The organism is Marinobacter mangrovi (assembly GCF_016798325.1).
Classification (GTDB): Bacteria; Pseudomonadota; Gammaproteobacteria; order Pseudomonadales; family Oleiphilaceae; genus Marinobacter_A; species Marinobacter_A mangrovi.
Genome location: NZ_JAERVO010000008.1, coordinates 1 through 115,343 on the forward strand (window position 1 = coordinate 1; position 115,343 = coordinate 115,343).

A 115,343-nucleotide genomic window follows, 5' to 3' on the forward strand; every position below is an offset into this window, starting at 1 on the left:
GCCGAAATACCTCAGTCAGCGCCCACACGAATTACTTGGTCAATTTTTTAAAGAGCCGGGCTGTTGCCCTGTTGAGGCCGCGTATTCTACCGCTTCGCTCAACCTTGTCAACCGTTATTTTCCAGCGCTTTCGATGCTTCCGAAAACCGCCGAGTCGTGCCGGTTGACCCGTTCAAGGTGGCGCGCATTCTACACTGCTTTGCCACCCTGTCAACCGTTGTTTTGAAGAAATCTGAAACTCGAAATTCTTAATCAAAACAATCGGTTGCCTTTCGATTCCGGCCCTGCCTCAGTGGCGTGCCCCTCGAAAGAGATGCGCATTCTACAGCCCCCAGCGGACCTGTAAAGCCCTTTTTAAAGCTTTTTATCCAAAGTCTCGGTTTTCCGAAATGAACTGTTCAGAAGACGACCAGACTACCCTCGAATCCGATCAACAAACAACCAGTGCCTGGGGCGACACCGCTATTCGTCGCTCCGTCCTACCTCTCACAAGATGAGGGCGACCTCTTCTCAACTCAATACGACCATAAAAAAGGCCATTCCCGATGCAGGAATGACCTCTTCTATACCAACAAGACGGATTAGCCGCCCATCTTCTTACTCATCAGCCATCGCCGACGGCTGAATGCCTCTACCTGTAAAGGTATTCAATCGACAATTACAACCCGGGCAATCTTCTTCTTGCCCGCCTGGATGACGACATCCTCCCCCCGGGCAAACATGCGATCATCTTTCAACTGCTCGCCATTGATGTAAACAGCACCCCGACCGAAGACATCTTTGGCCGCCTTGCCGTTCTGGGCCAGCCCCGCTTCTTTGAGCAGCGACACAATATGGATGCTGTCGCGATCACCCAGAGACACAGAGACCTCCGGCACATTTTCCGGAATCTCCCCCAGCGCGACCTGGTTACCCGCCGACTTATGCGCATTTTTTGCGGCTTCTTCATCATGGAAGCGGGCGATAATCTCTTCGGCCAATACCCGCTTGTAGTCCTGCGGGTTCGCACCACCTTCAACAGCTTTGCGGAACTCTTCCACTTCGGCCAAAGGGCGGAAGCTCAGCAATTCAAAATAACGCCACATCAGACTGTCCGGGATCGACAGCAATTTGGTAAACATTTCACCCGGCGAGTCGTTGACGCCAACGTAATTGCCAAGCGACTTGGACATCTTCTGCACACCATCCAGGCCTTCGAGGATCGGCATCGTCAGAATGACCTGTGGTTCCTGATCGTAACGGCTCTGAATCGTGCGCCCCATCCCCAGGTTAAAACGCTGGTCCGTACCCCCCAGTTCTACATCCGCCTTCAGGGCCACGGAGTCATAGCCCTGTACCAGCGGGTACAGGAACTCGTGAATGGCGATCGGCTGATTACCCTCATAGCGCTTGGAGAAGTCATCCCGCTCCAGCATCCGCGCCACCGTGCTCTGACCTGCCAACTGAATCATGTCCGCAGCGGACATCTTGTTCATCCAGTCCGAGTTGAACGCAACCGTCGTCTTCTCCGGATCGAGGATCTTGAAGACCTGCTCTTTATAGGTCTGCGCATTCCGAGATACCTGCTCCGGTGTCAGCGGCGGCCGCGTAGCGCTCTTGCCGGTCGGATCTCCGATCATGCCGGTGAAGTCCCCGATCAGGAAAATCACTTCATGCCCCAGATCCTGGAAGTGGCGCAGCTTGTTAATCAGGACGGTATGACCGAGGTGGAGATCCGGCGCCGTGGGATCAAAACCCGCCTTGATACGCAGACGACGGCCAGACTTCAGCTTTTCGATCAGCTCGTCTTCCGGCAGAAGATCATCAACGCCTCGCTTGATCAGCGCCAGGGCATCATCGATTGCGGTCATTCATCCTTCCTCTATTACCAGTCGGTTTTAACAAAGCTCAACACAACACTGCAGAGCGTTACCTGCTGACTTGATACAGTTCTCACTGTTCAGTTTTTGGCCAGCTCATACTAGAATCCAGCGTTTTGGCCAGCACGGGCGCCGCATTATATCAAGGACGCCCCGGTTTCGCCGGCCGGGATTTGTACGGCTAAAGCCGTTTGCAAGGGCTGTTGCCAGCCGTTTGGCATGCACTATACTTCGGACTAACTTTAACTATTTGGCACAACATCCAGTTGCGTCAGGGAAAACAGGTTTCAACGTGCTCAAGACATTCCCCAAAAAACACCTGATCGCTGCGGGCACGCTCAGCGCCGTTGTCGGCCTCGCTTTTGTGTTGAGCCCAGGCGATCCCGCGGAAGCCGGCCGTACATCGGTATCTCTCGACCAGGCCGCTTCCAAACCTGAAGAGAAAGCACAACCCGAGACGGCGCCCGTGTCCGACTCGGTGGTGGCGTCGTCGCAACCGGAGGCACAGCGCCCATCGGACAAGCCGGAAGAGATTGCCAAAGCCGACCAGCCAGCGCAAGAGACGGCGTCTGCCCCTGTGACGCCGGCTGAACCGGAGCTGGACTGGCAGCACTTCACTATTAAAAGTGGCGACTCTCTGACTACGCTCTTCAAGAAAGCCGGATTCAACAGCTCCCTGATGTTCTCGGTGATCCACGGAGAGGGTGACGCGGATAAATTGGAGCGCTTGTACGCCGGCGAATCCATCGCTTTTGCCACCGATGACAGCGGCGAGTTGCAGCAGGTCGAGTTGACCCGCAATCGCCTGGAGTCCCTGCACATCGAACGTCAGGATGAAGGCTTCGCCGGACAGATCGTCACGCGCGAGCCGGAACCCCGCCCGGTTTATCGGCACGGCGTGATTGACGATTCGCTCTACCTGTCGGCTCGCGACGCGGGCCTGGACGACCGGCTGACCATGGAGATGGCTGGCATCTTCGGCTGGGATATCGATTTCGTCTACGACATCCGGAAGGGCGACAAGTTTGAAGTGCTCTACCAGGACCTTTACCTGGACGACGAGAAGATCGACACCGGCAACATCCTGGCCGCCAAGTTCATCAATCGCGGCAAAGAGACCATTGCCCTGCGCTACACCGACGAGAACGGCGACACCGACTACTACACCCCCGATGGCCACAGCCTGCGCAAAGCCATCCTGCGCACGCCGATCAATGCCCGCGTCTCGTCGCCATTCAACCTGCAGCGCCGTCATCCGGTGCTGGGCGTCGTCCGCCCTCACGAAGGCACAGATTACGCAGCGCCGCCGGGAACGCCCATCAAGGCCGCTGGCAATGGTCGCGTCGTCTCCGCCGGCTGGAAAGGCGGGTACGGGCGCGCCGTCGTGATCCAGCATGGCGACAATATCTCCACGCTGTACGCCCACATGCGCGCCATTGCCAAAGGCATGCGCAGCGGTGTCCGCGTCAAGCAGGGGCAGACCATCGGCTACCTGGGTTCGTCCGGCCTGGCCACCGGACCGCATCTGCATTACGAATTCCGGATTAACGGCGTTCCGCGCAATTCCCGCTCCGTCAAACTGCCGGATGCCAGTCCTGTGCCGAAAGCGGAAATGGCGCGCTTCCAGGCGAAGACCCAAACACTGCTGACCGCGCTCAACGAGGCTCGCGGCGAACGACAGATTGCCCTGGGCCCGGAGAGTGAGTGAATCGATGACCGAACCGGCCTACATCGGGCTCATGTCCGGAACCAGCATGGACGGTATCGATGCGGTGTTGGCGTCATTTCCCGGTGATCGCGTGGACATCCACGGCACCTACTCACTGCCGTATACCGACACGCTCCGCCAGCGCTTGACCCGCGCCTGCCAAAACCAGGCGACGCCGGATGAGGTCGGCGAATTGGACCATGAACTCGGTGCGCTTTTCGGCGAGGCAGCGAGTGGTGTGATCGAGGCCGCGGACTGGCCCCGGGCATCGATCGTCGCCATCGGCAGCCATGGCCAAACGATCCGGCATCAGCCGTCGGGCAAGCACCCCTTCACTACACAGATTGGCGACCCCAACCTCATCGCGGAAGCCACGGGCATCACGACCGTCGCCGACTTCCGTCGGCGCGATCTGGCAGCCGGCGGTCAGGGTGCACCTCTGGTCCCGGCCTTCCATCGCGCTTTTTTTGGGAATGACCAGACAAACCGCTGCATCGTCAACATTGGTGGCATAGCCAACATCACCTGGCTGCCACACGCCGAACCAGACCAGGCGCTGGGCTTCGACACCGGACCGGGCAATGCACTGATCGACGCCTGGTGTCTCAAGCAGACCGGGCGCCCCTATGACGACAACGGCCACTGGGCGCAAACCGGTGAAATCAACCAGACATTGCTTACCGACATGCTCAGCGACGCCTATTTCCGGCGCCCGGCCCCCAAGAGCACCGGCAAGGAACGCTTCAACCTGTCCTGGATTGAGACCGTCATTGCACGCCATCCGGACATCCCCGCCAACGACGTACAGTGCACGCTTGTGGAACTGACGGCCCGCTCACTCGCCATGCAGCTCCCCAAATCTTCTGGTATCACGTTGTATATTTGTGGCGGTGGCGCCCGCAACCGGTTCCTGATGGAGCGCCTGGAGATCGTCCTGCCAGACGCCACCATCAAGACGACGGCCGCACTGGGCCTGGATCCGCAATGGGTGGAAGGGGTAGCGTTTGCCTGGCTGGCCAAGCGCACTCTGGATCAGCAAACCGGCAACCTGCCGGCCGTGACCGGTGCGCGTGGCGAGAGAATCCTGGGGGCCATTTACCAGGGCTAGAACGCAAAAAGGCCTGCTTCCAAAAGCAGGCCTTTACAGCGAAACCCAACCGATCCTAGATCGAAAACGACGATCCACAGCCGCAGGTCGTCGTGGCATTCGGGTTCTGGACCATGAACTGCGCTCCCTGCAACCCTTCCTGATAGTCAATCGTCGCACCGATCAGGTACTGGTAACTCATGGGGTCGACCAGCAGCGTGACGCCATCCTTTTCGATGATGGTGTCGTCCTCTTCCTGGGCTTCGTCAAAGGAAAAGCCATACTGGAAGCCGGAGCAACCGCCGCCGGTCACAAAGACGCGAAGCTTCAGATCGGGATTTTCCTCTTCCTCGACCAGCTCCCGAACTTTGGCCACAGCGTTGTCGCTGACAAACATGGGTGTGGCTATCTGTTCCTGAACTGCACTCAAGGGTCGCCTCCTGGGTAAAAAAAAGCAGCTACCGATGGATTATCCAATTCCCGACTAAAACAGTCAATTATTCAGACCGCTCCTCCGTGGATTCGGCATCCGCCTCATTCTGCGACGCCGGATTGGCTTCCAGAGCCTCCCGCGACTGGCGCAGCAGGCCGACCGGTTCCTTCTGGTGGACCAGGTTGCCGTTAACTTCGGCACCCATAGCCATCTGGATCAGGCTGTAGTAGACATTTCCGTTAATGGAGGCTTTCTGGGCCAGTTCAAGGTGCTCGGAAGCGTACACATCGCCGTGTACTGTGCCGTTGATGATCACATGCGGAGCGACGATATCGCCTTCCACCGCGCCGATTTCGGAGACACGCAGGATGGCCGAGGTGCCTTCCTCAGCCATCACCTTACCGCGGACGCGTCCGTCGATATGCAGACCGCCGGAGAATTCGACATCGCCGGAAATCGCGGTCTTGCTGGAAATCAGGGTATCGAAATGCCCCGTGGTCGGTTTACGCGATTTCTGCTTCTTGTTGCCGAGCATGCCTTATTTCTCCATCACCGATTGCCATTCAAACGTTCGTTCACTCTGGGTCGCCTTGCGCCCTTCCGCTTTCGCCACCACTTGCACTTCCAGCGGCTCGAAGCCATCGGGCAGCGTCATAACACCCTCAATATCCTGGAAATACCGGTATCGAAACCGGATCCCCAGGTCTTCGATATCTTTCGACAGGTCGCGTAGCGCCACCACCTGCCGTTTGCCGTCCTGCTCACCGATGACGTTCACCGCCACGTTGCCGGCAATATAGCTGCGATTGTCACCCACCTGCGTCAATACCAGCTTGAAACGAACCGCCCGGTCACCGGGGCGCTGCTCCAGCTCCAGTCGCTGGATCGTCAGCCCGTTGTCGGATTCCGACGGCGCCATGATGTTCTTGTAGAACGTCAGATCCGCCTTGACGGAACTCAGCCGGTCTTCCAGTCGCGAGATCGTATGCCGCGCCTGGGACAGAGCTTGCTGATCAATCTTGCGACCACGCTCCAGGTTGATCATCTGCTGCTGCAGGTCCGTTTGCTGCGTGCGCATGGCCGAGAGCTCACCGCTCAGATCCGGCCCGGGTTCGGCCTCCGTCGTAAACCGGAAACCACCTTGTGCCATACCGGCAAGATAGCCCACACCCGCGAAAATCAAACTGACGACCAGCAGAATCAACCATCGCTTATACCGCTGCCCCGGCTGATAGCGGACAACAATGTACTCACCCTGTTTCTTGCGATCGGAAGCCAACGATCGGCCTCCGTTACGGCAACAGGGCCGGCGCTGCCAGCCCCGCGGTTTCTTCGAGACCGAACATGATGTTCATGTTCTGGACTGCCTGGCCGGCCGCGCCCTTGACCAGATTATCAATCACCGAGGACACGATGATCACCGGGCTGTCCTCCTGACGGTGCAGGGCCATCCGGCAGTGGTTGGCACCGCGCACACTGCGTGTTTCGGGATGGGCACCGAACGGCATGACGTCGACAAACGGCTCGTTTTCGTAGCGCTTCTCGAACAGACCCTGCAGGGTGTCAAAGGACACCGGATCCCGCACTTCCGCATACAGGGTGGCTTCGATGCCACGGATCATCGGCAGCAGATGCGGCACGAAGGTCACGCCAACGGTGCCACCGGCGGCCAGCTCCAGCCCCTGACGGATTTCCGGCAGGTGGCGGTGGCCGGAGGCGCCATAGGCCTTGAAGCTCTCGCCAATCTCGCCATGCAGCATGCCGATCTTGCCCTGACGACCGGCACCGCTGGCGCCGGACTTGGCGTCCGCCACCAGGTGAGCGGGATTCACCAGACCGTTCTCCAGCAGCGGCAGGAAACCCAGCTGGACCGCGGTGGGATAACAGCCGGGATTGGCCACCAGCTGGGCCTCGCGAATCTGCTCCCGGAATACCTCCGGCAGACCGTAGACGGCTTTTTCGGCCCAGTCGGCCGACTCATGGGGCATGCCGTACCACTTGGCCCAGACGTCCAGGTCCCGGATCCGGAAGTCCGCGGACAGGTCGACGACCCGCGTGCCAGCAGCGATCAAACCGGGCACCATGCGCATGGCCACACCGTGAGGCGTGGCAAAGAACACCAGGTCGCATTGAGCCAGGGCGGCTTCGTCCGGCTCGGTGAAAGTCAGATCAAAGTAGCCGCGCAGGTTCGGGTACATATCGGCAACGGGCTGGCCTGCCTCGGATCGCGAGGTGATCATGGCCACTTCCACGTCCGGATGGGTTGCCAGAATCCGCAGCAGTTCCACCCCGGTGTACCCGGTTCCGCCGACAATACCTACCTTGATCAATGCTCTGTCCTCCTCGCTGCCCGGTTGCAGGGCGACCGTCTTGAATCGGCGGACAGTCTAACATGATATTGATCAGGCTTTTGGCACGCTGTGTAGCGCCAATTACAATAGAATAAGTCATTGTTACGTTTGACATACACACGGCCCCGGAGTCCGTCAGCCGCCCCACAACCAGAACAGGAAGGCCTCGCTGGCAGCCGGGACGCCCCTACAAAAGGCATTCCTACGCATGAGCAGACTGAGGCAACGCATTGTTGACGAGCTGATCCCCCTTTTCCGGAGACGCTTGTCGGGCGTGGATGCTTTGCCCCAGCTGTCCATCCTCGGGCTGATCTCCGGGATTATCACAGGCCTGGTGATCCTGCTGTTTCGTCTGGCCATCGAGTGGCCGCTTTCGGAATTCCTGCCGGGCGGGCACAACGAATCGTTCGAGAGTCTGGACTGGGTCGTTCGGGGCTTGCTGCCACTGTGCGGCGCCCTGCTGCTGGGCCTGTTGATGCACCGGCTGGTCATTTCCGATCGCAAGGTCGGCGTCACCTACGTCATGGAACGCCTGAACTACCACCAGGGTTACATTTCCCTGCGCAGTGCCATCGTGCAGTTCATTTTCGGCGTGGGCACCGTGGTTACCGGCCAGTCATCCGGCCGGGAAGGCCCGGCGGTGCATCTTGGGGCGGCTTTCTCCAGCCTGCTGGGTCAGTGGATGAAGCTGCCCAACAACAGCATCCGTACCCTGGTGGCCTGTGGCTGTGCGGGGGCCATCTCCGCGTCGTTCAATACGCCGATCGCCGGCGTCATCTTCGCTATGGAAGTGGTGATGATGGAATACACCATCGCCGGATTTACCCCGGTGATCCTCGCTTCGGTCAGTGCCGGGGTGGTGACCCAGGCCGTTTACGGCTCGGCACCGGCGTTTACCGTGCCGCCACTGACCATGAACTCCCTGCTGGAAATCCCCTGGATCCTGGTGATCGCCGTGGTCATCGGCGTGGCCTCGGCGGGATTTGTCCGCCTCCTCGTTCTGTCCACCCGCTTCAATGACAAGCCGATCCTGTTGCGCATGGCGGCCGCCGGCCTGCTGATGGTGCCGGTGGCCATCCTGGTGCCGGAAATCATGGGCATCGGCTATGACACCGTCAGTGAGACCATCCACGACCAGATCCCGCTTCTGCTGCTGCTCGCCATCGCGCTGACCAAGCTGGTGATCACCGCCATTACGATCGGCCTCGGCATGCCCAGCGGGCTGATCGGCCCGACGATTTTCATCGGTGCCACGCTGGGCGGCGCGATGGGCCTGGTGGGGGCCGCCGTGGCGCCGGACATCGCCTCCAGTACCGGGTTCTACGCCATGCTGGGGATGGGCGCGATGATGGGATCCGTCCTGCAGGCGCCGTTGGCCGCGCTCATGGCGTTGATTGAGTTGACTCGCAACCCCAACATCATCCTGCCGGGCATGCTGATCGTGACCGTCTCCAGCCTGGTGGCCAGCGAAGTGTTCGGTCAACGTTCGATCTTCCTGTCGGTGCTTAAGAGCCAGGGATTGAGCTACCAGAACTCGCCGGTGATCCAGGCACTGCGTCGGGTCTCTGTGGGCGCCATCATGGAGCGCAGTCTCCGGCGGGTGCAGCGCCGTATCGGTCCGGAGATCGCCAAGGAAATCCTCAAGACCGAACCCCGCTGGCTGATCGTCGATGGCCAGAATGGGCCCACCGCCTTGCTGCCGTCGGTGGACCTCGCGCGCTATCTGGAGGATCATGCCGAGAAGCTGGAGCCGGACCCGGAGGATCCCGAGAAAAATCCCGAGATCGACCTGATGGAAATTCCGGCCAACCGCCGGGACCTGGCGCCGATTCCCTATCAGGCAACCCTTGAGGAAGCCATGGCCCAGTTCAACGACAGTCGGGCAGAAGCGCTCTACGTGCAGCGCCATGTGGCCCCCATGATTCAGCGGATCATCGGTGTCGTACTGAAATCGGAAATCGAACACTACTACCAATACCGTAAGGAATAAGCCTCCATGCTTTGGGTTAAAGCCTTCCACATCATTGCGGTGGTGTGCTGGTTCGCCGCTATTTTTTATTTGCCCCGACTGTTCGTCTACCACGCCAGCTGCGAGGACGAGGCAGGTCGCGAGCGTTTCAAGATCATGGAACGCAAGCTGTACCGGGGCATCGGCACCCCGTCGATGATTGCGACGATTGTGCTCGGCCTGTGGCTGATCAGCTACAGCCCTTCGGCCTATTTAAGCCAGGGCTGGCTGCATGCGAAACTGGCGCTCGTGGCGCTGCTGGTCGTCTATCACGTTTACTGCGGCCACCTGGTCAAGGTTTTCCGGGACGATGCCAACCAGCGGAGCCACGTGTTTTATCGCTGGTTCAATGAACTGCCGGTGCTGGTTCTGGTCGCCGTGGTGATCCTGGTCACCGTCAAGCCGTTCTGATTCACTGAAACATTCAGGTCACGCTATGCATCAACGCCCCCACGTCCTCATTCTCTCGGGTCTCGATCCGTCCGGCGGTGCCGGCATCCAGGCCGACATCCAGGCGGTGACTGCACTCGGCTGCCACCCGCTGCCGGTCATCAGTTGCCTGACCGTCCAGGACACGTGCAACGTCCACGGCGCCGAGGCGATCGATCCGGCCCTGGTCCGCCAGCAGCTGGAATGCCTGGCGAAGGACGTTCCCATCCACGCGGTGAAAACCGGGGCGCTCGGCAGCGCGGCCATCGTCGACGTACTGGTGGATTTCATGCGGGACCGCACTGGGATTCCCCTGGTGGTCGATCCCGTCATCAAGGCCGCCGGCGGCGGTGACCTGGCCGACGATGAACTGATTCAGGCCATGACCGCTCGCCTGTTCCAACTCGCCGACGTCATCACACCGAACGGCATCGAACTGGCCCAACTGGGCGAGGATGACGACACCGAAGCTGCCGCCAGACGATTACTGGACGCCGGTTGCCCCGCGGTCCTCGCGACCGGCGGCCACGGCACCGGCCCGCAGATCATCAACCGGCTATTCCGGGCCGGTACGGACACCAAGGAATGGCATATCGACCGGCTGGGCGGTGAATATCACGGTTCCGGCTGCACACTGGCTGCCGGCATCGCGGCCGGTCGCGCCAAAGGCCTGCCGCTGGAAGGCGCCATTGAACGCTCCCAGTACCTCGTCGCCCGGGCCATCGACCAGGCCCTGACCGTGGGCAAGGGCCAGCCGGTGCCGGATCGCAGCGTCGCGGTGGTGTCTTCATGAGCGTCGAGGAATCGCTACGACCCGGACTCTATGCCATCACCGATCCCGATTTGCTACCGGGCGACCAGCTGATACCGGCCGTCGAAGCAGCCATCCGAGGCGGTGCGGTGCTGGTCCAGTACCGAGACAAACAGGCAACGGAAACAGAGCGCCTGGCACGGGCGCGGGATCTGGTCAGTGTCTGCACCAACCACCAGATTCCCCTGCTCATTAATGACGATGCGGCCCTAGCAAGGCGCGTGGGCGCAGCCGGCGCGCATCTGGGCCAGGAAGACGGCAACATCGCCGAGGCCCGCGCCCTGCTGGGCCCGGACGCCATTCTCGGCAAGACCTGCCACGCCAGCCTCGAACTGGCTCAGGCAGCCCGCGAAGCCGGGGCCGATTACCTGGCCTTTGGCCGTTTTTTTCCATCCATGACCAAGCCAGGTGCGCCGGCAGCAACACCGGACATTCTGCAACAGGCGCAGTCGTTGGGACTTCCCCTGAGTGCCATCGGCGGCATCAGCCTGGAAAATGCCCCTCTATTGATTGCCAAAGGCGCGGACCTGCTGGCCGTCATCGGCGGCCTGTTTGGCACCGATGACATCGAAACGCGCGCCCGTGCCTTTACCGACCTTTTTGCCAAGACCACCGAACAGGAGCCCTCCTGATGACCCAGTCCGAAACCCTTTTCAAAAACGCCCAGCAGTACATCCCCGGCGGCGTGAACTCGCCGGTGCGGGCGTTCAAGGGCGTTGGCGGCACCCCCATCTTCATCAAGACCGCCAAAGGCGCGTACCTCTATGACGAGGACGACAATCGCTACATCGATTACATCGGCTCCTGGGGGCCGATGATTCTCGGCCACCGCGACCAGCGGGTGATCGATGCGCTGCACGCTCAGATCGACGTGGGCGTGGGCTACGGCGCGCCGACGGCGATCGAAACCGCCATGGCCAAGAAAATCTGCGAATTGGTGCCGTCCATCGACCTGGTGCGCATGGTCAACTCCGGCACCGAAGCCACCATGAGCACCATTCGCCTGGCCCGGGGCTACACCGGTCGCGACAAGATCGTGAAGTTTGAAGGTTGTTACCACGGCCATGTGGATTCCCTGCTGGTCAAGGCCGGCTCTGGTGCACTGACGCTGGGCGTGCCCAACTCCCCGGGCATTCCCGCCAGCCTCGCCGAGCACACCTTGACGGTGCCGTTCAATGACATCGAGAGCGTGCGCAAGGTGTTCGCCGAAATGGGCGACGAGATTGCGGCCGTTATCGTTGAGCCGGTCGCCGGCAATATGAACTGCATCCCGCCGGTGCCGGGTTTCCTCGAAGGACTGCGCAACGTCTGCGACCAGTACGGCAGCGTGCTGATTTTCGACGAGGTGATGACCGGCTTCCGCGTCTCCCTGGGCGGCGCCCAGGAACGCTATGGCGTCACCCCGGACCTGACGGCCCTGGGCAAGGTCATCGGCGGCGGCCTGCCGGTGGGCGCGTTCGGCGGCAAGCGTGAGATCATGTCGCACATTTCACCGCTGGGCCCGGTTTACCAGGCGGGCACCCTGTCCGGCAACCCGCTGGCGATGCGCGCGGGCCTGACCACGCTGGAAGCCATCTCCGAACCCGGTTTCCACGACCGCCTGACCGAGAAAACCAACACCCTCCGGGACGGCTTCAAGCGTGCGGCCAATGCGGCCGGCGTGCCGCTCGTCGTGCAGAGTGCCGGAGCGATGTTCGGTTTCTTCTTCACCGACCAGAATCAGGTGAATACCTTCGAAGATGTCATGCGCTGCGATGCGGAGCGATTCGGTCGTTTCTTCAACTGCATGCTCAAGGAAGGCGTCTACCTGGCGCCCTCGGCCTTCGAAGCCGGCTTTACCAGTGCGGCGATGAGTGACGAGGACATTGAACACACCCTCGCCGCCGCCCGCAAAGTGATGGATACTCTGTAAATCGCAGGGACACCGCAGGATGGCCGGTCTCACCGGCCATCCTTGTCACACCGGGCCAGTTAAGCGACCCACATCACATCCCCACCTCCAGGGCCTGTCCGGCTCAAGTAATCTGCCCACCTTTGCTGAATACTGGGATTGTCCGTCAAAGCAGTCTGCGACCGTCTGTCAGATCACAACAACAAGGCGATCAGAGGTACGCAGGCGGCACTTCAAGCCGCTACCGATCGTTCGCCCACTGACAGAGGCCGCCGTTTGGCTGGGTCGTCCCGCTCGCCCGGAGCTGGACCAACCCCGACACCAAGACAACAACAAACACGGTAGGAACGACAACAATGAAACACTGGCTCAAGCTGCTCGCCCTGACGGGCGTGCTGGTGTGGTCCATGCCGGCTGCGGCCTGGTGGTGGGACTCCACGCCCTCTGACTACGCAAAAACACGCTACCCCATCGTACTGGTCCACGGCATGTTCGGTTTTGATGATATCGCCGGCTACGACTACTGGTACGGTATTCCTGAAGATCTGCGCGACAACGGCGCCAAGGTGTTCCTGACCCAGGTACCTGCCCTGGATACCTCCGTCGAACGCGGCGAGGCCCTGCTGCCGCAGATCGAAGCCATTGCGGCGGTCTACGGCAAGGTGAACCTGATCGGCCACAGCCACGGCGGGCCCACCGCGCGCTATGTGGCCCGCGTGCGTCCGGACCTGGTGGCTTCCGTGACCACGGTCGGTTCGCCTCACAAGGGCTCTGCGGTCGCAGACCTGATTGCCGGTTCGCCGGTTGAAGGCCCGGTAGCCGGACTGGCCAATGCCTTGGGCGGACTGATCGACCTGCTGTCCGGAGGCGGCTATAACCAGGACTTCAGTGCCAGCGTGGCGTCCCTGTCCACCGAGGGCAGCGCCGAGTTCAACGCCTTCGCACCAGCCGGCATTCCTACGTCGGCTTGTGGCGAGGGCGCATACAGCGCCAACGGCATGCGTTTCTATTCCTGGGGTGGCACCGGTCATCTGACCAATGCGCTGGATCCCTCCGATGCCCTGCTGCTGGTCACCGCCGCGGCGTTCGGGACGACCGCCAACGACGGTCTGGTCGGACGCTGCAGCAACCATTTCGGCAAGGTGATCCGCGACAACTACTTCATGAATCACCTGGACGAAGTGAATCAGGCTTTGGGTCTGCACAGCCTGTTCGAGACCGATCCCAAGACGGTCTATCGGCAACAGGCCAACCGCCTGAAGAACGCGGGCCTCTGATCCCCGCGGGCCGACAGCCTCCGGGCGGCTGCCGGCCTTTCCCGTCCCAGCGAATCCCTCCTCTTATTTCAAGCGTACCCAATCCTGTTAAACGATCGTAATTTTGGGGAAGGAACTCCCGTAATGTCGCATGCGTTACAAATAGGAAAGTGACGTAATGGCCGGTATATCGAACCAATCAACAGATAGCCAGCCGTTGGCGACACACAACAACATCGAATGATGAGAGGGAGAAATCCAATGAAAAAGAAGTTCGTACAGGGTTTCGCGATCTCCGCCATGACGGCGGCATTGGCCGCTTGCGGAGGTGGGGGTGACGGCGATGATGCGGCCGCTACGGGTTCCGTCTCCGTCGGCATGGCAGATGCGCCCATCGACAATGTTGACGAGGTGAACATCACCGTGACAGGAGTCGTTCTCAAACCGGCTGGCGGCGACAAAATCACGTTCGAGTTTGACGAACCCAAATCACTCAACCTACTGGATCTTCAGAACGGTAACGTCGCCAGCTTGATTGAAGACGAAGAGGTTCCCGCAGGCGAGTACAACTGGATTCGCCTGATGCTGAGCGATAACCCGGATGATCTCAACGTTATGATTGGCGACGCCATTTATACCCTTGAAGTGCCCTCCGGATCACAGACCGGGCTCAAGCTGAATACCGGCTTTACCGTGCCGGCCGGGGGTGATGCCGCCTTCACAATCGACTTTGATGTTCGCAAGTCGCTGGTAGAGCCCGTGGGCAACAGCGCCGACTACTTCCTCAAGCCGTCACTGCGTCTGATCGACAACATTGAAGTAGGTACGCTGACTGGCACCGTTGACAGCTCAACCATCATCCAGACGGAATGCGCAGATTCCCAGACCTATGCTGGCGCGGTGTACGTTTATAATGGGACGGATGTAACACCGGACGACTTGGGTAGTGCCAACGAACCTCTCGTGGTCGTACCAGTGAACGAAGACGTGAATGAGCCAGGGACCTACACCTACACCAATTCATTCATCGCGGAAGGCGACTACACCGTGAGCTATACCTGCGATATGGATGAACTGACCGATGACAACGGCGAACCGCTCGATGAGGACCTGAACTTCATTGACACCCAAAACACCAGTGTCACCGCTGGCGAAACCACAACGGTTAATTTCGTCGGTTCCTGATAACAGCGAACGTCATTCCAGATCGAGGTCGGTATCCTCACCGGCCTCGACCTCCACATTCACCGGATCGAGGAAGGACAGGGACTCGTCCGCCTCGACATCGTCCTTGTCACAACTGTAGCTGACCGTGTAATCCCCTTCGTTGAGCAGCGATGCCTTGTAGCGATAGACGCCCGGGTTATCACGGTTGTTGACGGGGACCGCCGCAACCGGTTCGGTCGCACCTCCCAGGTCATCCGGCTCCACGTCCGCCCCTTCGTAGACATACACCAGCCCGGCAAAATCGCCGACGCTGGCGCAGCGCGTCTGGAGGATGGTTGATTCGTCGACGGTTCCGGAAATGGAACCGACGTTGTCGTCCTTGACCAGCCGCAGGACCGGCTTGAGGAAATAGGTGGACGGGTTGAGCGTTGGCGCCACGACGGATTTGCGGACGTCGAAATCCAGCGTCATGGACACCGACTTATTATCCCCCACGCTGAAACCGGCATTGACCTTGAGGCCGGACTGGTCGCCGGACGGGATCACCAGTCCATAAGTGCCACCGTCATCGCCGGTGACGTATTGATCGCTGCTTTGCTGGCTCAGGATCAGACGCACCCACTCATAGCTGGCGGCCGGCACGCCTTCATCATCCAGTAGCGTTTCGACATCGCCATTCTGCAGGTCGAGCAGATCGATCGGCTGCGGGTCATCAAAATTAATGGTGATGCTGTCGTCGTCTGAGGGTTTGAGCTCGACGCCCGTGACCGTAATGACGACTTCCGCCAGATCATCCACCGGCGCATCGGCCAGCTTCAGGGTCAGGGAGCCGTCCTCATCGGAGCCGACCGTACCAAATTCCCATTCACAACCACCCAGCCCCGCCAGGGCAGCCACCATCACCACACCGCAACACGTCCGTTTCTGCATCACACCCTCCTGAATCCCTGGGCTCGGCGGTCTGCTTACAGTGCGGCGGCCCGCGCTTCAGCCTGTTCGGCACCGGCCACGTTGCCGGAGGCCCGGCGGATGTCCGCCAGCATGTGCCAGCCCGTGCGTTGGAGCCCGGTATCCGATCCCGCCAGCGATAATCCCTTCAAGGCAAACTGTTCGGCCTTGCCCAACTGGTTTTCTGCTTTGTAGGCGTACGCCAGCTTGAAATAGACCTTGCTGGAGCGCGGCGAGATCCGTTGCGCCCGTTCGAGCTGACTGATGGCCGCCCGGGTATCGCCCTCCGCCAGCATCACATCGGCTTTCTGGACCAGGCTGGCTGCCGCCGGTGAGATGGCTTCGCTCTCGTCCTGGTAGCTCGGCGCCGGCTTCGACGCTTTGGACTCCGGGCTTTCCTGCGGCTGTTCCGAGGCGCGCGGCGCCGCTTCCGGCTCGTTAGCGGTGGGCGGCGGTGGCGCGTTGTCCTGGGACTGTCCAGCCGGCACGTAGATGGAACCACCCGGTCCACTGGCGCAACCGGCCAGCAAGGTCATACCCAGGCACAAACCGGGAAGCAGTCGTTTATGCATCATTCAAAGAGTCCTTCAAACCAGCTCCGGACCCGACGCGTCAGGTCGCCGGAGCAATTGACCGTGTCTTTGGGTTCGCTGCCAACGATAAAGGGCACGAACCGCGCGTTGTCACAGGATTCACTGGTCAGTGCCTGTTGCTGACCGTCCACCCACTCATACTTTACATCAGTCGGCACGACGGGCGAGAACCCATACTGGGGAATCCGGGACATGATATTGGCCCACACCGGCAGGGCGCCGGTGGCACCGGTCAGGCTGGTCGGGCCGTTGTCATCCCGACCGACCCAGGCGACCGTGACCAGGTCGCCGCTGAAGCCGGCGAACCAGCTGTCGCGACCGTCATTGGTGGTGCCGGTCTTGCCCGCCAGCCCCAGATCGGAGGACAGGTAACGGTAGGCGGAGCGACCGGTGCCCTCGCGCATGACTTCCTGCATCGCGTACTGCACCAGATGGACCGCGGCCGGGTCGACCACCTGATCGACTTCGAGCCCGTAACGGGACAGGATCTTGCCGTCTGACGTCATCACCTCGCGAATGGTGCGCAGCGGCGTATTAAAGCCGGAGGTGGCCAGCCCCTGATACATCGATGCCACCTCGACCGGCGACAGGTTGATCGCCCCGAGCAGCATCGACGGGTAACTCTGGACCGGCTCGTTGAGCCCCAGCTTGTGCAGGTTATCGATCACTTCGTCGATGCCGACGTCCAGCCCCACCCGGACCGTCGCCAGGTTATAGGACTTTGCCAGCGCCCGGTGCAGCGGCACCATGCCGTGGGACTCATGCTCGTAATTCTCCGGCGACCAGCGACGACCGTCGTCGAATACCAGCGTGAAGGGTTCGTCCTTGATCGGCGTGATCAACGTGTACTTGTCGGGATGGCTCAGTGCCGTCAAATAGATGAACGGCTTGATCAGCGAGCCAATCGGCCGACGCGCGTCGACGGCCCGGTTGAAACCGGCAAACTTGGGTTCCCGACCGCCCACCAGCGCAAGCACCTCGCCACTGTCCCGCGAGGTGACCACCGCGGCGGATTCCAGCGTCTTGTCCTTGCCGCCGCCATCGAGGCGGTCCAGCGTCTTGCGCACGGACTGCTCGGTGATGCGCTGGATCTCGGGATTCAGCGTGGTGAAGATGCGCAGACCGGCACTCTTCAGGTCCTCGTCCTTATATTCCCGGGCCAGGTGACGACGCACCAGATCCAGATAGGCGGGATACCGAGCGTTGCTATAAGACGGCTTGTTGACCACATCCAGTCCGCGCTGTTTGGCCTTGGCGATCTTGTCGGCCGGCACCTTGCCGGTCTGGGCCAACAAATCCAGAACCAGATTGCGACGCTTCAGCGCCCGCTGCGGATGGCGCCGGGGATCGTAGTAGCTGGGGCCCTTAATAATCGCCACCAGCAAAGCGACCTCGTGCAGATCCAGATGACTGAAGGATTCCCCGAAATAGAACTGACTGGCCAGACCGAAGCCGTTGATGGAGCGGGCACCGGCCTGTCCCAGGTACACCTCGTTGAGATAGGTCTGCAGGATTTCCGGCTTGTCGTAGTGCAGTTCCAGCAGCATGGCCATAATGGCCTCGTTGCCCTTGCGCACCAGCGTCTGCTCGCGGCTGAGGTAGAGGTTCTTGACCAGCTGTTGGGTCAACGTACTGCCGCCCTGCACCACGTGCCCGGCGCGCACGTTCGCCCACATGGCCCGGGCAATGGAGAGCGGCGCGATGCCCCAGTGCTGATAGAAATCCCGGTCTTCGGTCGCCAATAGGGCGGGCACGAAAGAGTCCGGGGCGTCGGATAGCTTGATCAGGATCCGGTCTTCCTTGTGGGCGGGATAGATCCCACCGATCTGTATGGGCTCCAGGCGCACCACCGGCGAATCCGGGCCAGCAGTCACCCGGAACTGCTGGACACGATCGCCGCTGACACTGAAACGCAGCCGTCGGGCCGGCTCCTCGCCATCCGAGAACCGGAAGGCACGGGTGTAGATCTCGAAGGTGCGTCCGTTGCGACTGTAGGTGCCGGGCTCCCGGGCCGAGCGGACCGGCGTATACCCCAGTTGCGAGAGCTCGTTGCTCAGGCCCACCGTGGTCACGGCGGCGCCATCGTAGAGTTCCAGCGGACGGGCATAGACCCGCGAGGGAATTTCCCAGCGCCGGCCCTCGAACTTCGAGGTCACGACCGCGTCCAGGTACACCGTCCAGCCCGCCAATACCACGAGACCGACCAGTCCCAGGCGCCAGAAAACACGCCAGAAACGGGTTCGAAAACCCTGCTTTGCCGGGGACTTACGTTGTTTTTTCTTACTGTTACCGCGACCGCGGTTTTTCGGGGATGATTTGGCCATGGCGCGCATTATAACCAGACCGCCTCACGGGAAGCCCACAGGTTGTGAAACTGTAATACACGGAAGGCCGGAGCGGGTCAGAGGCGCTCCGCCCTCCCGTCGCCGCGCCTTTCTGTGAATCGCCCACTGTCATTTGGGGACTGGAACGCTATCATAGGTCGCGACACGTCAATGCAGACCCCGATGCAAAGGAGAGACCCGTGAGCAATGACCTGATCAGTGCCCTCCAGGACCCCGCCCGCTATGACCACCCGGTGGACGACTTCAAGGTCCTGGAAACCCACATTTCCTGGGTCATCCTCACCGGTCCCTACGCCTACAAGATCAAGAAGCCGATGGATTTCGGCTTCCTCGATTTTTCATCCCTGGATCGCCGCAAGCATTTCTGCGAGGAAGAGATCCGCCTTAACCGTCGATTGGCGCCGGATCTGTATGAGGCCGTGGTCCCCATTACCGGCAGTGCGGAAAACCCAACCCTGGGCGGCGACGGCGAACCGTTCGAGTACGCGATCCGCATGCGTCAATTCGACCAGGCCAACCTACTCGACGCGATACAGGAAAAAGGCAACCTGACCAGCAAGGCGATGAAGGATCTGGCGCGCCAGACGGCCGAGTTTCACCGGGATCTGCCACGGGTACCGGACGACAAGCCACTGGGCACGCCGGAAGCGGTCTACGCGGCCATGCAGGAGAATTTCGACCAGGTCCGCCCTCTGCTGGACGATGCTGACCTGCTCAAGCAGGTGGATGAGCTGGAAGCCTGGACCCGCACCACCTTCAACCGCCTGGAAGACAAGATCGCCCAGCGCCGCAGCGACGGGTTCGTGCGGGAGTGTCATGGCGACCTGCACTTGTCCAACATCACCTACTACGACGGTGACGTCACCGTCTTCGATTGCATCGAGTTCAACGAGCCCTTCCGCTGGATCGATGTGATCAATGACGTCGCCTTCCTGCTGATGGACCTGGAATCCCGTGGTGAAAACGGTCTCGCCATGGACGTCCTGAACACCTACCTGGAATACAGCGGTGATTACGAGGCCCTGCCACTGTTGCCACTATACAAGGCTTACCGGGCCATGGTTCGGGCCAAGATCGCCCTGCTCACCCGGGGCAACGAGGGGCTGAGCGAAGCGGACAAGGCCGGATTACTGGATACGTTCCGCAGCTACGCGCATCTGGCCGACAGTTACGGCACCTGCCCGAACCCGTACCTGCTGGCCACAACCGGCCTCTCCGGCAGCGGCAAGACGGTGGTCAGTGGTGCCCTGGCACGGGAGTTGGGACTGATCCGTCTGCGCTCTGACGTGGAACGCAAGCGCCTGCACGGACTGAGCCCCCTGGACAACAGCCGCTCAGGTATTGGTGCGGATATATACAGCGCCGAATCCAACCAGAAAACCTACGATCGCCTGGCCGCCCTGGCGCAGAACATACTGCTCTCGGGCTACCCCGTGATCATCGATGCGGCCTGCCTCAAGCACGCCGAGCGGGCGCGGTTCGACGATCTGGCGGCGGAGCTCGGTATGCCGTTCGCCCTGATCGATTGCCAGGCGCCGGAAGCCCTGCGTCGCAAGTGGATCCGCGCCCGCAATGACGATGCCTCCGAAGCCACCGAGGCGCTGCTCGACAAGCAGCTCACCTGGCTGGAGCCGATCGCGGAAGACGAAAAAGCGCACACCGTCCACGTGCACACGGAAGAGGACCGGGTTGCGGAGAGTCTGGCCGACCGCATCCGGAGCCATTTCTCGCTCGCGTGACCGGCGGACGCCACTACACTGATGACAAGCCCATGAGACAGGAGTCGGATCCATGGAAGACACGGTACGCGTACTCGATCACCCGCTTTACCAGACCCTGCGCAATGAGAACATCCAGGCGTTCAACGAGGCCAAGGGCGGCCTCGACACCTACCCCAGCTTCTCCCACGGGGACTTTCGTGGCCTGGACCTCAGGGGCATCGACGTGGCGGGCCTCGACCTGAGTCACGCCTATTTTCGCGGTGCCGACCTGCGAGGCATCGACTTCAGCCGGGCCAACCTGGAAGGCGCCAGCATTGCCGGCGCCAAGATCTCGGGCTGCCTGTTTCCCATTGAGCTGCATGCGGACGAGATCGTGATGTCGCTGAATCATGGCACCCGCATGCGCTACAACATGACCAAGTAATCCAACGACCCAGCATCATGCCGGCGACCATCACGCTCACCGATGACCTGGCGGAGAACGAATGCCGCCAGTTCGATCTGCCCGACACGACCTTCGGTGGCTTTGTGGTCCGCCATCGCGGACAGGTCTACGCCTACCATAATGTGTGCCCTCACCTGGGCATTGCGCTGAACTGGCTGCCGGACCAGTTCATGGACGCGGACCGCTGCTTCATCCAGTGTGTCAATCACCACGCGCTGTTCACCGTCGATGACGGCCACTGCATTACCGGCCCCTGCGCCGGTGACAACCTGACCCCGCTCACCGTCGAACGGCAGGACGGGATGCTGTTGATCCACGTCGGCTGACGTTCAATCCAGCACCACCGGCAGCGGTGTTTCCAGCGCCAATGACGTCGGGCTCAGATTGGCCCGCCAGGCCAGGATTTCCACTCCGTTCTGCGCCGCTTCGCGCAGCAGCCGACCGTATTCCGGGTCGATATGATCGGCCGGCGCGACGCTCTCCACCCCGGTATGGTTGACGCAGAAGAACAGCACCGCACGGTCGCCGGCGGCGGCCTGCGCCATGAGCTCCCGGAGGTGTTTCTGGCCCCGGGTGGTCACCGCGTCCGGAAAATACCCCCGCCCGCCCTCGCCGAGCGTCACGTTTTTCACCTCCACCCAGGCATCGGGTTGGTCGGGGTGGCCGGACAGGTGCAAGTCGATACGACTCTTTTCACTGCCGTAACGGACTTCGCTGCGCAGCTTTGAATAGCCCGCCAGCGCGTCGATCCGGCCCGCCTCGATGGCGGCACGGACCTGGTGATTGGGGCGGGACGTGTTGATCAGCGCCAACGTTTCCGGTGCGACCTCCACCAGCTCCCAGGTGTATTTGAGCTTGCGCTTAGGATCCTCGCTGTGAGTCAGCCAGACCCGGCTGTCCGGCGCCTTGCAGCCCAGCATGGAGCCGGTATTGGGGCAATGGGCCGTCACCACCCGCCCATCGTCCAGCGTTACATCCGCCAGGAATCGCTTGTAACGCTTGATCAGCCGCCCTTCGATCAACGGCGCAGGAAACTCCATGATTCTCTCCAACAGTCAAATTGGGCTTCAGCAAACACGAACGAGTCATCCGGGCGAGAGCCGATCCTTCCCACACCACGATGAACCTTTGAAAATCAGCGCCCTATCATACCGATTCCGCCTCCGGCGGACAGGTTGCGCAGCCTTGACGTGCAGGACTAGCGCGACTCAGGTGAATCTGCTATTTTCCGCAGATTCATTGAGTCCCGCATCCAGTCTGAGGGAAGGGGCGAAGGCACCCGACAAAAAATGCTACGCTGGTACTCAGGCAAACAGGCCGGGACGGGTGACAGGAATCTGGGGTGACTGCCCACGGCAGCCGCCATGCCCTAAAGGTCGGGCCTCCGGACCAACGAAGGTCGGAGCCTCCTTGGAGTATTGAAAAGAGGCTGGTTTCTATGCCGAATATTGAAGAAAAAGCCCGCGAACGGTTCACCAACTTCACGCCTTACGAAATGAAGAAAGGCGAGGAGTACATGAGTGAAGACATGCTGGAGCACTTCCGCCAGCTGCTGCTTCAATGGAAGCAGGAACTGATGGAAGAAGTTGACCGCACCATGCATCACATGCAGGAAGATGCGGCCAACTACGCCGATCCCAGCGACCGGGCCACTCAGGAAGAGGAATTCAGTCTGGAGCTGCGCACCCGCGATCGGGAACGCAAGCTGATCAAGAAGATCGACCAGACCATTGATCGCATCGACAAGGACGACTACGGCTTCTGCGACCAGTGCGGCGTGGAAATCGGTACTCGCCGGCTGGAAGCTCGTCCGACGGCGACGCTCTGCATCGACTGCAAGACGCTGGCGGAAATCCGCGAGCGCCAGACCGGAATCTGATCCAGCCAACACCAGGACGCCGGGCGCCAGACGCCCGGCGCTCCGCTGATTCATGACCTCAGTCTACCGGGGGCGTTTTGCCCCATCCCCAACCGGACCGCTGCATTTTGGCTCCCTGGTGACCGGGCTGGCCAGCTATCTCGAAGCACGCACCCATTCCGGCACCTGGCTGGTCCGCATTGAGGACCTGGATCCCCTGCGTGAACCACCCGAAGCCGCCGGCCAGATCCTGCACAGTCTCGAGTGTCATGGGCTGCACTGGGACGAAAGCGTGCGCTTCCAGTCGGAACGTCATGAAGCCTACGCGGCCGCCATCCAGCAGCTACTCGACGACGACCGGGCCTATGGCTGCGCCTGCTCCCGCAAACAACTGAGCGCGCATAACGGCCATCACCCGGACGACTGCCGCAACCGCAAAGCCATGCCCGACGGCCCTCACGCCGTACGTCTGAAGCTTGACGACTGTACCCTGAGTTGGCGCGATCGATTGCTGGGCCCGCAAGCCCAGGTGCTGCGCGCCGAACGTGATGATCCGGTGCTGCAACGCAAGGAAGGGTTCTACGCCTACCAGTTGGCCGTGGTAGTGGACGATATTGACCAGGGCATCACCGACATCGTGCGCGGCTCGGACCTGCTGGAGACCACCGCCGCGCAACTGAAACTGTTCGACTGGCTGGGTGCCACCGCGCCCGATTTCCTGCACATTCCGGTCATCCTCAACGCCAGCGGGCAGAAGCTGAGCAAACAGACCCACGCACCGGCACTCGACGACGACCAGCCCGGCGCCAACCTCTGGCACGCCCTGCAGGCGTTGGGGCAGGAGCCACCGGCGACACTGCTCGGAGCCAGCCCCGACGCTATACTGGAATGGGCGCAGCCCCACTGGTCGGCGGAACGTTTGCCATTGCAATCCGGGCTGGCACCTGCTCCGGCCTGACAATACAAGGGGTTGCGTGGTATAACGCGACACTCGGTAACCGCAGGGAACAATTGCCCGATGTATATCTACCGACTGGTCTTCCTGCTTGTGTTGGCCGTTTACATCTTTTCCCCCAACATCCTCGACTGGTGGATTGAGCCCGGCAGTGCGTGGTACAGCCCGTTTATTGCCTGGGCCGGCCTGATTGCCGTGGGATTCTGGCTGGAATGGCGACGCGATCCCAATGAGTTTTAGTCTGACCACGCTGATCCTGGTCAGCCTCGCCTATCTATCCCTGCTTTTCGGTATTGCCCATATCACCGAGCGTGGCCTGATTCCGGCCCGCTGGGTCCGGCACCCTCTGGTCTATATCCTCAGCCTCGGCGTTTACGCGGGCATCTGGGCGATCTACGGATCGGTCGGCATGGCCAGCGTGTTCGGCTTCGGTTACCTGGCCTACTACATCGGGATCAGCGGGGCCTTCCTGCTGGCGCCTGTACTGCTCAACCCGATCCTGCGCATCGGGCGGACCTACCAGCTGACCTCGCTGGCCGACCTGTTTGCCTTCCGCTACCGAAGCCAGTGGGCCGGAACATTGGTGACCCTGCTTTCCGGGGCGGCGATCCTGTCGTTGCTGAGCATGCAGATCAAGGCGGTCGCCGATTCCGCGGCCCTGCTGTCCCCCGGCGCCTCGCCCCATATGATCGGCCTGCTGTTCAGCCTGGCGATGGTGCTGTTCACCGTATTGTTCGGTGCCCGCCGTGAGCAGGGGCAGGACAGCCACCAGGGCCTGGTCGTCGCCATCGCGTTCGACTCCCTGATCAAGTTGGTGGCCCTGCTGTTCCTCGGCGGTCTGCTGTTGTTCTCGGTGTTCGATGGCTTTGGCGGACTGGAAATCTGGCTCAACCACAACGTGGCGCTGGCCTCCCCGTTCGGCATCAAACTGGACGACGGCAGCTGGCGGGCATTGATGCTGATGTCCTTCGCGGCGGCGCTGGTCCTGCCACACATGTACCACATGATCTTCAGCGAAAACCCCAGCCCGCGAGCACTGGCCAAAGCAAGCTGGGGGCTGCCGCTGTACCTGCTGTTACTGGCAATCCCGGTGCCGCTGATCCTGTGGGGCGGGCAGGCCCTCGATGCGCCGACCGAATCGAGCTATTTCGCCCTGGGCGCCACCTTCGGCCTGGGACATCCGGCCCTGACCCTGGCCATGTACATCGCCGGGCTCTCCGCCGCCAGCGGCCTGATGATCGTCAGCACCCTGGCCCTGGCCGGTATGGTGCTCAACCATGTGGTCCTGCCCCTGCGGCCGCCGCGGGAGCGGGCGGACATCTACGGCTGGCTGCGCTGGGTCAAGCGGATACTGGTGGCAGTCATCATCTTTGCGGCACTGGTGTTCTATGAAGGGGTCGGCTCCAGGCTGGACTTCGCGACGCTCGGCATCCTGGCCCTGGCCGGCGTGCTGCAGCTGCTGCCCGGCGCGCTGGGCGTCATCTACTGGCCGGAGGGCAACCGCAAGGGGCTGATCGCCGGGCTGCTGGCAGGCGCCGGCATCTGGGCCCTGACGCTGGTGCTGCCGTTCTCGGTCGATGCCGACATCCTGATGCTCGTCGGGCTGCCTTCGGTCTCCGTGTCCAACTCCCATATCTTCGCCTTTGCCAGCCTGACCGTGAACGTCAGTGTTTTTGCCCTGATCTCGCTGCTCACGGAAACCTCCAGCGAAGAAGACAGCGCGGCCCAGTCGTGCTCACTGGGCGCGCTGTCGCGTCCACAGCGTCGCGAGCTGATGTCCGGCTCATCCGATGAGTTCAAGCAGCAACTGGCCACACCTTTGGGCCAGGCCGTTGCCAGCCGGGAAGTGAACCGTGCCCTGTTCCAGCTGCGCCTGCCCAGCATCGAGTACCGTCCCTACCAGTTGCGCCGCCTGCGCGACCAGATCGAGGTGAACCTGTCGGGCCTGATGGGGCCGTCGGTGGCCCAGGACATCGTCAAGCACCACCTCGGCTTCAAACCCCAGGCCGGCGGCCGCACCGGGCAGGACATTCACTACATTGAGAAGGCGCTGGGGGATTACCAGAGCCAGCTCACCGGTCTCGCGGGCGAGCTGGACAACCTGCGCCGCCATTACCGCCAAACGTTGCAGAACCTGCCGATCGCCGCCTGCTCGATCGGCGACGACGGCGAAATCCTGATGTGGAACCACGCCATGGAAGAAGTCACCGGCATAGCCGCAGACGATGTGGTGGGCGCCCGGCTGACGGCGCTCCCGGACCAGTGGCAGGAAATGCTGGACGATTTCGTCAGCGGCGAGGAACTGCACCGTTACAAGCACCGACTCGACATGAAGGGCCGCCCGCGCTGGTTCAACCTCCACAAATCGACGCTGAGCGGGCCAGACCATCCGGAAGGCGGCAATGTGGTGCTGGTCGAGGACCAAACCGAAACCCGCCTGCTGGAAGACGAATTGATGCACAGCGAACGCCTCGCCTCGGTCGGCCGCCTGGCCGCGGGGGTGGCGCACGAGGTGGGCAACCCGGTCACCGGGATCTCCTCTCTGGCCCAGAACCTGAAACTGGAGACCGACAACCCGGACATCCTGTCCACAGCCGACCAGATCCAGCAGCAGACCCGTCGCATCTCGCGCATCCTGCAGTCGCTCATGAACTTCGCCCGCTCCGGCAACCACGCACCGGCCAACCGCTACGAACCGGTGGAACTGCGCCGCTGCATCGATGAGTCCCTCAACCTGGTATCGCTCAGCGGCAAGGGGCGCAGCCTGCAATACAGTAACGATTGCCCGGCCGGACTCCAGGTGCTGGGCGACGAACAGCGGCTGGTGCAGGTCTTCGTCAACCTGCTGGCCAATGCGCGCGATGCCTCACCGGAGGGCAGCTTGATCCGGATCAGTGGAAAGCAGGAAGCCTACTCCGCTATCATCGAAGTCGTTGATGAGGGTGCAGGCATTCCTGCAGACCAGCTCGATCACATCTTTGAGCCTTTCTATACGACCAAGGCGCCCAACGAAGGCACCGGTCTTGGGCTCTCGCTGGTGTACAGCATCGTTGAAGAGCATTACGGTCATATCCAGGTTGAGAGTCCGGTCGCGAAAGACGGCAACGGCGGCACGTGCGTGCGGCTGAGCCTGCCGGCTTTCGAAGAGGACACAGACACCCTCCAAGAATCATGAAAGAGGCGGTTTCCCGAGGCATGCATCGTATCCTGATCGTAGAAGACGAAGAGATCATTCGCTCAGCCCTGCGCAAGCTGCTGACCCATGCCGATTACGATGTCTCCGACGCTGGCTCTGTCGATGAGGCCCGCTCCCACTATGAACTGGACGGCTTCGACCTGATCATTTCGGACCTGCGCCTGCCCGGTGCTGCCGGCACAGAGCTAATCCGCCTGGCACCCAACACCCCGGTGCTGATCATGACCAGCTACGCCAGCCTGCGATCGGCGGTGGATTCCATGAAGCTGGGCGCGGTGGAGTACATCGCCAAGCCATTCGATCACGACGAGATGCTCGCGTCGGTCGAGGACATCCTCAAACGTACCGCCGTCCGCGAGCCGGAAGCGTCCGGCGAAGACGACGCCGAGGACGAACCGCATACGGCGGAGGGCGATCCCTCCCGCATTATGTATGGCCAGTGTTCGGCCATGCAGCACGTCTTTACCCTGATTCGCAAGGTCGCCCCTACGGAGACCACGGTCCTGATCCAAGGTGAATCCGGGACCGGTAAGGAACTGGCGGCCCGCGCCCTGCACCAGCTCAGCCCGAGAGCCCGTCAGCCGCTGATCTGCGTCAACTGCGCCGCCATACCGGAAAGCCTGATCGAGTCCGAACTGTTCGGTCATGAGAAAGGCGCCTTCACCGGCGCGGTCTCCGCCCGCACTGGCCTGATTGAGGCGGCCGACGGCGGCAGCCTGTTCCTGGATGAAATTGGCGAACTGCCGGCAGAGGCCCAGGCCCGGCTGTTGCGCGTCCTGCAGGAAAGCGAAATCCGCCGGGTGGGTTCGACCCAGAGCCGCAAGGTGGATGTGCGCATGATCGCAGCAACCCACCGGAACCTGCGTGCCATGACCAAGACCGCCGAGTTCCGGGAGGACTTGTATTACCGCCTGAACGTCATGCAGATCCGCATTCCGCCTCTGCGGGAACGCGATGGCGACATCCTGGGCCTGGCCAAACGCTTCCTGCAACGCCAGGGCCAACGCATGGGCAAGCCAGACATCAGTCTCAGCCCGGAAGCCATGCGCGCGTTGGAACAGCATCGCTGGCCCGGTAACGTGCGGGAGCTGGAAAACGCCATCGAGCGGGCCACCATCCTCTGCGATGACGGTATGATCACCCCTTACCTGCTCGACCTGGATACGGACGGCACCGATGTTCACATCCCTGCCGGACTGCTGGAAGAGGAAGACCCGACGCCCGCACCGGACCCGCAGTCCTCAAACGACCTCTCTCTGGAAGACTACTTCCAGCATTTCGTGCTGGAGAACCAGGACAAGATGAGCGAGACCGAACTGGCGCAGAAACTCGGCATCAGCCGCAAGTCCCTCTGGGAGCGTCGTCAGCGCCTGGGCATCCCGCGCAAGAAAAGCTGATCCGCGCCGGCGATCGCCTCCCTGCCGGCAAACCTTTCCTTACTGTAATCCACCGTCAGGAACTGCCGCGTCCTTCGGCCTGTCGATCAAGACAGACTGGCCCACGGCGGTTGTGTCTTGCGCTCGCCCCGCTTTCGAGCAGTAAGGACGAACTGGCTAACCGGGACGCATTGACTACTCTTTAGTCAAGACACCCATTGCCACCCGTGACCCGTCAAAGTGTGAACTGCGCCTCAGCTGTTACCCGGTGTTACCTGGGGGAACAGACTCGGTCTGAGAACTGAGACCGAAGTAACACTCAGATCTAAAAAAACCCCGCCCTTCGGAAACCACTTATTCATAACCCATTGTTAATAAAGGATTACCAAAAACTGGCACGCGCACTGCAATCTATACGAGCGAACAACAACAAGAACTGAATGACGCAGCGTCAAAACAAAAACAAAAAGCTGCAATGCGCTCATCAACAAAAACAAGAATTGAGCGCGAGCGAACTGAGTGTTTTGGGTGCTGAGCTTTTTAGTGGTGCCTGACTGTTGCGAGTTGCACGTGAAGAAAAGAATCGTCTTCCAGACGGCCCTATCACTTGCTCAAATCTCGCGAAAAGTCATTGCCGCTCTCTGTGGTCAAAGCGTTCCGCTCGCATCATTCGCTCCTGGCTTGGAGCTTGCGTTCAACTGTTTTAGAGCGCGCCACAACAACAACAATGCAGATCGTCTACTCTTCTCGGCGGGTTCGTGTTTCACGTTCCCGCCTTTTGATTTTCTGGGGCCTTGAATCGGCCCCGACTTTCCTGACACCCCGGTTCCCGAATGGTTGTTCGCCTTAACTGCAACAAACCGGTAAACTCCCAGCCTAATCTCCTTGTCGTCGAACCTGCAGACCGGGTTTCTGTACGGCCAGTCCAGGCCGCCCGACGGAAATCTCCAGGCAGAGCACTCACACGACCTAACCATCAGAATCTGTATCGATGTTAGATAAGATAAAGTCCAAAATTTTCGGGAAAGGCAAAAAACAAAAATCCGCCTACCAGCGTCAGGTCATTCCCCGCGACCAGCATTCCGTCTCACGCACCCTGATCAGCGACCCGGCGAAGAAGGTCCTGAACCGCCTGAACAAGGCCGGATTTGAAGCCTATCTGGTCGGCGGCGGCGTCCGCGATATCCTGCTGGATGGCCACCCCAAGGATTTTGACGTGGCCACCAACGCCACGCCGGAGGAAGTCCGGGACCTGTTCCGCAACTCCCGCATGATCGGTCGCCGTTTCCGCATCGTGCATGTCCTGTTCGGCCGGGAAGTCATCGAAGTCACCACGTTCCGTGGCAATGCCACCGAAGCCGACAGCGATGACGATGATGAACGACGCTCCAACGAACACGGCCTGCTGCTGCGCGACAACGTCTATGGCACCATGGAAGAAGATGCGCTGCGCCGCGATTTCACGATCAACGCCCTCTACTACAGCATGGAAGATTTCAGCGTTATCGATTTCACCGGTGGCGCCGCGGATCTGCGTGAACGCCGGCTGTCGTTGATCGGCGATCCGGAAACACGCTACCGGGAAGATCCGGTCCGCATGCTGCGGGCCATTCGTTTTGCGGCCAAGCTCGACTTCAGCCTGGCGCCGGAAACGGAAGCCCCGATTCGCGAACTGGCACCGCTGCTGACTCATATTCCGCCGGCCCGCCTGTTCGATGAAGTGCTCAAGCTGTTCTCCGCCGGTTACGGGGCCACCACCTACGACCTGCTTCAGGCCTATGGCCTGTTCGCACCGCTGTTCCCGGCCACCGCGGTCGCCATTGAACACGGCGAGCCGGACGGCGTGATCCGCCGCGCGCTGGAGAACACCGATCGCCGCATCAACCAGGGTAAGTCCGTTACACCTTATTTCATGTATGCCGCGTTGATCTGGCCGGCTCTGCAGGCCGAGTGGAAGCGCCGTCAGGATCAAGGCGAGGCGGCCCAACCGGCCCTGCATGCCGCCATCGCCCGCGTGATTGGGCAGCAGGTGCAAGCGACCGCCATTCCGCGTCGCTTCTCCGGCCCCATGAAAGAGATCTGGGAACTGCAGATGCGCCTGCCCCGTCGCAACGGCAAGCGCGCCTTTGCGACGCTGGAACATCCACGCTTCCGGGCCGCCTACGATTTCCTGCTGGTGCGTGAAGCCGCCGGCGAGGATACCGAAGGCCTCGGACAATGGTGGACCGATTTCCAGAATGCCGATGAGCGCGGTCGCGAGAACATGCTCTCGGAGCTGGGCCCGGCCGGCCCCCGCAACCGGCGCCGCAAGCGTCGCAAAAAGCCCCAGTCCAAGGACTGACCATGGGTATGGTTGACGCCTACATCGGACTGGGCAGCAACCTGGCCGATCCGCTGAGCCAGCTGGCCGGCGCCCTGGCGCGGCTGGCGGCCCTGCCCCGGACGCACCTCGTCGCCCAATCCCCTTTCTATGCCAGCCGCCCGGTGGGCCCCCAGGATCAGCCCGATTTCGTAAACGGCGCCGTCCACCTGCAAACCGAACTTGCCCCCCTGGAACTGCTGGACGCCCTACAGAGCATCGAGCAGGCCCACCAGCGCGAACGCGTCCAACGCTGGGGGCCGCGCACGCTGGACCTGGACCTGCTGATCTACGGCACCCAGACCATCAACCACGACCGACTGACCGTTCCCCATGTCGAGCTGGTCAACCGGGATTTTGTCCTGCAGCCCCTGCTGGATCTGTCCCCGAACCTGCAACTGCCGGATGGCCGCCGCGTCGCCGACCTGCGCCAACAGTGCGTGGACAACGGATTACGCCGCCTCCACCCTGTCCCGGGCAGCCTTGCCTCCTCAGGGGGTGACGATTAATCTAGGGACTTCCCCGGACAATCCCGGCGCCTCCTCCATAATCCACCCATAAGGCAAGGATTCTATGGCTGTCACCATCAACACGCTGCGTGAACGCAAGCAGAACCACGAAACCTTTTCCGTACTGACGGCATACGATGCCACTTTCGCCCAATTGATCAGCGAAGCCGGTGTTGATGTCATGCTGATTGGCGATTCCCTGGGCATGGTGTTGCAGGGGAACGACAGTACGATTCCGGTGACCATGGAAGAGATGTGTTACCACACCCGCGCCGTCGCCAAGGGCAACCGGGGCGCACTGATCATGGCGGACATGCCGTTCATGAGTTATGGCACCACCGAAGCCGCCCTGGAGAATGCAGCCGCCCTGATGCGCGCCGGCGCCCACATGCTCAAGCTGGAAGGGACCGACTGGATGAAAGACACCATCCATGCCCTCAGCGAGCGCGGCGTCCCGGTTTGCGCCCACCTGGGCCTGACGCCGCAGTTCGTGAACAAGTTTGGCGGTTTCAAGGTGCAGGGTCGCGGTGACGCCCAGGCGGACGCCATGGTCGAGCACGCGCGCCTGCTGGTGGATGCCGGCGCCGACGTCATCCTGCTGGAATGCGTGCCGGCGGCGCTGGCGAAACGCATTACCGAGAGCGTCAACGCACCGGTGATCGGCATCGGCGCCGGCTCGGACACCGACGGCCAGGTCCTGGTCATGCACGACATGCTGGGTGCCACCACGGGCCGCACGCCGCGGTTCGTCAAGAATTTCCTGGCGGAGGCCGACTCGATCCAGGGCGCTTTCGAGGCCTACGTCGCCGCCGTCCGGGACAGACGCTTTCCTGCTGAGGAGCACACGTTCAAGTCATGAGAACGGTACACACCATCAAGGAGCTCCGCGCGCTTCTGAACAGCCATCGCCAGCACGGCCACCGTGTTGGCTTGGTGCCCACCATGGGCAACCTGCACGCCGGCCATATTTCACTGGTGGAAAAGGCGCTGTTACAGGCCGATGTGGTGGTCACGAGCATCTTCGTCAATCCGATGCAGTTCGGCGCTGGCGAGGATCTGGAAACCTACCCGCGCACCCTGCGGGAAGACCAGGAAAAACTCGAGGCGGCCGGCAATCACATCGTGTTCGCCCCCAGCGTCGAAGAGGTCTATCCGCATGGTCTGGTCCAGCAGACCCAGGTCTCGGTCCCAGTGGTTAGCGAAGGCCATTGCGGTGCCAGTCGGCCGGGCCATTTCGACGGCGTATCCACCGTCGTCTCCATGCTGTTCAACATGGTCCAGCCTGATGTGGCGGTATTCGGCGAGAAAGACTTCCAGCAGTTGGCCGTGATCCGCAAGATGGTCGCCGACCTGTTCATGCCGGTGGAAATTGTCGGCGCGCCGACCCACCGCGAAGACAACGGCCTCGCCCGCAGCTCCCGCAACGGCTATCTGAACGAACAGGAGCGGGCCATCGCCCCCACATTGTTCCAGACGCTGCAGACCACGGCCAAGGCGCTGAAAGACGGCGACCGCGACTTCGCCACGCTGGAGAGCGACGCGCAAACCCGCCTGACCGAAGCCGGCTTCCGGCCGGACTACTACAACATCGTAAACAGCCTAACGCTGAAGCCGGCAAAGAAGGACGACACACAGATCACCATCCTCGCTGCCGCCTTTCTGGGAACCACTCGACTGATCGACAACCTATCCATTAATCGCTAGTCGCGGGGTCGGGTCAGCAACGATCCGGCGCCGTAACGGCAACCCACCAGGGAGAGGACATGAGTACGAGCAAGCCAGGCCTGACCGAAAAACCGGAATGGAAAACCCTGATCGACCATCAGGCCAGCCTCAAAGACACGCACATGCGGGATCTGTTCGACCAGGACCCGGAGCGTTTCCAGAACTACTTCACCACCGCCGCCGGCATCTCCCTGGACTATTCGAAGAACCTGATCACCCGCGAGACCATGCCCCACCTGATGGCGCTGGCCCGGGCCTGCAAGGTGCCGGAACAGATCGAAGCCATGTTCCGCGGCGACAACATCAACACCAGCGAAAACCGCCCGGCCCTGCACACGGCCCTGCGCAACCTGAGTGATGAACCGATGCGCGTCGGCGACCAGGACATCATGCCGGAAGTCCGCTCAACGCTGGCGCGAATGGAAGAGTTCGTGTGGCGCATTCGCAGCACCCAGTGGCGCGGGTTCACCAACAAACCGTTTACCGACGTGGTCAGTATCGGCATCGGCGGCTCTTTCCTTGGCCCCAAACTGGTATCCGCGGCGCTCAAACCCTACTGGCACGGCCGCCTGAACTGTCACTACGTGGCCAACATCGACGGTAGCCACATCACCGAAGTCCTGCGCCACATCAATCCGGAAACCACCCTGTTCCTGATCCAGTCCAAGTCCTTCAAAACCCAGGAAACGCTGGAAAACACCAAGGTGGCCCGGGAATGGTTCCTGCACAACGGTGGTGACGAAGCCCTGATCTCCAAACACTTCGTCGCGGTCACCGCCAACGAAAAAGAAGCCATCGATTTCGGCATCGCCGAGGAAAACATCTTTCCCATGTGGGACTGGGTCGGCGGTCGCTACTCGCTGTGGTCGGCTATCGGTCTACCCACCGCGCTCACCATCGGCATGGAAAACTTCCGCTCGCTGCTGTCCGGCGCCCACGCCATGGACCAGCACTTCAAGAACGCGCCGCTGGAAGAAAACCTGCCGGTCATCCTGGCGCTTCTCGGCGTCTGGTACGGCAACTTCTGGGGCGCCGACGCCCACGCCATCCTGCCGTACGACCATTACCTCCGGGGTCTGCCGGCTCACCTGCAGCAGCTGGATATGGAAAGTAACGGCAAGTGCGTCACCCACGATGGCACGTCCGTGAATTACGAGACCGGCCCGATCATCTGGGGCGGCGCCGGCGCCAACGGCCAGCACGCCTATCACCAGCTGCTGCACCAAGGCACCCGCATGTCACCGGCGGACTTCATCATCCCGCTGCGGACCCATAACCCGGTGGCCACGCACCACGCCATCCTGTTTGCCAACTGCCTGAGTCAGGCCCAGGCGCTGATGCGCGGCAAGAATCTCGACGAGGCGCGGGCGGAACTGCGCGATCAGGGACTGGATGAAGCCGCCATCGAAAAGCTGGCGCCGCATAAAGTGATCCCGGGCAACAAACCGTCGAACACCATCCTGTTCGAGCGCAGCACACCGCGCACGGTGGGTGCCCTGGTCGCGCTTTACGAGCACAAGACGTTCGTTCAGGGCGCGATCTGGGATGTGGATTCGTTCGATCAGTGGGGCGTGGAGCTGGGTAAACAGCTGGGGCAGGCTATCCTCGACCGCCTGCTCGCCTCCAGCGATGACAAGCAGACCGACAGCTCAACCGATGGCCTGATCGATCTGTTCCGGCGCAAGCACAAAGACGACGCCTGACGTCTGGCGTCCAGTTGGAAACGCTCAGGGGCGCGGTGAAATCGCCCGCCCCTGCCAGCTAAAGGGGATGGGCCACAGCTTCTGGTCCCCGGTGTATTCGGCCCAGAGCTGCTGGTAGGTCCTGTTCTTTTGCGGATGCTCAACGGCCGGGGCAATTTCAGCCAGAGGCCGCAGTACAAACGCATTGGTGAGGATTTCGCCGCGCGGCAACTCGACACCATCGATCACGCCCACCCGGTCATCGTAGGTCAGGATATCCAGATCCAGCGTGCGCGGACTGAACTTCGGCATGCCGGGCCGGCGCCCGTTTTCCACTTCCAGGCCCTTGAGAAAGCGCGACAGCGTGGCAATGGATTCCCCGGTGCGAATCCCAACCACCAGATTGTAAAAGGGACTCCCGTCGAAGCCGACCGACTCACTCTCGTAGACGGACGACACGGCGAACAGCTCGTAACGCTCGGACAGGGCATTCAGCGCCGCCAGCACGTGGCGCTCACGGTCCACATTGCTGCCGATACCGAGGTAGACGGTCGCTGCAAAAGACACTAACGCGCTCCCCTCTCGATGCGCACCCCGACACTTCGGGCATCCGGAACGGCGCCCGGTTTGCGCAGGCGCAGACTCAGCCAATTGACGCCGTGGCGCTTGCGAATCTCGGCGGCCAGGGATTCCGCAGCGGCCTCCAGCAGTCTGGGCTGATTGTCCCGGAACCACTGGCGGATGGTTTCGCTGACAGCGGCATAATCCAGCGCGTCCGCGACATCGTCGCTGACGCCAGGCGCCCGATTATCCCAAGCCATTTCCAGGTCGATTTCCAAGCGCTGAAGGATGTGCCGCTCCCATTCGTAGTCACCGATCACGGTTTCCACGACGAGCCCTTCGATAAATACCGTGTCTGTCACGGGTAAGTCGCCCTCATTAAAAACTTGCGGCCTGCCTCACATTCCCATTAACGTGATTTCAGACCATTCTCCGACGCACGCACGACGTGCGGGGGAGCGATTCTCGCACAATCGACTGTTCGACGTCTCTGCCCATGCCCGAAACCGCACTGACTGTGATCACCGGTCTCTTCGCCTACCTCATGGGCTCGATCCTGTTTGCACCGCTGATCTGCCGCCTTTGGCGATTGCCGGATCCACGAGCCCTGGGCTCCGGCAATCCCGGCGCCACCAATGTCTATCGTGCCGGCGGTTGGCTGCCTGCCCTGGTCACGCTGGCGCTGGATGCCCTCAAGGGCGCTATCCCGGTCTGGATAGGCACGGCTTTTGATCTCGGCCCGGTCGCACTGGCCGTCGTTGCCCTGTGCGCGGTCACCGGCCACATGCTTCCCCTGTTTGCCCGCTTCCAGGGCGGCAAGGGCGTGGCCACCGCACTGGGTGCCGGCCTCGCTCTGGCGCCGCTCACCACCGTGATTCTGGCCAGCCTGTGGAGCCTGATAATGTGGCGCTGGCATATTTCGTCGCTGGCGTCCGTGACTGCGGCCGTTGCCGGCCCCATCATCAGTACGCTGCTGGAACCTGACGCCCTGCCCCTGTTCGGCCTCCTGACCCTGCTGATCCTGGTGCGTCACCGGGACAACCTGATCCGCCTGGCGCAGCGCCGGGAACCGCCGGTGTAAGCCCGACTTACGCTTTCAGACCGTTAACGCAGGGTGTTTCCAGTGACGGCAATGTATTCATTGGCCAGCGCGGAACCGCCACAATCCGGTCCCCGTCCCGCTGCCCGGCCAGCAGCCGCTGGCAGCCGGCATAGGCAATCATCGCCCCATTATCGGTGCAGAACTCCGGCCGGGCGTAGAACACTTCGGCCCGCAGCTTTCCAACCATGGTCTCCAGGGCCGCCCGCAGACGCCGGTTGGCACTGACGCCCCCGGCTACGACCAGACGCTTGCAGCCCGACGCTTCCAGCGCCCGGCGGCATTTGATCGCCAGGGTATCGACCACCGCGCTTTCAAACGCCAACGCGATATCGGCCCGGGTCTGGTCATCCAGACCGCCATTGGCCTCGGCGTCATTCACCGTGTTGAGCGTGTAGGTCTTCAGGCCGCTGAAGCTGAAATCCAGCCCCGGCCGGTCGGTCATTGGGCGCGGAAACCGGTAGCGACCTTCCCGGCCCTGCTCGGCCAGCTTCGCCACGCGCGGACCGCCCGGGTAGTCCAGTCCCAGCATCTTGGCGGTCTTGTCGAACGCTTCGCCGGCAGCATCGTCCACGGACTCGCCCAGCAATTCGTACTGCCCGATGCCGTCGACCCGAACCAACTGCGTGTGGCCGCCGGAGACCAGCAGGGCCACAAACGGAAACGCCGGCGGATTGTCTTCCAGCATCGGCGCCAACAGGTGCCCTTCCATGTGGTGGACGCCCAGCACCGGAATATCCAGCGCCATCGCCAGCGCATGTGCCACCGAACCACCGACCATCAGCGCGCCGATCAGCCCCGGACCCGCGGTGTAGGTCACCGCGTCCAGATCGTGACGGGTACAACCGGCCTCGGCCAGCACCTGGTCACACAGCGGCAGCAGCTTGCGGACGTGATCCCGGGAGGCAAGCTCCGGCACCACACCGCCATAGTCGGCGTGCATGTCGATCTGACTGAACAGCGCATGGGACAGCAGGCCACGCTCGTTATCGAACAGCGCGACACCGGTTTCATCGCAAGAGGTCTCGATTCCAAGAACCAGCATATTGAACTTCCACAAGGGCGCCCCTATATACGGGGCAGGTAAAAATGACGCCGTATTTTACCAGATCAGGGCCAGCGCGGCCGCTGTGGTTTTCCCTGGCCTGTCGCGGCCGTGATGATCGAATTGAACGCTTTACAACCAGCCAGATAAGACGCTATCATTGCCGCCCTTAAATCTGCGCTGGTCGAGTTTTAGACAATTCTCGTCTGATCTGCGCGAGATCAAACGAATCATCAGCGCCAGGCACGGGCCTTGAGCCCGCGCGGGAACTGAACTCAAACCGAATCGATCTTAAAGGTAGGTGATTTTCGAATGCCAGCTGTTAAAGTGAAAGAGAATGAGCCATTCGACGTAGCGCTGCGTCGCTTCAAGCGGTCTTGTGAAAAGGCCGGCATTCTGTCCGAAGTGCGTCGTCGTGAGCACTACGAGAAGCCGACTGCCGTTCGTAAGCGTAAAGCTGCCGCTGCCGTCAAGCGCCATCTCAAGAAGCTTCAGCGGGAACAGCGCAAGTTCGAGCGTCTGTACTGAGTTTCAGACCGCCCGGATTTGCCGCTTCACACCCCTGACCGGCACGCCGGTCAGGGGTGCATGCATCCGATGCCGTCGAGGCCCTGCTTCGGCGGCATTTTTTGGCTTGTGGGTGCCCTCTTTTCGTCCTGACTCCGCGCCATAGCAAAGCGCAATGACCCCGCTCACAGGCCAACTGGCAACCCGAGCGATTTGGTCTAGTCTCTTGATGCTGAGTTTTACAACGCCGGAGATGTCATGAGCGGCCTGATCCCTCAACGCTTTATCGATGAGCTTCTGGACCGGGTTGACCTGGCCGAGCTGATTGGAAGCCGGATCACACTGAAGAAGGCCGGCGGTAACTACAAGGCCCGCTGCCCCTTCCACGACGAAAAGACGCCATCGTTCAACGTACGCCCTGACAAAGGGTTCTATCACTGTTTCGGCTGCGGCGCCCATGGCGACGCCATCAGCTTCGTCCGCGAATACGACAATCTGGGATTCACCGAAGCCGTCGAGGAACTGGCACGTCGTATGGGCCTGGAAGTGCCCTACGACAAGGCGGCCCGCCAGGAAATGCAGCAGGTGCGGACGCTGACGGATGCCCTGGAGTTTGCCAACCAGTTCTATCGCGATGCCCTGAACCAGCCGGGTGCCGCCCTGGCGAGGGACTATCTGCGCCAACGCGGTCTCGATGCGGCCACAATCGAACAGTATCAGATCGGTTTCGCCCCGGGTGACGGCGCTGTCCTGCATCAAGCGGCCGAGCCGGCGCTGCGCGGACCGCTGATCGAAACCGGCACGGTGTCGGACAAATACGGACGACCGCGGGACCTGTTCCGCAACCGGATCATGTTCCCGATCCGCAATACGCGGGGTCGCACGATCGCGTTCGGCGGCCGCACACTGGGCGACGACAAGGCGAAGTACATCAACTCGCCGGAATCGGACGTGTTTCACAAGAGCCGGGAAATCTACGGCCTGTTTGAAGCACAGAAAAGCCTCCGGCGACTGGACCGCCTGCTGGTGGTCGAGGGCTATATGGACGTCATCGCCCTCGCCCAGCACGGCATCCATGAAGCAGTGGCGACATTGGGTACCGCCACCAACCAGGACAGCCTGCAGGCGCTGCTGCGCCATGTTCGGCACGTGGTGTTCTGCTTCGATGGCGACAAAGCCGGCTTCCGGGCCGCCGACCGCGCCATGGACAACGCCCTGGAACTGATGGCAGACGGTCTGCACCTGCAGTTCCTGATGCTGCCCGAGGGCGAGGACCCGGACACGCTGGTCCGCAAGGAAGGCGCCGAAGCCTTCCGCCAGCGAATTGAGGGCGCCGCGCCACTGTCGCGCTTCCTGTTCGACCGGCAGAGCGAGGGCCTGGACCTGAACCTGCCGGAGCATCGCGGGGAGCTGCGAGCGCGGGTCGAGCCGCTGCTCAACAAGATGCCGCGCAGCACGCTGCGCGATGCCATGTGGCACGAAATGATGCGCCTGTGTGGCCGCCGCGAATGGCAGCCACGACGGGATGGCAATGGCAACAAGGGGAAAGGCTTCCGGGGTAAAGGATTCAAGGGCCCGGAGCGCATCAGCGAAGAACCGGTTGAAGTCCGCCTGAGCCGAGACAGCAGCCTCAGCCTCGCCCTGATCGAAGCGCCGGATCTGGCAGAAGAAGTGCTGGAAGCCGCTCGCCAGGATCGCAGCCTGCGACAATCAGGCCGCCTGGCGCACTGGATTCGCGAGTCGAATCTGAAGCAACACCGGGACGTCATTACCGCGTTGGCCTTTGACAGTCGGGCCCGGTCACAGTTTTACCACCTGTTCGACGGCATCGAGCATGTCCCCGAACGGGAGAACACCATCGCCTCGGCCAGAGAAATCCTGACACCGAACCGCGAGGCGGTTCGAAAGCAGAGAATCGCAGCGCTGATCAAGCGCAAGGCCGCCGGCGAGTTTACCGCGGAAGATCACCGCGAACTGAAGCGCCTGAGCAGTGGTGAGGGCGGTTGAACCTTTTCGCAAATGCCCAATCGAAAGGCATTGTGGAGGTTACTTACTGGGGTTTCTCTTGAAACAGGGAGACCGTGCCACAACTTAAGCTTTGTGGCAGAGAATTTGAGCGACAGCTATAATGGCTGTTTATCTTTTCATCTTTTTACCAGCGAGTCCATAGGGTGTCTATGTCAGGCAGCAATTCGCAGAAGTCCCGTTTGAAAGATCTCATTGCCCGCGGCAAAGAGCAAGGTTACCTGACCTACGCCGAAGTCAATGACCACTTGCCTGAGGATATAGCGGATCCGGATCAGGTGGAAGACATCATCCGGATGATTAACGACATGGGCATCCAGGTATCCGAGGAAGCCCCGGATGCCGATACGCTGCTCATGACCGATGGCGACACCGCAGCAGATGAAGCGGCGGCGGCTGAAGCGGCCGCGGCGCTGGCTGCCGTGGAAACCGACGCTGGCCGCACGACGGACCCGGTGCGCATGTACATGCGCGAAATGGGCACCGTCGAGCTGCTGACCCGCGAAGGTGAGATCGTGATTGCCAAGCGCATCGAGGAAGGTATCCGCGATGTGATGGCTGCGATTGCGCACTTCCCTGGTACGGCTGCCACTGTCATTCAGGCTTACGACCGCATTATCGAGAACGAAGGCCGGTTGAGCGACATCGTCACCGGCTTCCTCGACCCGGACGACGCCGAGCCCTTCATGGGCGAGGACACCAGCAGCACCAATGACGAGTCCGCGTCCTCCAGCGATGACGACGACGATTCCGAGGAAGAAACCGACAACGGTCCGGATCCGGAAGAAACCCGCCTGCGCTTCGAACTGCTGCGTGAAAAGCTGGACGTTGCCGAGAAGGCGCTTGAGAAGCACGGTCGGGATTCCGAGAAAGCCCAGGACGCCCTGAACGAGCTGGGACAGGTCTTCGCGCCGTTCAAGCTGGCCAACAAGGCCTTCGAAGAACTGGTGAACGTCATTCGCTCCACCAACGAGGCGGTTCGCGAAAACGAGCGCGCCATCATGGCCATCTGCGTGCGCGAAAGCCGCATGCCGCGCAAGGACTTCATCAAGTCCTTCCCGGGCAACGAGACCAATCTGGCCTGGGCCGAAGAGGCCGCCAAAGCCAAGGGTGCCCACGCTGAGCGGATTGCCGAGCGCCTGGACGAAATCGTACGGATGCAGAAACGCATTGCGAACGTCCAGAATGACGTCAACCTGACCGTTCCGGAAATCAAGGAAATCAACCGCCGCGTGTCCATTGGTGAGGCCAAGGCCCGCCGAGCCAAGAAGGAAATGGTTGAGGCCAACCTGCGTCTGGTCATCTCCATCGCCAAGAAGTACACCAACCGCGGCCTGCAGTTCCTGGATCTGATCCAGGAAGGCAACATCGGCCTGATGAAGGCGGTGGACAAGTTCGAATACCGTCGTGGTTACAAGTTCTCAACCTACGCCACTTGGTGGATTCGCCAGGCGATCACCCGCTCCATCGCGGACCAGGCCCGGACCATCCGGATCCCGGTTCACATGATCGAAACGATCAACAAGCTCAACCGGATTTCCCGCCAGATGCTGCAGGAAATGGGTCGCGAACCGACGCCGGAAGAGCTGGGTGAGCGCATGGAAATGCCGGAAGACAAGATCCGCAAGGTCCTGAAGATCGCCAAAGAGCCGATCTCCATGGAAACCCCGATCGGTGACGATGAAGACTCCCACCTGGGCGATTTCATCGAGGACATCCAGGCGCTGTCGCCGGTGGATTCCGCCACGGCCGAAGGCCTGCGCGAGGCCACCCGCTCCGTCCTGGCCGGCTTGACCGCGCGGGAATCCAAGGTGCTGCGGATGCGTTTCGGTATCGAGATGAACACCGACCACACGCTGGAAGAAGTCGGCAAGCAGTTCGACGTCACCCGCGAGCGGATCCGTCAGATCGAAGCCAAGGCCCTGCGCAAGCTGCGTCATCCTTCGCGCTCCGATCACCTGCGCGGCTTCATCGACGACCACAACTCCTGATCGAGCTTTCGCCGGGCCGCCCTCGCGGCCCGCGCAACAAGCTCTGGCGGGCGCCCTGTACGATGAGTATAATGGCGCCCGTTTTTAGTTTCCCTCCGGGCCTTTAGCTCAGTTGGTTAGAGCAGTCGACTCATAATCGATTGGTCGCTGGTTCAAGTCCAGCAAGGCCCACCATTCTTTTGGTTATGTTTTACCCCCAGTCGAGCGGTATCTCGAGATTCAATTGAGAGTCGCTGGACTAATCCAGTCTCGTATCACAGATACGAGCCGTTTCCGGCGCACGAAGCGCTGCTTCGTTAAATGCGCGCCAGAAACCCAGCAAGGCCGGTGCATGACCGACACTGCCTTCTGTATCCACTGCTCCTACAAAACGCCCATGGTTCAACCGTGAGTTGTTGGACTAACTCCTTTCAGCCGCCAAACCAACCGCATCAAACGGCGTCGCCATCAACGTATCCAGCAGCGCCTGCCCGGCGACCGATAACCCTCGCTCGGATGACAGCAGCACACCGATCGGTCGCTCGATCACCGGATCTCGCAGTGGCAGGCAGCGCGCGCCCAGGGCCTGCATCTGGCCGATGCACAAGGCCGGTACGGCGCTGACGCCCAGACCGGCGGAGACCATTCGGCCGACCGTTGAAAGCTGGTGGCTTTCGAGTTCGACGGGCAATGTCTGGGCCTGAGCGGCCAATGTCTCTTCCAGCATATATCGCACGGCCGACGGGCGTTGGAGCGCAATGAAGGGTTCTTTCAGGAGCTGGTCCCAGGCCAGATCGTGACTCTCCGCCAGCGGCGAGTCCGACGGTACAACAGCGACGAAACGGTCCATGTAAAGCGGCGTAAAGGTCAGCCGGGAAGCCGCCGAAGGCTCGAAGGCAATGCCCAGTTCGACCTGTCCAATCTGGACCCGGTCGATGACGTCTTCGTTGATGACATCCTGGATGGTCACACTGATCTTGGGGTAGCGGGCCCGGAAATCCTTGAGGATGCCGGGCAGCAGGTTGCCGGCAAAGGACGGCATGGCCGCTACGGTCACACGACCCAGCTCCAGTTCGAAGCGCTGACGGATCTCGTCCCGGGCGTTGTCCCAGTCCGCCATCAGGCGGCGCGCCAGGGGTAACAGCGCCTCCCCTTCGGGCGTCAGACGAACGTTCCGGGTGGTCCGGCTGAACAAGGCGCCGCCGAGGCTCTCTTCCAGTGCCTTGATCGACAGGCTGAGCGCGGACTGGGACAGATGCAGCCGTTCGCACGCTTGGGCAAAACTCAAGGTCTGGGCTACCGCCAGGAAAGCCCGAAGTTGTTTCACCGTCATGCGATCACCCCGCTGCTAACTGATTGACCTCATTGTATCGCCGGCCTTTTGTTTTATAAAACCAATCAATTCTTCAATATTACAAACTTAACAAATCAACGGCAGGCCGCGAGACTCTGTGCCATACAGCAACAATAAAACAGAGGAGGCGGCACTATGGCCGGTTTCGATAAACGCGTGAGCTCCTATGAAGAGGCGATGGCCGGCCTGGAAGACGGCATGACCCTGCTGGCCGGTGGCTTCGGGCTCTGCGGCATCCCGGAAAACCTGATCGCCGAGATCAAACGCAAGGGCACCCGTGACCTGACCGTGGCGTCCAACAACTGCGGCGTCGACGGTTTTGGCCTGGGCCTGCTGCTGGAAGATTGCCAGATCCGCAAGATGATCGCGTCCTATGTGGGCGAAAACGCGCTGTTCGAAAAGCAGCTGCTGGACGGCGATCTCGAAGTCGAGCTGACCCCGCAGGGCAACCTGGCCGAGCGCATGCGCGCCGCCGGCGCGGGCATTCCCGCCTTCTACACCGCCACCGGTTACGGCACCCGCATCGCCGAAGGCAAGGAGACCCGTCTGTTCGGGGATCGCCATTACGTTCTGGAAGAGGCGCTGCCCGGCGATTTCGCCATCGTGAAGGGCTGGAAAGCCGACACCTACGGCAACGTCATCTACCGCCATACCGCTCGCAACTTCAATCCGCTCGTCGCCATGGCGGGCAAGGTCACGGTTGTCGAAGTGGAAGAGATCGTCGCTCCCGGCGAACTGGATCCCGCCGCAATCCACACGCCCGGCATTTACGTGGACCGACTGATCTGCGGGACGTTCGAGAAGCGGATCGAGAAGCGGACCGTCCGCGGCTGAGCCGCCTGAGACGTCCGTTTTCCGCCGACCCAATCAGAACAAGAGGAACAGACCATGGCACTGACCCGCGAACAGATGGCGCAACGCGTCGCCGCCGAACTGGAAGACGGTTTCTACGTCAATTTGGGCATTGGCATCCCGACGCTGGTGGCCAATTATGTCCCCGCCGGCATCGAGGTGATGCTTCAGTCCGAGAACGGCCTGCTCGGCATGGGCCCGTTCCCCACCGAGGAACAGGTCGATCCGGACATGATCAACGCCGGCAAGCAGACCGTGACGGCCCAGCCGGGCGCTTCCATTGTCGATTCCGCCGACTCCTTTGCGATGATCCGGGGCGGTCACGTCGACCTGACCGTGCTGGGCGCCTTTGAAGTGGACGTCCAGGGCAACATCGCCTCCTGGATGGTGCCGGGCAAACTGGTGAAAGGCATGGGCGGCGCCATGGATCTGGTGGCCGGGGCCGAGAACATCATCGTCACCATGACCCATGCGTCCAAGTCCGGTGAACCCAAATTGCTGCAGGCATGCACCCTGCCCCTGACCGGCGCGGGTTGCATCAAGCGTGTGCTGACGGATCTGGCCTACATCGAGATCGAGAACGGCCAGTTTGTCCTCAAGGAACGGGCACCCGGGGTGAGTGTCGAGGAAATCATCCGGAAGACCGGCGGCGAGCTGGTGGTACCCGACTCTGTGCCGGAGATGACCGTCGCCGGATAACCGGTTTTCCAGACGACAGAACCACCCAAGCCCCGCCTGCGGGGCTTTCTTGGTTTCGTCACCCCTGTCTTTGCGAGTCCGAATAACGTCACAAACACAATAAACGGAGTATCCATTCAATGCTCAATCGCGCATCGAAACCCTTCGTCCGGCTGGTCGAACGCTACCTGCCTGATCCCTACATTTTCGTTCTGCTGCTGACCCTGGTGGTCTTCGTCGCCGCTATGGGCGTGGAAGGCCAGTCGCCTCAGGCCGTCGTCACCATGTGGGGTGACGGCTTCTGGAACCTGCTTACGTTTTCCATGCAGATGCTGCTGGTGCTGATCAGCGGCTACATGCTGGCCAACACACCCCTGGTGAAAGGCATCCTGGACCGGATCGCCGGCCTGGCCCGGTCCCCCGGGCAGGCTATCCTCCTGGTTACTTTCGTCGCCCTCACCGCCAGCTGGATCAACTGGGGCTTCGGCCTGGTGGTCGGTGCCCTGTTTGCGAAGGCACTGGCCCGTCGTATCCAGGTGCACTACCCGCTGCTGATTGCCAGTGCCTACTCGGGCTTCATCGTCTGGCACGGCGGTCTGGCCGGTTCCATTCCACTGACCATCGCCACCGAGGGTCATTTCGCCGAGGGCATGATCGGTGTGATTGGTACCGGCGAGACCATTTTTTCCTTCTTTAACCTGGCGATCGTGGTGGCGCTGTTTGTCCTCGTCCCGATCGTGAACCGCCTGATGCTGCCGCCACAGAGCGAGAGCATCTTCGTGGATCCGAAAAAACTGGACGACGGTAGCGACGAAGCGGTCTCCATCACCCGTCCGGCGGAACACCTGGAAAACAGCCGTCTGCTGGCGTGGCTGGTCGGTTTTGCCGGCCTGGCGTTTACCTTCCAGTATTTCGTCAAAGACGGCGGGCTGAACCTGAACATCGTGAACTTCATGTTCCTGTTCCTCGCCATCATCCTGCACCAAACCCCACGCCGCCTGCTCATCAGCCTGAATGAAGCGATCAGCGGCGGAGCCGGCATCGTCATCCAGTTCCCGTTCTATGCGGGCATCATGGCGATCATGACCCAGTCCGGTCTGGCCGGGACCATTTCCAGCGGTTTCGCCTCGATTGCCAGCGCCGACACCCTGCCGTTCTGGAGCTTTATCAGTGCGGGCGTGGTCAACATCTTCGTACCGTCCGGTGGCGGTCAGTGGGCCGTGCAGGCTCCGGTGATGATTCCGGCCGCCCAGCAGCTCGGCGCCGATATTCCCCGTGTCGCCATGGCCGTGGCCTGGGGCGATGCCTGGACCAACCTGCTGCAGCCCTTCTGGGCGTTGCCGGTGCTGGCCATCGCCGGCCTGAAAGCCAAGGACATCATGGGCTACTGCCTGTTGCTGCTGATCATTACCGGTGTATTGATCAGCCTTGGGCTGACGTTCCTGTAGGCCTAGCCTCCAAGCCATCAAAGCCCCGCACGGCGGGGCTTTTTTGTGGGCATCAGTTGGGACTGGAGAAGCGCGCCCGATAATCGGTGGGCAGGATCGACAGGTACTTGCGGAAGGTGCGACGAAGCTGCTCATCCGACGAAAAGCCGCAGCGAAAGGCGATGCTTTTCAGGGGCAATTCCGTGTCCTGCAACAGGCGGCGCGCCTTGTCGAGACGCGAGCGCTCGACAAACTCCAGGGGACTCATCCCGGTTTCTTTCTGGAACAGCCGCGTGAGATGGCGCAGGCTCATGGCGGCTTCCTCAGCCAACTCCTGGGACGTAAAGGGCGTCTCCAGATGATCCAGGATCCAGGCCTGAATGCGCCGCACGGCGGAGGACTGGGACATCTGACTGGCCAGGTCCGCACTGAACTGGGACTGCCCGCCCGGCCGCTTGAGGAAGATCACCAGATCCCGCGCCACTTCCAGCGCCAGCTTGTGACCGCAGTCCCGCTCCACAAAGGCCAGCGACAGGTCGATCGCCGCACTCACGCCGGCCGACGTCCACAGGTTGTCCTGCTGGATAAAAATCGCATCCACGTCCACCTCGATCGCCGGAAAACGCTGCTCCAGCCGCTTCGACATGCGCCAGTGGGTGGTCGCCCGCCGGCCATCCAACAGTCCGGCTTCCGCCAGGAAGAAGGTGCCCGTACACAGTGCCGCGAACCGTTTGATCCGCGGCGCACTGGTTTTCACCCAGTCGATCACACCTTGGGCGTTGGCCATGGAGCCTTCGATATCATGGGCGCCGGCCACCAGGGCGGTATCGGGCAGATCGTCCGGATCGAGTCGCTGGGCGGCTTCCAGCGTCATGACCGTGTCGGATACCACGGGTCCGGCGATCGCGGCGGCCACCCGGATGTCATAAAACGCGGGCATCCCCTGGCTTTCCAGGTGCTTGTTAGCATAGGTGAACACCGTCAGCGGGCCGATGGCCTCCAGTGATTTGAACCCCGGATAGATGACCAGATCAACGCGGTGTCTCTGGCGTTCGGACATGCAAAACCTCTTCACTGAAGGACGGATGGCGCGCCGTGTCCAAATTTACAGGCGATGTGTCCCTGATCCGGGGCAATTCGACGGGCAGACGGCGGAAGTGTGCATTATCCTAATCGAATTGCATGGCACATCGAAATTGAGGAGAACCGACAGATGAAATCCCGCGCGGCCGTTGCCTTTGGCCCCAATAAGCCCCTGGAAATCGTTGAAGTGGATGTGGAACCACCCAAGGCGGGCGAGGTGCTGGTTCGCATTGTCGCTACCGGCGTGTGCCACACCGACGCCTACACCCTGTCCGGTGCCGATCCGGAAGGCCTGTTCCCGACCATCCTCGGCCACGAGGGCGGCGGTATCGTTGAAGCCGTCGGCGAGGGCGTGACCTCCGTCGAAGTGGGCGATCACGTCATCCCCCTGTACACCGCCGAGTGCGGCGAGTGTAAGTTCTGCAAATCCGGCAAGACCAACCTGTGCGGCTCGGTCCGGGCTACCCAGGGCAAGGGTGTGATGCCGGACGGCACCAGCCGCTTCAGCTATAAGGGCGAGCCGCTGTATCACTACATGGGCACGTCCACCTTCTCGGAATACACCGTGCTGCCGGAAGTCTCCCTGGCCAAGATCCCCAAGGAAGCCCCGCTGGACAAGGTGTGCCTGCTGGGTTGCGGCGTGACCACTGGTATCGGCGCAGTCCTGAACACCGCGAAAGTCGAGGAAGGCGCCACCGTGGCCATCTTCGGTCTGGGCGGTATCGGTCTGGCCGCGATCATCGGTGCCAAGATGGCCAAGGCCGGTCGCATCATCGCCATCGACATCAACCCGGCCAAGTTCAAGATCGCCGAAGAGCTGGGCGCCACCGACTTCGTCAACCCGAACGACTACGACAAGCCGATCCAGGAAGTCATCGTCGAGATGACCGACGGCGGCGTCGACTACTCATTCGAGTGCGTCGGCAACGTGAAGCTGATGCGCGCCGCTCTGGAGTGCTGCCATAAGGGCTGGGGCGAATCCATCATCATCGGCGTCGCCGGCGCCGGCGAGGAAATCAGCACCCGCCCGTTCCAGCTGGTCACCGGCCGGGTCTGGAAGGGCTCCGCCTTCGGCGGCGTCAAGGGCCGCACCGAACTGCCCGGCTACGTGGAAAAAGCCGAAAAAGGCGAGATCCCGCTGGACACCTTCATCACCCACAACATGAAGCTCGAAGACATCAACGAAGCGTTCGAGCTGATGCACGAAGGCAAGAGCATCCGGACGGTGATTCACTACTGATCCATCGCCCAACCCCGGGCTCCGCCTTTCGGCGGCCCGGGGCCTCTCTCCCTCAACGTTTTCCCGGCAACACTGCCCTTACCCACTTCTGTTTTATTTGGTAACCAAACGGGATTGGGCAATCCACTCGCCACACCGCCCCCCTATAATGACCCCAATCTTCGAACAGGGATGGTTCCATGAAAACATTGGGAATGCTGTTTTTTCTGTCTTTCCTCCTCGTCGGCTGCGGTGGTTCATCGTCAGGCGACACATCAGATAACACCTCGGCCAGTTCGGATTCCGATCCCATCACCGGCGGCGATTGGTACCAACCCGTTCCACTGGTGACCTGGCAGTGGCAGCTCCAGGGCACGGTGGACACGGACTACGACGTGGAAATCTACGACATCGATCTCTTCGATTCGGACGTGTCGCTCATCCAGTCCATCCAGGCCACCGGCAAGAAGGTCATCTGCTATTTTTCAGCCGGCTCCTATGAAAACTGGCGCGACGATGCCGGAGACTTCGAGGCCGCCGACCTGGGCAACAGCCTGGATGGTTGGGACGGCGAACGCTGGCTGGATATCCGCAACGAGAACGTGCGCGAGATCATGGCGGCGCGGCTGGATCTGGCGGTCGATAAGGGCTGCGATGGTGTCGAACCGGATAACATGGACGCCTACACCAACGATCCCGGCTTCGATTTCACCGCCGCGGACCAGCTCGCCTACAACCGCTGGATCGCCAACGAGGCCCACCAAAGAACGCTGGCCGTGGGTCTAAAGAACGATCTGAACCAGATTGACCCACTGGTAAATTATTTTGATTTCGCGGTGAACGAAGAGTGCTTTGAGTACAGCGAGTGCGATCGGTTGCAGCCGTTTATCGATGCCAACAAGGCCGTGCTCAATGCCGAGTACCAGGATCAGTACGTCAACGATGCCACCGCTCGGGCGGCCCTGTGCACCGATAGCGTCAACCGCCAGTTCAGCACGCTGGTGCTGCCACTGGACCTGGATAACAGCTTTCGATACAGCTGCAACTGAAGCGGCCCGGGAAAACGCTGAAAATAGGCTATTCCCCGAATTGACCGGTTTCGGCTGGAGGCAGAAAATTAGCCTCCTACCGAAATGGACATTCACCCAGCCGAAGCGATTGCCATGCCTGATATCCGAATTCAAACGCCGCTTTTCCTGACCCTGTGCGCCCTGCCCACCCTGGCGCTCGGCCAGGCCACGCCGGAACTCAACACCATCACCGTCACCTCCGGTCGCCTGGAACGCTCGCTGTATGACACACCGGCCGCCATGTCGGTCGTAGACCAGTCGGAGATCCAGGACGGCCAGCAGCGCCTGAAGCTGGACGAGTCACTGGGACAGGTGCCCGGCGTGTTTCTGCAGAACCGGGAAAATTTCGCCCAGGGCGAACGACTCTCCATTCGCGGATTCGGAGCTCGCGCCCCATTCGGCGTGCGCGGCGTCACTGTTTTGGTGGACGGCATTCCCTACACCCTGCCCGATGGCCAGGCCCAGCTGGACGCGATCGACCTGGACAGCGCCGAGCGCATTGAGGTGATTCGTGGCCCGGCATCCGTGCTCTACGGCAACGCGGCGGGCGGCGTGCTCAGCGTCACCACGCCGGACGGTCGCTACGACGAGGATCACACGACCCTGCGCCTGGAAGGCGGCAGTGATGGTTACGGCAAGTTCGCAGCCGGACACAGCGGGCACGATGGTCCCTGGTCCCACAACATCAGTTTTTCCGCTTTGAATTTCGACGGTTACCGGGACCACAGTCACGTGGAGAAGTACCTGCTCAACGGCAAGCTGCGCCGGGACCTGGGCAGTGGCCGGGCGCTGACCCTTGTCCTGAACCTGCTCGACAATCCCCGATCAGACGATCCGGGCGCCCTGACCGCTGAACAGGTGGAAGAAGACCGTCAGCAGGCCGGCCGTTTCACCGAGGAGTACGACACCGGACAGACCGTCGACCAGCAGGTAGTGGGCCTGCAGTACGAGGATCTTTCCGCCGGACCGGGCGAGTTCTACGCCAAAACCTTTTATCTGCACCGGAATTTCGACCAGCAACTGCCGTATCCCGGCGACAGCCTGATCAACTACGACCGCGACTACTATGGCGCCAGCACCGAGTACCACCAGTCTCTGTCATTCGGAAGCCTGCCCTTCCGCTACGTCACCGGGATTGAAGCCCGGCGCCAGGAAGACGACCGCGGCCGTCGCAATGTCGCCTTCTCAGGGGAGATCGAAGGCGTCAGTGCCGATGAAGTGCAAACAGCGACCGCACTCGGCCTGTTTGCCCAGGGCGACCTGGACCTGACCGATACCGTGACCGTCTCTCTCGGCGGCCGCTTCGACCGGGTCGACCTGGAAGTGGACGACGATTATCTCGACGATGGCGACCAGAGCGGCGACAAGACCTTCAACCAGTGGAGCGGATCGGCCGGCCTCAGCTGGCGTTACCGGCCCGACCACCAGGCTTACGCCAACATCAGCACTGCGTTCGAGACGCCCACGTTCTCGGAGTTCGCCAATCCCAGTGGTGTCGGCGGATTCAATCCCGACATCGAGCCCCAGAAATCCGTCAATCACGAACTGGGTCTGCGTGGGAATTTCGGCTACAACGTCGACTACGACCTGACCCTATTCTGGGTCGACGTGCGTGACGAGCTTATTCCCTACGAACTGGCCGGCGACAGCGACCGCACCTTCTACCGCAACGCCGGCGACACCACCCGCAAGGGCATCGAGATGGCCGTCGGCTGGCGCTTCGCTCCGGCCTGGCGCCTGGAATCCGCGCTGACACTCGCCCGCTATCGCTTTGATGACTATGAATCGTCCGGTAACAACTACGACGGCAACCGCATTCCCGGCCTGCCGGAAAAGACTTGGAACAACCAGCTGAAATGGCAGGGCTCTGGTGAGCGTTTCGCCGCGATTGAAGCTCGCTACGTGGGCGATATGAAAGCCGATGACGCCAATACCGTCGACGTGGACGACTACTGGCTCTTGAGCCTGCGGGGCGGCGACGGCTGGTACGTCAGCCGCGACACCCTTTTGAAAGCCTATGCCGGCATCCGCAACCTGACCGACGAGGAATACTTCGCCAACGTGCGCATCAATGCCAGCAACGGCCGCTATTACGAGCCGGCCTCGGGACGCACGGTCTACGCGGGACTGGAACTGACGTTCTAGTGTCCCGTCGGGGAAAGGCGCTGATCTAGCGGGTACCGGGCAGGTCGCCCCCGGATTCCGGGATAGTCATCGAACCACTGTGCCGAATCCGGAAGGCCTTGGGCGTAAACCCGGTCAGTCGCTTGAAAAAACGGGTGAAGTAGGCCGGCTCGGAAAACCCCAGCATGTCGGAAACCTGGCTGATGGTGAGATTGGTGTAGGTCAGATTGCGCTTGGCCTCCAGAAGCACCCGCTCGTGCAACAACTGCAAGGCGCTGGCGCCGGTCTCACGCCGACACAGGGCATTGAGATGGGCCGCCGTGATGCCCAGGGAATCGGCAAACCATTCGATGGTCGGCTGGCCAAGGAAATGGTTTTCGATCAACGTCTGGAACTGACGCACATGCTCGCCGGACCGCTCCGACCGTGGCTCACCCCGGTGCGATGACGTTCCCTTACGAGACACATCCCGTTCGCGCCGGCGCATCAGCTGGCTGACCAGCGCCTGGATCAGTCCATGCAGCGCCATGTCCCGACCGATGCCCGGGTCGCGATATTCCTCGGCGATCTCGTCCACAAGGTGCTGGATGCGCCGGGCCGCCTTTCCCGCTTGCAACGGATAGAAGCCGGGGCGGGTCAGCACCGGCGCTGCGGCGCCCGGCCAGTTGGCCAGATGCTCCGCCAATGGTCGGGCGAGCGTGATGATGTGGCCGTCGATATCTTCACTGAACCGAAAACCATGAATGGTCATGGCCGGGATCACGATGAGCAGCGGACCCTTCAGATCATGTTCCAGCCCTTCCAGCTCCAAAGCGACCTGCCCGGTCTGGATGTACAGCACATGCACCAGATCCGCATGGCGATGGGTGCGGATATGCCAGTCGTGGAGCCGGCTGCGGGCGGCAATGGACTCGCAGTGCAGCAGATCCGGCGTCGGCCACTGCCGGGTCTCACCATAGAGTTTGAAGACAGGAACCCGGTCCATCTCGGGTGCCGTTCTGACCGTTTTTCCCATCATTCTGCCTCCCGCATTCCTCGATCAGCCAATCTCTAAAAAGTCCAATTCTTTGTTCAGATTTTGCCTTATATCGCCGTTCATTTCCCGGAAAACTACAAATAACAACGAGAGCAAGAACAACCGAGGTACACCCATGAAAACAACAATCGCCATCATTGGCGCCGGACCGTCCGGCCTTCTCCTGGGACAGCTTCTACAACGACAGGGCATCGACAACGTAATCCTGGAACGCCGCAGTGGCGACTATGTGCTCAGCCGCATTCGTGCCGGCGTGCTGGAACAGGGCATGGTGGATCTGCTGCGCGAGGCCGGAGTGAGCGCGCGGATGGACGCCGAAGGCCTGCCCCACGACGGATTCGAATTAGCCGTCAACAATCGCCGGGTCCGTGTGGACCTGAAAGGCTTGACTGGCGGCAAGTCGGTGATGGTCTATGGCCAGACCGAAGTCACCCGCGACCTGATGGAAGCCCGCGAAGCGTCCGGCGGGCAGACGATCTATGAAACCGACAACGTGCGGCTTCACGATCTGGAGTCGGCCGCACCCTTCGTCACGTTCGAGAAAAACGGTGAGACTTTCCGCCTGGATTGCGACTACGTGGCAGGCTGCGATGGCTATCATGGCGTCTCACGCCAGAGCATCCCGGAGGATCGAATACGCACCTTTGAAAAAGTGTATCCCTTCGGCTGGCTGGGTCTGCTGTCCGATACGCCACCCGTCTCCGAGGAACTGATCTACGCCCATCACGAGCGGGGCTTTGCCCTGTGCAGCCAGCGCTCAGCCACCCGCAGCCGATACTACGTGCAAGTGCCCTTGACCGAAAAGGTGGAGGACTGGTCGGACGAGCGTTTCTGGGACGAACTGAAACGCCGTATTCCGGACGACGCCGCCGCCAACCTGGTCACCGGACCGTCCCTGGAGAAAAGCATCGCGCCCCTGCGCAGCTTCGTCGCCGAGCCCATGCAGTTCGGTCGGCTGTTCCTGGTGGGCGATGCGGCGCACATCGTTCCCCCGACCGGCGCCAAGGGACTGAATCTGGCGGCCAGCGACGTCAACAGCCTGTATCGATTGCTGACAAGGATCAGTCAGGACGGTCGCACCGACCTGATTCCCAACTATTCCCGGGCCTGCCTGAACCGGGTCTGGAAATCAGAGCGCTTTTCCTGGTGGATGACGTCGATGCTGCATCGCTTCGAGGGACAGGACGAGTTCGAGTACCGGCTGCGCCAGGCCGAACTGGACTACCACATCCAGTCCGAAGCCGGCCTGCGCGTGATCGCAGAGAACTATGTGGGCCTGCCCTACGAATCCATCGAATAATAGACGGCTCAATCCTTCGGGCGCCGCCCCTGACCGAACAGAACGGATTTGCTGTCCTCGTTGACCACCGCCTCCTGGCTGATCTCATCGGCCAGGGCATAGGCGCGCTGCACGGCCGGGCGTTCGCCGATGGCGTCCAGCCAGCGCTTCACATTGGGCAGGGTTTCGATGTCCTGCCCCTGTTTTTCCCAGCCCTTGGCCCAGGGGTAGGTCGCCATATCGGCAATGGAGTACTCGCCCGCCATGTAATCGCGATCCGCCAGCAGGTCGTCCAGCACGCCATAAAGCCGCTCGCTCTCTTTGACATAACGATCGATGGCGTAGTCGATTTTCTCTGGCGCGTACTGCTTGAAATGGTGGTTCTGCCCCAGCATCGGCCCGAAACCGCCCATCTGCCAGTACAGCCATTGCAGGGTATCCCAGCGCTGGCGCAGGTCCTTTGACAGGAATTTGCCCGTCTTTTCCGCTAGGTACTCGAGGATCGCGCCGGATTCAAACAGGGAGAGTGGCGCACCGCCATCCACCGGGTTGTGGTCCACGATCGCCGGGATCTTGTTGTTGGGAGAGATTTTCAGGAAGGCCTCACCAAACTGGTCACCCCGGCCGATGTGGATCGGGATGGTCCGGTATTCCAGACCGGCCTCTTCCAGGAAGATACTGATCTTGTGGCCGTTCGGGGTGGTCCAGTAATAAAGGTCGATCATGATCGGGCTCCTTCATTCGCGGCGTGAGTGCACGCCAAGGACATTCCGATGGGCAGCGTGCGCGGAAAAGTGTCATTGCCCACCAATATAGACGACCGGTCTATTATGCACCAATCGTGCAGGATCGCGTCAACTTTCCTGCTCGTCGGCCGATCGGGTGGCGCCCTCCAACAACCTCCAATTTTGTGACCCAGTTCACACCGGAACCAAAATGAACACGCCGCAACAATTCCATACGCCCCTCGAAGCGACAGATCGCAAATCCATGTAAAAACCCGTTAAATATCTGTTTTTTATGACCTAAACCCGACTTATGTCGGCCTACACTGAAACCACCTTAACGGCGTTTTACACAGCCGCGGCCTCATATGACTAGACGGACTGAAGCAGCTGTCAGTCAGGCCAAACACCCGTGGCCCATTACGGCCTAAGATCACAACAAAACAATAAGTGCACAAATGTCCCATTAAGAATGCCCGACAGGATGCATCGCTGAAGGAACGCACCCCGTAACCCGGGCAGAACAAGAAAACAAATAATGGAGTATCCACATGACAAATCAGGCGCCCCAGCCGTCCCGACTCCTGATCTCGGCGGTCACCCTTACCCTGGCCGGTATGGCCTCCACCGCATCCGCCAGTATGGGGAATATCGGTACCACCTACGGCATCCTGCCAACGGATGTCGCGTCTGCCCAGGCCTTGTCCATGTTCAACAGCCAGGTCTCGGCGACCTACTACAACCCGGCTTACCTGGCCAAGGATCCCCGAGGCGAACTGACGTCCGGTTTGATGCACGCTCAACCGGAGCTGCGTGCCAAGTCACCGTACCGGGATGGTGACGTGGTCTCCGATCAGGAAAGTCAGCACGTCCTGATCGGCATGAAAACCAACCTGACCTCCCTGACCCGTTTCGACCACCCGATCTACCTTGGCTTCATGGCCGGCGTGGAGAAGTACGGCAAGGAAATGCTCGCCTTCGAATCCAACACCTCGGAGACCGGCCAGTTCCTGGAATACGGCCGCCAGCCCCTGTTCCTGCTGCTGGGGGGCGCCACCACGCTCTGGCGCGGCATCGATGTGGGCGCTTCGGCGCGCATCACGCTTCACTCCAGCGCGAGCCTGAAGACCACCACCGACCTGGCCGGGAACACGCAGTACGAATCCCTGACGGTGAACGCGAAGCCATCCATCCGCTCTATCCTCAGTACCAGCATCGATCTCGGGGAGACCTTCTGCCCGGACAGCGAGTGCTGGCTGGACGGCTGGGAAACCGCCTTCGCCTACCGCAGCAGCTCCAACACCAACACCGAAGTCAGCGCCAACACCGTCATTCCGGGCCTGATTCCGGAGAGCGCTCCGCTGGTCTTCTCGGTGCTGACCTATGACTCCTACCAGCCGTCCATCTACGCGGCCGGCATCCAGTACGGCACCGATTCCTGGCGCCTGGGCCTGACGCTCGAGCAGCAAAACTGGTCGGACCTGGAAGACGAGTTTGACAACGACACGATCAAGGACCAGGCCAATGCCCGCTTCAAGGACATCCTGATCCCGCGGATCGGTGCCGAGTTCAAGTTTGCCGAGCACTTCGGCCTGACCCTTGGTTTCGCGTACCAGGAGTCCGCACTCAAGAGCAACAGCACCCAGGACGTCAACTACTTCGATAACGACAAGTACATCGCCGGTATCGGCCTGAGCGCGGAGTACACCCGCACGCGCGTGCTGACCTACCCGGTGCGTTTCGATATTGCCTATCAACGCCAGATGCTGCAGGACCGCGATTTCACGATCGACAGCACCAAGCCCGGCACCCGTGACGGCGAAGTCGTCACCACCGATGGCGAAGTCGATGTGTTTAGCGGCTCTGTAACGCTGAAATTCTGAGCAAGAGGTACAGGCCATGAAATACAACAAGATATTGGCTCTGGCCCCCGCATTGCTGCTGGCAGCCTGCGGGGGTGAAGAACAGACCGTGAACGAACCCCAGATGCCGGGCTCGGTCGTCTACGCCTACCCGGCGGACGGCCAGGCCAACATCTCTACCAAAGCGGATGTGGTCCTGCGGTTTTCCAACGCCATCACCGATGAAGACGCCGCCAGCAAGATCCGGATCACGGCGGCCGGCAGCGATACCAGCGTGCCGTTCAGCGTCGAGAAGGTGGACGGCGGCAACAGCCTGGTCCTGTCTCCCGACAGCGAGCTGGCACCAGGCACTGAATACACCGTCAGCTTCGCGGATAACCTGGACGCAGCTGGCAATCGAACCATCGGCACGCCCAACGCCGTGGGCGCCGATGGCGTCCAATTCACAACCCGGGGCAGCCTCACCGGCGTGGCCCAGCTGGCCAACCTGTCGGCGGACTTCAAGGTCGTCGACACGCTGCCGGATGGCGACACCTTCAAGTTCATGGATTTCTCCACCATCCGGTTGCGTACCAGCCATTCGATCCATCCGGATTCGGCCGTCTATGGCACCACGGTTTCCCTGCTCGACGGCAACGGCGAACTGGTGCCGGCGACGTTACTGGTCTCGGACAACAAACTGACGGTCGATCCCTGCACCGTGGATGATCCCCACCAATGCGGCAGCGCCGACGACCAGTTGGATCCTGACGAGACCTACACGCTCAGCATCAACGGTCTGATGGACATGAAGGGCGACTCGCTGACCTACGAGAAAACCTTCACGCCACAGGAAACCGGCCCAACCGAAATCCTGTACCAGAAGATCGTCGACTCCAACTTCAGCGAACAGTCGATCCTCGATGGCCAGTACGTCAACGCGGTGACGCTGAACTCCGTACTCCAGGGCACCGCCGGCCCGTCTCAACAGACCGGCGCCCTCTATGCCGAACTGGGCTACGCCCCCAGCTTCCCGGGCGACACGCCGGTGCCGCTGCGCGTACCCAAGGGCACGATCCTGCAAAGCACCAGCCTGGACGTAAAAATCAATGGCAGCGTCCCCATCCTCAACGCCGAAACCGGCCAGCCCCAGGAGACCGGCACCATCAAGGTCACCATGCTGTCGGATGCCATGGGTTACCTCTACCCCAATCCCTACAGCGAAGACGACGAAGCACCGCGCCACGTCCGCCTGTGGATGGACGTATCCATGAACACCGAGGAGGCCCAGCCTAACGCGTCACTGTCCCAGGACCTGTTGCGGGTCGAGCTGACCGGCATCGCCATCGTCAAGGACGGCATCCTGACCATCGACGCCATCGGCATGGTCGAACCCAACCTGCTGGGCCAGGAATACACCGACTCCACCATCGCCTTCCACATCGAGGCGGATACGTCCGAGCAGATGACCGCACCGGACCGCCCGATCGATGAAACCGGCCCGGAACTGGTGAGCTGGATGCCGGGACCGGAAGACGCCATTCCCGACACCCGTCAGGCCATGCAACGCCCGGGTGACCCGGTCGTGTTGAACTTCGACGAACCGCTGGATCCGGATACTGTGGCCGGTGGTGTGACGCTCTATGCCGACGGCACGGAAGTGAGCGACGTACGGACCAAGCTGGATGGCACCACGATTGCGGTGAACCCGGTTGGCGGGTTGGAGCATGGCGTGGACTACACACTCAATATCAACAGTTCGCTGACGGATGTGTCGGGGAACGGGGCGACGACCCGGACGTTGAGTTTTGCGTTGCCGGCCCTGGATACAGAGACACCATCGGTCACCCAGCGTTCCCCTATTGCACTGACCACCTACCCGGGCTATCCGTGTGAGACAACCGGTGTTGATCTGGCCGCCGGTACTCATGGACAGTGCTGGGACGACGCGCCCGATGGCGAACAGGGCGACGTTCTTCCACTGTCGACAATGCCGGCTGACCGCCCGATCGTAGTGGTTTTCTCCCAGTCCATGAATCTGGACTCCATTCGTCTTGGTGAAACGTTTAAGGTCGAGAAGGTCAACGAGGACACCAGCTTGATCGAGGAAGTAACAGGCAGACTGGAGAAGAGCAACCAGCGCATCCGCTTCTATCCCGATAAACCGTGGGAAAAAGGCGCTTATTATCGCTATACACTGGAATCGGAACAGGATGGTACGTGTACCGACGGTACGAGCGACACAATCGTCTGTGGCGAGAACAACCTGGCTCTGCAGACCGATCTTCTGGAAGATCCCGAAGATGTCGGCGGCCAGCCTCTCACGATCTATTTCGAAGGTGGCGACAAACGCCAGTCAGTCTTTACACCACTTCGAAACCTGCCAATCCGCGACGTGAACTCAAACTACATCGTCGACTGTGATGGAGGTTTGGGAGGTGAGGACTGCCTGGAACCCTTTGACCATGAGCCTGACGGTTCTGGCGGCTTCCTGCCGTCGGCCAACGCCGCCAAACTGCTCGTGACCGACCAAACGGCAACCGTACTGGGCGCTCGAATTTCGGGCAATGCTCGTGTTGGCTGCGAGACAGGCGGGGCGGACTGCCCGCGTAACAAGTTCATCTATCAGACCTACGGCCTGAATACTGAAGTGGTCGGTCCCGCAGTGGACGAGGAAACCGGGAAAACGGGCGTTCGGGTTCTGCTTTATCCAACAATGCTTGCGACGACAAATGCCAGCGTTTATCTGGATCCGCTGGGCGAACAGCGAACAGGACCACAGATCCTGCGCATGCGTTACGCAAAGGACGACCCGAACTGCACCAGCGATTGCGCTCGCAACAGTCTGATTCCCGGCATCATTATCGAAGGTGACGATGGTCAGCCGATCTTCAAGACGGAAGCCGAGCTCACCCTGGACGCTCCGAACTTGACGGTCCCGTTGGAAGGGGTTCTGCATCACAACCTGTACAGCTACCCGTTCACGCTGGAATTGAGCGGCCCCATCACCTTCTTTGATGATGGTCGCATGCAGATTGCGCAGATCAGCCACAACGTGCCGGAAATCAACGTCGTCGTCTCCAGCCAGAGCGCCATCGTCAACGCCGGCGTGGACTTTATCAGCTGTCTTGGCGGACTGTTCACCGGTAACTTCGGCGCGTGTCAGCAGATTATCGATGCAGGCGATAGCGAGAGCTCTGGCGCCGTCTCCATCCCACTGGTGATCCCCGAAAATGGCGTTTACCTGAACTTCATCTCCAATCCCATCAAGGAGATTCCAGAAGACGGCTGATACCAGCCTCGAACCAAAAGGCCAGCCTTCGGGCTGGCCTTTTTTATGGTCACGGGAAGTCCGCGGGGCGCCTTCAGCGCCTCAGAAGCTAAAGCGTCTGCTACATGCTCGAGTGAGCCGTAGACCTATCCATCACGCCTGCGGATATGACACGCGGTCTGATCGAAACCCATGGACACCATCGCTGGAGAAAAGGACACGGACGTCCTTGACCGCCATAGCGGGCCAGGGATGGCCCTCTAGGGCGGCGGAAGCGATGGTGTCCATGGGTTTCAGCCCCAAGGTATGAATTCAGATATGTCCACAGCAACCTATCGTTTGCCGCCCATCTCTAATGGGTCAAAGCCGCCCAACGGATGACCAATGGCCGGCCTTTTCAACTCCACCCACATTCCTGCTAATCTGGTTGCCTAAAAAAACCAGAATAACCACCACAGCGACAATAACAAACCGGGAGAGATCAGCATGGATAACGGCATCCACTACCGCACCTGCCACCTCTGTGAGGCCATGTGCGGCGTCGCCATCGAAGTGAAGGACGGGCAGATCGCCTCGGTCAAGGGCGATGCGGACGATCCGTTCAGCCACGGCCACATCTGCCCCAAGGCGGTCGCGCTGCAGGATTTGCACAACGATCCGGATCGCCTGACCAGGCCGCTGCGCCGCACGGCCGACGGCTGGGAGGAAATGGAGTGGGACGCGGCCTTCGATTTCGTTGCCGAACGTCTATACCAGATCCGCCGCGAGTACGGCCGCAACGCCGTGGGCACCTATCAGGGCAACCCCAACGTCCACAACCACGGCGCCATGATTGCCGGGCTGCCCTTCCTGCGGGCCCTGGGCACCCAGAACCGGTTTTCCGCGACCTCCAACGACCAGCTGCCCCATATGCTGGCGAACCTGGAAATGTTTGGCCACCAGGTCCTGTTCCCGATACCGGACATCGACCACAGCGAACTGATGATCTGCATCGGCGCCAACCCCATGGCTTCCAACGGCAGCCTGATGAGCGTGCCGGACTTCCGGGGCCGCCTGAAAGCCCTCAAGGCGCGAGGCGGCCAACTGGTGGTGATTGATCCGCGGCGCACCGAGACCGCCCGCGAAGCCGATGAATTCCACTTTGTGCGGCCCGGTAGCGATGCCCTGTTACTGATGGGGATGCTGCACACGCTGTTCGATGAAGACCTGGTCAACCTCGGTACCGCCGAACACTGGAGCCGCGATCTGGACCTGGTGCGACTCGCCTGCCTGCCCTACGCGCCCGAAGCCGTGGCTGGTCATACCGGCGTCGATCCCACCCAGATCCGCATTCTCGCCCGCCGGCTGGCCACCACGCAGCGGGCGGTCCTCTATGGCCGGATCGGCACCAGCACGCAGTCGTTTGGCGGCATCGCCACCTGGCTGATCTACCTGCTGAATATCCTGACCGGCAAGCTGGATGCCACCGGGGGCCTGATGTTTACACAGCCCGCGGTCGATCTGGTGGCGCTGGGCGCCCTATCCGGCCAGCGCGGGCATATTGGTCGCCGGCACAGCCGGGTCAAGGGACTCCCCGAGTTCGGCGGCGAATACCCCGCCAGTGCCATGGCCGACGAAATCCTTACTCCAGGCGACGGCCAGATCCGGGCGTTCGTCACCATCGCCGGCAACCCCGTCCTGTCCAGTCCCAACGGCACCCGCATGGAGCAGGCCCTGGATCAACTCGACTTCATGGTCTCGGTGGATTACTACCTGAATGAAACCACCCGCCACGCCGACATTATCCTGCCGCCCACCCACGCCCTGGAGCGCAGCCACTACGACCTGATCTTCAATATGATGGCGGTGCGCAATGTGGCGAAGTTCAGCGAGCCGCTGTTCGAACCCTCGGCCAACGCCCGCCACGACTGGCAGATCCTGCTGGCACTCGCCCACCGCCTGGAGCGGCTGAAAAAAGGGGGCCGTCTGGGGCTCCGGCAGGAGCTGGGCTGGCAGGCCTTCAAGCGACTGGGGCCGGATACGCTGCTGGATGTGGCCCTGCGCACGGGGCCTTATGGGCAACCGGTGGGCCGACTACAGCCTCTGCTGCAGCCGGCCACGGACCTGATCGAAGCGGTCCTTCCCAAGCGCCACCCCTTGCGACATCTCACCCGATTGAGCCCGCTGGACCGTCGCTGGCAGGATCTGCCCAAAGGCCTGTCGCTGGCCACATTGCGTGAGCAGCCACACGGCGTGGATCTCGGCCCCTTGCGCCCTTCCCTGCCCGACCGGCTCTACACCCGGGACGGCATGGTCAACCTGGCCCCGCGGCGTTACCTGGACGATCTGCCCCGGCTGTACGAGGTTTTGATGGCCACGCCCGGGAGCGAGATGCAGTTGATCGGGCGCCGCCACGTCCGCAGCAACAATTCCTGGATGCACAACAGCCAGCGACTGGTGAAAGGCAAATCCCGCTGCACGCTGATGATTCACCCGTCCGACGCACAGCGCCTGGGCGTGACCGACGGCGCGGAAGCCGAAGTGACTTCGGCGGTCGGTTCGATTGTGATCCCCGCCGAGATCACGGAAGATATCATGCCCGGCGTCGTGTCGATCCCCCATGGCTGGGGCCATGATCGCTCGGGCACCGCCCAGCGGGTGGCCACTGCCCACGCCGGGGCCAGCATCAATGACGTGATCTGCGACGATCAGGTCGATCCAGTCAGCGGCACGTCCGTATTGAATGGACAGACCGTCCAGATCCGCGCCCGTCAGCCGGCGGAAGACCGCCAGCGGGCCTGAACCAACACTCAAGGAGGCGCTGCATGCCGCAATGGATACAATGGGTCCTGATTATTGCCGGGCTGGCCGTGATTGCCTTACTGGCCCGCTTTATCTGGCAACGGACCCGGCTGTTGCGGCAGCAGAACCAGCAGACAGCGCGTAACGAAGCCTTTCGGCAGCAACGCCGTGACCAGATGATTGAAAGCGTCCGGGTTCTCGCGATGTCCGTGGAACAGGACCAGGTGGAATATTCCGAAGCCTGCCTGCGCCTCAAGGGGCTGCTGGATCACCTGGCGCCGGAACTGCTGGAGCAATCGCCTTACCGCATTTTCCAGGAGATGCACGATGCGCTGGAGCATATGCCGACGCATCAGGCTCGGCAGGACACGGCGTCACACTTCATCCGTAAACTGGACGAGCAGCGGTTTGAACTGGAGAAAACCCATGCGGATGCCATTCGGCGAGCGGCGACGGCGATTCGGTATCATCAGTTTTAAGACGGTGGTTCCCGCGCGCCGCGGGAGAGACAGGCAGCCCGTTGGGCTGCTCCGAAGCGGAAGCGTCGGCTACATTAAAGGCTTACTCGAGCGTGTCGCAGACGCTTTAGCGTCTGAGGCGCCGCAGGTGCCCAATAACGTCCCCGCCATGTTCCCCCTACTCAGGCCCGTAACCTACCCCACATAAAAAAGCCGGCCCTGAGGCCGGCAATCACCCGCTTATGCAGATCTACCTGAGTATTCCCGGCCGGCGCCTGGGCGACGGCTGATGTATTCGAGTGGCCTGAATCCGATCAGGACAGGCTGTTGAATCCGGTTTCTCCGGCGTCTTTTGCCGCCTGTTCCCAATCGACACCTTCCTGGCGCAGGGCATCGATCAGTGTGGGGTCCAGCTGCTCCAGAAACGCCTGGAAATGGCGTTGGATAACACGGTCTGGAGAATGGGCCGTCACCCTGAGCAGTTCGAGGCATTCATCGGTGTCGGCCAGGTGGTAATGGCGTCCGCCACGATGCCTGAAGTGGGATTCAAGCTGGTACAGGTGGTAAATACCGCCGGAGTTGAAGATGAGCCGATCCATTGGACACCTCCGCGCAGGCCAAGCGTCTCACACTCCGTTGCATCCCGACTGCTAACCGGTTCCCTTTATTTTCAATGTAGACCACAGGAAAGGAATTGGTAGGAGAAATCGGGGAAAGACTGCGGCCGGAACCGCAGTCTTGGTAAGACGATCAGGACTGCTGCATCATCCCGGCCATCGCCATGATACTGTCCCGGTTTTCGACCAGCTCATCGAACTGCCCGGCCACCTTATCCGGATCCAGCCCCAGGCGCTCGAACAGAGCCGGATCCAGCGGTGCCGGCGCGCCCAGGTCGATGCCGCGCTCAATCAGCAGCATGCGCCCCAGGTACAACAGCTGCGCGTACACGGCCAGCTCACCATCGAAGTCCGGATTCTTCTGGTTGCGCAGGGCCACAACCACCTCATCCGGCATGCCCCAGTTCTCCATCAACTGAGCGCCAATCTGCTCACGGGTGATGCCCAGGATATGCTGTTCGATCACGCTGGAGTCCAGGCAGGCATTGGCCTCCAGCGTGCGGCAGACCACCCGGAAATGCGGCGGGAAGACCTGGTTGAGTAACAGGTAGCCGAAATTGTGGAGCAGCCCTCCGAGGTAGGCCAGCCCGAAAGACGGCCGTTCGCCGCGGCGCATCATCGCCGACAGGACACCGGCTGCCTGGGCCTGCCAGATGGCCTGCTGCCAGTAGCCAATGTAGCCGTCGGGCTCGTCTTCGGGCGCTTTCAGCGCGCGGCCCAGCGACAGGCCCATGGCCAGGTTCATCACCAGCTCGAAACCGAGCACCCGCGACACCGCATCGTGCACCGAGCGAACCTGGCCGGCCGCGGCGTAGAAGGAAGAGGACGCCCAACTGACCACCTGGGCCGCCAGACTGGGGTCACTCTCGACAATATCCACCAGATCGTTCATCACCGCGTTGGGATTGACCCGCAGGTGAATGATCCGCTGTGCCGTTTCAGGCAATGGGGGCAGTTCCAGGGTGTCTTCGAGACGCTGGCGGATGCGCAGGTTGGTGAAGCGCTCCAGCGCGGAATGCAGCTGTTCGCGATCCCGCTGGGGCTCGGACAGGTTAACCTGAATCGAGGCCACCGGCGCGGTGACCGACAACCGCCGGGCCTCGGACGTCAGCCGACGGAATGCGTCGATTGGCATTTCCACCTGGGGGCCGCCCGGGGCATACGCCAGCGCGACAGATTCCAGCTGCTCGACCGCCTCGTCCACCACAGTGGGCCAGCCGGTCAGGGATGGCAGTGCGGGAATCAACTGCACATCCAACCGTTCCCGGATACGCCGCAGCTCACGCCGGCTGATCACCCGCAGGTCCCGACCCAGCCGTTTGTTGAGGCGGTTGATATCCAGCATATCCCCTTGCCGGCAGATCACCTGCAACTTGCCTTCGTAATCCTCCAGCGGCACCATCCGCAGCGTATTGGCGGCGTCCGGCGTCTCTACGATCTCGAAAAGTGGCGTACCCTGATTGCGCGATGCAGCCTGCAGGGCATCCCGAACTGCGATGGGCAGTTCCATGCTTACCCCCTGATAATGCTTATTTCTGGTCTTTGACGACATAGGGTCTCAGCCACTGAACGGTTCGAGGCGAGCCTGCGTTGCAGGAACACTGCCCCTCTAGACGTCCCCGTAACGAATACGTTCCCCCAGCCAGCGCCGGATCAGCGCATCCACACGCTGAGACTCATTCATCAACGCCGGCGCCGCTTCCCGGATAATCGGTATCCAGCCCTTGTCGCGTTCAAAATCCGCCAGACGGAACTGCATCATACCAGTCTGACGGGTACCCAATACTTCGCCTGGCCCACGAATTTCGAGATCCTTCTCGGCAATCACAAAGCCGTCCTGGCTGTCCCGCAGAACCTGGAGGCGGGCCTTGCTGTTGCGGGACAGCGGGGGATGATACATCAGGACGCAGAAACTGGCCTCATGGCCACGCCCTACTCGCCCCCGCAACTGGTGCAGTTGGGCCAGACCCAGCCGTTCCGGATTCTCGATGATAATCAGCGAGGCATTGGGCACATCCACCCCCACCTCGATGACCGTCGTGGCCACCAGCAAATCCAGGACACCCTCCTTGAACTGCTGCATGATCTCCGCTTTCTCGGCCGCCTTGAGCCGGCCATGGACCAAACCGACTTTCAGGTCCGGCAAGCGGGACTTCAGATCGTCCGCCGTCACTTCCGCCGCCTGGCACTGCAACGCCTCGGATTCTTCGATCAGAGTGCACACCCAATACGCCTGGCGCCCGGCCCGGCAGGCCTCTTCCACACGACCGATGACCTCGTCACGGCGAGCATCGGCGATGGCGATGGTCTCGATCGGTTTGCGACCCGGCGGCAGTTCATCAATCAACGATGTGTCCAGATCGGCGTAGGCGCTCATGGCCAGCGTACGCGGAATCGGCGTCGCCGTCATGATGAGCTGGTGTGGGGCCAGCCGGCCCTCGGCGCCTTTCTCTCGCAGGGCCAGACGCTGGTGGACCCCGAAGCGGTGCTGTTCATCCACGATCACCAATGCCAGGCGCTCGAACGCGACGTCGGCCTGGAACAGTGCGTGGGTACCGATCACAATCTGTGCCTCGCCGCCCGCCACGAGGTCCAAAGCCGCCTGCCTCGCCTTTCCCTTCACCTTGCCCGACAGCCAGACAGGCGACAGTCCCAGCGGCTCCAGCCAGGCGCTGAAATTGAGGTAGTGCTGTTCAGCCAGGATCTCGGTCGGCGCCATCAATGCCACCTGAGCCCCCGCTGCGATCGCCTGCAACGCGGCCAGAGCCGCCACCACCGTCTTGCCGGATCCGACGTCGCCCTGCACCAACCTCAGCATCGGCAGGGGTTGGCTCAGATCCTGTCGGATGTCCGACAGCACCCGTTCCTGGGCCGGGGTCAGCTTGAATGGCAGCTGTTCTCGGAAGCGGTCGTCGAGATCCCCTTGGGGCAAGAGCGCCAGGGCCTCCCGGGCCTGGATCTGTTGGCGCACCTGCAACAGGCTCATCTGGTGGGCCAGCAACTCTTCCATCACCAGACGCTGCTGCGCCGGATGCCGCCCTTCAACCAGCGCCGGTACCGGTGCGCCTGCCGGCGGCGCGTGCACCAGGTGCAACGCCTGGTTGAGTTCGGGCAGCTGGAAATCCGCCAGCAGGGATTCCGGCAGCCACTCCCGGACCGGATAGCGATCGAGGTATTTCAGTGCCTGCTGGCACAGGCTGCGCAGGCGCGGCTGCTGGATGCCGTCGGTCAGTGGGTAGACCGGGGTCAGTGTGGCCTGGTCCGGGGCCGGCATGGGGGGCGGGTTGATCTGGTATTCGGGGTGGTAGAATTCGAATCCGGCACGGCCGGGACGCACTTCACCAAAGCATCGGACCCGTGCCCCTTCGCTCAGCTGGTTCTTCTGGGAGGCGTTGAAATGGAAAAAGCGCAGGACCAGGAAACCGGAATCGTCGCGCATCGTCACCTGCAGGCTGCGTCGTCGGCCCATGACCAGGTCGGTCTTGACCACCTCGCCTTCCACCACACCAACGTCCCCGACGTGGAGACTGCCGATGGGAATGACGCGGGTGCGATCCTCATACCGGTGCGGCAGGTGGAACAGCAGATCCTGCAGGTTGTGGATGCCCAGTTTCGCCAGCGTCCCTGCCAGCGCGGCGCCGACACCCTTGAGGGTGGTGACGCCAATCTCTTCCAGTGACGTCATGGGATCAGGCAGAGGCTGCGGTGACCGACAGGGCCCGATCCGTTTTTTCCATCACCCGGCACTGGCTCGCCGCCAGTGACAGCACATCGATCGCCTTGGGCCGCGGGAAGGTGACCCGCCAAGCCAGCGCCACGGTGCGGAAGGGCACGGGCGGTTTGAACGGCCGCACGGTCAGGATATCCTCCCGGTATTCCATGGCGGTCGCCGCCGACATGGGCAGAACCGTGATGCCGAGCCCCGAGGCCACCATATGACGAATGGTCTCCAGCGAGCTGCCCTCGGTCACCAGGGACGGGCGCGCCGCCGCACCGGAGGCGCGGGCCGCCATGGCATTTTCCAGCGGCGGGCAGGATTCCAGGACCTGGTCCCGGAAACAGTGGCCCGGACCGAGCAGCAACAGTTGTTCCTTGGCCAGCTGCTCGGCGGTCAGGGACTCTTCCCGGGTCAACGGGTGATCCGCCGGCAGCAGAACCACGAACGGTTCATCATAGAGTGGTAGCGTCACCACTTCCGGTTCTTCGAAAGGCAGCGCAATGATGATGGCGTCCAGCTCCGACTGTCGCAGTTTCTTGCGCAGGTCCGAGGTGTAGCCTTCCTCGATAAACAGGGGCATGTCCGGCGCGGCACGCCGTAACTCCGGCAACAGATGCGGGAACAGGTAGGGACCGATGGTGTAGATGGCGCCGACCTTGAGCGGAGAATTCAGCTGGTTCTTGCCGTTCTGGGCGATATCCCGGATCACCCCGACCTGGTCCAGGACACGCTGGGCCTGCTCAATGATCTGAGAGCCCGTCTCCGTCACCCGAATGCTGCTCTTGCTGCGCTCGAACAGCGGAATACCCAGCTCATCCTCGAGTTTCTTCACCGCCACACTCAGGGTAGGCTGGCTGACATGGCAGCGTTCCGCGGCCCGGCCAAAGTGCTTCTCGCGGGCCAGGGTGACAATGTAGCGCAATTCGGTCAGGGTCATGGAATTACTCCGGGCAATCTGGACGCTCTCGATCGGGCGAATCAGGAAACACTTTAATGGCTTACAGCATAAGGATTGAGATTGACTATGGCAATCAGTGAACCACGCATTCTTGTGGCCGGCTGTGGCGCTCTGGGGAGCCGCATCGCCATTAACCTGGCCAGTGACGCCGTGGTGTTCGGCCTCAAGCGCCATACCGAAACGCTAACCCGGGATATCCTTCCGGTCAAAGCGGACCTGCAGGATCCGGCGACCCTTCGAGGCCAGCTGCCGCCCGAGCTGGACGCCGTCGTCTATTGCCTGACGCCCAACAGCTACGACGATGCCGGTTATGAAGCCGCCTTCGTACTGGGCCTGCAGAACCTCATCGAGGCGCTGAGAGCAGACGGACAGTCCCTCAATCGCCTGCTGTTCGTTTCCAGCTCCGGCGTGTATCACCAGAATGACGACAGCTGGGTGGACGAAACCAGCCCCACCGAACCGGAGCGTTTCAACGGCCGGCGCGTTCTGGAAGGCGAGCGGATGGCATTGGACGCTCCCTGGCCGGCGACCGTAATTCGCTACAGCGGCATTTATGGACCAACCCGTCAGCGCTTCCTGCAGTCGGTACTCACAGGGCGCCTTAACCCTACGTCACCGGGGCCCTACACCAACCGTATTCACGAAGAGGACGCCTCGGCGGCGGCCGCTCACCTGATTCGACGCTCGCTGGCGGGCGACACGCTGGAAAACTGCTATCTGGGAACGGATTCCGAGCCGGTACGGATTGACGAGATTGCGGACTGGATTCGCACGCAGGCGAAATGCCCGGCGCCGGAAGGGGAAACGCAGGAAAGTCGTCGGGGCGGCAGCAAGCGTTTGAGCAACCGCCGCCTGCGGGACAGCGGCTTTACCTTCCGCTATCCCGACTTCAGGGCAGGCTATGGGGAAATGATTCGCCCGTCCTGAGCGATCAGCTCAGGACCATGACCGCGTCCATCTCCACCGGCACACCCTTGGGCAGGGCCGCGACACCGATGGCCGCGCGAGCCGGATACGGCTCCTGGAAATAGGTCGCCATGATTTCATTGACGGTCGCGAAGTTACCCAGGTCCGTCAGGTAGATGTTGAGCTTGACGATATCCTGCAACTTGCCGCCGGACGCTTCGCAGACCGCCGCCAGGTTGTCGAATACGCGGCGGATGCTGACGCTGATGTCACCACTGACCACTTCCATGGTGGCCGGGTCCAACGGGATCTGGCCGGACAGGTAGACGGTGTCGCCTGCCTTGACCGCCTGGGAATAGGTACCGATGGCTTCCGGTGCGTTTTCTGTCTGAATTACGGATTTGTTGGTCATCGCTTTCTTGCCTCAATCGCCCCGGGCGAACGGGGCTTGCCAAAGGAAAAGGAGTGATCCTCACCGGGATCCGCGGTCCCTGTCAACCGGTAACGGGTCTTCGGTGAACGCGGCGAAGCCGTCAGGATAAGGGGCCGGAGAATCAGTGGCGAACCCGGCCGATGTGGGTCACCGCGCGGATGTTGCGCACCCGGCGCATGATCCGGGCCAGGTGCCGGCGGCCGTTGACGTGAACCACCAGACTGACGACGCTCAGCCGCGCATTCTGCTCTTCCACGTTGATGCGCTCGATATTGCCATCCGCCATGGACACCGCGCTGGCCAACTCGGCAATCACGCCCCGCTGGCGCTCCAGCTCCACGCGCAGCTCCACCGAGAACTCATCGGTGATGTCCTTGGCCCATTTCAGGTGGGTCAACGGAGAACGGTCGGCGCCCTTCTCGGGCAGTTTGCGGCAGGTATCGCTGTGGATCACCATGCCGGTGCCGGATTCCATCACACCCACTACAGGGTCGCCCGGAATCGGTTTGCAGCAGCTGGCAAAGCGAATGACCATGCCTTCGGTGCCGCGGATGGTGATCGTGCCTCGCCCATGATCGTCGGGCTGCAGGCTGACGACGCCCTGATCGGAAGCCGAAACGCTGTCCTGCGCCCCTTCGCCGGTACCGGACACCAGTTGGCGGGCGACGATGTAGGCCATGCGATTGCCCAGGCCGATGTCGCTGAGCAGGTCGTCAAAGCTGGACGCCTGATTGTGGTCGCAGACCCGCTGGCGCTGATCGTCGCCGATATCGCCGAGTTTGTGACCAAAGCCGGCCAGGGATTTCTTGAGCAGGGTCTTGCCCAGTTCCAGCGACTCGGCCTTCTTCTGGTACTTGAGGAAATGGCGAATGCTGCTGCGGGCCTTGCCGGTCACCACAAAACCAAGCCACGCCGGATTGGGCCGCGCACCCGGTGCGGTGATGACTTCCACCGTCTGACCGCTCTGCAGCGGCTGACTCAGGGAGCCCAGGTTGCGATTGATGCGACAGGCCACGCAAGCGTTACCGATATCGGTGTGGATGGCGTAGGCAAAATCGATCGGCGTGGCGCCGGCCGGCAGCTCAAGGATCTTGCCCTTGGGCGTGAACACGTAGATTTCGTCCGGAAACAGGTCGACCTTGACGTTCTCGATGAATTCGAGCGAATCGTCGGTGCGCTCGCGCATCTCCATCAGCCCCTTGACCCAACGATCCACCCGTCGCTGGCTGACTTCCAGCACCGACGAGTTGTCGTTCTTGTAGAGCCAGTGGGCGGCGATCCCGTTATTGGCGATGTGCTCCATTTCCTCGGTGCGGATCTGGATCTCGATGTTCACGTGCATCCCGAACAGCGTGGTGTGCAGGGACTGGTAGCCATTGGCCTTGGGCATGGCAATGTAGTCCTTGAAGCGTCCGGGAAGAGGTTTGTAGAGGCTGTGAACGGCGCCGAGGATGCGGTAACAGTCGTCGGTGGTGTCGGTGATGATGCGGAAGGCGTAGACATCCATGATTTCATGGAAGGATTTATGCTTGAACTTCATCTTGTTGTAGATGCTGTTCAGGTGCTTCTCACGCCCCATGATGCGGCCCGGCAGACCGCGCTCGTTCAGCTTTTCCTCCAGTCGTCCGCGAATCTCGTCGATGATTTCCCGGTGGCTGCCGCGTAGTGTTTCAACGGCCTTGGAAATGTAGCGCGAACGCATCGGATACAGGAACGAGAACCCCAGATCTTCAAGCTCGGTACACAGACTGTGCATGCCCAGACGGTTGGCGATCGGCGCGTAGATGTCCAGGGTTTCGGTGGCAATGCGCCGGCGCTTCTCGAACGACATGTGGCCAAGGGTGCGCATGTTGTGCAACCGGTCGGCCAGCTTCACCAGGATCACCCGGATATCCCGGGCCATGGCCAGGGTCATCTTCTGGAAATTTTCGGCCTGGGCTTCGGCGCGGGATCGGAATTCGATCTGGGTCAGCTTGGAAACGCCATCCACCAGGTCCGCGACGGCTTCGCCGAATTGCTCGGACAGCGCGTCCTTGGGAATGCCGGTGTCTTCGATGACGTCGTGCAGCATGGCGGCCATCAGGCTCTGGTGATCGAGCTTCATGTCCGCGAGGATATTGGCAACGGCGAGCGGATGGGTGATGTAGGGCTCACCCGAACGACGCATCTGGCCCTCGTGGGCTTGTTCGGCGTAATAGTAGGCCCTTCGCACCTGATTGATGCGAGGTGTATCGAGGTAGGTACTCAGCTGATCCGCCAGCGTATCGACGGATGTCATCGCCGTAGCCCCTGCTGACACTGCGCCTCCAGAGACGTTAGGGGAATGCCCGTTGTTCGAACCGGCGATTCCGCATGAAACTCCGACAAAAAAACCCGAATGCATTACACCCGGGTCTTCCGTTGCCCTGCCAGGACCGTTCGCTTATAACGACCCTGTAGTCTCTACTATAAGAGCAGCAGCGCAGATTTCAATGCGACTGAAGACTTACTCTTCGTCGTCCTGCTCGACGAGCGCCTTGTCCACTTTGCCTTCCGCGATTTCGCGCAGGGCGAGAACCGTCGGCTTGTCGTTTTCTTCCGGCACCATCGGCTCATGGCCCTTGGTGGCGATCTGACGAGCCCGTTTGCTTGCCAGCATAACCAGTTCAAAGCGGTTATCGACGTGATCCAGACAGTCTTCAACAGTGACTCGTGCCATAAATTCCCCGAAAACGAAAATAATGTGATTGGATAACAGTTGCCCCGGCCCGGTTATCACGGGTCGCGCCGTCCGGAGCCGCCCTCAGGCAGACCGCGCAGTATAAACGGAAATGCTCAATTTGTATACGCCGAACCACCGGCCACCAGGTCGGCCAGCAGGTCCGCGTGGCGCTGTTCCTGAGCCTCGACGCGCAGCCGCTGGGTACGGACGATCGACAGCAGTTCCTCAAGTGCCACCTCGAAGTCATCGTTGACCACCAGGTAGTCGAACTCCAAAGCGTGGCTGCACTCGTCAGCCGCTTCCTGCAGGCGGCGCTCGATCACCTCCGGTGCATCCTGGCCGCGGCCGGTCAGGCGCTGGCGCAGGGTTTCCGGCGACGGCGGAACAATAAAAATGCTGACGCAATCCGGCAGCAGCCGGCGAACCTGCACGGCGCCCTGCCAGTCGATCTCCAGGATAACGTCCTCCCCTTTCAACAGGGTCTCCTCGACCCAGACCTGGGAGGTGCCGTAGTAATTACCGAACACGTTGGCGTGCTCAAGAAACTCGTCGCGGCCGATCATCGACTCGAACTCGTCCCGGCCGACGAAATGGTAGTTCACGCCATCCTGCTCACCCTCCCGCATGGGGCGAGTGGTGTGGGACACAGAGACACGCAGACGTGCGTCCCGGGTCAGCATCTCCGCCACCAGGCTGGTCTTGCCAGCACCGGACGGTGCCGAAATCACGTAAAGGGTGCCTTTTTCCGCAGCCTGGCTCATGGCATACAACTCCGGCAATCAAGATGACTGAATAAGAATAACGAGAGGCGCCGCATTATACGGAGATTGACGATCTTCGACACCTTTGACGGACCAAGCGCCCTATTCGACGTTCTGGACCTGCTCCCGCATCTGCTCGATCAAGACCTTCAGGTTGACGGCGATACGGGTGACATCGGCATCGATGGACTTGCTGCTCAACGTGTTGGCTTCCCGGTTGAGCTCCTGCATCAGGAAGTCGAGCCGACGACCGATGGGCTTGCTTGACTTGAGGGTGTCGCGTACTTCGCTGACGTGGGCATCGAGGCGATCCAACTCCTCCGCCACGTCGGACTTCTGCGCCAGCATCACCATTTCCTGGGACAGGCGATCGGGATCGAGCTCCACCTGCGCCGCCGCAAAGCGATCCTTCAGATTCTGAGCCTGCTGCTCCAGCAGTTCCGGCATCCGTTGACGCACGACCGCCACCGACTCCGACATCTCGGTGAGGCGGTTGTCGAACAGCGGCTGCAGGCGCTCGCCCTCGCGTTCGCGGACCAAGACCAGCTCGTTGACGGTCTCCTCAAACAGGGTCTTGGCCGCCGTCTTCACGGGCGCCATATCCTGCTGCGCCGACTCCAGCACGCCCGGCCAGCGCAGGATATCGAGCGCGTTGATGTGGGCCGGGTTATCCAGGATCCGGTTGATCTGGTTGGCCGCTTCGTTGACTTCCTCAGCCAGCGGCAGGTTGACTTCGAGCCCGCCGGCGACGTTCTCGGCCAGCTGCAGGCGCATGCCAATCTCGACCTTGCCGCGGCCAAGGCGCTGACGCAAGGATTCGCGGAATCCGTTCTCCAGTTCCCGCAGGGTTTCCGGCAGCCGAAACGAGGGCTCCAGGTAGCGATGATTCACGGCCCGCATTTCGCAGGTCAGCGAGCCCCACTCCCCCTCAGTGTCTTTGCGCGCGAAGGCGGTCATGCTTCGGATCATGAAAACTCCGGACTGTCGTTGACGTTGATGTATTCTAGCAGCCTGTTCGCGGCAACCGCGAACGCTCTGCGTCGACGCCCCCGCCATGGTACACTGAGCGGCTTCTCAACAGCCCGACAACCGGCCCATGCGGCCTGTCCGGGCCAGATCCTTTCATTCAACCAATACAGGAATCGGTATGCGACCCAGTGGACGATCCCCTGAACAGACGCGCGACATCCGAATCACCCGCCACTACACCAAGCACGCGGAAGGTTCGGTCCTGATCGAGTTCGGTGACACCAAACTGATCTGCACGGCCTCGGTCGAGAACAACGTGCCCCGCTTCCTCAAAGGCGCCGGCAAAGGCTGGATTACGGCCGAATACGGTATGCTGCCCCGCTCCACCGGCAGCCGCATGGGGCGGGAAGCGGCCCGTGGCAAACAGGGTGGACGCACGGTCGAGATCCAGCGTCTGATCGGCCGCTCCCTGCGCGCCGCCGTTGACCTGAGCAAGCTGGGCGAGCACACCATTACCATCGACTGTGATGTGATCCAGGCCGATGGCGGCACTCGTACCGCGGCGATCACCGGCGGCTGCGTGGCCCTGGTCGATGCGCTGAACCACCTGGTGGAAAAAGGCCGCCTGAAAGCCTCGCCGCTGGTGCAGATGGTGGGCGCGATTTCCGTCGGCGTCTTTGACGGCACGCCGGTGGCGGACCTCGACTACGCTGAGGACTCCACGGCTGAAACCGACATGAACGTCATCATGACCGATCGCGGCGGTTTCATTGAAATTCAGGGCACTGCCGAAGGCGCGCCGTTCGATCGGGACGAGCTGGACAACATGCTGGCCCTGGCCAAGCAGAGCATCGAGCACCTGTTCGAACTGCAGAAGGCAGCGCTGGAGGGGTAACCAAAGCCCTCAATGCAAAAAGGCCAGCGATTGCTGGCCTTTTTTTGTATCCGATCCCGATGGGAGTGAATCCCTCAGAACCCGATATCAATGTCGTAATCGATAATGACCGGGGCGTGGTCGGAAAAACGGGTCTCGTCGTCGATCCAGCCCGCAGTGATGGTCTTGCGGATGCCCGGCGTCGCCAGTTGGTAGTCCGTCCGCCAGCCGGCATGCTGGCGCCAGCCTTCGGCCCATTCCGGCCACCAGGTGAACTGATCCCCTTCCTTGTTGACTTCGCGGAAGGCATCGACACAGCCCATTTCGTCAAACAGACGGTCCAGCCACGCACGTTCATGGGGCAGGAAACCGGACACATCCAGTTTGTGGTAACGCGGGCTGGTATCGGTAACATGATGCGCCGTCTGCAGGTTGGCGCAGAAGATAAACTGACGACGCTTGCGCAGGGTTTTCTGCATGTGCTGGCCGAACGCTTCCATGAAGTCGTCCTTGTGATCGAGCACCGTCAGATCGTTCTCGTCGCTGATCAGTTCTTCTTCCCGACCCAGTGCACTGGGTGCCAGGACGCAGGCCACGCTGACCTTGTCGAAATCCGCCTGGATAAAGCGGCCTTCCCGATCCGCCATTTCGTTGGCGAACCCATAAATAATGGCCTTGGGAAAATGACGGGTGTAGATGCCGACGCCGCCGTATTCCGTTTCCTCACCATCAATAAAATAGGCTTCATAGCCTTCGGGTACGTAGCGGGGATCATCAAATTCATAGACCCGCATGCGGTGATCCTGAACGCAGACCACGTCTGCATCCTGACCCGCCAGCCAGTCGAAGAAACCCCGGTCAATAGCCTGCGCAAGGCCGTTGACGCTGATTGATACTACCCGCATAGATGTTCCCTGAAACGTTTGTGTGTATGATACCGTTTTTACGCCGTTTTGAAAGAATCCACCCCGCCAGAATGCTTGCCATGCACGACTATCAACGCGATTTCATCGAATTTGCCATCCGCCGTGACGTCCTCCGTTTCGGGGAGTTCACACTCAAGTCCGGACGCAGGAGTCCCTACTTCTTCAACGCTGGCCTGTTCAATACGGGGTCGGATTTGCTTCAGCTCGGGCGTGCCTATGCGTCTGCCCTGCAAAATAGCGGCCTGAATTATGACATTCTCTTCGGGCCTGCCTATAAGGGCATTCCGTTGGCCGCCGCTGCAGCCATGTCGCTGGCGGAAACCGGCGACGACCGGCCCTATGCGTTCAACCGCAAAGAGAAAAAAGATCACGGAGAGGGCGGCAACATTGTTGGCGCACCATTAAAGGGCAAAGTCCTGATTATCGACGACGTGATCACCGCCGGCACCGCCATTCGCGAGTCCATCGACATCATTCGTGACGCCGGTGCCGAACCGGCCGGCGTTCTGATCGCCCTCGACCGGCAGGAACGCGGCCAGGGTGAGCTCTCGGCTATCCAGGAAGTCGAGGCCGAATTCAACCTGCCGGTGGTCAGCATCATTCAACTGGATCAGGTCATCCGCTATCTCGCCGACCGGCCTGACTTCCAGGAAAACGCGCGCAAGGTGGCCGAGTACCGGGACCAGTACGGCATCTGATGATGGCGGCCGGGTGTCGTCCGGAAGCGGTGCAAACCGGTCAGCTACCATTTTTTACAATGCTTGCCGACAGGTCTGTTATGCTGCGGACATCCCGTGGATTACTGGCGCTGTAAACTGGTGAATCAAGCCTTTATGAAACACCTTCCGCAACTCGCGATTGCCGCCCTGCTTTGTACCGCTCTGGGGACTGCCCAGGCGGGTACCATGTATCGTTATAAAGACGATAACGGGCGGACCGTGATCAGCAATACCGTTCCTTCCGACGCTTCCAGGCGCGGCTATCAAATCCTCAACTCCCAGGGCCGCGTGGAAAAGACCGTTGATCCGGCGCCGACCGACGAGGAGATCGCCAAGCGCGCCAAACAACAGCAGCAGGAACAACGCGCCGAAAGCCAGCGTGAAGCGGACGCCCAGCTACTGCGCACCTACAGCCACCCGGATGACGCCGTCCGCGCCCTGCGCCGCAAGCTGCAGGAGCTGCAGAGCCTGGTTCAACTCAAGCGCGGTAACATCGCTGTCCTGGACAGCCAGTTGCAGGAACAACAGAGCAAGGCCGCCGATCTGGAGCGCGCCGGTCGGGACGTCCCGGAGAACCTGACCACCCGCATCGAACGACTGCAATCCCAGAAACGGGACATCGAGCAGGAAATCCGGCAACAGAACATGGAAACCGACCGGATCCGCCGCACCTTCGAGAACAAGATAGAGCGGCTGGAGACCCTGACCGGGGAGAAGCGCTCGCTGGAACTCACACCAAGCGACACGGCGGCCAACACCGACGCCCAGTAGCCGGACGGCTAATCTCCAGATACAAAAAAGGGTCGCTTGAGCGACCCTTTTTTGCAGAGCGATCCGTCAACCTCAGGCAGAGGCTGTCGCGGATTTCTTGGCCGTGCTGGTCTTGCGGGTCGTGGTCTTCTTGGCCGTGCTGGTGGTGGACTTCTTCACCGCCTTGGCCTGGTTGGAGACCTCGTCCGCCGCTTCGGATACGGACTCAGCGCCTTCGGCTGTTTCCTTCTCGATCTTCGCGACCAGATCCGCAGCAAAGCTGCCGACACGACTGTTCAGACTGCGCAGCTGAGTGAACAGGCTGCCGCTGTAATCGTCGTAGCGCTTACGCAGTGACTTCACGCTGTATTCGCGCGCTTCCGCTTCCAGCTTCTCGGCATACTCGAACGGCTTGGAAGCCAGCTTCTTCTGGCGCTCTTCAGCCGCGTTGATGCCCTTTTCCACAATCTCCTGGATCTGTTCCTGGTAACTTTTCAGTTTACCCATTTTGGTGCCTCTCCATTGCTTGTACGACTTGGTTGCGACTGGCGGCGGGTGGTTATCCCGCCAGGCCAATTTCATTAACAACACGGACAGTACGCACAAAAATTAGAATAATCATACTAAGCCGAAGATTAAGAGGACCGCCGCTAACCAACTGGCGTAAATACAACTTCCGGCGAAAAGTGAACACCTGTTCAAAAAACCTACAAAATGTTCACTTGAGACGACGGGGACCATCCGCATAATGACCGCGATCGGATGTACGAGGATGGAGTCTTCTCCGCAGTGCCTCTTGAGGGGATTTTCATTAAGCGACGAAGGACGTCGTCGCAGAACAGTGAGTCGTCCCTAGAAAGAGAGCTCGCCCAAGCGGGCCATGTTCAATCAGCTAAGGAGCGCAATTTAGGCTCCAGAAACGTCAGGTATATCAATGAACTACACAACGCCAAGCCGGCCTCGGCACGTCCTTCTTTTGTCTTTCATTTTTGCGACCCTGTTTCTCACCGGCTGTAAGGGTGGCGGTTCTTCCTCGGATTCAGCTTACAAATCATCCTCGAACACCTCCGACAATGCGGTCGCGCTGAGCGAACCCCGTGAAGCCGCGACGTCCAATCTGCAATGGGCTGCCCCAGCCACACGTGCGGACGGGTCAAAGCTTTACGTGGGCGAGATCAGCGGCTATCGGATCTACTACAAGCTGAAGTACCAGGATGCGTATCAATCCATCAAAGTCAGCGGCTCAGACGAAACCAGCTTCCCGCTGAAAGACTTTGAACCGGGAGCCTATGAATTTTCCGTGTCCACCGTCGACACCGATGGCCTGGAAAGCCAGCCGTCACAGGTCATTGCGGTCAATATCATCTAACGGCCCCATCCCGACCGGTTAATCGACCGGTCGGGATGGCCAGCCCCCGAGAGTCTTCCGCTTTTTCACCACTGGAAGAGAATCCACTTGGGAACCACCAGCTGCGAACCATCCTGGCGTATAAATCCGCCCCCATCGGCCGGCACCAGGTAATAGACCGGTCCGACCTTCGGCTTCACTCGAATTTCCTTGAGCTCTCCGTTAACGCGGTACTCGTAGTACGTTGCCTCTTTCCCCGGCCGGATCACCACTTCCGGGGCATCCGCCGATGGCTGGTATTCCGAGGCCCGAACCGGAGCCTGTTGCTGCGGCTGTTCTTCCTCGGCCTGGACCTGGGCACTTAATACAGCGGCCATGGCGGCCACCAGCAGGGCGATTGGTTTTTTCATGTTAACCTTATGTTCCTTAACGGCTTGACGCTTGGGGCACCCTGAAATCAAGGCTCCCCCAGCAGATTTGCACAACACAGCGATCTTCACAACCAGATTCCGGAATCCCGCACCTATGAGCCAGAAGCAGACGCCCCCAGTCGTTCTCGTCGACGGATCCTCCTACCTGTTCCGCGCCTTTCATGCTTTGCCCGAGTTAAAAACCAGCAAGGGCCAACAAACCGGCGCGATCAAGGGGGTCATCAGCATGATCCGCCGTATCGATAAGGACTTCCCCGGCTCCAAGGTCGTTGTGGTCTTCGACGCCAAGGGCAAGACGTTCCGCCATGATCTCTACGAAGACTACAAGGCGAATCGCCCGCCCATGCCGGAGGACCTGGCCACCCAGATCGCGCCGATCCACGAGATCATCCGCGCCATGGGGCTGCCGCTGCTGATCGTGCCCGATGTGGAGGCGGACGACGTGATCGGCACCCTGGCCTACGAGGCCACGGACAAGGGTGTGGACGTGGTGATTTCCACCGGCGACAAGGACATGGCCCAACTGGTCAGCGATCACGTCACACTGATCAACACCATGACCGAAACCGCCATGGACCGGGATGGCGTGGCCGACAAGTTCGGCATCGCCCCGGAGCAGATCATCGACTACCTGGCCCTGGTGGGCGACAAGGTGGACAACATTCCCGGTGTGGACAAATGCGGCCCCAAGACCGCCGTCAAATGGCTACAGCAGTATGACACCCTGGACAACCTGATCGAGCACGCCGACGAGATCAAGGGCAAGATCGGCGAGAACCTGCGCAACGCCCTTGAGCAGCTGCCCCTGAGCAAGGAGCTGGCCACGATCAAGACCGATGTGGATCTGGAATTCGGCATCCAGGACGTCAAGCCGGACGACACCGACCGCGAAAAGCTGCTGGCGCTGTTCAAGGAGTACGAATTCAAGACCTGGATCGCCGAGCTCAGTGATGATGATGACGAATCAGCGGACGACGACACGACGCCGGACGCGCCGGAAAAACGCTACAGCGTCATCACCGACCAGGGCGAGTTCGACGATTGGGTCAAACGCCTGAAGAAAGCCGACCTGTTTGCATTCGACACCGAGACCACCAGCCTGAACTACAGCAGCGCCGAAGTGGTCGGTGTTTCCTTTGCCATCGAACCGGGCGAAGCCGCCTACGTGCCGTTTGGCCACGACTACATGGGCGCCCCCGATCAGCTGCCCCGCGACACGGTGCTGGGCGCGCTCAAGCCGCTACTGGAAGACCCCAAACAGAAGAAGGTCGGGCAGAACCTCAAGTACGACAAGAACGTGCTCGCCAACCACGACATCACGCTGGAGGGCATTGCCGAGGACACCATGCTGGAGTCCTACGTCCTCAACTCCACCGCGTCGCGCCACGACATGGACAGCCTGGCCCTGAAGTATCTGGGCGAGGCGACGATCTCGTTCGAGTCGATTGCCGGCAAAGGCGCGAAACAGCTGACTTTCAACCAGATCGATCTGGAACAGGCCGGGCCGTATGCCGCCGAGGATGCCGACATCACCCTGCGTCTGCACCAGACTCTGCGACCGCGTCTGGCGAAGGAAGGCCGCCTGGAAGCCGTCTACGCCGAGATCGACATGCCGCTGGTGCCGGTCCTGTCGCGCATGGAACAGCGGGGCGTGATGATCGACACCGCCACCCTCAGGCGCCACAGTCAGCAGTTGGCCGAACGCATGGCCGAGCTGGAAAAGGCCGCCCACGAAGAAGCCGGAGAAACCTTCAACCTCGGCTCGCCCAAGCAATTGCAGGCGATTTTCTACGAGAAGCTGGGACTGCCAGTGGTCAAGAAAACGCCCAAGGGCGCGCCGTCCACCGCGGAGCCGGTCCTGCAGGAGCTGGCTCACGACTACAAGCTGCCGCACCTGATCCTGGAGCACCGCAGCCTGAGCAAGCTCAAGTCCACCTACACCGACCGGCTCCCGGAAATGGTCAGCCCGCGGACGGGTCGTGTGCATACGTCCTATCACCAGGCCGTCGCGGCCACCGGTCGCCTGTCATCATCGGAGCCCAACCTGCAGAACATCCCGATCCGCACCGAGGAAGGCCGACGCATCCGCCAGGCGTTCGTGGCGCCGGACGGCTACAAGCTGGTCGCGGCCGACTACTCACAGATCGAACTGCGCATCATGGCCCACCTGTCCGGTGACGAAGGCCTGCTCAAAGCCTTTGCGGACGGCAAGGACATCCACAAGGCCACGGCCGCCGAGGTGTTCGGCACCACGACCGACAACGTCACCTCGGATCAGCGGCGCAGCGCCAAGGCGATCAACTTCGGCCTGATCTACGGCATGTCCGCCTTTGGCCTGTCCCGACAGCTCGGCGTCGAACGCAAGCTGGCCCAGGAATACATCGACCTGTATTTCCACCGCTACCCGGGCGTGCGCCAGTACATGGACGATATCCGCAAGCAGGCTCACGACCAGGGCTACGTCGAGACCCTGTTTGGCCGACGCCTTTATCTGCCGGAGATCAATGCCAAGAACAAGCAGATGCAGCAGGCCGCCGAACGCACCGCCATCAACGCGCCCATGCAGGGCACGGCTGCCGATATCATCAAGAAAGCGATGGTAGCCGTTGAAGACTGGCTACTGGACGCGCACGCCAAGGACGCCCGCATGGTCATGCAGGTCCACGACGAACTGATCCTGGAAGTGAAGGAGTCGGCCCTGGACAAGGTAACCCAGGGCCTGACCGAGCGCATGTCCAATGCGGTTGAACTGAGAGTGCCGCTGCTGGTGGAAGCCGGCGTCGGGGATAACTGGGATGAGGCGCACTAGGCCTCACCCCTGTTCAAACCGGGTTAGTAGGTGTAACGCAGGCTCGCCAGTACCTGGCGGGTCTGCCCGGCGTAGCCGTAGGCCGTGACCGCTTCCTGATCCAGCAGGTTGCTGACTTTCAGGCCCAGGTTCAGTGCCTCGGTCGCGGCATAGCCCAGGCTGAGGTTGGCCACCACATAACCGGGCACGTGTGCGTCCCCCGCCGCCGTATCGATGGAATCGGTACGACCCAACAGTTCCAGGTTGACTTCGGTCGGGCCAAACGTACGGCTGCCCGCCAGGCGGCCATTCCACTTGGGACGACGCCCTAACGGATCCCCGGTCTCGTCATCGGTTGCCCGGGTGTAGCCGGCGCCGGCTTCCAGCGACCAGCCAATACCGGTGTAGGCCAGGCTAAGCTCGCTCCCCTTCGCCGTGGCCTTCCCCACGTTGTACGGCACATACAGGGAATCCAACACCACCAGATCGTCGAAATTGGTGCGATAGAACGACAGCTCGTAGCTCAGACGCCCGGCACTGCCCTTCATACCCACCTCATAGGTTTCCGAGGTCTCGGCTTTGAGATCCGGGTTAGCCCCGAACGGGGAATACAGATCGTTGAAGTTCGGTGCCTTGAAGCCCGTTCCGTAGCTCACATAAGGCATGACCACTTCGCTGAGCATATAGCCCACAGACAGCGCTCCGGTGGTTTCCTCTCCATACGCTTCGTTATCGTCGTAACGGGCGGAGGCTTCCACATGCAGCGGCTGGTTCAGGGTCTGCCACTGGGCGAAGGCGGCGTTGTTATAACGGGAATCCTCGGTGTAGTCGGTGGAGGCATCCACCGATTCATCGATGCGCTCAATGCCCAGCGTCAGCAACTGGTAGTCCGTCAGCTCGATATCGCTCTGCAGCAGGTATTGCTGGCGTTTCGTCTCGTAGTCATAAAAAGGCGAGAGATTGGTGAAGTTGTCGTTGGTTTCACGACCAAAACCTACCTGTGCGTGCAGACTGACACGATCCGACACGGAATAGTCGGCAAAGGCGCGGCCGGACTGCTGCACAAACTCATTCCAGTATCGTTCGTCACTGGTACCGAAACTGCTGTCGTAATCGTTCTCGCCCTGGGCATGCATCAGATTGAGGCCCAGTGAGAGGTCGTCGGTCACCTGCTGATCGAGGCTGGCACTGACGGACTTGCTGGTAAAACCATCGTCGTCGCGCTGGTTACTCGCCGGCTGCGAGTCGACGCCATCGGTATCGTAAAGTGACGCTGACAGGCTGTAGCGCGTGTCGCCGGCCGTACCCGAGAAGTGTTGCGTCAGCCGTGCCGTACCATTGTTGCCGGCACTGACTTCCGAGATCGCTTCGGGATCCAGCGTGCCGCGGCGGGTGAAGATCTGGATCACGCCACCAATGGCTTCCGAACCATACAGGCTGGAGCGCGGTCCGCGAACCACTTCGATGTGGTCCACCAGGGCCAGCGGAATATTTTCCAGCTGCGCCGTCCCGGCCGTTGCGCCACCCACCTTCATACCATCAACCAGCACGAGAACGTGATCCGAGTTGGAGCCGCGGATAAAGACGCTGGACTGTTTGCCGGCGCCCCCCGTATCCGTAACGGACACACCCGGAACCGAACGCAGAACATCCTGCACCGATGTGGCCGTGCTGCGTTCAATATCCTCGCGACTGATCACGGTCACCGAAGCGTTGGTCTCGTCCACGGTCTGCGCTGTCCGCGTCGGCGTGACGACGATGGGATTCAGGGTTTCGGCCGACAAACCGGGGGCCAAACAGCCTACGATCAGGCCCAGGGTCAGGTTCGAAGTCATTCTCACGGGTGTGCGCCCTCAACAGAAAAACAGGAGTACCCGGTGAGAAGAGGGCGGGAGCGGTTCCGACAGACAGGGAGCTGGAGGGACCACCGGTGAAGCCCTCCGCTACACCGCATGCGACGTGCCGCGCTTCGCGGGAAGCGCCACACTGGGCAGACGGCCGGTCTCCGGGCTCATGGCATTCCAGTCTGGCTGGAGATCAGATACGCCTTCCCGGATCTCGGGATCCAGTGGCCATGTACCTGTCATTACCATTTACCGTTGCGGGGGCAGCCCTGGGATTGCACCAGGTTCCCGTTTCACTCGCCGTGCGAGCACCGCCTGCTGATCGTTCTTGATGACAACGCTGTCACCTTTCTGGCGGGCACTCTATGCCCAGAACCCCCTCAGGTCAATGTCGGGCACGAGGCCTTTCGCTATTGGCGTGCACCTTTAACGAACACCGCGTTATATCAGTGCATTTTGCATCTTCATGGATTGATCACGACCCTTTTAAATCAAGCATTTAGTTTCCGGCACAATTTTAGCTTGCGTCCTATCGTCGAAAACGGGATGTCGTGACACATCCGAACCTGATCACGATGTAGTGGCCACGGTGCCGATAAACCGGGCACCCACTGAATGAGGTAACGACCATGATGACGCTAGCACCAGAACGCAGTTGGTTGCTGGATCGCGGGCTGCTCAAGCTCGTCCATCAGTGCCGCAAGCTGATCCTGGCGGAATTCGGCGTTAAGCTTCACCTGACCGACGACCACCTGGAAGACCGCCTGGCGGACTACGCCGAAAAGTCACGTTCCAATCACCTGGCCCGAACCTGGAACGAACTTCGCCAACACCTGCCTGACGCCGGTGACAGCGACACCCAACGCCGGATGTACCGGGGACAGGAACTGGCCGAACCGGCCCCTCCGGCTGAAAAAGAGGCAACCGAGGACAGCGGGCGGACGCGAACGATCACCTACCGCGGCCGCAAGGTGGAAGTGCCGGCCTGATCCGACCGGCCGCATCAACAGCACCGCCCCACGTCACTTACGATGCCGAGCGTGGTACCCAGAGGGCACGGGCGCCCTCACCCACCCGTTCCACTGGATGGTTGAAGACCCGGGCCAGGTACTCTTCGGTCAACATGGCCGATGCCGGGCCGGCGTCGTGACCGCCATCGGGGTAGAGCAACAGGATGCGATCGGCGTGGCGTGCAGCCAGATTGATGTCGTGCACGGACATGAACACCAGCCGGCCTGAGTCATGGGCCAGCGTCTGGACCTGCGCCATAAGACGCGCCTGATGACGCAGATCCAGGTGATTGGCCGGCTCGTCCAGCAGCAGCACCCCGGGATCCTGGGCCAGCAACGTCGCCAGGGCCACCCGCCGCTGCTCGCCGCCTGACAGCTGGTCCACTCGTGCACTGGCCAGCGCCTCCAGACCACACGCCTGGATCGCCGCCTCGATGAACGGCGTATCCGAAGCCCCGAGTGCCTGCCAACCCTGCCGATGGGCGTAGCGTCCGGCACTGACCGCTTCGGTGACCGTGAATGGAAAGTCCAGCCGGGCCTGCTGTAGCAACAAGCCGATACGGCGGGCCAGCAACTTGCGCGGGCAACGCCGGATATCCACACCGTCAACACAGACCCGGCCGGCAACCACCGGCAACAGGCCCGCCAGGGTCAGCAGCAGTGACGACTTGCCAACACCGTTCTCGCCGAGAACCGCCCAGACCTCGCCGGCTTCCGCTCGCAGATCCAACGGCTGGGCCAGGGCTTTACCGGCCCGCCCAAAGGCCAGAGCATCCAGCTGCAAAGAAGCCATCTAGCTGTCCCCCCGGCGTCGCAGGAGATACAGGAACAACGGCACCCCAACCGCCGCCGTCAACACACCCACGGGCAACTGCCGCGGCGCGATCAGGGTCCGCGCGAAGGTATCCGCCAGCATCAGCAGTGCGCCGCCGGCCAACAGGCTGGCAGGCACCAGCCGCCGATGCCCGGCTCCCAGCCACTGGCGCATGAGGTGAGGCACGACCAGACCGACAAAACCGATGGGCCCGGCCAGGGTCACGGCACAGGCGGTGAGAAACGACGCGGTGATGTAACAGACCGCCCGCAGGCGATGAATTTCCACCCCCAGCACCGCCGCCTGGTCATCGCCACGGGCCAGCAGATCCAGCGCCGGCGCCATCATCCAGGCCGCCAATAGCGCCAGCGCCAGGACCGGCAGCCCCCACCAGGGCGCCACCGGCCTGGAGAGATCCCCCATCAGCCAGAACAGCATCCCCCGCAGGGACTGGTCCGGTCCGAGCACCAGCAGCAGACTGATGCAGGCTCCCCAGCCGGCGGCAATCACCACGCCGGTAAGCAGGAGCCGATCGCCGCGACCATAGCCGCGACCGCCGCCCAGCAGGAAAACCAGCAGCATGCTGGCCAGACTGCCCACGAAGGCACTCCCGGACACCCACCAGGCTTGCAACCCCAGCGTAATGGCACCAAGTGCCGCGACCGCGGCCCCGCCGGAAATGCCCAGCACGTAGGGCTCCGCCAATGGATTGCGCAACAGCACCTGCATCAACACACCGGCCAGTGCCAACATGCCGCCCACCACGAAGGCCGCAACGGCTCGCGGGAGGCGAAGGTCATAGAGAATGGCGGTCTGCCATTGGGGCGCATCGCCCGTGATTACGCCCAACGGATTGAAACTGGCCGATCCCCAGCCGAGTGCGAGACCAAACAGCACCACATTGAGAGCCAGCAGAATTGGTAGCCAGAGACTTGAAAGCCGCACGATTCACCCGGACAACGAAAGGACCCCGAGTATAGCGGTCAGGCGCAAAGGGGTTAAGCGGGAAGACGGGAAAGAAAGCGGGCCGGACGGCCCGCTTTGCTGTCAGGCAGGACGGATCAGAACGCCTTGCTGACCTGCACGCCGGCGCTCCAGGCGCTCAGCTCGTAGGTCGCGGAATAGCTGGCGCCGTTGCCGACCGGCTCGTCGTCGACGGTGTATTCCTGCTCGTTCACGTCCACATCGTCAAACAGCAGGACGCCGGCGGCCACGTCGACCGTCCAGCCACTCTGTGCATCGTTCCACTGGGTACCCAGGGTCAGCCACTGACGGTCGTTCGACGGAATACGTGCTGTCCGGTAATTGTCATCCACCGGAGATTCGTCGTAGGCGTAGCCCGCCTTGAAGGCCCAGGCCGGCGTCGCCTGCCAGATACCACCAACGTTGACCTGCCAGGTGTCGTTCCAGTTCTCGGACACGTGGCCGATCAGGCTGTTATCGCCGTACTTGGGTCCGCCCACGGCGGAGATGGTGCCGCCGTCTTCACGGCTTTCGATGTCCAGGGCCTCGAAACGGCTCCATTTGGCCCAGGTGGCACCGGCCAGCAGGGTCACGGTATCGGTCAGCTTGTGGCGGATACCAAACGTCAGGCTCTCGGGAATGTCCAGCGGGACGTTGGCGTCTTCCTTCGCGGTGACCAGGTTAACGCCGCTGGCAGTCACCTGCGGGAAGTTGGTCAGCGTGGAGTCACCCTCCAGGTTCAGCGTGGTGCCGGTCTGGCCGGACAGGCCGATCTGGGTCTTGTCGGTCAATTCATACAGCAGGCCGAAGCTGATCGTCGCGCCGATGTCGTCCCCTTCGGTATCGAAGTAGCCTTCCTGCGGCAGGCCGTAGTTGCTGTAATCCTGATACTTGGTCAGCCGGCCTTTGGCGTAGATGATGTTGACGCCAATCCCCATGGAGAAGCCTTCGCCATTATTAACGGCGATGGAGGGACTCAGGGCGATGGCCGTCAGCTCGGTTTTGTCGGCAAAGTAACGACCTACGAAATCGTCGTCATAATCCGCCTTCAGGCCATAGGGGGCGTGCAGACCGATGCCCACATCAACGGTGTCGTTGATTTCGTGGGTCACGAAGATGTTCGGCAGGTAGGCCGGGTCGGCGATGTCGCCGCCATCGCTACCGCTGACGTCATTACCGACGTTATCCGTCGCGCTGGCCGTGCCATCTTTGACCTCTGCGTCGATGTCCAGCACAGCCGCACCAAAGGACACATTGGTACCGGACAGCTGGCTCATACCGGCCGGGTTGAAGAACACCGTGGTGGCGTTTTCAGGGTTGGCCGCCGTACCGGCATTGGCCACACCCATCGCGCTTGCGCTTTGTTCATTGAGTGCAAAGCCGCCGGCCATGACCGCTCCGGGGCCGCATAGGGTTGCCGCCAGAATGGCGCGTGACAGGGTATTGTTGTTTCGCATGATTATTATCTCTCCGCCTGTGGACTTGGAAATGGCCGGACCGACCCATGCCTCAACTCACCGCTTCCCTTGCGGGGCGGGCGATTACCACAGCGTCGGTGCACTCCGGACACATCACCGAGGCCGCGAGTATACGCATCGGGCCGGATTGGCCTCAAATGCCAAGGCGACCCATTCGCGAGAACATTTATTAGCTTTAACAACAACTTGAGTGAAATAACAGTGCCGCTGGATGCGGCATGTTCTGATTCAGGGCGTACGGCAGGAACGATATCGGGAGGACCACAGCCCTCCCGATATCGTTTAATCGCCCTGGATCGACAGCTTGTCGACGGTGGATGACAGCTTGTCTGAACCGGCGGCATCAGCCCCCAGCTTGATCATCAGGCGCAGATCGTTGGCCGAATCGGCATGTGCCAGGGCGTCCTCATAGGTGATCGCCCCTTCCGCATACAGCCGATACAGCGCCTGGTCGAAGGTCTGCATGCCGGACTCGTTGGATTTGGCCATCAGCTCCTTGAGCTTGTGCACCTCACCTTTGCGGATCAGGTCCTGTGCCAGCGGGGAGTTGATCAGCACCTCGATGACCGCCCGGCGCCCCTTACCGTCCGGCGTCGGGATCAATTGCTGGGCAATGATGGCCTTGAGGTTCAACGACAGGTCCATCCAGATCTGGTTTTGCTGTTCCGGACTGAAGAACTGGATAATCCGGTCCAGCGCCTGGTTGGCGTTGTTGGCGTGCAGGGTGGCCAGACACAGGTGACCGGTTTCCGCGAACTGGACGGCGTACTCCATGGTCTGCTTGGTCCGCACCTCCCCGATCAGGATCACGTCCGGTGCCTGACGCAGGGTATTCTTCAGGGCCACTTCGAAACTCTCCGTATCGATCCCCACCTCGCGCTGGGTGACGATGCAGCCCTGATGCTGGTGGACGAATTCGATCGGATCCTCGATGGAAATGATGTGCCCGCGGGAATTGCGGTTGCGGTGACCGATCATGGCCGCCAGCGAGGTGGACTTACCGGTGCCGGTCGCCCCCACGAAGATGATCAGCCCCCGCTTGGTCATCGCCAGGTCCTTGATGACGTCCGGCAGGGACAGGTCGTCGATCTGCGGAATCTTCACCTCGATCCGCCGCAGCACCATGCCGCAGAGGTTACGCTGGAAGAAAGCACTGACCCGGAAACGCCCGATGCCCCGCGCGCTGATGGCGAAGTTGCACTCGTGAGTCTCCTCGAACTCGGCGCGCTGCTTGTCGTTCATCGCGCCGTAGACCAGCTCGCGGGTCTGCTCCGGCGTCAACGCGTTCTTGGTCACTGGCAGCACCTTGCCGTTGACCTTCATGCTCGGCGGCACGCCGGCCGTGATAAAAAGGTCCGAACCGCCTTTATCCACCATCAACCGCAGCAGTTTTTCAAATTCCATGTTTCACCTGTGTCTTCCCGATCCGAATGTTATCGACGCCGCGGCTGGGCACGGCGTCAATCACATCAGAAATTGTCCGGCATCTTGGCTTTCGCGCGGGCCGCTTCGCGGGTGATCTGACCTTTCTGCAGCATGCGATGCAAACACTGGTCGAGGGTCTGCATACCCAGGGAACCACCGGTCTGGATGGCGGAGTACATCTGGGCCACCTTGTCTTCCCGAATCAGGTTCCGGATCGCGGACGTCCCGATCATGATCTCGTGGGCTGCGATCCGGCCACCGCCGACTTTCTTCATCAGGGACTGGGAGATGACCGCCTGCAGGGACTCTGAGAGCATCGAACGCACCATGGACTTTTCTTCCGCCGGGAATACGTCGACGATCCGGTCGATGGTCTTGGCGGCGGAAGTGGTGTGCAGCGTGCCGAATACCAGGTGACCGGTTTCCGCGGCCGTCAGCGCCAGACGGATGGTTTCCAGGTCCCGCAGCTCACCCACCAGGATGATGTCCGGGTCTTCCCGCAGGGCCGAACGCAGCGCTTCGTTAAAGCCCAGGGTGTCCCGGTGCACTTCGCGCTGGTTCACCAGGCATTTCTTGGATTCGTGCACGAATTCGATGGGGTCCTCGATGGTAAGGACGTGCTCGTAGCGGCTGTCATTGATGTAGTCGAGCATCGCCGCCAGCGTGGTGGACTTACCGGAACCGGTCGGCCCCGTCACCAGCACCAGGCCCCGCGGGACGGAGGAGATGTCCTTGAACACCTGCCCCATGCCCAGGTCTTCCATGGTCAGGACCTTGGAGGGGATCGTCCGGAAAACAGCACCGGAGCCGCGATTCTGGTTGAAGGCGTTAACCCGGAAACGAGCGACGCCGGGTACTTCAAACGAGAAGTCGGTCTCGAGGAATTCTTCGTAATCCTTTCGCTGCTTGTCATTCATGATGTCATAGATCAGCGAATGGACTTCTTTGTGCTCCATCGGGGGCAGGTTGATCCGGCGCACGTCCCCGTCAACGCGGATCATGGGAGGCAGACCGGCGGACAGGTGCAAGTCGGACGCGCCCTGTTTCGCCGAAAAGGCCAGCAATTCAGTAATATCCATCAGAATTCCTCGGAAGGCTCTTTCTTGGTTCTGTCTGTTCTTCAGGGGTCGTACACCCGGTTCCCGGCCGGCGGTCTGCGCCTTGTGTCGCGGCACGGAGCAAGCCAGAATGGACGCCAGTTTCGACCAGAGGGTTCCAAATGGGCAGCATAGCAGACAATATGGGGGTCGTAACCCGACGCATACAAAAAGCAACAATGGCCGCAAACCGGCCTGCTGACAGTGTGCGACTGCTTGCCGTGAGCAAGCGCAAACCCCCGGAAGATCTGCGTGTTGCGGCCGCTGCCGGCCAGATCGCGTTTGGCGAGAACTACCTCCAGGAAGCGCTGGAGAAGATGGCGGCGCTGGCGGATCTGCCAACTCTGGAGTGGCACTTCATCGGCCCCATCCAGTCCAACAAGACCCGCGACATTGCGGCGCACTTCGACTGGGTTCACAGCGTCGACCGACTCAAGGTTGCCCGCCGCCTTAGCGACCAACGCCCTGCTGATCTTGCGCCACTGAACATCTGCCTGCAGGTGAACGTCGACAACGAGGACACCAAGTCCGGTGCGTCCCTGGCAGACATTCCAGCCCTGGCCGCCGAGGTGCTGACGCTGCCCCACCTGCGCCTTAGGGGCCTGATGGCGATTCCCGATCCGGATCAGCCAGAAGCCGACCTGCGGCAGAGCTTCCGGGCCCTGGCGGACGCGCTGGCGCAACTGCGCCAGGCGCATCCCGAAGCCCAAGGCCTCGACACGTTGTCCATGGGCATGAGTGGCGATCTGGAGACGGCCATCGCCGAAGGCGCCACCCTGGTCCGGGTCGGGACCGCGCTGTTCGGGGCGCGGGAGGCCTGACGAACCTGTTATCATTTTTCCAAACCCTTTCATCAGACTGACGGAGTGCCAGCGTGAGCAAACCCCAGACGATCGCATTCATCGGTGCCGGCAACATGGCAAGCGCCATCATCGGCGGCATGATCGAGAACGGCTTCAAAGCGGAAAACATCTGGGTCAGCGCCCCGGACGACAGTCACCTGCAAAGTATTCGCAACCGCTTTGGCGTGAGCGTGACCACCGACAATCGCCATTGCGCGCAACAGGCGGATCTGATTGTCCTGGCCGTCAAACCGCAGGTCATGCGGCAGGTCTGCCAGAACATTGCCCCGGTGGTGCAGAACACGCGGCCGCTGATGGTCTCCATCGCCGCCGGCCTGGAGTGCGCCACGCTCGACAGCTGGTTGGGCGGTGGACTGCCAGTGGTTCGCGTCATGCCCAACACACCGTCGCTGGTGGGCAAGGGATCGGCCGGCCTCTACGCCACCGATGACGTGGGGCAGGAACAACGGGACGCCGTGAGCGCGATTTTCGAAAGCATCGGCGTGGCCGTCTGGGTCGAGCAGGAAGACCTGCTGCACGCCGTCACCGCCCTTTCCGGCAGTGGACCGGCCTATTTCTTCCTGATGCTGGAAGCCCTGGAAGAGGCCGCCGTGGCCAACGGCCTGGAAGCCACCACAGCCCGCAAGTTGGCCATCCAGACCATGGCCGGCGCGGCGGAAATGGCCGGTCGCGGCCCCGACGAACCGGCCCAGCTCAAGCGCAATGTCATGTCCCCTGGTGGCACCACCGAGCAGGCGATCAAGACGTTTGAAGACGGCGGCCTGCGCGAACTGGTCACCAAAGCCAGCACCGCGGCCTACACCCGTTCCGGTGAAATGGCACGCGAACTCGCCAAAGATGATGAGTAAAGGGTAGAAAAACCCGGACACCGACCGCATTATTGACGCCGAACCCGAGTACGGAGCCCAACATGCTGGCGCAGATTGTGATTGCGACGTTACAGATCATTTCCACGTTCTACCTGACCATAGTCCTGCTGCGTTTCCTACTGCAGCTGGCACGGGCGGATTTCTACAATCCGATCAGCCAGTTCGTGGTCAAGGCCACCAACCCGCCGCTGCGCCCGTTGCGCAAGGTGATTCCCGGCTGGGGCGGCGTCGACGGTGCCGCTCTGGTGTTGGCGATCCTGATCCAGATGCTGACCTTCTTCCTGATCCTGATCACGCTCAGCGGCGGCGTGCCGGCCTTCAACCCGCTGACGCTGGTGGCCTGGTCCGTGGTCACGGTGCTGGGCCTGATCGTGAAGATCTACTTCTGGTCCGTGCTGGCCATCGTGATCATCAGCTGGATCGCGCCCGGCAGCCCCCATCCGGCGATTCAGCTCATCGGCCAGCTGACCGAGCCGGTCATGCGCCCGGTGCGCAACCTGATGCCCGCCGTCGGTGGCCTGGATCTGTCGCCCATCGTGGTGTTCCTGATCCTCAACGTGGTTTCGATCGTGATTGAATACATGGCCCGAGGCGTGGGCCTGGGGCACATCGGCGTCGCCCTGTAATCCCCGACAGCGTCCCACTTCACGCCAGGCCTGCGACCACCCGGTCGCAGGCCCCACTTTTACAAAATGACGCAAATCTATACATGGCGAAACGCATCGCCAGTTGGCTGATTTTTCAAAGTTTCTTCAAAGCCCGCCGATAACCCGACTGGAATCAGGTGCTTGAGACGGTCATACGTCACAGAGAGACCTTTTCCGGTGGCCTACCATAGCTACAATATCCGGAATGATTCGTGCGCCGACGTCCGGCAAAAAAACGGGGGCTGTTTCGCTGACGAGCGGACACCCGAGAAGAACAGCACACGCGCAAATAGGCTAGCCCCATGCATGCAACTGGAAGCTTGACCCACCAGGTGGAGGCCTACCACACCTGGAAGAAGGAACTGATCCGCCAGATCTCCCGCTACCGCCTCTGGCTGCAGGACAACGACCTGTTCTCCGAAGACGTCAGCCAGCGGATACGCCGGGGACTGGAACTGCTGATCGAGGACGAGCTGACCATTGCCTTCGTCGGCGAATATTCCCGCGGCAAGACCGAACTCATCAACGCCCTGTTTTTCTCGGAGTACGGCCAGCGCATCCTGCCGTCCCAGGCCGGCCGGACCACCATGTGCCCGACCGAGCTGTTCTACGACCGCACCGAGGGCAAGGACTACCTGCTCCTGCTGCCGATCGAGACCCGTCGTGAAGACCTGTCACTGCAGCAGCTGCGCAAGCGGACCGACCGCTGGCAGCGCTACGACCTGGACGCCAGCGATCCGACAGTCATGCGTGAGGTGCTGGCTGAAGTGGCCCGGGTGAAGAGCGTTACACCGGCGGAAGCCCGCGATCTCGGCTTCCAGGAAAGCATGCTGGAGAACGACCGCAACAACCCCGGCCACGTCCTGGTCCCGGCTTGGCGTAACGCGCAGATCAGTTTCCGCCACCCGCTGTTCGAGCGCGGCCTGCGCATCCTCGATACCCCGGGCCTGAACGCCCTGGGCTCGGAGCCGGAACTGACCATCAGCATGCTGCCCAGCGCCCACGCGGTCATCTTCCTGCTCAGCGCCGATACCGGCGTCACTGCCAGCGACATGACCGTCTGGAAAGAACACATCACAACGGAAGATGCCGATCACCGCGCCGGCCGCTTCGCTGTACTCAACAAGATCGACGTGCTCTGGGACGACCTACAAGGCCCCGAGCATACCGCTGCCTCCATCGACCGGGTGCGGGAGTACACCGCCGACCACCTGAACATCCACGCCGCCGATGTGATCCCGGTGTCCGCCAAGCAAGGCCTGCTGGCCCGGGTGCAGGGTAACGAGGAGCTGCTGGAGCGCAGCGCCCTGCCAGAACTGGAAAAGCTCATCATCCACCGCATCCTGATGCACAAGGAAGAGCTGATCACCCAGAGCCTGATCAACGACCTGCTGGGCATGCTCCAGAACAGTCAGGCGGCAATGCAGCACCGTCTCGACGCCCTGCGCGAGGAACTGTCGGCCTGCGGGGAGACCCACGTGGATCGCGACGCGCTCAAGCGCCTCGCCGACCGGGCCCAACAGGATTACGACTTCTACTACAAGAAGCTGATCACCCTGCGCTCGAGCCGACGCCTGATGCAGTCCCAGGGCGATATGCTGAAAGACCTGGTGGCCGAAGACCGCTTCGAGGGCCACGTCGAAAAAATTCGCAAGCTGCTCAACAAGAGCTGGACGACGGCGGGCATGAGCCGGGCCATGAACCATTTCTTCGAGTTGCTGGAAAACGATTTCAGCAATCTGCTGGCCGAAGGTCACCTGGCGGAGAAGATGGTGGCGTCCATCTATCGCCGCTACAACGAGGACACCCGCGCCCGACACCTGGAGCCGATCCCGCTGCGTGCCGGCCGTCACGTCATTGCCCTGCGCGAGCTGCGCAAGAAGGCCGACCGGTTCCGTCGTAATCCCAAGAACATGCTCACCGAGCAAACCCTGCTGATCCGCCGTTTCTTCAACGTGATGGTCAGCGAGGCCCGCACCCTGCACACCCGCGTCCGCGCGGACGTGGAACGCTGGCCCCAGGAAGCCCTACTGCCAATCATGCAGTACTCCATGGAACAGAAGCAGCTGCTGGAGCACCAGATCCGTCGGGTACGTGACTCGGTTCGCAATGAGCGCACGCTTAAGGACGAGCGCAAGCGCCTCGAAGAAAGCATCGCCGACTTGAATCGTCAGCTGGAACTGGCGGACAACATGCACCGTCAGATCCGCAAGCCGGCACCCACGCTGATCCAGCAAAAAGTCGTCAATCTCTCGGGCATTGCCTGATCCGACGAACGCCGCAGCCGGCAACGGGCTGCGGCGTCTTGCAGCCGTTGCCCCCCACCTTTAAACTGCTTCGCTGGCCGGCCTTTATGCCTCGTTCACCCTGCCGGCACAGTCCAGGAACCCATTGTATCGATGCCAGATTCGTTACCGCCTGATTCCGTGGGGCTGGTGGAACCCCAGACCCTGCACTTCGATGAGCCGCTGACCCTCGCCTGCGGGCAGACCCTGCCCCATTACGACCTGGTGGTGGAAACCTATGGCGACCTCAACGCCGACCGATCCAACGCGGTGCTCATCTGTCACGCCCTGAGCGGTCATCACCACGCGGCGGGTTACCACAGCCTGGAAGAACGCAAACCCGGCTGGTGGGACAGTTGCATCGGTCCCGGCAAACCCATCGATACCAACCGCTTCTTCGTCGTCAGCCTGAACAACCTGGGCGGCTGCCACGGCAGCACCGGCCCCATATCCACCAATCCCGACACCGGGCACTGCTACGGCCCGGATTTTCCCGTGGTCACCGTCAAGGACTGGGTGGACAGCCAGGCCAAACTGGCCGATCGACTGGGCATCAAACAATGGGCTGCCGTCGTCGGCGGTTCGCTCGGCGGCATGCAGGCGCTGCAGTGGAGCCTCAGTTATCCCGAGCGACTGCGTCATGCCGTCGTGATTGCGTCCACACCGCGGCTGACAGCCCAGAACATCGCCTTCAACGAAGTCGCACGCAAGGCCATCACCTCCGATCCGGAGTTCTATGACGGCCGCTACGCCGAACACAACGCGACGCCGCGACGGGGCCTGATGCTGGCGCGCATGGTGGGACACATCACTTACCTGTCGGACGCCTCGATGGGCGAAAAATTCGGCCGGGAACTGCGCGAGGAGGCCTACAAGTTCGGCTACGACGCCGAATTCCAGGTGGAGAGTTACCTGCGCTACCAGGGCGAACGCTTCTCCGAGACGTTCGATGCCAACACCTATCTGTTGATGACCCGGGCCCTTGACTACTTCGACCCGGCCTACGACTACGATAACGACCTGGCCGCGGCCATGAGCCAGGCCCGGTGCGAATTCCTGGTGCTGTCGTTCAGTACCGACTGGCGTTTCACGCCGACCCGCTCCGAGGAACTGGTCAACGCCATGATCGCCGCCCGCCGCAAGGTCAGCTACGCGGAAATCGATGCGCCCTGGGGCCACGATGCCTTCCTGATCCCGACGCCGCGCTATGAAGACATCTTCACGGCCTACATGGACCGGGTCGCCCGGGAGGTGCAGCAATGAGAGCCGACCTGGAAATCATCGAGAAATGGATCCAGCCTGAAAGTCACGTCCTGGACCTGGGCTGTGGTGACGGCACACTGCTGGATTACCTGCAGCGGGAAAAGCAGGCCACCGGGTTTGGCCTGGAGATCAACCCGGACCACATCACCACCTGCATGGGTCGCGGTGTGAGCGTGATCGAACAGGATCTGGACGTCCAGGGGCTGGGCAATTTCCACGACCAGAGCTTTGACGTGGTGCTGATGACCCAGGCCCTGCAGGCCGTGCGTCGCCCGGACATCGTGCTGGACGAAATGCTACGGCTGGGCCGGGAATGCATCGTTACCTTCCCCAACTTCGCTTACTGGCGACTGCGCTGGTATCTGATGCGCCAGGGCCGCATGCCGGAATCCGAGACGCTGCCCTACAAGTGGTACAACACCCCGAACATTCACCTGTGCACGTTCAAGGATTTCGAGGCACTCTGCTATCGTAAGAACATCCAGATCATGAACCGCACCGTAGTGGACAGCGAACACCGCTACCGCTGGTTCAACCGGCTGTGGCCCAACATGCTCGGGCAGATCGCGATCTACCGCATCACCCGCTAGGCCGCATGAACCGCGAGGAGGTCACCATGAACCGATACATGGCCCGTCTTCAGCTGGTACTCGCCCTGTGTGCCGCCCTGCTGCTGGGCAGCGGCGCGGCCCGTGCCGGCCAGTTCGAACAGTTTGGCGACTACCAGGTGCATTACAGCATCTTCCCCAGCAGCTTCCTCTCGGCGGAGGTCGCCAGCCGCTACGATATCGTGCGCAGCCAGTCCATCGGCATCGTCAACGTCAGCATCCTGCGCCTGGGCGAACAGGGCCGGCTGGAGCCGGTCTCCGGCCAGGTGGAGGGTCAGGTGGTCAACGACATCCAGCAGCGGCGCATCCTCGGCTTTCGGCGCATCAGCGAGGGCGACGCCGTCTACTACATCGCCCAGTTCCCCTTCAGCGAAGGCGAGCTTCTGACCTTTGAGCTGCAAGCCAACGCCCCCGGCGCGCCCGGCAACATGCCGGTCCGGGTGGCCCAAACCCTGATGAACGATTGAGAGACCATGCCTGAACAGCGACTGGTACTGGCCAGCAACAACGCCGGCAAGATCCGCGAACTGAGCGAACTCCTCGCCCCCCTGCATTTCCAGATCGAAGCACAGGGCAGCCTGGGCGTTCCGGAGGCGGAAGAGCCGGCCGTGACCTTTGTGGAAAACGCCCTGATCAAGGCCCGCAACGCCGCCAGCCATACCGGGCTGCCGGCCCTGGCCGACGATTCCGGGCTGGCGGTGGACGCACTCAGCGGCTCGCCAGGCGTGCGCTCGGCCCGCTATGCCGGCGACAACGCCACTGACGCCGATAACGTCCGGCACCTGCTGGAAGCCATGGCCGATATCCCGGACGCCGAGCGCACCGCACAGTTCCACTGCGTGCTCGTGTACCTGCGTCACGCCCAGGATCCGACTCCCCTCATCTGCCACGGCGTCTGGGCCGGTCGCATCCTGACCGAAACCCGCGGCGAGGGCGGCTTTGGCTACGATCCGGTGTTCTGGGTCCCCGAACGCGGCTGCTCTGCCGCGGAACTGGCACGCAGCGAGAAAAGTCGGATCAGTCATCGCGGCAAGGCCCTTGAAGGCCTGCTGGCCAGCCTGCGAGACCGGACGGCCCCATGAATCGTCCGGCCGCTTCCGGCCAACTGCCGCCGCTGAGTCTGTACCTCCACATGCCCTGGTGCGTGCGCAAGTGCCCCTACTGCGACTTCAATTCCCACACCCTGAGCGGAGCCATTCCCGAAGACGACTATCTGGCAGCCCTGCTGGAGGATCTGCAGGCGGATCTGCCGGGCGTCCAGGGACGTCCTGTCGAGACTGTCTTTATCGGCGGCGGCACGCCGTCGCTGATGTCCGGTGACTTCTATGCCCGCCTGTTCGATGGGCTGGCCCGGCAACTGGACTTTGCCGGCGACGCCGAGATCACGCTGGAAGCCAACCCGGGCACGCTCGAGCAGGGCCGTTTTGACGCGTTTCGTCGGGCCGGCATCAACCGGCTGTCGCTGGGCATTCAGAGCTTCGATCCCGCCCAGCTCAAAGCCCTGGGGCGCATCCACGACGACCAGGCCGCTCGCGCAGCGATCCAAGCCGCTCGCGATGCCGGTTTTGACAATTTCAACCTGGACCTGATGCACGGCCTGCCAGACCAGTCCGTCGAGCAGGCACTCGCGGACCTGGACGCCGCCCTGTCCTTCGAACCGCCGCATCTGTCCTGGTATCAGCTGACGCTGGAGCCGAACACCGAATTCTACAGCCGGCCCCCGGACCTGCCGGAAGACGACACGCTTTGGCAGATCTACAGCAGCGGCAGCGCCCACTTGCGCCGCGCCGGCTACGACAGCTATGAGATTTCCGCCTGGAGCCGCCCGGGGCGCGAAGCCCGACACAATCTCAACTACTGGCGTTTCGGCGATTACCTGGCGCTTGGGGCCGGTGCCCACGGCAAGCTGACGGACGGCGACAGCGGCGAGATCCGCCGCTACTGGAAGACGCGCCAACCGGACGCCTACCTCAAACGCCTGGGCAGCCGGACGGCCGGTCAGCAAAGCCTGGAACGGGACGACCTGCCACTGGAGTTCATGATGAATGCCCTGCGGCTGGGCCACGGCGTTGACGAAAGCCTGTTCACAGAACGTACAGGTTTACCGCTGACAGAGATTGCTGCGATACTCACAGACCTGCGCTCAAAAGGGCTGCTGGTGCCTGATCGACTTCAGGCAACGCCGCTGGGACAGCGTTATCTCAACAGCATTCTGGAACCGTTCCTGCCATGAACGAAGGCACCCTGCCCCCGATCCCCCGCCCGCTCAAGCTGCTGACGATCAGCGCCATGATCATGCTGGCCCTGTTGGTGGGCATCAATGTTCCCCTGGTCACCGGCGTCGCGCCGCAGGGCATCATCAGCCTGCAGTTTGCGACCACCGCCGAGCAGACGCTCGACATCCTCAACAGCTGGGGATCGGACAGCAGCCACTGGGCCGTGGCCTCCCTGACCCTCGATTTTCCCTTTGTGGTGATCTATGTGTTGGCGCTGATGGCGTTGACCGACTACCTGATGAGCGATCGGCCGGGTATTCGTGAACGCCAGGCAGGACGCTGGGTGAGAGGCCTGTTCGTGGCCGCCGGGGCCAGCGACCTGGGGGAGAATATCTGCCTGCTGACGAACCTGGCGGAGCCGGATGACGTACTCAGCCTGTCGGCCACTGTCTTCGCGATGATCAAGTTCACCGCCCTGCTGATGGGTGCCGCCGGGCTGGTGGTGATCCGGGCCGCCCGCCGAAATCCTCTCAGCTACTGACGCCGTTCCGGCCGCTTAGTTGGTCCGCCGGAACAGCAGGTCCCAGACGCCATGACCGCGCTGCAGGCCACGATGCTCGAACTTGGTCTGGGGGCGCTCTTTCGGACGCGGGGAGAAACCACCTTCCGGCATGGTGTTGGCAAAGCCTTCAGCTTCGCTCATCACATCCATCATGTGTTCGCTGTAGTTCTCCCAGTCCGTGGCCAGATGGAAGATCCCGCCCACCCGCAGCTTGTGGCGGATGCGCTGGACAAATTCCGGCTGCACCAGGCGACGCTTGTGGTGACGCTTCTTGTGCCAGGGGTCCGGGAAGAACAGCATCACCCGGTCGAGTGAGGAATCCGGCAGGCACAGATCGATCACGTCGTTGGCGTCGATGTTGTAGATGCGCACGTTCTCGAGGCCTTTCTCCTCGATCGCCTTCAGTAAGGCGCCGACACCGGCGGTGTGTACTTCCACGCCGATGAAATCCTGCTCCGGTGCGGCTTCCGCCATGGTGGCCAATGACTGCCCCATACCAAAGCCGATTTCCAGATTGAGGACAGCCTGGCGGCCGAAGACCTGGCGCGGATCGATTATCCCGTCCTCCCGGGTCAGGCCGTATTTGGGCCAGCTCCGGTCATACGCCTTCTTCTGGCCTTCCGTCATCCGCCCCTGGCGCAGCACGAAGCTGCGGATACCACGGCGTGTGGTGACCGGCTCATCAGGGTTATCGGTCGGCTGGCTGTCTTTCTCGTCGGTCATTGAGCTCTCTCGTCTGATTCAATCCGCGGCGCCTTCTGCACCACGCTGTAAAGGGACGCAGTGTATCAAAGCTTACGCGGACTGTGAGGTTTGGACCACTTCCTCTCTCCCCGCGGGAATAGCGGCTATGCTGAGAGAACACAACCTCCCGGGGGCACAGCAAAAGGATCAACGCCATGCCAGCCGCACACAAGGTGACCGTTTTTTTTGACGACCGGGTCCTGGCCCATGCACCGGACACCGAGGCTTCTTTTCTGCCAGCGCGCATGGACCGGCGTATTCGCCAGATTCTGGCCGGCCTCAACGTGCCCTGGCATTACCCGGAACACCCCGGTCGACTCACCGCCATTATGCAGTACCTGGAGGCCAACCCGATTGACGGTCTCCGGTTCGCCAGCGGTGCCAAGGCAACCCCCGAACAGCTGGCCCGGGTTCACACCACGGCCTATCTCAACGAACTGTATGGGTTGCGCGGCCAGAACGCCTGGCTGGACGTGGACACCACCGCGGTCTCCCCCGGCAGTATCGACGCCGCGGAAGTCGCCGCCGGAACCGCCGTGGCGGCGGTCAAGAGTGTGGTGTCGGGAGACTCCGAGAGCGCCTTCGCCCTGGTACGACCGCCGGGGCATCACGCGGAGCCGGTCAGGGCGCGGGGTTTCTGCCTGTTCAACAATGTCGCGGTAGCGGCCGCCCACGCCCAGGCCGAACTCGGCTGCGAGCGGGTTCTGATCGTCGACTGGGACGCGCACCACGGCAACGGCACGCAAGAGATTTTCTGGGCCGATCCGGACGTGCTGTTTTTTGACCTGCATCGGGCCGCCCCGTTCTATCCCGGCTCCGGCCAGCTGGAGGAAGTCGGCGCCGGTCTGGGCGAAGGAACCACGGTGAACGTGCCGCTTCCGGCAGGCACGGGCGACGCGGCCTATCTCAAAGCGATCGATGAGATCCTGGCCCCTGCCGCGGACTGGTTCCAGCCCGACCTGGTGCTGGTCTCCGCCGGTTTCGACCCCCACTGGATGGACCTGGCCCTGAACGTCTCCTACGAAGGCTTCGGTGCCATGGCGGCAGGCATTCAGGCGATTGCCCGCAAGCACTGCGATGGTCGGCTGGCCCTGGTTCTGGAAGGCGGCTACAACCTGGAATCGCTCCCTCGCGGCGTCCATTCGGTGCTGGGCGTGCTCGCCGGCGGACCGGTGCCCGAACCCGGCATTTGCGGTTTTGCGGAAGTCGAAGCGGCGGCCCGCTTCCATCACGACGCTTTCCAATCCCCGGATCTGGATTAGCCGTTTATACCGTGGCGGCCTGGGCGCTGGCCTGTCGACGATCCAGTTTGCGGTAGCCCAGCGCTTCGACGATATGGGATTGGGCCAGACGCTCGTCGCCGGCCAGATCCGCCAGGGTTCGCGCGACTCGCAGAATCCGGTGCAGCGCCCGCGCCGACAGCCCCAGCTTTTCCATCGCCTGGGCCAGCAGGCGCTCGCCCGCCTCGCCCGGGTGGCAATAGTGATCCAGGGCGTCGCCCTTGAGATCCGCATTCAGCGACCCGCGCTCGCGCTGCATCGCCCGGGCACGCAGGACTCGTTCACGCACGGTGGCACTGTCCACGGCCTCCCGGTCCTGGCGCAGCAGGGTTTCGCCGTTCTGGACGGGCACCTCAACGTGCAGGTCGAAGCGGTCCAGCAACGGGCCTGAGAGACGGGACTGATAGCGCAGCACCTGTTGCGGCGAGCACTGGCACTCGATGCTGGGGTGGCCGCGATAGCCGCAGGGGCACGGGTTCATGGCGGCGATTACCTGGAACCGGGCGGGATAGGTGACCTGCTGGGCCGCCCGGGAAATGACGATTTCGCCGGACTCCATGGGCTCACGCAGCACCTCCAGCACCTTGCGGTCGAATTCCGGCAGCTCGTCCATAAACAGGATGCCCCGATGGGCGAGCGAGATTTCTCCCGGGCGCGGGCTGCTGCCACCGCCCACCAGCGCCACGGCGGAAGCCGTGTGATGAGGGGCCCGATACGGTGGGCGTCGCCAGCTTTCCGGAGCCGGGGATTCCCCCGCCACCGAACGCACGCTGGCCACTTCGAGCGCGGCATTGTCATCCAGCGGCGGCAGGATACCGGGCATCCGGCTGGCCAGCATGCTCTTGCCGGTTCCGGGCGGGCCAAATAAAAGCAGATTATGATTGCCGGCCGCGGCCACCTCCAGCGCCCGTTTGGGCACATGCTGGCCGCGCACATCCCGGAGGTCCGGGCAGCCGATATCCAGGTCCGGTTCCGGGCACCGCTCCAGGGGCGAGAGCGGCTGATCGCCGCACAGGTGGGCCACCACATCCATCAAATGGCCGGCGGCGAACACATCGTCCTCGGCCGCCAACGACGCCTCTTCGGCATTGCCCGCCGGGATCAACAGTTGGCGTCCTTCCTCCCGGGCCGCCATGACGGCAGGCAACACGCCGCGCACCGGCCGCAGGGCACCGTCCAGGGCCAGTTCGCCCAGGCACTCCAGTTGCTGCAGGCGCTCGGACGGCACCTGCCCGGATGCGGCCAGGATGCCCAGCGCGATCGGCAGGTCAAAACGCCCACCCTCTTTGGGCAGGTCGGCCGGCGCCAGATTGATCGTGATACGGCGGGTGGGAAATTCGAAGCCCGCGTTCATCAGCGCACTGCGCACGCGATCCTTGCTTTCACGAACAGCGGTTTCCGGCAATCCGACGATCGACAGGGACGGCAGACCGTTGGAAAGATGGATCTCGACGGTGACGGACGGGGCGGACACGCCCAGGCGGGCGCGGGTGTGGACAATCGCAAGCATGACAACCTTCCATGGTGTTGACTGAGTGGGTTCGACGCGAGGCGCGACAGTGACGGCGTCCTGCCATCACTGCACGAGTCAGGCCTTTTCGCTGTTCAGTCGCTGTTCCAGTTCAGCAACCTGCTTCTCCAGCGCTTCGACCTTTTCCCGCGTGCGCAGAAGCACCGCCTGCTGGGCATCGAACTCCTCGCGGGTCACCAGATCCAGCCGTGCAAGGACGGACAGAACCGTGGCGCGGGCGTGCTGTTCAAAATCGTCCCGGGCGGCTTTGGCCATATCGGGGACGAACTGACCAACCTGCCCCTGCAGCTGTGCAAATAATTCCTGTGGTGTTTTCAAGATCGACCTCTGTGGCTCCCAAGGCATGGCCGGAAAAGTGTACCATAATCGTGGTGATACAAGGCCGGCCCCGCGCGCACCGAAATGGCGCACCAATCCGGTACGTTACGGATCAGTGCGCACCATAGTAAGGCAAGCGCGTGACCCAAATGAGGGCCAGGCTCAAGTAATTCACTGTTTTAAAGGGTAATTTTTGCGTTGGCACACCCGATGCTTAAAGCCTCGTACGCAATCCGCACACACTGTGTGCGAGGCGGCAGCATCCCGAGCTCAAACAAAAGGAGCCCCTGGAAGCCCGACGCGAGTCCGGTGTTTTCAGAGAATCCACCAAACGAAAAAGTTTGAGACGGCATTACCAAGGAGACAGCAATGAAACTTGTGACAGCGATCATCAAGCCTTTCAAGCTGGACGATGTCCGCGAGGCATTATCCGAGATTGGCGTTCAAGGCGTGACCGTCACCGAAGTCAAAGGCTTCGGGCGGCAGAAGGGGCACACCGAGCTCTACCGGGGTGCGGAATACGTGGTGGACTTCCTTCCCAAGGTCAAGGTGGAAGTGGCAATCGGCGACAACCTGCTCGACCAGGTCATCGAGTCGATCACCAAGGCAGCCAACACCGGCAAGATCGGCGACGGCAAGATCTTCGTGACCGAACTGGAGCAGGCCATCCGGATCCGGACCGGTGAGACCGGGGAAGAAGCCGTTTAAGGCTGACGGAATCCGATAACAACGCCAACGCAATTACCCCATTCATCCCTGAAGAGCCTTGTGCGGAGGGCTTCACATGGAAAACAATGTTTTCGAATTACAGTACGCTATAGATACGTTTTATTTTCTTGTCATGGGCGCATTCGTCATGTGGATGGCAGCGGGCTTCGCCATGCTGGAATCCGGACTGGTCCGTGCCAAGAACACCACTGAAATCCTGACCAAGAACGTCGCGCTCTACGCCGTGGCCTGCACCATGTACATGGTGTGCGGTTACGCCATCATGTATGGCGGCAACGTCTTCCTGTCCGGCATGGGCACCATCGACGTTCCCAGCATCCTCAACGACTTCGCGAACCGCGATGGCGGCTTCGAGGGTGGCTCCATCTACTCCGGCGCTTCCGACTTCTTCTTCCAGGTGGTCTTCGTGGCGACCGCCATGTCCATCGTTTCCGGTGCCGTGGCCGAGCGCATGAAGCTCTGGACGTTCCTGATCTTCGCCGTCGTCATGACCGGATTCATCTACCCGATGGAAGGTTCCTGGACCTGGGGCGGCGCGTCTGTCTTCGGCATGTACACCCTGGGCGACCTGGGCTTCAGTGACTTCGCCGGTTCCGGCATCGTTCACATGGCCGGTGCGGCCGCAGCTCTGGCCGGCGTCCTGCTGCTGGGTGCCCGTAAAGGCAAGTACGGCCCGAACGGCGAAATCCGCGCCTTCCCGGGTGCCAACCTGCCGATGGCCACACTGGGGACCTTCATCCTGTGGATGGGCTGGTTCGGCTTCAACGGCGGTTCCGTCCTGAAGCTGGGCGACATCGCCAGCGCCCACTCTGTGGCCATGGTCTTTCTGAACACCAACGCGGCGGCCGCCGGTGGCGGTATCGCAGCCCTGATCACCGCGCGTCTGATGTTCGGTAAAGCGGACCTGACCATGCTGCTGAACGGCGCCCTGGCTGGCCTGGTGGTCATCACCGCCGAGCCGTCCACTCCGAGCGCTCTGGCAGCCACCCTGTTCGGCGCCCTCGGCGGTGTCCTGGTGGTCTTCAGCATCGTCACCCTGGACAAGCTGCGCATCGACGATCCGGTCGGCGCCATCTCCGTCCACGGCGTCTGCGGTCTGCTGGGCCTGCTGCTGGTCCCGGCCACCAACGGCGACGTCAGCCTGAGCGGCCAGATCATCGGCGCCCTGACCATCTTCATCTGGGTCTTCGTGGTGAGCCTGATTGTCTGGGGTATCCTCAAGGCGGTCATGGGCCTGCGGGTTTCCGAGGAAGAAGAGTACGAGGGCGTGGATCTGTCCGAGTGCGGTATGGAAGCCTATCCGGAGTTCGTCAGCACCAAGTAGGCGACGCTTCGGTCCAAAGCAGAAAGGCGCCCCTCGGGGCGCCTTTTTTCGTTGCCACATCCGGAATCCTGAAGCACGCAAGCTCTAATAGCTGGTACCGGCCCGGATCGACTGGCTGAGTGTTTGCTGCAGGTAAAAGTTGAGTTCCAGTTCCGCTTCGAGGGCATTCTCGAAAGGCCCCTGGAACGTGCCTTCGCGGGTTTCGAAATACCAGGCGCCATTCACATAACTGAACCGTTCGGTGCGAAACCAGTTCTTTTCCGTTTCTCCCTGTCTTACCACCATCTTGCCCCCCTGACATAAGCGAAATCACTGTGCCGACGGGCATACCCGGCCACACTGGGGATCGGGCGATCCGGCCAACAGCATTCCGGGGATGCGAGCTTTCTGAACGACTTCACACTAAGCGTAGGAGATCAGCAGCGACGGGAAAGACTGATTTGGAAACAGCTAAAAGGGCGTTATAGCGGATAGGCATCAAGACCGGCCCCGGGGCGGGACCGGCTATCGGACCAATCAATCCTCGAAGATATCCCGCATGAACTGCGGCTGGGCCAGGGCGCCCTTGTGGATGTCCTCGTTGTAGTAGCGCGTCACGAACGGGCGCTCGGCGGCGTCTTCCTCACGGAAGTAGTGCAGCGGGTTCTCCTTGCTGGCCATGGTGCAGCTCCACCAGCCCGTGGGATAAACCGGCTGCGGGAACGGCAGCGTCACCACGTGATCCAGACCGGCCTTGTGCATGTCGGTGTGGATGTCCTTGATGATGGTGTCCGCGTGCAGCAGCGGGGATTCGCTCTGTTGCACGATGATGCCGCCCTCACGCAGGGCCAGCATGCAGTCCCGGTAGAAATCCAGCGCGAACAGGCCTTCGGCCGGACCCACCGGATCGGTGCTGTCGATGATGATCAGGTCGATGCTGTCCGGATCGGCGTCGCGGATCCACTGGATGCCGTCGCCGAAAAAGAAGTTGGCGCGCGGGTCCTCGTTGGACTCGCACAGCTCCGGGAAATATTTCTCCGACATGCGGGTCACCCGCTCGTCGATCTCCACCTGCCAGGCCTCTTCCACGTCCGGATGTTTGAGCACCTCGCGCAGGGTGCCGCAGTCACCACCGCCCACCACCACGACCTTGCGCGGCGCACGGTGGGTAAACAGGGCCGGGTGCGTCATCATCTCGTGGTAGAGGAAATTGTCGCGGCTGGTCAGCATCACGCAGCCGTCCAGCACCATCAGGTTGCCGAAGGTCGCGGTCTCATAGATTTCCAGTTTCTGGTAGGGCGTCTGCTCTTCGTGCAGCTTCTGCTTCACCTGTAGAGAGAACGCCGTGCCCTGGTCCTGGAAAACCTCGGTGAACCAGCCATCGTTCAGTGCTGACATTGTTTCATTCCTCCTGCCCTGTGGGTCGAAAGCCGCGATTGTAGAGAGTCATTGTCCTGCGCCAAAGCACAAAAATACAGGTATTTGCCGAAGTCGACATCTTACGGCGCTTCCCGCTAAGCGCCTGCTTTCTTTACAATGGCGCCTCAAAGACAGGACGGATTCGGCCATGACAGACAGCAACGCGCACAAGGTCTACAACATTGCCCACTGGGGCGAAGGTTACATCGATATCGACTCGGCCGGTGACGTGCTGATCCGACCGGACCGGGGCCAAAGCGGAGCGTCCATCAACCTGCCGCAGCTGACCCGGGAACTGCTGGACAAGCAGGTTCAGCTGCCGGTCCTGGTGCGCTTCGGCGATATCCTGCATGACCGCGTCAACAGCCTCTGCGACGCCTTCAACCGGACGGCCCGGGACAAAGGGTATCAGGGCCAGTACACCGCCGTTTACCCCATCAAGGTGAACCAGCAACGCCACGTTGTCGAGGCGCTGACCCGGGCCGAGCCCGCCGCCAGCAACGGCCAGATCGGCCTGGAAGCCGGCAGCAAGCCGGAATTGATGGCCGTCCTGGCGCTATCCCGCAAGCCGGGCTCGGTCATCGTCTGCAACGGCTATAAGGATCGCGAGTACATCCGCCTGGCGCTGATCGGCCAGAAGCTGGGCCACACCGTCTTTATCGTGGTGGAGAAGCAGTCGGAGCTGCCCGAGATCCTGGAGGAAGCCAAGGCCCTGTCGGTAAAACCGCTGATCGGCGTGCGCGCCCGGCTGGCGACCATCGGCAAGGGCAATTGGCAGAACACCGGCGGGGAAAAGTCCAAGTTCGGCCTGTCCGCCAGTCAGGTGCTGGAGACCGTCGAACGCCTGAAGGCCGCCAATGCGCTGGACTCGCTGCAGCTGCTTCATTTCCATCTCGGCTCCCAGATCGCGAACATCCGCGATATCCAGACCGGCCTGAAGGAATGCGCCCGATTCTACAGTGAACTGCGCGACCTCGGCGCGCCCATCGAAACGGTGGATATCGGCGGCGGCCTGGGCGTGGACTACGAAGGCACCCGCTCGCGCAGCAGCTGCTCGATCAACTACAGCATGGGCGAATACGCCTACAACGTGATCCACACCCTGCAGACCGAATGCGATCGGGTCGGCATCCCGCACCCGAACCTGATCAGCGAATCCGGCCGGGCCATGACCGCCCACCACGCGGTGCTGATCACCAACGTGATCGATGAAGAGGCGCCGGCCAATCCAACGCCGAACGCGCCGGCCAGCGACGCTCCCGGCCCGCTGCACGACCTCTGGCGCGACTACAACAGCCTGCAGGATCGTGACCCGAACCGATCCCGGGTCGAAATCTACCACGACGTGATGCACGCCATCAGCGACGTGCACGCCCTGTTTGCCCACGGCCTGCTGTCGCTGCCCCACCGGGCCGAGGCGGAACAGCTCTATACCGCCTGTTGCCGCGCCCTGCGCGCCCGGCTCGAAGCCGGCAACCGAGCCCACCGTGAGATCATCGACGAGTTGAACGAGAAGCTGGCCGAGAAACTGTTCATCAACTTCTCCCTGTTCCAGTCGCTGCCGGACGTCTGGGGCATCGACCAGATCTTCCCGGTACTGCCCATCAGCGGGCTGAACCAGCCGATCAATCGCCGCGCCGTGGTGCAGGACATCACCTGTGATTCCGACGGCCGGATCGACCGCTACGTGGACGGCCAGGGCGTGGAAACCACCCTGCCCCTACCGGAGGCCAAGCCCGGCGAGCCGATGCTGATGGGGTTCTTCATGACCGGGGCCTACCAGGAAATACTGGGCGACATGCACAACCTGTTCGGCGACACCAACTCCGTCGACGTCAGCCGTGGCGACGACGGCAGTTACCGGATCCGGCATCTTGTCGAGGGCGATACCGTGTCCAAGATCCTGCGCTATGTGAACTTCGACCCGGACGCGCTGCGCCAGGCCTACCGGAGCAAGTTCGAAGCGGCCAAGCTGCCCGACCAGGAAAGCGAGGCCCTGCTGGCGGAACTGGAGCAGGGCCTGGAAGGCTATACCTACCTGGAGGACTGACCGCGGGCTTCGGTCCGGTAGGCCGACGGCGAACAGTGCTCCCACTTGCGGAAGGCCCGGCCGAAATTGGACGGGTCGCTGTAGCCCAGTTGCCAGGCGATCACCTCTACCGACTGGGACGTGCGGGTCAACAGCCAGCGCGCGCGGACAGTACGGACTTCATCCAGCAGGGTCTGGAAACCGGTGCCTTCCCGCTTGAGCTGCCGGCGCAGTGTCCGGGGCGAGACGTGCAACCGTTCTGCCACCGCATCCAGTCCCGGCAGGGGCTCGCTGGTGACGCTTTCCAACACGCTACGAACCCGTCCCGAGACCCCCTGATGCTGCGCCAGTCGGACCAGCTCCGCCTCGCATTCCGCTTCAGCCAGACGCCGGGCCACCGGATTGTGCAGTGCCATGGGCAATCCCAGCATGTCGGCCTGAAAGCGCAGTTGGTTGGCCGGCTGGCCAAAATGGGCCGCATCGCCGAACAGGGCCGCGTAGCGGGCCCGGTGTGCCGGCTCCGGCGCTGGATACGCCAACCGGCAGGAGCCGCCGTACATGAGCTGTTTGCCGAACAGCAACTGATTGACATCCATCAGCGCCGCCAGCACCGCCTCAACATTGAAGCGGTAAAGATCGTCAAAGTCGTGGCGCATGGTCAGCTGGATCACCGCCTCGCGCCCCTCCACAAAGAACGTCAGATCGATGTACGCGAAACGGATCGAGAAATACTTGGCCAGTGTCCGCAGCGCCTCGTCGATGGTGGCGCAACTGATGGCCGCCTGGGACAGGGAGCCGTGGGTGGTGAATTTGAGCCGCTGGCCGAACGCCAGCCCAAGCGCGGGATCGTCGCTCTGCTGCAACGCCTCGCGGCAGACCGCGACGAATTCCGCCACTGTCAGCAGCGTGTCCGGATGGGCCAATCGATCGGCGGACAGACCCGCGGCGGCAAACACGGCATCCCGCTTGCCACCTTCCTCTTCCAGAAGCTGGCCCAGAATTTCCACGTAGTGCGCGCGGATCGCGGGGCTGTGCAGGTCGAGGGCATCACTCATCGGCGTCAGTGCTCATGAGACGTGGGTGACCGGCAGGTTAAAGGCCGATGCGCCTTGCCACAATTACCCCATCGACGGACCGGCGCTGACGGTTGGGTCATTTTCAGTTTTTTTTGCTCGCCGGGTGATCCGGCCCAAACCGACCGGCGTAAATCCGCTGGACTGACAAACCGATGGCGAGCACTTAGAATGATGACATCAACTCGTGCAAAGACAGCCACCACAGGGGATCGCAACGTGTCCACGCCGAATCCCGGCTCCAACCGAACAGAGGGCCGAAAAGACCCCTGGAGCCAGCTGCTGGACAAAGTCGGCAAACAGCAGGACCGGGAAGCCTATCGGGCCCTGTTCCAACACTTCGCGCCGCAGATCAAGTACTACGCCATGGCAAACGGCCTGGCTGGCCAGGCCGAAGAGCTGGTGCAGGAAGTGTTCGTGTCCATCTGGCGCCGTTCCTGTCTTTACGACTGGCGCAAGGCCGCTGCCTCCACCTGGATTTTTACCATCGCCCGGAACCAGCGCATCGACATGCTGCGCAAGATGCAGCGCTCCCGCGCGGAAATGACCGTCGACACGGAGGATCTGTGGCAGATTCCCGGTGACGACGAGAACGAGCCTGTCACCTCCCTGCACCGACTGATGTCGGAACGCCGCATCCGGGACTCCCTCAAGCACCTGCCGGAAGAACAGATCACGGTGATCGCCAAGGTGTATATGGAAAACAAGTCCCACCAGATCGTGGCCGATGAATTGAACATCCCGCTGGGCACGGTCAAGAGCCGCGTCCGGCTGGCGCTCAACAAGCTCAAAGTTATTCTGCAGGACCAGAACGCATGACCCAGCACCATCCTGACAGTCACAGCCTGATGGAATTCAGCGCCGGGAACCTGAGCGATCCCCACGCGCTGTGTATTCGTCTCCATCTGGACGAGTGTCCGCACTGTCGCAGTCGCGTGGATACCCTGGACAGCCTGGGCGCCGTCCTGATGGACGAGCAGCCCGGAGCGGGCGTGGCTGACGATGCGTTCGACCGACTGATGTCACGCATCGATGCCGGCACACCGGAACCCCAGCCCAAGCCGGCACCACGCGGCAACCCGTTGCAACGGCTGCTGGGCGAAGACCTGAATCTCCTGCCCTGGAAGCGGCAGCTGGCCGATGTCAGCGTGCTGGACATCAGCCATCTGTTCCCGGGCCAGCCGGAGAAAGTTGTGCTGCAGAAACTGGCGGCGGGCGGCAAGGCCCCGGCACACACCCACCGCGGCCTGGAAACGACGATCGTACTGCAAGGCGCGTTCACCGACCACAAGGGCGTGTTCAACCAGTGGGATTTCGTGGTGCTGGACGAGCACGACGAACACCGGCCGGTGGCGCTGGAAGGCGACGACTGCATCACCCTGTCCGTGCTCAGCGCGCCGCTGAAGCTGACCGGCACCTTCACCCGTTTACTCAATCCGTTTATCCGATAGCCGATCTTGTTCTCACTCGCCCCGGCCTGCCGGGGCTTTTTTTGTGGGCGAGCCAGGCCCCCACCCTGTCCTACCACGGCAATGACGATCCGTCCCAGCTGAAGAACTGGCCGTTGTGCTCCGTATCCAGGCCATCGTAGATCGTCAGCAGGTTGGTCGCCGTATCGTGCGGCTCATGCACCTGCAATTGCGCCAGGGACTGCTGGAACGGTTCGCTCAACCGCGTGCGGGTGGTGCCGGGATGGACGGCCACGCAGGTGACCGGCCGGATGCGCCGTGGCAGCTCGATGGACAGGTTCCGTGTCAGCATGTTGAGGGCGGCCTTCGAGGCCCGGTAGCCGTACCAGCCACCAAAACCGTTGTCGCCGATGGACCCCACCTTGGCGGATACGGCCATGATGCGTTTGAGACGCTTGTGACGCAGCCAGGGCAACAACGCCTGAACCAGCAGCACAAACGCCGAGGCGTTGATCTGGAAGGCGGTTGCCAGTGCCCCGGCATCCAGGTCCTCCAGCCGCTTCTCCGGCTGGATGCCTTCGCCGTGCAGACGGCCCGTCGCATAGATCACCCCATCGATATCCTCCTGCAACGCCAGTTCGGGCGCCGGGTCGAGCGCATCCCAGGGCAACAGCGACAGGGCGTCGCCGTATTGGTTCGCCCAATCCGCGGCCGCATCAGGGCGACGACAGAGGCCGGTGACGATGGTGTCCGGGCGCTCCAGCAACTGTTGGATCAAGGCGCGACCGATGCCACCGGTGGCGCCGGCGACGACAATATGCGGCATGGGATTCTCCGTCTTCAGGGCTCTCCCCATCATTACGCCCGGCAACGTTGCGCGGACTTCAGGCACCCTGTCCGAAAATGACCGATACTTGTCAGCTTTTGACCTTCTTCCCTGGCGCGGTATCTGGAGAATAGAACCCGTTGATTAGTGTCTCTGAACTAGTCCGGCTTGTTCCCTTCGGGGTAAGCCATCTTGCTTGTCCAGCCACGCCCTATGGCGTGGCTTTTTTTATGGCGCCGCTGATCCCCTCGTTATCCCGCCACGGTTCCGGTTTTCACGCATCCCCAGTCAATGCCGTCGTCGCCCAGCTCAGGTACAATTCGCGCTCCAGTCATCCCGACAGATGAGGTTCCCCGGGAGAGCGCATGAACGCAGACGATTTCAGCTTCCGTTTTGGCGGCATCGAACGGCTCTACGGCCGGCGGGCCCTGCAGGCGTTCCGTGACGCCCACATGGCCATCGTGGGTCTGGGCGGCGTGGGGTCCTGGGCGGCCGAAGCGCTGGCCCGCAGCGGCATCGGCCAGCTCACGCTGATCGACATGGACGACGTCTGCGTGTCTAACACCAACCGCCAGCTGCATGCCCTGGCCGGCGAATATGGGCGCACCAAGACCGACGTCATGGCCGATCGATTGCGCGCCATCAATCCCCAGCTTCAGGTCAACGTCCACTTCGGTTTCCTGACCCCGAAGAACGTGACCGAGCTGCTGGACGATGGTCTCGACGGCGTGGTGGATGCGATCGACAGCGTCAAGGCCAAGGCCGCCCTGATTGCCCACTGTAAGCGGCGCAAGATCCCACTGGTGTGTGCCGGCGGCGCCGGTGGCCAGATGGACCCGACCCAGATCCAGGTCAGCGACCTGTCGCGCACCACCCAGGACCCATTGCTGGCCAAAGTGCGCAACCTGCTGCGCCGGGAATACCACTTTTCCCGCAATCCCAAGCGTCGATTTGGCATCGAAGCGGTGTACTCGCTGGAGCAGCTGACCTATCCTGCCGGAGACGGCGAAGTCTGCCTGCAGAAGCCGGACACCAGCGGCCCGGTCCGGCTGGATTGCGCCTCCGGCTTTGGCGCCGCCAGCCCGGTCACGGCGACCTTCGGTTTCGTGGCGGCATCGCGCCTGCTGAATCGACTGGCACGGAAGGTGCGGCTGGAGCCGGAACAACAGCAGGATGTCGCTCTCAGCTAAACGGTGACGGCCAGTTTCAGGCCTCATCAATACACATGCCCGTCACCTGGACGTGGCCGTTTCCACCGGAATGGATGATTAGCCCTGTCTATGTCTGCGAACGTTGTTCTCCTGCTCGCGAGCATCGGTGTCCTTTCCCTGTTCTGCCAGTGGCTGGCATGGCGAGTGCGCATGCCGGCGATCCTGTTCCTGCTCGCCGGCGGGATTGCCGCCGGCCCGCTTCTGCACTGGCTGGAACCCCAACAACTGTTTGGTGACCTGCTGTTTCCGCTGGTGTCCCTGGCGGTGGCCGTGATCCTGTTCGAGGGCAGCCTGACGCTGAGGTACCAGGAGATCAAGGGCCACGGCCGCATGGTGCGCAACCTGGTGCCCATCGGATCGATCGTGACCTGCACGGTCGGCACCCTGGCGGCTCACTGGGCGCTCAACATTTCCTGGGAAGTGGCCCTACTGTTCGGTGCCATCTGCATCGTCACCGGCCCCACGGTGGTCGCCCCACTGCTGCGCTCGGTCAAACCCGCCGCCAAGCTGGCCAATATCCTGCGCTGGGAAGGCATCATCATCGATCCGGTGGGGGCGCTGCTGGCGGTTCTGGTGTTCGAGGGGATCGTCTCCTGGGGCCAGGGCAACGTCTTCGAGCACTCGCTGTATATCTTCGGCAAGACCATTGTCATCGGCATCGTGCTGGGGGGCATTGCCGGCTGGCTGACCGGCGTGGCGCTGCGCAAGCACCTGCTGCCCCAATACCTGCACAACGCCGGCACACTGACTTTCATGCTGGGCATTTACGCCTTCTCCAATGAGATGGCCCACGAGTCCGGCCTGTTGACGGTCACTGTCATGGGCATCTGGATGGCGAACATGAAACAGGTGCCCATCGAGAGCATCCTGGAATTCAAGGAATCCCTGAGCGTCCTGCTGATTTCAGCCCTGTTCATCATCCTGGCCGCGCGCGTCGAGTTCACCGCCATTGCCGATCTGGGCTGGCCCCTGGTGACGGTCCTGGCGGTCCTGATGTTCGTCGCCCGGCCCATCAGCATATTCCTGTCCGCCATAGGCACCACCCTCAATTGGCGGGAAAAGCTGTTTCTCAGCTGGATCGCGCCGCGCGGGATCGTCGCCGCGGCGGTCTCCGCGCTGTTTGCGTTCCAGCTGCAGAAACTCGGCTACGAAAGTGCCGGCGTGCTGGTGCCCCTGGTGTTCATCCTGATCATCGCGACGGTGACCCTGCAAAGCCTGACGGCCCGCCCGGTGGCCCGACTGCTGAAAGTGGCGGAACCTGCGGATTACGGCTTCCTGATCCTCGGCGCCAACAGCGTCGCCCGCCAGATCGGCCAGGCGCTGCAGAAAGTCGAGGTGCCGGTGGTACTGACCGACACCAACTGGGAGAACGTGCGCCAGGCGCGCATGGACAACCTCAACGTCTACTTCGGCAACCCGGTGTCCGAGCACGCCTCGACCCACCTGGACCTGACCGGCATCGGCAATCTGCTGGTGATCTCGCCCTACAAGCAGCTTAATTCGCTGGCGAC

General features: G+C 61.6%; 103 protein-coding genes, 1 tRNA gene and 1 riboswitch (1 of these 105 running past the window's edge). Of the genes, 63 read left to right on the top strand and 41 right to left on the bottom strand.

The features are described from left to right. Window positions 1–647: 647 nt before the first annotated feature. Complete coding sequence (gene tyrS, locus JL474_RS19290; protein ID WP_123636178.1) at window positions 648–1,850, bottom strand: tyrosine--tRNA ligase; 1,203 nt, start codon at window positions 1,848–1,850, stop codon at window positions 648–650. A 301-nt stretch (window positions 1,851–2,151) separates the two neighbouring features. Here tyrS and JL474_RS19295 point away from each other — a divergent pair, with 301 nt between their 5' ends. Continuing rightward, window positions 2,152–3,567 (top strand): OapA family protein, encoded by a 1,416-nt coding sequence (locus tag JL474_RS19295; protein WP_203143454.1) that lies wholly within the window; start codon window positions 2,152–2,154, stop codon window positions 3,565–3,567. Window positions 3,568–3,571: 4 nt separating this feature from the next. Next, the gene (locus JL474_RS19300) at window positions 3,572–4,675 is read left to right on the top strand and encodes an anhydro-N-acetylmuramic acid kinase (protein ID WP_203143455.1); all 1,104 of its coding nucleotides are present in this window, start codon (window positions 3,572–3,574) and stop codon (window positions 4,673–4,675) included. 55 nt (window positions 4,676–4,730) lie between these two features. On the opposite strand, the gene erpA is transcribed toward JL474_RS19300, so the two are convergent. The 4 genes from erpA to argC all read right to left on the bottom strand — a co-directional run bounded on the left by erpA (window position 4,731) and on the right by argC (window position 7,417). Then, window positions 4,731–5,084 carry an iron-sulfur cluster insertion protein ErpA gene (erpA, locus tag JL474_RS19305; RefSeq protein ID WP_203143456.1) on the bottom strand — a complete coding sequence of 118 codons (354 nt, stop codon included), beginning with the start codon at window positions 5,082–5,084 and terminating at the stop codon, window positions 4,731–4,733. A gap of 67 nt (window positions 5,085–5,151) precedes the next feature. Next, window positions 5,152–5,622, bottom strand: a complete 471-nt coding sequence (locus tag JL474_RS19310) for a bactofilin family protein (RefSeq protein ID WP_203143457.1) — start codon at window positions 5,620–5,622, stop codon at window positions 5,152–5,154. A 3-nt stretch (window positions 5,623–5,625) separates the two neighbouring features. Next, window positions 5,626–6,366: a DUF6776 family protein gene (locus JL474_RS19315; RefSeq protein ID WP_123636183.1), complete on the bottom strand. Its 741-nt coding sequence runs from the start codon at window positions 6,364–6,366 to the stop codon at window positions 5,626–5,628. A 13-nt stretch (window positions 6,367–6,379) separates the two neighbouring features. Beyond that, window positions 6,380–7,417: an N-acetyl-gamma-glutamyl-phosphate reductase gene (gene argC, locus JL474_RS19320; protein ID WP_203143458.1), complete on the bottom strand. Its 1,038-nt coding sequence runs from the start codon at window positions 7,415–7,417 to the stop codon at window positions 6,380–6,382. A 229-nt stretch (window positions 7,418–7,646) separates the two neighbouring features. On the opposite strand from argC, the gene JL474_RS19325 reads away from it, so the two are divergent. From JL474_RS19325 to JL474_RS19355, 7 genes are all read left to right on the top strand, one after another. After that, window positions 7,647–9,428: a chloride channel protein gene (locus JL474_RS19325; protein WP_203143459.1), complete on the top strand. Its 1,782-nt coding sequence runs from the start codon at window positions 7,647–7,649 to the stop codon at window positions 9,426–9,428. 6 nt (window positions 9,429–9,434) lie between these two features. Next, on the top strand, window positions 9,435–9,857 hold the full coding sequence (gene hemJ / locus JL474_RS19330) for a protoporphyrinogen oxidase HemJ (protein ID WP_123636186.1): 423 nt from the start codon (window positions 9,435–9,437) through the stop codon (window positions 9,855–9,857). A gap of 25 nt (window positions 9,858–9,882) precedes the next feature. Then, complete coding sequence (gene thiD / locus JL474_RS19335; RefSeq protein ID WP_203143462.1) at window positions 9,883–10,668, top strand: bifunctional hydroxymethylpyrimidine kinase/phosphomethylpyrimidine kinase; 786 nt, start codon at window positions 9,883–9,885, stop codon at window positions 10,666–10,668. Beyond that, window positions 10,665–11,318, top strand: a complete 654-nt coding sequence (thiE, locus tag JL474_RS19340; protein ID WP_203143463.1) for a thiamine phosphate synthase — start codon at window positions 10,665–10,667, stop codon at window positions 11,316–11,318. The genes thiD and thiE overlap by 4 nt, the downstream gene beginning before the upstream one ends. Next, window positions 11,318–12,598, top strand: a complete 1,281-nt coding sequence (gene hemL / locus JL474_RS19345) for a glutamate-1-semialdehyde 2,1-aminomutase (protein WP_203143465.1) — start codon at window positions 11,318–11,320, stop codon at window positions 12,596–12,598. Before thiE ends, hemL begins: the two co-directional genes overlap by 1 nt. A 335-nt stretch (window positions 12,599–12,933) precedes the next feature. After that, on the top strand, window positions 12,934–13,854 hold the full coding sequence (locus tag JL474_RS19350) for a lipase family alpha/beta hydrolase (RefSeq protein WP_203143467.1): 921 nt from the start codon (window positions 12,934–12,936) through the stop codon (window positions 13,852–13,854). A 240-nt stretch (window positions 13,855–14,094) separates the two neighbouring features. Beyond that, window positions 14,095–15,018, top strand: a complete 924-nt coding sequence (locus JL474_RS19355; RefSeq protein WP_203143469.1) for a DUF4382 domain-containing protein — start codon at window positions 14,095–14,097, stop codon at window positions 15,016–15,018. 12 nt (window positions 15,019–15,030) lie between these two features. Here JL474_RS19355 and JL474_RS19360 read toward each other — a convergent pair whose 3' ends face one another. Genes JL474_RS19360 through mrcB form a run of 3 tightly spaced genes read right to left on the bottom strand, consistent with a single transcriptional unit; the run spans window position 15,031 to window position 18,865 of the window. Continuing rightward, window positions 15,031–15,930: a DUF4382 domain-containing protein gene (locus JL474_RS19360; RefSeq protein WP_203143471.1), complete on the bottom strand. Its 900-nt coding sequence runs from the start codon at window positions 15,928–15,930 to the stop codon at window positions 15,031–15,033. Between the two features lie 35 nt (window positions 15,931–15,965). Further along, on the bottom strand, window positions 15,966–16,520 hold the full coding sequence (locus JL474_RS19365) for a tetratricopeptide repeat protein (protein ID WP_203143753.1): 555 nt from the start codon (window positions 16,518–16,520) through the stop codon (window positions 15,966–15,968). Continuing rightward, window positions 16,520–18,865, bottom strand: a complete 2,346-nt coding sequence (gene mrcB / locus JL474_RS19370; RefSeq protein WP_236012393.1) for a penicillin-binding protein 1B — start codon at window positions 18,863–18,865, stop codon at window positions 16,520–16,522. The genes JL474_RS19365 and mrcB overlap by 1 nt, the downstream gene beginning before the upstream one ends. A 200-nt stretch (window positions 18,866–19,065) precedes the next feature. Between mrcB and JL474_RS19375 the strand changes: the two genes are divergently transcribed. From JL474_RS19375 to JL474_RS19385, 3 genes are read left to right on the top strand one after another with little or no spacing between them, the layout of a single operon-like run. Then, window positions 19,066–20,625 (top strand): bifunctional aminoglycoside phosphotransferase/ATP-binding protein, encoded by a 1,560-nt coding sequence (locus JL474_RS19375; protein ID WP_203143475.1) that lies wholly within the window; start codon window positions 19,066–19,068, stop codon window positions 20,623–20,625. 52 nt (window positions 20,626–20,677) lie between these two features. Further along, the gene (locus tag JL474_RS19380; RefSeq protein ID WP_123636195.1) at window positions 20,678–21,031 is read left to right on the top strand and encodes a pentapeptide repeat-containing protein; all 354 of its coding nucleotides are present in this window, start codon (window positions 20,678–20,680) and stop codon (window positions 21,029–21,031) included. A 17-nt stretch (window positions 21,032–21,048) separates the two neighbouring features. Next, the gene (locus tag JL474_RS19385; RefSeq protein WP_203143478.1) at window positions 21,049–21,378 is read left to right on the top strand and encodes a Rieske (2Fe-2S) protein; all 330 of its coding nucleotides are present in this window, start codon (window positions 21,049–21,051) and stop codon (window positions 21,376–21,378) included. 3 nt (window positions 21,379–21,381) lie between these two features. On the opposite strand, the gene sfsA is transcribed toward JL474_RS19385, so the two are convergent. Further along, entirely contained in the window at window positions 21,382–22,092 is a 711-nt protein-coding gene (gene sfsA, locus JL474_RS19390; RefSeq protein ID WP_203143481.1) for a DNA/RNA nuclease SfsA, read from the bottom strand. Window positions 22,093–22,490: 398 nt separating this feature from the next. On the opposite strand from sfsA, the gene dksA reads away from it, so the two are divergent. The 10 genes from dksA to pgi all read left to right on the top strand — a co-directional run bounded on the left by dksA (window position 22,491) and on the right by pgi (window position 34,733). Beyond that, window positions 22,491–22,931, top strand: a complete 441-nt coding sequence (gene dksA, locus JL474_RS19395) for an RNA polymerase-binding protein DksA (protein ID WP_123636198.1) — start codon at window positions 22,491–22,493, stop codon at window positions 22,929–22,931. Between the two features lie 52 nt (window positions 22,932–22,983). Continuing rightward, window positions 22,984–23,868: a tRNA glutamyl-Q(34) synthetase GluQRS gene (gluQRS, locus tag JL474_RS19400; RefSeq protein ID WP_203143483.1), complete on the top strand. Its 885-nt coding sequence runs from the start codon at window positions 22,984–22,986 to the stop codon at window positions 23,866–23,868. Between the two features lie 60 nt (window positions 23,869–23,928). Next, window positions 23,929–24,105, top strand: a complete 177-nt coding sequence (locus JL474_RS19405; protein WP_165495810.1) for a hypothetical protein — start codon at window positions 23,929–23,931, stop codon at window positions 24,103–24,105. Continuing rightward, window positions 24,095–27,040, top strand: a complete 2,946-nt coding sequence (locus tag JL474_RS19410; RefSeq protein WP_236012394.1) for a sensor histidine kinase — start codon at window positions 24,095–24,097, stop codon at window positions 27,038–27,040. Before JL474_RS19405 ends, JL474_RS19410 begins: the two co-directional genes overlap by 11 nt. Window positions 27,041–27,060: 20 nt before the next feature. Continuing rightward, complete coding sequence (locus JL474_RS19415) at window positions 27,061–28,458, top strand: sigma-54-dependent transcriptional regulator (protein ID WP_123636201.1); 1,398 nt, start codon at window positions 27,061–27,063, stop codon at window positions 28,456–28,458. Between the two features lie 970 nt (window positions 28,459–29,428). Beyond that, window positions 29,429–30,778 (top strand): polynucleotide adenylyltransferase PcnB, encoded by a 1,350-nt coding sequence (gene pcnB / locus JL474_RS19420; protein ID WP_123636202.1) that lies wholly within the window; start codon window positions 29,429–29,431, stop codon window positions 30,776–30,778. A gap of 8 nt (window positions 30,779–30,786) precedes the next feature. Continuing rightward, window positions 30,787–31,305: a 2-amino-4-hydroxy-6-hydroxymethyldihydropteridine diphosphokinase gene (folK, locus tag JL474_RS19425; RefSeq protein ID WP_203143757.1), complete on the top strand. Its 519-nt coding sequence runs from the start codon at window positions 30,787–30,789 to the stop codon at window positions 31,303–31,305. Between the two features lie 64 nt (window positions 31,306–31,369). Further along, window positions 31,370–32,164: a 3-methyl-2-oxobutanoate hydroxymethyltransferase gene (gene panB, locus JL474_RS19430; RefSeq protein ID WP_203143485.1), complete on the top strand. Its 795-nt coding sequence runs from the start codon at window positions 31,370–31,372 to the stop codon at window positions 32,162–32,164. Continuing rightward, entirely contained in the window at window positions 32,161–33,009 is an 849-nt protein-coding gene (gene panC, locus JL474_RS19435; RefSeq protein ID WP_203143486.1) for a pantoate--beta-alanine ligase, read from the top strand. Before panB ends, panC begins: the two co-directional genes overlap by 4 nt. Window positions 33,010–33,068: 59 nt before the next feature. Further along, window positions 33,069–34,733 (top strand): glucose-6-phosphate isomerase, encoded by a 1,665-nt coding sequence (gene pgi / locus JL474_RS19440; RefSeq protein WP_203143489.1) that lies wholly within the window; start codon window positions 33,069–33,071, stop codon window positions 34,731–34,733. Between the two features lie 24 nt (window positions 34,734–34,757). On the opposite strand, the gene folK (JL474_RS19445) is transcribed toward pgi, so the two are convergent. Beyond that, window positions 34,758–35,279, bottom strand: a complete 522-nt coding sequence (folK, locus tag JL474_RS19445; RefSeq protein ID WP_203143491.1) for a 2-amino-4-hydroxy-6-hydroxymethyldihydropteridine diphosphokinase — start codon at window positions 35,277–35,279, stop codon at window positions 34,758–34,760. Next, on the bottom strand, window positions 35,279–35,635 hold the full coding sequence (gene folB, locus JL474_RS19450) for a dihydroneopterin aldolase (RefSeq protein ID WP_203143493.1): 357 nt from the start codon (window positions 35,633–35,635) through the stop codon (window positions 35,279–35,281). The genes folK (JL474_RS19445) and folB overlap by 1 nt, the downstream gene beginning before the upstream one ends. 134 nt (window positions 35,636–35,769) lie before the next feature. Between folB and plsY the strand changes: the two genes are divergently transcribed. Beyond that, complete coding sequence (gene plsY, locus JL474_RS19455; protein WP_203143495.1) at window positions 35,770–36,354, top strand: glycerol-3-phosphate 1-O-acyltransferase PlsY; 585 nt, start codon at window positions 35,770–35,772, stop codon at window positions 36,352–36,354. Between the two features lie 7 nt (window positions 36,355–36,361). On the opposite strand, the gene tsaD is transcribed toward plsY, so the two are convergent. Next, a complete protein-coding gene (gene tsaD / locus JL474_RS19460) occupies window positions 36,362–37,417 on the bottom strand; it encodes a tRNA (adenosine(37)-N6)-threonylcarbamoyltransferase complex transferase subunit TsaD (protein ID WP_203143497.1) in 1,056 nt (351 codons plus the stop codon). A gap of 312 nt (window positions 37,418–37,729) precedes the next feature. Here tsaD and rpsU point away from each other — a divergent pair, with 312 nt between their 5' ends. The 4 genes from rpsU to JL474_RS19480 all read left to right on the top strand — a co-directional run bounded on the left by rpsU (window position 37,730) and on the right by JL474_RS19480 (window position 42,114). Further along, window positions 37,730–37,945, top strand: coding sequence for a 30S ribosomal protein S21 (gene rpsU / locus JL474_RS19465; protein ID WP_004578868.1), 216 nt, complete (start codon window positions 37,730–37,732; stop codon window positions 37,943–37,945). A 237-nt stretch (window positions 37,946–38,182) separates the two neighbouring features. Next, window positions 38,183–39,931, top strand: a complete 1,749-nt coding sequence (dnaG, locus tag JL474_RS19470; protein ID WP_203143499.1) for a DNA primase — start codon at window positions 38,183–38,185, stop codon at window positions 39,929–39,931. 170 nt (window positions 39,932–40,101) lie between these two features. Then, complete coding sequence (gene rpoD, locus JL474_RS19475) at window positions 40,102–41,940, top strand: RNA polymerase sigma factor RpoD (RefSeq protein ID WP_123636211.1); 1,839 nt, start codon at window positions 40,102–40,104, stop codon at window positions 41,938–41,940. A 97-nt stretch (window positions 41,941–42,037) separates the two neighbouring features. After that, window positions 42,038–42,114: transfer RNA gene (locus JL474_RS19480), tRNA-Ile, on the top strand. A gap of 226 nt (window positions 42,115–42,340) precedes the next feature. On the opposite strand, the gene JL474_RS19485 is transcribed toward JL474_RS19480, so the two are convergent. Beyond that, the gene (locus JL474_RS19485; RefSeq protein ID WP_203143501.1) at window positions 42,341–43,252 is read right to left on the bottom strand and encodes a LysR family transcriptional regulator; all 912 of its coding nucleotides are present in this window, start codon (window positions 43,250–43,252) and stop codon (window positions 42,341–42,343) included. A 156-nt stretch (window positions 43,253–43,408) separates the two neighbouring features. On the opposite strand from JL474_RS19485, the gene JL474_RS19490 reads away from it, so the two are divergent. From JL474_RS19490 to JL474_RS19500, 3 genes are all read left to right on the top strand, one after another. Next, a complete protein-coding gene (locus JL474_RS19490) occupies window positions 43,409–44,107 on the top strand; it encodes a CoA transferase subunit A (protein WP_203143503.1) in 699 nt (232 codons plus the stop codon). Window positions 44,108–44,161: 54 nt separating this feature from the next. Further along, the gene (locus JL474_RS19495; RefSeq protein WP_123636215.1) at window positions 44,162–44,824 is read left to right on the top strand and encodes a CoA transferase subunit B; all 663 of its coding nucleotides are present in this window, start codon (window positions 44,162–44,164) and stop codon (window positions 44,822–44,824) included. A 119-nt stretch (window positions 44,825–44,943) separates the two neighbouring features. Continuing rightward, on the top strand, window positions 44,944–46,251 hold the full coding sequence (locus JL474_RS19500) for a short-chain fatty acid transporter (RefSeq protein ID WP_203143505.1): 1,308 nt from the start codon (window positions 44,944–44,946) through the stop codon (window positions 46,249–46,251). Window positions 46,252–46,303: 52 nt separating this feature from the next. Here the strand turns inward: JL474_RS19500 and JL474_RS19505 are convergent, their stop codons facing one another. Further along, a complete protein-coding gene (locus tag JL474_RS19505) occupies window positions 46,304–47,290 on the bottom strand; it encodes a GlxA family transcriptional regulator (protein WP_123636217.1) in 987 nt (328 codons plus the stop codon). A gap of 153 nt (window positions 47,291–47,443) precedes the next feature. On the opposite strand from JL474_RS19505, the gene JL474_RS19510 reads away from it, so the two are divergent. The 3 genes from JL474_RS19510 to JL474_RS19520 all read left to right on the top strand — a co-directional run bounded on the left by JL474_RS19510 (window position 47,444) and on the right by JL474_RS19520 (window position 51,747). Then, window positions 47,444–48,553, top strand: a complete 1,110-nt coding sequence (locus tag JL474_RS19510) for an S-(hydroxymethyl)glutathione dehydrogenase/class III alcohol dehydrogenase (protein ID WP_123636218.1) — start codon at window positions 47,444–47,446, stop codon at window positions 48,551–48,553. 179 nt (window positions 48,554–48,732) lie between these two features. Beyond that, a complete protein-coding gene (locus JL474_RS19515; protein WP_203143507.1) occupies window positions 48,733–49,581 on the top strand; it encodes an endo alpha-1,4 polygalactosaminidase in 849 nt (282 codons plus the stop codon). A gap of 114 nt (window positions 49,582–49,695) precedes the next feature. Next, window positions 49,696–51,747, top strand: a complete 2,052-nt coding sequence (locus JL474_RS19520; protein ID WP_203143508.1) for a TonB-dependent receptor family protein — start codon at window positions 49,696–49,698, stop codon at window positions 51,745–51,747. 25 nt (window positions 51,748–51,772) lie between these two features. On the opposite strand, the gene JL474_RS19525 is transcribed toward JL474_RS19520, so the two are convergent. After that, window positions 51,773–52,744 carry a helix-turn-helix domain-containing protein gene (locus tag JL474_RS19525; RefSeq protein ID WP_203143510.1) on the bottom strand — a complete coding sequence of 324 codons (972 nt, stop codon included), beginning with the start codon at window positions 52,742–52,744 and terminating at the stop codon, window positions 51,773–51,775. Between the two features lie 133 nt (window positions 52,745–52,877). Between JL474_RS19525 and pobA the strand changes: the two genes are divergently transcribed. Beyond that, complete coding sequence (pobA, locus tag JL474_RS19530; protein WP_203143512.1) at window positions 52,878–54,062, top strand: 4-hydroxybenzoate 3-monooxygenase; 1,185 nt, start codon at window positions 52,878–52,880, stop codon at window positions 54,060–54,062. 8 nt (window positions 54,063–54,070) lie between these two features. Here the strand turns inward: pobA and JL474_RS19535 are convergent, their stop codons facing one another. Continuing rightward, window positions 54,071–54,766: a glutathione S-transferase N-terminal domain-containing protein gene (locus JL474_RS19535; protein ID WP_203143514.1), complete on the bottom strand. Its 696-nt coding sequence runs from the start codon at window positions 54,764–54,766 to the stop codon at window positions 54,071–54,073. A gap of 551 nt (window positions 54,767–55,317) precedes the next feature. On the opposite strand from JL474_RS19535, the gene JL474_RS19540 reads away from it, so the two are divergent. From JL474_RS19540 to JL474_RS19555, 4 genes are all read left to right on the top strand, one after another. Continuing rightward, window positions 55,318–56,649 (top strand): aromatic hydrocarbon degradation protein, encoded by a 1,332-nt coding sequence (locus tag JL474_RS19540; protein WP_203143516.1) that lies wholly within the window; start codon window positions 55,318–55,320, stop codon window positions 56,647–56,649. Window positions 56,650–56,665: 16 nt separating this feature from the next. Then, window positions 56,666–59,899: an Ig-like domain-containing protein gene (locus JL474_RS19545; RefSeq protein WP_203143518.1), complete on the top strand. Its 3,234-nt coding sequence runs from the start codon at window positions 56,666–56,668 to the stop codon at window positions 59,897–59,899. 465 nt (window positions 59,900–60,364) lie between these two features. Further along, window positions 60,365–62,659, top strand: a complete 2,295-nt coding sequence (locus JL474_RS19550) for a molybdopterin oxidoreductase family protein (RefSeq protein WP_203143520.1) — start codon at window positions 60,365–60,367, stop codon at window positions 62,657–62,659. Between the two features lie 23 nt (window positions 62,660–62,682). Next, a complete protein-coding gene (locus JL474_RS19555) occupies window positions 62,683–63,138 on the top strand; it encodes a DUF2489 domain-containing protein (RefSeq protein ID WP_123636225.1) in 456 nt (151 codons plus the stop codon). A gap of 293 nt (window positions 63,139–63,431) precedes the next feature. On the opposite strand, the gene JL474_RS19560 is transcribed toward JL474_RS19555, so the two are convergent. The 4 genes from JL474_RS19560 to JL474_RS19575 all read right to left on the bottom strand — a co-directional run bounded on the left by JL474_RS19560 (window position 63,432) and on the right by JL474_RS19575 (window position 68,389). Beyond that, entirely contained in the window at window positions 63,432–63,716 is a 285-nt protein-coding gene (locus tag JL474_RS19560; protein ID WP_203143522.1) for a hypothetical protein, read from the bottom strand. A 151-nt stretch (window positions 63,717–63,867) separates the two neighbouring features. After that, entirely contained in the window at window positions 63,868–65,244 is a 1,377-nt protein-coding gene (locus JL474_RS19565; protein WP_203143525.1) for an aminoacyl-tRNA deacylase and HDOD domain-containing protein, read from the bottom strand. A gap of 99 nt (window positions 65,245–65,343) precedes the next feature. Next, window positions 65,344–67,419 (bottom strand): ATP-dependent DNA helicase RecG, encoded by a 2,076-nt coding sequence (recG, locus tag JL474_RS19570; protein WP_203143527.1) that lies wholly within the window; start codon window positions 67,417–67,419, stop codon window positions 65,344–65,346. Window positions 67,420–67,423: 4 nt separating this feature from the next. Continuing rightward, complete coding sequence (locus JL474_RS19575; protein WP_203143529.1) at window positions 67,424–68,389, bottom strand: hydrogen peroxide-inducible genes activator; 966 nt, start codon at window positions 68,387–68,389, stop codon at window positions 67,424–67,426. 87 nt (window positions 68,390–68,476) lie between these two features. Between JL474_RS19575 and JL474_RS19580 the strand changes: the two genes are divergently transcribed. Then, window positions 68,477–69,337 (top strand): NAD-dependent epimerase/dehydratase family protein, encoded by an 861-nt coding sequence (locus JL474_RS19580; protein ID WP_123636712.1) that lies wholly within the window; start codon window positions 68,477–68,479, stop codon window positions 69,335–69,337. A 4-nt stretch (window positions 69,338–69,341) separates the two neighbouring features. Here the strand turns inward: JL474_RS19580 and JL474_RS19585 are convergent, their stop codons facing one another. The 5 genes from JL474_RS19585 to JL474_RS19605 all read right to left on the bottom strand — a co-directional run bounded on the left by JL474_RS19585 (window position 69,342) and on the right by JL474_RS19605 (window position 74,180). Further along, window positions 69,342–69,728 (bottom strand): RidA family protein, encoded by a 387-nt coding sequence (locus JL474_RS19585; protein ID WP_123636711.1) that lies wholly within the window; start codon window positions 69,726–69,728, stop codon window positions 69,342–69,344. 142 nt (window positions 69,729–69,870) lie between these two features. Beyond that, the gene (locus tag JL474_RS19590; protein ID WP_123636710.1) at window positions 69,871–72,027 is read right to left on the bottom strand and encodes a RelA/SpoT family protein; all 2,157 of its coding nucleotides are present in this window, start codon (window positions 72,025–72,027) and stop codon (window positions 69,871–69,873) included. A 207-nt stretch (window positions 72,028–72,234) separates the two neighbouring features. Next, window positions 72,235–72,447, bottom strand: coding sequence for a DNA-directed RNA polymerase subunit omega (rpoZ, locus tag JL474_RS19595; protein ID WP_123636709.1), 213 nt, complete (start codon window positions 72,445–72,447; stop codon window positions 72,235–72,237). A gap of 116 nt (window positions 72,448–72,563) precedes the next feature. Continuing rightward, window positions 72,564–73,211, bottom strand: a complete 648-nt coding sequence (gmk, locus tag JL474_RS19600; protein ID WP_123636708.1) for a guanylate kinase — start codon at window positions 73,209–73,211, stop codon at window positions 72,564–72,566. A 102-nt stretch (window positions 73,212–73,313) separates the two neighbouring features. Beyond that, window positions 73,314–74,180 (bottom strand): YicC/YloC family endoribonuclease, encoded by an 867-nt coding sequence (locus JL474_RS19605; protein WP_203143531.1) that lies wholly within the window; start codon window positions 74,178–74,180, stop codon window positions 73,314–73,316. A gap of 178 nt (window positions 74,181–74,358) precedes the next feature. Here JL474_RS19605 and rph point away from each other — a divergent pair, with 178 nt between their 5' ends. After that, window positions 74,359–75,075 carry a ribonuclease PH gene (gene rph, locus JL474_RS19610; RefSeq protein WP_123636706.1) on the top strand — a complete coding sequence of 239 codons (717 nt, stop codon included), beginning with the start codon at window positions 74,359–74,361 and terminating at the stop codon, window positions 75,073–75,075. Between the two features lie 74 nt (window positions 75,076–75,149). Here the strand turns inward: rph and JL474_RS19615 are convergent, their stop codons facing one another. Beyond that, window positions 75,150–75,959 (bottom strand): exodeoxyribonuclease III, encoded by an 810-nt coding sequence (locus JL474_RS19615; protein ID WP_203143533.1) that lies wholly within the window; start codon window positions 75,957–75,959, stop codon window positions 75,150–75,152. An 80-nt stretch (window positions 75,960–76,039) separates the two neighbouring features. On the opposite strand from JL474_RS19615, the gene pyrE reads away from it, so the two are divergent. Both pyrE and JL474_RS19625 read left to right on the top strand, forming a co-directional pair. Beyond that, entirely contained in the window at window positions 76,040–76,678 is a 639-nt protein-coding gene (pyrE, locus tag JL474_RS19620; protein ID WP_203143535.1) for an orotate phosphoribosyltransferase, read from the top strand. A gap of 135 nt (window positions 76,679–76,813) precedes the next feature. Next, a complete protein-coding gene (locus JL474_RS19625) occupies window positions 76,814–77,470 on the top strand; it encodes a DUF4124 domain-containing protein (protein WP_203143537.1) in 657 nt (218 codons plus the stop codon). Window positions 77,471–77,542: 72 nt separating this feature from the next. On the opposite strand, the gene JL474_RS19630 is transcribed toward JL474_RS19625, so the two are convergent. After that, window positions 77,543–77,956 (bottom strand): hypothetical protein, encoded by a 414-nt coding sequence (locus tag JL474_RS19630; RefSeq protein WP_123636702.1) that lies wholly within the window; start codon window positions 77,954–77,956, stop codon window positions 77,543–77,545. Window positions 77,957–78,383: 427 nt separating this feature from the next. Between JL474_RS19630 and JL474_RS19635 the strand changes: the two genes are divergently transcribed. Next, on the top strand, window positions 78,384–78,818 hold the full coding sequence (locus JL474_RS19635) for a fibronectin type III domain-containing protein (protein ID WP_203143539.1): 435 nt from the start codon (window positions 78,384–78,386) through the stop codon (window positions 78,816–78,818). Between the two features lie 65 nt (window positions 78,819–78,883). Here JL474_RS19635 and JL474_RS19640 read toward each other — a convergent pair whose 3' ends face one another. Next, complete coding sequence (locus tag JL474_RS19640; RefSeq protein ID WP_123636700.1) at window positions 78,884–79,207, bottom strand: DUF2782 domain-containing protein; 324 nt, start codon at window positions 79,205–79,207, stop codon at window positions 78,884–78,886. 115 nt (window positions 79,208–79,322) lie between these two features. Between JL474_RS19640 and polA the strand changes: the two genes are divergently transcribed. Beyond that, window positions 79,323–82,037 carry a DNA polymerase I gene (polA, locus tag JL474_RS19645; RefSeq protein ID WP_203143541.1) on the top strand — a complete coding sequence of 905 codons (2,715 nt, stop codon included), beginning with the start codon at window positions 79,323–79,325 and terminating at the stop codon, window positions 82,035–82,037. Window positions 82,038–82,060: 23 nt separating this feature from the next. Here polA and JL474_RS19650 read toward each other — a convergent pair whose 3' ends face one another. Further along, window positions 82,061–83,851, bottom strand: a complete 1,791-nt coding sequence (locus tag JL474_RS19650) for a TonB-dependent receptor domain-containing protein (RefSeq protein ID WP_236012407.1) — start codon at window positions 83,849–83,851, stop codon at window positions 82,061–82,063. Window positions 83,852–83,995: 144 nt separating this feature from the next. Further along, a riboswitch (cobalamin riboswitch) is annotated at window positions 83,996–84,191 on the bottom strand. Between the two features lie 298 nt (window positions 84,192–84,489). On the opposite strand from JL474_RS19650, the gene JL474_RS19655 reads away from it, so the two are divergent. Next, window positions 84,490–84,849 carry a hypothetical protein gene (locus JL474_RS19655; RefSeq protein ID WP_203143544.1) on the top strand — a complete coding sequence of 120 codons (360 nt, stop codon included), beginning with the start codon at window positions 84,490–84,492 and terminating at the stop codon, window positions 84,847–84,849. A gap of 37 nt (window positions 84,850–84,886) precedes the next feature. Here JL474_RS19655 and JL474_RS19660 read toward each other — a convergent pair whose 3' ends face one another. The 5 genes from JL474_RS19660 to JL474_RS19680 form a co-directional block, all read right to left on the bottom strand. Next, window positions 84,887–85,663 carry an ABC transporter ATP-binding protein gene (locus JL474_RS19660; RefSeq protein ID WP_203143546.1) on the bottom strand — a complete coding sequence of 259 codons (777 nt, stop codon included), beginning with the start codon at window positions 85,661–85,663 and terminating at the stop codon, window positions 84,887–84,889. Next, window positions 85,664–86,629 carry a FecCD family ABC transporter permease gene (locus tag JL474_RS19665; RefSeq protein WP_203143549.1) on the bottom strand — a complete coding sequence of 322 codons (966 nt, stop codon included), beginning with the start codon at window positions 86,627–86,629 and terminating at the stop codon, window positions 85,664–85,666. Between the two features lie 116 nt (window positions 86,630–86,745). Further along, the gene (locus JL474_RS19670) at window positions 86,746–88,104 is read right to left on the bottom strand and encodes an OmpP1/FadL family transporter (protein ID WP_203143551.1); all 1,359 of its coding nucleotides are present in this window, start codon (window positions 88,102–88,104) and stop codon (window positions 86,746–86,748) included. A 303-nt stretch (window positions 88,105–88,407) separates the two neighbouring features. Continuing rightward, window positions 88,408–89,529 carry a PilT/PilU family type 4a pilus ATPase gene (locus JL474_RS19675; protein WP_123636413.1) on the bottom strand — a complete coding sequence of 374 codons (1,122 nt, stop codon included), beginning with the start codon at window positions 89,527–89,529 and terminating at the stop codon, window positions 88,408–88,410. 65 nt (window positions 89,530–89,594) lie between these two features. Continuing rightward, a complete protein-coding gene (locus JL474_RS19680; RefSeq protein WP_123636412.1) occupies window positions 89,595–90,629 on the bottom strand; it encodes a type IV pilus twitching motility protein PilT in 1,035 nt (344 codons plus the stop codon). A gap of 140 nt (window positions 90,630–90,769) precedes the next feature. Between JL474_RS19680 and JL474_RS19685 the strand changes: the two genes are divergently transcribed. From JL474_RS19685 to JL474_RS19730, 10 genes are all read left to right on the top strand, one after another. Further along, on the top strand, window positions 90,770–91,468 hold the full coding sequence (locus JL474_RS19685; RefSeq protein WP_203143553.1) for a YggS family pyridoxal phosphate-dependent enzyme: 699 nt from the start codon (window positions 90,770–90,772) through the stop codon (window positions 91,466–91,468). A gap of 53 nt (window positions 91,469–91,521) precedes the next feature. Then, window positions 91,522–92,358 carry a pyrroline-5-carboxylate reductase gene (proC, locus tag JL474_RS19690; protein WP_203143555.1) on the top strand — a complete coding sequence of 279 codons (837 nt, stop codon included), beginning with the start codon at window positions 91,522–91,524 and terminating at the stop codon, window positions 92,356–92,358. Window positions 92,359–92,420: 62 nt separating this feature from the next. Further along, window positions 92,421–93,005, top strand: coding sequence for a YggT family protein (locus tag JL474_RS19695; RefSeq protein WP_123636409.1), 585 nt, complete (start codon window positions 92,421–92,423; stop codon window positions 93,003–93,005). Window positions 93,006–93,328: 323 nt separating this feature from the next. Next, window positions 93,329–95,293, top strand: a complete 1,965-nt coding sequence (locus JL474_RS19700) for a dynamin family protein (protein WP_203143557.1) — start codon at window positions 93,329–93,331, stop codon at window positions 95,291–95,293. Between the two features lie 132 nt (window positions 95,294–95,425). Further along, window positions 95,426–96,574, top strand: coding sequence for a homoserine O-succinyltransferase MetX (metX, locus tag JL474_RS19705; protein ID WP_123636407.1), 1,149 nt, complete (start codon window positions 95,426–95,428; stop codon window positions 96,572–96,574). Further along, window positions 96,571–97,164: a methionine biosynthesis protein MetW gene (gene metW, locus JL474_RS19710; RefSeq protein ID WP_123636406.1), complete on the top strand. Its 594-nt coding sequence runs from the start codon at window positions 96,571–96,573 to the stop codon at window positions 97,162–97,164. The genes metX and metW overlap by 4 nt, the downstream gene beginning before the upstream one ends. A 26-nt stretch (window positions 97,165–97,190) precedes the next feature. Then, a complete protein-coding gene (locus JL474_RS19715) occupies window positions 97,191–97,649 on the top strand; it encodes a DUF4426 domain-containing protein (protein WP_123636405.1) in 459 nt (152 codons plus the stop codon). 6 nt (window positions 97,650–97,655) lie between these two features. Further along, complete coding sequence (gene rdgB, locus JL474_RS19720) at window positions 97,656–98,264, top strand: RdgB/HAM1 family non-canonical purine NTP pyrophosphatase (RefSeq protein WP_203143559.1); 609 nt, start codon at window positions 97,656–97,658, stop codon at window positions 98,262–98,264. Continuing rightward, window positions 98,261–99,415, top strand: a complete 1,155-nt coding sequence (gene hemW, locus JL474_RS19725; RefSeq protein ID WP_203143560.1) for a radical SAM family heme chaperone HemW — start codon at window positions 98,261–98,263, stop codon at window positions 99,413–99,415. Before rdgB ends, hemW begins: the two co-directional genes overlap by 4 nt. Next, a complete protein-coding gene (locus tag JL474_RS19730) occupies window positions 99,412–99,939 on the top strand; it encodes a hypothetical protein (RefSeq protein WP_203143563.1) in 528 nt (175 codons plus the stop codon). Before hemW ends, JL474_RS19730 begins: the two co-directional genes overlap by 4 nt. 15 nt (window positions 99,940–99,954) lie before the next feature. Here the strand turns inward: JL474_RS19730 and trmB are convergent, their stop codons facing one another. Then, the gene (gene trmB / locus JL474_RS19735) at window positions 99,955–100,683 is read right to left on the bottom strand and encodes a tRNA (guanosine(46)-N7)-methyltransferase TrmB (protein ID WP_203143564.1); all 729 of its coding nucleotides are present in this window, start codon (window positions 100,681–100,683) and stop codon (window positions 99,955–99,957) included. Between the two features lie 176 nt (window positions 100,684–100,859). Between trmB and JL474_RS19740 the strand changes: the two genes are divergently transcribed. Then, complete coding sequence (locus JL474_RS19740) at window positions 100,860–101,966, top strand: histone deacetylase family protein (protein ID WP_203143567.1); 1,107 nt, start codon at window positions 100,860–100,862, stop codon at window positions 101,964–101,966. A 4-nt stretch (window positions 101,967–101,970) separates the two neighbouring features. Here JL474_RS19740 and JL474_RS19745 read toward each other — a convergent pair whose 3' ends face one another. Both JL474_RS19745 and JL474_RS19750 read right to left on the bottom strand, forming a co-directional pair. Further along, on the bottom strand, window positions 101,971–103,494 hold the full coding sequence (locus JL474_RS19745) for a YifB family Mg chelatase-like AAA ATPase (protein WP_203143569.1): 1,524 nt from the start codon (window positions 103,492–103,494) through the stop codon (window positions 101,971–101,973). Window positions 103,495–103,572: 78 nt separating this feature from the next. Next, entirely contained in the window at window positions 103,573–103,833 is a 261-nt protein-coding gene (locus tag JL474_RS19750) for an accessory factor UbiK family protein (protein WP_123636609.1), read from the bottom strand. Between the two features lie 369 nt (window positions 103,834–104,202). Between JL474_RS19750 and glnK the strand changes: the two genes are divergently transcribed. Both glnK and JL474_RS19760 read left to right on the top strand, forming a co-directional pair. Continuing rightward, the gene (gene glnK, locus JL474_RS19755; RefSeq protein WP_004578958.1) at window positions 104,203–104,541 is read left to right on the top strand and encodes a P-II family nitrogen regulator; all 339 of its coding nucleotides are present in this window, start codon (window positions 104,203–104,205) and stop codon (window positions 104,539–104,541) included. A 76-nt stretch (window positions 104,542–104,617) separates the two neighbouring features. Further along, complete coding sequence (locus tag JL474_RS19760) at window positions 104,618–105,886, top strand: ammonium transporter (protein WP_203143572.1); 1,269 nt, start codon at window positions 104,618–104,620, stop codon at window positions 105,884–105,886. 84 nt (window positions 105,887–105,970) lie between these two features. On the opposite strand, the gene JL474_RS19765 is transcribed toward JL474_RS19760, so the two are convergent. Further along, complete coding sequence (locus tag JL474_RS19765) at window positions 105,971–106,171, bottom strand: DUF6316 family protein (RefSeq protein WP_123636612.1); 201 nt, start codon at window positions 106,169–106,171, stop codon at window positions 105,971–105,973. A 231-nt stretch (window positions 106,172–106,402) separates the two neighbouring features. Continuing rightward, on the bottom strand, window positions 106,403–107,263 hold the full coding sequence (gene speE / locus JL474_RS19770; protein ID WP_123636613.1) for a polyamine aminopropyltransferase: 861 nt from the start codon (window positions 107,261–107,263) through the stop codon (window positions 106,403–106,405). Window positions 107,264–107,432: 169 nt separating this feature from the next. Between speE and speA the strand changes: the two genes are divergently transcribed. After that, window positions 107,433–109,334, top strand: coding sequence for a biosynthetic arginine decarboxylase (gene speA, locus JL474_RS19775; protein WP_203143583.1), 1,902 nt, complete (start codon window positions 107,433–107,435; stop codon window positions 109,332–109,334). Here the strand turns inward: speA and JL474_RS19780 are convergent. Next, window positions 109,319–110,368, bottom strand: a complete 1,050-nt coding sequence (locus JL474_RS19780) for an AraC family transcriptional regulator (RefSeq protein WP_203143586.1) — start codon at window positions 110,366–110,368, stop codon at window positions 109,319–109,321. The two genes, speA and JL474_RS19780, sit on opposite strands and share 16 nt — an antisense overlap. Before the next feature lie 189 nt (window positions 110,369–110,557). On the opposite strand from JL474_RS19780, the gene JL474_RS19785 reads away from it, so the two are divergent. Both JL474_RS19785 and JL474_RS19790 read left to right on the top strand, forming a co-directional pair. Beyond that, complete coding sequence (locus tag JL474_RS19785) at window positions 110,558–111,205, top strand: sigma-70 family RNA polymerase sigma factor (protein ID WP_123636616.1); 648 nt, start codon at window positions 110,558–110,560, stop codon at window positions 111,203–111,205. Further along, complete coding sequence (locus JL474_RS19790; RefSeq protein ID WP_203143588.1) at window positions 111,202–111,837, top strand: ChrR family anti-sigma-E factor; 636 nt, start codon at window positions 111,202–111,204, stop codon at window positions 111,835–111,837. The genes JL474_RS19785 and JL474_RS19790 overlap by 4 nt, the downstream gene beginning before the upstream one ends. A gap of 70 nt (window positions 111,838–111,907) precedes the next feature. Here the strand turns inward: JL474_RS19790 and JL474_RS19795 are convergent, their stop codons facing one another. Next, window positions 111,908–112,621, bottom strand: coding sequence for an SDR family oxidoreductase (locus tag JL474_RS19795; RefSeq protein WP_203143589.1), 714 nt, complete (start codon window positions 112,619–112,621; stop codon window positions 111,908–111,910). Between the two features lie 365 nt (window positions 112,622–112,986). On the opposite strand from JL474_RS19795, the gene tcdA reads away from it, so the two are divergent. Together tcdA and JL474_RS19805 are read left to right on the top strand one after the other, a co-directional pair. Continuing rightward, window positions 112,987–113,811 carry a tRNA cyclic N6-threonylcarbamoyladenosine(37) synthase TcdA gene (gene tcdA / locus JL474_RS19800; RefSeq protein ID WP_203143591.1) on the top strand — a complete coding sequence of 275 codons (825 nt, stop codon included), beginning with the start codon at window positions 112,987–112,989 and terminating at the stop codon, window positions 113,809–113,811. Between the two features lie 90 nt (window positions 113,812–113,901). Continuing rightward, window positions 113,902–115,343, top strand: partial view of a cation:proton antiporter gene (locus tag JL474_RS19805; RefSeq protein ID WP_203143593.1) — the 5' portion only. The gene runs 412 nt beyond the window's last position; the window shows 1,442 of its 1,854 coding nt (coding positions 1–1,442); it begins with the start codon at window positions 113,902–113,904; its stop codon lies off the right edge, out of view.

Excerpts from the sequence above, each read along its gene's own strand:
- mrcB (WP_236012393.1), bottom strand. The coding sequence starts at position 18,865 with ATGGCCAAATCATCCCCGAAAAACCGCGGTCGCGGTAACAGTAAGAAA.
- JL474_RS19415 (WP_123636201.1), top strand. The coding sequence starts at position 27,061 with ATGCATCGTATCCTGATCGTAGAAGACGAAGAGATCATTCGCTCAGCC.
- speA (WP_203143583.1), top strand. The coding sequence starts at position 107,433 with ATGACAGACAGCAACGCGCACAAGGTCTACAACATTGCCCACTGGGGC.
- pyrE (WP_203143535.1), top strand. The coding sequence starts at position 76,040 with ATGCACGACTATCAACGCGATTTCATCGAATTTGCCATCCGCCGTGAC.
- rpoD (WP_123636211.1), top strand. The coding sequence starts at position 40,102 with ATGTCAGGCAGCAATTCGCAGAAGTCCCGTTTGAAAGATCTCATTGCC.
- JL474_RS19730 (WP_203143563.1), top strand. The coding sequence starts at position 99,412 with ATGAACGAAGGCACCCTGCCCCCGATCCCCCGCCCGCTCAAGCTGCTG.
- JL474_RS19655 (WP_203143544.1), top strand. The coding sequence starts at position 84,490 with ATGATGACGCTAGCACCAGAACGCAGTTGGTTGCTGGATCGCGGGCTG.
- JL474_RS19350 (WP_203143467.1), top strand. The coding sequence starts at position 12,934 with ATGAAACACTGGCTCAAGCTGCTCGCCCTGACGGGCGTGCTGGTGTGG.
- JL474_RS19510 (WP_123636218.1), top strand. The coding sequence starts at position 47,444 with ATGAAATCCCGCGCGGCCGTTGCCTTTGGCCCCAATAAGCCCCTGGAA.
- JL474_RS19715 (WP_123636405.1), top strand. The coding sequence starts at position 97,191 with ATGAACCGATACATGGCCCGTCTTCAGCTGGTACTCGCCCTGTGTGCC.
- metW (WP_123636406.1), top strand. The coding sequence starts at position 96,571 with ATGAGAGCCGACCTGGAAATCATCGAGAAATGGATCCAGCCTGAAAGT.
- JL474_RS19560 (WP_203143522.1), bottom strand. The coding sequence starts at position 63,716 with ATGGATCGGCTCATCTTCAACTCCGGCGGTATTTACCACCTGTACCAG.
- JL474_RS19485 (WP_203143501.1), bottom strand. The coding sequence starts at position 43,252 with ATGACGGTGAAACAACTTCGGGCTTTCCTGGCGGTAGCCCAGACCTTG.
- panC (WP_203143486.1), top strand. The coding sequence starts at position 32,161 with ATGAGAACGGTACACACCATCAAGGAGCTCCGCGCGCTTCTGAACAGC.
- JL474_RS19405 (WP_165495810.1), top strand. The coding sequence starts at position 23,929 with ATGTATATCTACCGACTGGTCTTCCTGCTTGTGTTGGCCGTTTACATC.
- JL474_RS19365 (WP_203143753.1), bottom strand. The coding sequence starts at position 16,520 with ATGCATAAACGACTGCTTCCCGGTTTGTGCCTGGGTATGACCTTGCTG.
- JL474_RS19535 (WP_203143514.1), bottom strand. The coding sequence starts at position 54,766 with ATGATCGACCTTTATTACTGGACCACCCCGAACGGCCACAAGATCAGT.
- JL474_RS19790 (WP_203143588.1), top strand. The coding sequence starts at position 111,202 with ATGACCCAGCACCATCCTGACAGTCACAGCCTGATGGAATTCAGCGCC.
- JL474_RS19780 (WP_203143586.1), bottom strand. The coding sequence starts at position 110,368 with ATGAGTGATGCCCTCGACCTGCACAGCCCCGCGATCCGCGCGCACTAC.
- speE (WP_123636613.1), bottom strand. The coding sequence starts at position 107,263 with ATGTCAGCACTGAACGATGGCTGGTTCACCGAGGTTTTCCAGGACCAG.
- JL474_RS19675 (WP_123636413.1), bottom strand. The coding sequence starts at position 89,529 with ATGGAATTTGAAAAACTGCTGCGGTTGATGGTGGATAAAGGCGGTTCG.
- JL474_RS19765 (WP_123636612.1), bottom strand. The coding sequence starts at position 106,171 with ATGGTGGTAAGACAGGGAGAAACGGAAAAGAACTGGTTTCGCACCGAA.
- dksA (WP_123636198.1), top strand. The coding sequence starts at position 22,491 with ATGCCGAATATTGAAGAAAAAGCCCGCGAACGGTTCACCAACTTCACG.
- JL474_RS19505 (WP_123636217.1), bottom strand. The coding sequence starts at position 47,290 with ATGTCCGAACGCCAGAGACACCGCGTTGATCTGGTCATCTATCCGGGG.
- JL474_RS19380 (WP_123636195.1), top strand. The coding sequence starts at position 20,678 with ATGGAAGACACGGTACGCGTACTCGATCACCCGCTTTACCAGACCCTG.
- JL474_RS19660 (WP_203143546.1), bottom strand. The coding sequence starts at position 85,663 with ATGGCTTCTTTGCAGCTGGATGCTCTGGCCTTTGGGCGGGCCGGTAAA.
- tsaD (WP_203143497.1), bottom strand. The coding sequence starts at position 37,417 with ATGCTGGTTCTTGGAATCGAGACCTCTTGCGATGAAACCGGTGTCGCG.
- glnK (WP_004578958.1), top strand. The coding sequence starts at position 104,203 with ATGAAACTTGTGACAGCGATCATCAAGCCTTTCAAGCTGGACGATGTC.
- JL474_RS19310 (WP_203143457.1), bottom strand. The coding sequence starts at position 5,622 with ATGCTCGGCAACAAGAAGCAGAAATCGCGTAAACCGACCACGGGGCAT.
- gmk (WP_123636708.1), bottom strand. The coding sequence starts at position 73,211 with ATGAGCCAGGCTGCGGAAAAAGGCACCCTTTACGTGATTTCGGCACCG.
- JL474_RS19615 (WP_203143533.1), bottom strand. The coding sequence starts at position 75,959 with ATGCGGGTAGTATCAATCAGCGTCAACGGCCTTGCGCAGGCTATTGAC.
- JL474_RS19355 (WP_203143469.1), top strand. The coding sequence starts at position 14,095 with ATGAAAAAGAAGTTCGTACAGGGTTTCGCGATCTCCGCCATGACGGCG.
- JL474_RS19325 (WP_203143459.1), top strand. The coding sequence starts at position 7,647 with ATGAGCAGACTGAGGCAACGCATTGTTGACGAGCTGATCCCCCTTTTC.
- recG (WP_203143527.1), bottom strand. The coding sequence starts at position 67,419 with ATGACGTCACTGGAAGAGATTGGCGTCACCACCCTCAAGGGTGTCGGC.
- plsY (WP_203143495.1), top strand. The coding sequence starts at position 35,770 with ATGCCCGAAACCGCACTGACTGTGATCACCGGTCTCTTCGCCTACCTC.
- dnaG (WP_203143499.1), top strand. The coding sequence starts at position 38,183 with ATGAGCGGCCTGATCCCTCAACGCTTTATCGATGAGCTTCTGGACCGG.
- JL474_RS19670 (WP_203143551.1), bottom strand. The coding sequence starts at position 88,104 with ATGCGAAACAACAATACCCTGTCACGCGCCATTCTGGCGGCAACCCTA.
- JL474_RS19625 (WP_203143537.1), top strand. The coding sequence starts at position 76,814 with ATGAAACACCTTCCGCAACTCGCGATTGCCGCCCTGCTTTGTACCGCT.
- JL474_RS19795 (WP_203143589.1), bottom strand. The coding sequence starts at position 112,621 with ATGCCGCATATTGTCGTCGCCGGCGCCACCGGTGGCATCGGTCGCGCC.
- JL474_RS19590 (WP_123636710.1), bottom strand. The coding sequence starts at position 72,027 with ATGACATCCGTCGATACGCTGGCGGATCAGCTGAGTACCTACCTCGAT.
- JL474_RS19545 (WP_203143518.1), top strand. The coding sequence starts at position 56,666 with ATGAAATACAACAAGATATTGGCTCTGGCCCCCGCATTGCTGCTGGCA.
- panB (WP_203143485.1), top strand. The coding sequence starts at position 31,370 with ATGGCTGTCACCATCAACACGCTGCGTGAACGCAAGCAGAACCACGAA.
- JL474_RS19540 (WP_203143516.1), top strand. The coding sequence starts at position 55,318 with ATGACAAATCAGGCGCCCCAGCCGTCCCGACTCCTGATCTCGGCGGTC.
- rdgB (WP_203143559.1), top strand. The coding sequence starts at position 97,656 with ATGCCTGAACAGCGACTGGTACTGGCCAGCAACAACGCCGGCAAGATC.
- JL474_RS19745 (WP_203143569.1), bottom strand. The coding sequence starts at position 103,494 with ATGCTTGCGATTGTCCACACCCGCGCCCGCCTGGGCGTGTCCGCCCCG.
- JL474_RS19555 (WP_123636225.1), top strand. The coding sequence starts at position 62,683 with ATGCCGCAATGGATACAATGGGTCCTGATTATTGCCGGGCTGGCCGTG.
- trmB (WP_203143564.1), bottom strand. The coding sequence starts at position 100,683 with ATGACCGACGAGAAAGACAGCCAGCCGACCGATAACCCTGATGAGCCG.
- metX (WP_123636407.1), top strand. The coding sequence starts at position 95,426 with ATGCCAGATTCGTTACCGCCTGATTCCGTGGGGCTGGTGGAACCCCAG.
- JL474_RS19360 (WP_203143471.1), bottom strand. The coding sequence starts at position 15,930 with ATGCAGAAACGGACGTGTTGCGGTGTGGTGATGGTGGCTGCCCTGGCG.
- JL474_RS19410 (WP_236012394.1), top strand. The coding sequence starts at position 24,095 with ATGAGTTTTAGTCTGACCACGCTGATCCTGGTCAGCCTCGCCTATCTA.
- JL474_RS19785 (WP_123636616.1), top strand. The coding sequence starts at position 110,558 with ATGATGACATCAACTCGTGCAAAGACAGCCACCACAGGGGATCGCAAC.
- pcnB (WP_123636202.1), top strand. The coding sequence starts at position 29,429 with ATGTTAGATAAGATAAAGTCCAAAATTTTCGGGAAAGGCAAAAAACAA.
- JL474_RS19550 (WP_203143520.1), top strand. The coding sequence starts at position 60,365 with ATGGATAACGGCATCCACTACCGCACCTGCCACCTCTGTGAGGCCATG.
- JL474_RS19495 (WP_123636215.1), top strand. The coding sequence starts at position 44,162 with ATGGCACTGACCCGCGAACAGATGGCGCAACGCGTCGCCGCCGAACTG.
- rph (WP_123636706.1), top strand. The coding sequence starts at position 74,359 with ATGCGACCCAGTGGACGATCCCCTGAACAGACGCGCGACATCCGAATC.
- JL474_RS19575 (WP_203143529.1), bottom strand. The coding sequence starts at position 68,389 with ATGACCCTGACCGAATTGCGCTACATTGTCACCCTGGCCCGCGAGAAG.
- JL474_RS19740 (WP_203143567.1), top strand. The coding sequence starts at position 100,860 with ATGCCAGCCGCACACAAGGTGACCGTTTTTTTTGACGACCGGGTCCTG.
- hemL (WP_203143465.1), top strand. The coding sequence starts at position 11,318 with ATGACCCAGTCCGAAACCCTTTTCAAAAACGCCCAGCAGTACATCCCC.
- JL474_RS19490 (WP_203143503.1), top strand. The coding sequence starts at position 43,409 with ATGGCCGGTTTCGATAAACGCGTGAGCTCCTATGAAGAGGCGATGGCC.
- sfsA (WP_203143481.1), bottom strand. The coding sequence starts at position 22,092 with ATGGAGTTTCCTGCGCCGTTGATCGAAGGGCGGCTGATCAAGCGTTAC.
- JL474_RS19520 (WP_203143508.1), top strand. The coding sequence starts at position 49,696 with ATGCCTGATATCCGAATTCAAACGCCGCTTTTCCTGACCCTGTGCGCC.
- JL474_RS19650 (WP_236012407.1), bottom strand. The coding sequence starts at position 83,851 with ATGACTTCGAACCTGACCCTGGGCCTGATCGTAGGCTGTTTGGCCCCC.
- JL474_RS19385 (WP_203143478.1), top strand. The coding sequence starts at position 21,049 with ATGCCGGCGACCATCACGCTCACCGATGACCTGGCGGAGAACGAATGC.
- JL474_RS19635 (WP_203143539.1), top strand. The coding sequence starts at position 78,384 with ATGAACTACACAACGCCAAGCCGGCCTCGGCACGTCCTTCTTTTGTCT.
- JL474_RS19640 (WP_123636700.1), bottom strand. The coding sequence starts at position 79,207 with ATGAAAAAACCAATCGCCCTGCTGGTGGCCGCCATGGCCGCTGTATTA.
- gluQRS (WP_203143483.1), top strand. The coding sequence starts at position 22,984 with ATGACCTCAGTCTACCGGGGGCGTTTTGCCCCATCCCCAACCGGACCG.
- JL474_RS19605 (WP_203143531.1), bottom strand. The coding sequence starts at position 74,180 with ATGATCCGAAGCATGACCGCCTTCGCGCGCAAAGACACTGAGGGGGAG.
- tyrS (WP_123636178.1), bottom strand. The coding sequence starts at position 1,850 with ATGACCGCAATCGATGATGCCCTGGCGCTGATCAAGCGAGGCGTTGAT.
- thiE (WP_203143463.1), top strand. The coding sequence starts at position 10,665 with ATGAGCGTCGAGGAATCGCTACGACCCGGACTCTATGCCATCACCGAT.
- hemJ (WP_123636186.1), top strand. The coding sequence starts at position 9,435 with ATGCTTTGGGTTAAAGCCTTCCACATCATTGCGGTGGTGTGCTGGTTC.
- JL474_RS19700 (WP_203143557.1), top strand. The coding sequence starts at position 93,329 with ATGCATGCAACTGGAAGCTTGACCCACCAGGTGGAGGCCTACCACACC.
- JL474_RS19695 (WP_123636409.1), top strand. The coding sequence starts at position 92,421 with ATGCTGGCGCAGATTGTGATTGCGACGTTACAGATCATTTCCACGTTC.
- JL474_RS19680 (WP_123636412.1), bottom strand. The coding sequence starts at position 90,629 with ATGGATATTACTGAATTGCTGGCCTTTTCGGCGAAACAGGGCGCGTCC.
- JL474_RS19630 (WP_123636702.1), bottom strand. The coding sequence starts at position 77,956 with ATGGGTAAACTGAAAAGTTACCAGGAACAGATCCAGGAGATTGTGGAA.
- folK (WP_203143757.1), top strand. The coding sequence starts at position 30,787 with ATGGTTGACGCCTACATCGGACTGGGCAGCAACCTGGCCGATCCGCTG.
- JL474_RS19515 (WP_203143507.1), top strand. The coding sequence starts at position 48,733 with ATGAAAACATTGGGAATGCTGTTTTTTCTGTCTTTCCTCCTCGTCGGC.
- rpsU (WP_004578868.1), top strand. The coding sequence starts at position 37,730 with ATGCCAGCTGTTAAAGTGAAAGAGAATGAGCCATTCGACGTAGCGCTG.
- JL474_RS19525 (WP_203143510.1), bottom strand. The coding sequence starts at position 52,744 with ATGATGGGAAAAACGGTCAGAACGGCACCCGAGATGGACCGGGTTCCT.
- hemW (WP_203143560.1), top strand. The coding sequence starts at position 98,261 with ATGAATCGTCCGGCCGCTTCCGGCCAACTGCCGCCGCTGAGTCTGTAC.
- JL474_RS19565 (WP_203143525.1), bottom strand. The coding sequence starts at position 65,244 with ATGGAACTGCCCATCGCAGTTCGGGATGCCCTGCAGGCTGCATCGCGC.
- JL474_RS19760 (WP_203143572.1), top strand. The coding sequence starts at position 104,618 with ATGGAAAACAATGTTTTCGAATTACAGTACGCTATAGATACGTTTTAT.
- rpoZ (WP_123636709.1), bottom strand. The coding sequence starts at position 72,447 with ATGGCACGAGTCACTGTTGAAGACTGTCTGGATCACGTCGATAACCGC.
- JL474_RS19685 (WP_203143553.1), top strand. The coding sequence starts at position 90,770 with ATGGGCAGCATAGCAGACAATATGGGGGTCGTAACCCGACGCATACAA.
- thiD (WP_203143462.1), top strand. The coding sequence starts at position 9,883 with ATGCATCAACGCCCCCACGTCCTCATTCTCTCGGGTCTCGATCCGTCC.
- pobA (WP_203143512.1), top strand. The coding sequence starts at position 52,878 with ATGAAAACAACAATCGCCATCATTGGCGCCGGACCGTCCGGCCTTCTC.
- JL474_RS19585 (WP_123636711.1), bottom strand. The coding sequence starts at position 69,728 with ATGACCAACAAATCCGTAATTCAGACAGAAAACGCACCGGAAGCCATC.
- tcdA (WP_203143591.1), top strand. The coding sequence starts at position 112,987 with ATGAACGCAGACGATTTCAGCTTCCGTTTTGGCGGCATCGAACGGCTC.
- pgi (WP_203143489.1), top strand. The coding sequence starts at position 33,069 with ATGAGTACGAGCAAGCCAGGCCTGACCGAAAAACCGGAATGGAAAACC.
- JL474_RS19300 (WP_203143455.1), top strand. The coding sequence starts at position 3,572 with ATGACCGAACCGGCCTACATCGGGCTCATGTCCGGAACCAGCATGGAC.
- JL474_RS19580 (WP_123636712.1), top strand. The coding sequence starts at position 68,477 with ATGGCAATCAGTGAACCACGCATTCTTGTGGCCGGCTGTGGCGCTCTG.
- polA (WP_203143541.1), top strand. The coding sequence starts at position 79,323 with ATGAGCCAGAAGCAGACGCCCCCAGTCGTTCTCGTCGACGGATCCTCC.
- JL474_RS19500 (WP_203143505.1), top strand. The coding sequence starts at position 44,944 with ATGCTCAATCGCGCATCGAAACCCTTCGTCCGGCTGGTCGAACGCTAC.